General features: G+C 63.0%; 97 protein-coding genes and 7 tRNA genes (2 of these 104 running past the window's edge). 44 read left to right on the top strand and 60 right to left on the bottom strand.

Annotated features, from left to right (window positions below):
- The 4 genes from MRBLMU1_RS27600 to MRBLMU1_RS27585 all read right to left on the bottom strand — a co-directional run.
- Nucleotides 1-294, bottom strand: the 5' portion of a protein-coding gene (locus MRBLMU1_RS27600; RefSeq protein WP_363508674.1) for a DUF2946 domain-containing protein. 84 nt of this gene lie to the left of the window's left edge; 294 of the gene's 378 nt are visible here — the first part of the coding sequence; the start codon lies at nucleotides 292-294; its stop codon lies off the left edge, out of view.
- A 115-nt stretch (nucleotides 295-409) separates the two neighbouring features.
- Entirely contained in the window at nucleotides 410-961 is a 552-nt protein-coding gene (locus tag MRBLMU1_RS27595; protein WP_363508671.1) for a hypothetical protein, read from the bottom strand.
- A gap of 14 nt (nucleotides 962-975) precedes the next feature.
- Nucleotides 976-7,467: a hypothetical protein gene (locus tag MRBLMU1_RS27590; RefSeq protein ID WP_363508669.1), complete on the bottom strand. Its 6,492-nt coding sequence runs from the start codon at nucleotides 7,465-7,467 to the stop codon at nucleotides 976-978.
- 340 nt (nucleotides 7,468-7,807) lie between these two features.
- A tRNA-Ser gene (locus MRBLMU1_RS27585) sits at nucleotides 7,808-7,900 on the bottom strand.
- Nucleotides 7,901-8,094: 194 nt separating this feature from the next.
- Between MRBLMU1_RS27585 and MRBLMU1_RS27580 the strand changes: the two genes are divergently transcribed.
- A complete protein-coding gene (locus MRBLMU1_RS27580) occupies nucleotides 8,095-8,868 on the top strand; it encodes a thioesterase family protein (protein ID WP_363508666.1) in 774 nt (257 codons plus the stop codon).
- Between the two features lie 55 nt (nucleotides 8,869-8,923).
- Here the strand turns inward: MRBLMU1_RS27580 and MRBLMU1_RS27575 are convergent.
- The 6 genes from MRBLMU1_RS27575 to cysS all read right to left on the bottom strand — a co-directional run bounded on the left by MRBLMU1_RS27575 (nucleotide 8,924) and on the right by cysS (nucleotide 15,114).
- Nucleotides 8,924-9,016, bottom strand: a tRNA-Ser gene (locus MRBLMU1_RS27575).
- Nucleotides 9,017-9,130: 114 nt separating this feature from the next.
- The gene (locus tag MRBLMU1_RS27570) at nucleotides 9,131-10,378 is read right to left on the bottom strand and encodes an aspartate kinase (RefSeq protein ID WP_090321068.1); all 1,248 of its coding nucleotides are present in this window, start codon (nucleotides 10,376-10,378) and stop codon (nucleotides 9,131-9,133) included.
- A 143-nt stretch (nucleotides 10,379-10,521) separates the two neighbouring features.
- The gene (tilS, locus tag MRBLMU1_RS27565) at nucleotides 10,522-11,943 is read right to left on the bottom strand and encodes a tRNA lysidine(34) synthetase TilS (protein ID WP_363508662.1); all 1,422 of its coding nucleotides are present in this window, start codon (nucleotides 11,941-11,943) and stop codon (nucleotides 10,522-10,524) included.
- Between the two features lie 61 nt (nucleotides 11,944-12,004).
- Entirely contained in the window at nucleotides 12,005-12,979 is a 975-nt protein-coding gene (locus tag MRBLMU1_RS27560) for an acetyl-CoA carboxylase carboxyltransferase subunit alpha (RefSeq protein WP_090321062.1), read from the bottom strand.
- A gap of 84 nt (nucleotides 12,980-13,063) precedes the next feature.
- A complete protein-coding gene (locus tag MRBLMU1_RS27555) occupies nucleotides 13,064-13,723 on the bottom strand; it encodes a DNA-3-methyladenine glycosylase family protein (protein ID WP_363508658.1) in 660 nt (219 codons plus the stop codon).
- Nucleotides 13,723-15,114 carry a cysteine--tRNA ligase gene (gene cysS / locus MRBLMU1_RS27550; RefSeq protein ID WP_363508655.1) on the bottom strand — a complete coding sequence of 464 codons (1,392 nt, stop codon included), beginning with the start codon at nucleotides 15,112-15,114 and terminating at the stop codon, nucleotides 13,723-13,725. Before cysS ends, MRBLMU1_RS27555 begins: the two co-directional genes overlap by 1 nt.
- 300 nt (nucleotides 15,115-15,414) lie before the next feature.
- On the opposite strand from cysS, the gene MRBLMU1_RS27545 reads away from it, so the two are divergent.
- The 3 genes from MRBLMU1_RS27545 to MRBLMU1_RS27535 all read left to right on the top strand — a co-directional run bounded on the left by MRBLMU1_RS27545 (nucleotide 15,415) and on the right by MRBLMU1_RS27535 (nucleotide 17,416).
- Complete coding sequence (locus tag MRBLMU1_RS27545; protein ID WP_363508653.1) at nucleotides 15,415-16,050, top strand: peptidylprolyl isomerase; 636 nt, start codon at nucleotides 15,415-15,417, stop codon at nucleotides 16,048-16,050.
- A gap of 62 nt (nucleotides 16,051-16,112) precedes the next feature.
- On the top strand, nucleotides 16,113-16,607 hold the full coding sequence (locus tag MRBLMU1_RS27540) for a peptidylprolyl isomerase (RefSeq protein ID WP_209718773.1): 495 nt from the start codon (nucleotides 16,113-16,115) through the stop codon (nucleotides 16,605-16,607).
- Between the two features lie 26 nt (nucleotides 16,608-16,633).
- Nucleotides 16,634-17,416, top strand: coding sequence for a UDP-2,3-diacylglucosamine diphosphatase (locus MRBLMU1_RS27535; protein WP_363508650.1), 783 nt, complete (start codon nucleotides 16,634-16,636; stop codon nucleotides 17,414-17,416).
- 135 nt (nucleotides 17,417-17,551) lie between these two features.
- Here the strand turns inward: MRBLMU1_RS27535 and MRBLMU1_RS27530 are convergent, their stop codons facing one another.
- From MRBLMU1_RS27530 to MRBLMU1_RS27515, 4 genes are all read right to left on the bottom strand, one after another.
- Entirely contained in the window at nucleotides 17,552-18,304 is a 753-nt protein-coding gene (locus tag MRBLMU1_RS27530) for a tetratricopeptide repeat protein (RefSeq protein WP_363508647.1), read from the bottom strand.
- A 102-nt stretch (nucleotides 18,305-18,406) separates the two neighbouring features.
- Entirely contained in the window at nucleotides 18,407-18,913 is a 507-nt protein-coding gene (locus MRBLMU1_RS27525) for a DUF6622 family protein (RefSeq protein ID WP_363508644.1), read from the bottom strand.
- A gap of 157 nt (nucleotides 18,914-19,070) precedes the next feature.
- Nucleotides 19,071-19,643: a DUF1439 domain-containing protein gene (locus MRBLMU1_RS27520; protein WP_363508641.1), complete on the bottom strand. Its 573-nt coding sequence runs from the start codon at nucleotides 19,641-19,643 to the stop codon at nucleotides 19,071-19,073.
- Between the two features lie 55 nt (nucleotides 19,644-19,698).
- Nucleotides 19,699-21,903 carry a bifunctional SulP family inorganic anion transporter/carbonic anhydrase gene (locus MRBLMU1_RS27515; protein ID WP_363508638.1) on the bottom strand — a complete coding sequence of 735 codons (2,205 nt, stop codon included), beginning with the start codon at nucleotides 21,901-21,903 and terminating at the stop codon, nucleotides 19,699-19,701.
- A gap of 555 nt (nucleotides 21,904-22,458) precedes the next feature.
- Here MRBLMU1_RS27515 and MRBLMU1_RS27510 point away from each other — a divergent pair.
- From MRBLMU1_RS27510 to MRBLMU1_RS27490, 5 genes are all read left to right on the top strand, one after another.
- On the top strand, nucleotides 22,459-23,187 hold the full coding sequence (locus MRBLMU1_RS27510; protein ID WP_363508636.1) for a DUF72 domain-containing protein: 729 nt from the start codon (nucleotides 22,459-22,461) through the stop codon (nucleotides 23,185-23,187).
- Between the two features lie 97 nt (nucleotides 23,188-23,284).
- Entirely contained in the window at nucleotides 23,285-23,656 is a 372-nt protein-coding gene (locus MRBLMU1_RS27505) for a GntR family transcriptional regulator (RefSeq protein WP_363508633.1), read from the top strand.
- On the top strand, nucleotides 23,653-24,510 hold the full coding sequence (locus tag MRBLMU1_RS27500; RefSeq protein ID WP_363508629.1) for an ABC transporter ATP-binding protein: 858 nt from the start codon (nucleotides 23,653-23,655) through the stop codon (nucleotides 24,508-24,510). Before MRBLMU1_RS27505 ends, MRBLMU1_RS27500 begins: the two co-directional genes overlap by 4 nt.
- Nucleotides 24,507-25,460, top strand: a complete 954-nt coding sequence (locus tag MRBLMU1_RS27495; RefSeq protein WP_363508626.1) for a hypothetical protein — start codon at nucleotides 24,507-24,509, stop codon at nucleotides 25,458-25,460. The genes MRBLMU1_RS27500 and MRBLMU1_RS27495 overlap by 4 nt, the downstream gene beginning before the upstream one ends.
- A gap of 1 nt (nucleotide 25,461) precedes the next feature.
- Nucleotides 25,462-26,199, top strand: a complete 738-nt coding sequence (locus MRBLMU1_RS27490) for a hypothetical protein (protein ID WP_363508623.1) — start codon at nucleotides 25,462-25,464, stop codon at nucleotides 26,197-26,199.
- Nucleotides 26,200-26,248: 49 nt separating this feature from the next.
- Here MRBLMU1_RS27490 and MRBLMU1_RS27485 read toward each other — a convergent pair whose 3' ends face one another.
- The 4 genes from MRBLMU1_RS27485 to rnr form a co-directional block, all read right to left on the bottom strand.
- A complete protein-coding gene (locus tag MRBLMU1_RS27485) occupies nucleotides 26,249-26,923 on the bottom strand; it encodes a YceH family protein (protein WP_363508620.1) in 675 nt (224 codons plus the stop codon).
- An 11-nt stretch (nucleotides 26,924-26,934) separates the two neighbouring features.
- The gene (gene cysE / locus MRBLMU1_RS27480) at nucleotides 26,935-27,681 is read right to left on the bottom strand and encodes a serine O-acetyltransferase (RefSeq protein WP_363508618.1); all 747 of its coding nucleotides are present in this window, start codon (nucleotides 27,679-27,681) and stop codon (nucleotides 26,935-26,937) included.
- Nucleotides 27,682-27,816: 135 nt separating this feature from the next.
- Nucleotides 27,817-28,560, bottom strand: a complete 744-nt coding sequence (gene rlmB / locus MRBLMU1_RS27475; RefSeq protein WP_209718812.1) for a 23S rRNA (guanosine(2251)-2'-O)-methyltransferase RlmB — start codon at nucleotides 28,558-28,560, stop codon at nucleotides 27,817-27,819.
- Nucleotides 28,561-28,563: 3 nt separating this feature from the next.
- Nucleotides 28,564-31,065, bottom strand: coding sequence for a ribonuclease R (gene rnr / locus MRBLMU1_RS27470; RefSeq protein ID WP_363508615.1), 2,502 nt, complete (start codon nucleotides 31,063-31,065; stop codon nucleotides 28,564-28,566).
- A gap of 345 nt (nucleotides 31,066-31,410) precedes the next feature.
- Here rnr and MRBLMU1_RS27465 point away from each other — a divergent pair.
- A tRNA-Leu gene (locus MRBLMU1_RS27465) sits at nucleotides 31,411-31,495 on the top strand.
- Nucleotides 31,496-31,557: 62 nt separating this feature from the next.
- Here MRBLMU1_RS27465 and MRBLMU1_RS27460 read toward each other — a convergent pair.
- A complete protein-coding gene (locus tag MRBLMU1_RS27460) occupies nucleotides 31,558-33,204 on the bottom strand; it encodes an ATP-binding protein (protein ID WP_363508612.1) in 1,647 nt (548 codons plus the stop codon).
- Nucleotides 33,205-33,439: 235 nt separating this feature from the next.
- Here MRBLMU1_RS27460 and MRBLMU1_RS27455 point away from each other — a divergent pair.
- Nucleotides 33,440-33,524 (top strand) — tRNA-Leu (locus MRBLMU1_RS27455).
- Between the two features lie 142 nt (nucleotides 33,525-33,666).
- Here MRBLMU1_RS27455 and MRBLMU1_RS27450 read toward each other — a convergent pair.
- Entirely contained in the window at nucleotides 33,667-34,464 is a 798-nt protein-coding gene (locus MRBLMU1_RS27450; RefSeq protein ID WP_363508609.1) for a substrate-binding periplasmic protein, read from the bottom strand.
- A 152-nt stretch (nucleotides 34,465-34,616) separates the two neighbouring features.
- On the opposite strand from MRBLMU1_RS27450, the gene MRBLMU1_RS27445 reads away from it, so the two are divergent.
- Nucleotides 34,617-34,701, top strand: a tRNA-Leu gene (locus MRBLMU1_RS27445).
- A 114-nt stretch (nucleotides 34,702-34,815) separates the two neighbouring features.
- Here MRBLMU1_RS27445 and MRBLMU1_RS27440 read toward each other — a convergent pair.
- Complete coding sequence (locus MRBLMU1_RS27440; RefSeq protein ID WP_363508606.1) at nucleotides 34,816-35,664, bottom strand: SDR family oxidoreductase; 849 nt, start codon at nucleotides 35,662-35,664, stop codon at nucleotides 34,816-34,818.
- 126 nt (nucleotides 35,665-35,790) lie between these two features.
- On the opposite strand from MRBLMU1_RS27440, the gene MRBLMU1_RS27435 reads away from it, so the two are divergent.
- From MRBLMU1_RS27435 to MRBLMU1_RS27405, 7 genes are all read left to right on the top strand, one after another.
- A complete protein-coding gene (locus MRBLMU1_RS27435; protein WP_363508603.1) occupies nucleotides 35,791-36,210 on the top strand; it encodes a winged helix-turn-helix transcriptional regulator in 420 nt (139 codons plus the stop codon).
- 73 nt (nucleotides 36,211-36,283) lie between these two features.
- A complete protein-coding gene (locus MRBLMU1_RS27430; RefSeq protein WP_363508601.1) occupies nucleotides 36,284-38,491 on the top strand; it encodes an ATP-binding protein in 2,208 nt (735 codons plus the stop codon).
- A 67-nt stretch (nucleotides 38,492-38,558) separates the two neighbouring features.
- Nucleotides 38,559-38,768 (top strand): hypothetical protein, encoded by a 210-nt coding sequence (locus tag MRBLMU1_RS27425; RefSeq protein ID WP_363508598.1) that lies wholly within the window; start codon nucleotides 38,559-38,561, stop codon nucleotides 38,766-38,768.
- Between the two features lie 65 nt (nucleotides 38,769-38,833).
- Nucleotides 38,834-39,388 (top strand): phasin family protein, encoded by a 555-nt coding sequence (locus MRBLMU1_RS27420; RefSeq protein ID WP_363508595.1) that lies wholly within the window; start codon nucleotides 38,834-38,836, stop codon nucleotides 39,386-39,388.
- Nucleotides 39,389-39,483: 95 nt separating this feature from the next.
- The gene (locus tag MRBLMU1_RS27415) at nucleotides 39,484-41,124 is read left to right on the top strand and encodes a VRR-NUC domain-containing protein (RefSeq protein WP_363508592.1); all 1,641 of its coding nucleotides are present in this window, start codon (nucleotides 39,484-39,486) and stop codon (nucleotides 41,122-41,124) included.
- Entirely contained in the window at nucleotides 41,121-43,469 is a 2,349-nt protein-coding gene (locus MRBLMU1_RS27410) for an ATP-dependent DNA helicase (protein WP_363508589.1), read from the top strand. Before MRBLMU1_RS27415 ends, MRBLMU1_RS27410 begins: the two co-directional genes overlap by 4 nt.
- Nucleotides 43,470-43,592: 123 nt before the next feature.
- Nucleotides 43,593-43,901 carry a PEP-CTERM sorting domain-containing protein gene (locus tag MRBLMU1_RS27405; protein WP_363508586.1) on the top strand — a complete coding sequence of 103 codons (309 nt, stop codon included), beginning with the start codon at nucleotides 43,593-43,595 and terminating at the stop codon, nucleotides 43,899-43,901.
- 14 nt (nucleotides 43,902-43,915) lie between these two features.
- Here the strand turns inward: MRBLMU1_RS27405 and MRBLMU1_RS27400 are convergent, their stop codons facing one another.
- The 7 genes from MRBLMU1_RS27400 to trhA form a co-directional block, all read right to left on the bottom strand.
- Nucleotides 43,916-44,659 carry a LytR/AlgR family response regulator transcription factor gene (locus MRBLMU1_RS27400; protein WP_363508583.1) on the bottom strand — a complete coding sequence of 248 codons (744 nt, stop codon included), beginning with the start codon at nucleotides 44,657-44,659 and terminating at the stop codon, nucleotides 43,916-43,918.
- 16 nt (nucleotides 44,660-44,675) lie between these two features.
- Entirely contained in the window at nucleotides 44,676-45,764 is a 1,089-nt protein-coding gene (locus MRBLMU1_RS27395; protein ID WP_363508579.1) for a sensor histidine kinase, read from the bottom strand.
- Nucleotides 45,765-45,766: 2 nt separating this feature from the next.
- The gene (locus MRBLMU1_RS27390; RefSeq protein ID WP_363508576.1) at nucleotides 45,767-46,474 is read right to left on the bottom strand and encodes a LiaI-LiaF-like domain-containing protein; all 708 of its coding nucleotides are present in this window, start codon (nucleotides 46,472-46,474) and stop codon (nucleotides 45,767-45,769) included.
- On the bottom strand, nucleotides 46,471-46,848 hold the full coding sequence (locus MRBLMU1_RS27385) for a LiaI-LiaF-like domain-containing protein (protein WP_363508573.1): 378 nt from the start codon (nucleotides 46,846-46,848) through the stop codon (nucleotides 46,471-46,473). Before MRBLMU1_RS27385 ends, MRBLMU1_RS27390 begins: the two co-directional genes overlap by 4 nt.
- Nucleotides 46,849-46,970: 122 nt before the next feature.
- A complete protein-coding gene (locus MRBLMU1_RS27380; RefSeq protein ID WP_315212430.1) occupies nucleotides 46,971-47,132 on the bottom strand; it encodes a hypothetical protein in 162 nt (53 codons plus the stop codon).
- Nucleotides 47,133-47,304: 172 nt separating this feature from the next.
- The gene (locus MRBLMU1_RS27375; RefSeq protein WP_363508569.1) at nucleotides 47,305-48,186 is read right to left on the bottom strand and encodes a LysR family transcriptional regulator; all 882 of its coding nucleotides are present in this window, start codon (nucleotides 48,184-48,186) and stop codon (nucleotides 47,305-47,307) included.
- 21 nt (nucleotides 48,187-48,207) lie between these two features.
- On the bottom strand, nucleotides 48,208-48,825 hold the full coding sequence (gene trhA / locus MRBLMU1_RS27370; RefSeq protein WP_363508566.1) for a PAQR family membrane homeostasis protein TrhA: 618 nt from the start codon (nucleotides 48,823-48,825) through the stop codon (nucleotides 48,208-48,210).
- A 291-nt stretch (nucleotides 48,826-49,116) separates the two neighbouring features.
- Between trhA and MRBLMU1_RS27365 the strand changes: the two genes are divergently transcribed.
- The 3 genes from MRBLMU1_RS27365 to MRBLMU1_RS27355 all read left to right on the top strand — a co-directional run bounded on the left by MRBLMU1_RS27365 (nucleotide 49,117) and on the right by MRBLMU1_RS27355 (nucleotide 53,377).
- Nucleotides 49,117-49,512: a BlaI/MecI/CopY family transcriptional regulator gene (locus MRBLMU1_RS27365; protein ID WP_363508563.1), complete on the top strand. Its 396-nt coding sequence runs from the start codon at nucleotides 49,117-49,119 to the stop codon at nucleotides 49,510-49,512.
- On the top strand, nucleotides 49,509-51,116 hold the full coding sequence (locus MRBLMU1_RS27360; RefSeq protein WP_363508560.1) for a peptidoglycan DD-metalloendopeptidase family protein: 1,608 nt from the start codon (nucleotides 49,509-49,511) through the stop codon (nucleotides 51,114-51,116). The genes MRBLMU1_RS27365 and MRBLMU1_RS27360 overlap by 4 nt, the downstream gene beginning before the upstream one ends.
- Nucleotides 51,117-51,229: 113 nt before the next feature.
- Nucleotides 51,230-53,377: a TonB-dependent receptor plug domain-containing protein gene (locus MRBLMU1_RS27355; RefSeq protein WP_363508557.1), complete on the top strand. Its 2,148-nt coding sequence runs from the start codon at nucleotides 51,230-51,232 to the stop codon at nucleotides 53,375-53,377.
- 12 nt (nucleotides 53,378-53,389) lie between these two features.
- On the opposite strand, the gene MRBLMU1_RS27350 is transcribed toward MRBLMU1_RS27355, so the two are convergent.
- Nucleotides 53,390-53,782 carry a hypothetical protein gene (locus MRBLMU1_RS27350; RefSeq protein WP_363508554.1) on the bottom strand — a complete coding sequence of 131 codons (393 nt, stop codon included), beginning with the start codon at nucleotides 53,780-53,782 and terminating at the stop codon, nucleotides 53,390-53,392.
- A gap of 107 nt (nucleotides 53,783-53,889) precedes the next feature.
- On the opposite strand from MRBLMU1_RS27350, the gene MRBLMU1_RS27345 reads away from it, so the two are divergent.
- Complete coding sequence (locus MRBLMU1_RS27345; protein WP_363508551.1) at nucleotides 53,890-55,011, top strand: patatin-like phospholipase family protein; 1,122 nt, start codon at nucleotides 53,890-53,892, stop codon at nucleotides 55,009-55,011.
- Nucleotides 55,012-55,060: 49 nt separating this feature from the next.
- Here MRBLMU1_RS27345 and MRBLMU1_RS27340 read toward each other — a convergent pair whose 3' ends face one another.
- A complete protein-coding gene (locus MRBLMU1_RS27340; RefSeq protein WP_363508548.1) occupies nucleotides 55,061-56,755 on the bottom strand; it encodes an FAD-dependent oxidoreductase in 1,695 nt (564 codons plus the stop codon).
- 51 nt (nucleotides 56,756-56,806) lie between these two features.
- A complete protein-coding gene (locus MRBLMU1_RS27335) occupies nucleotides 56,807-57,166 on the bottom strand; it encodes a hypothetical protein (protein ID WP_363508545.1) in 360 nt (119 codons plus the stop codon).
- 139 nt (nucleotides 57,167-57,305) lie between these two features.
- On the opposite strand from MRBLMU1_RS27335, the gene MRBLMU1_RS27330 reads away from it, so the two are divergent.
- Nucleotides 57,306-58,388: a type II asparaginase gene (locus MRBLMU1_RS27330; RefSeq protein ID WP_363508542.1), complete on the top strand. Its 1,083-nt coding sequence runs from the start codon at nucleotides 57,306-57,308 to the stop codon at nucleotides 58,386-58,388.
- An 18-nt stretch (nucleotides 58,389-58,406) separates the two neighbouring features.
- Here the strand turns inward: MRBLMU1_RS27330 and MRBLMU1_RS27325 are convergent, their stop codons facing one another.
- Nucleotides 58,407-59,030 (bottom strand): flavin reductase family protein, encoded by a 624-nt coding sequence (locus tag MRBLMU1_RS27325; RefSeq protein ID WP_363508539.1) that lies wholly within the window; start codon nucleotides 59,028-59,030, stop codon nucleotides 58,407-58,409.
- 173 nt (nucleotides 59,031-59,203) lie between these two features.
- Between MRBLMU1_RS27325 and MRBLMU1_RS27320 the strand changes: the two genes are divergently transcribed.
- On the top strand, nucleotides 59,204-59,653 hold the full coding sequence (locus MRBLMU1_RS27320; RefSeq protein WP_363508536.1) for a GNAT family N-acetyltransferase: 450 nt from the start codon (nucleotides 59,204-59,206) through the stop codon (nucleotides 59,651-59,653).
- Between the two features lie 59 nt (nucleotides 59,654-59,712).
- Here MRBLMU1_RS27320 and MRBLMU1_RS27315 read toward each other — a convergent pair whose 3' ends face one another.
- Nucleotides 59,713-60,561: a type 1 glutamine amidotransferase domain-containing protein gene (locus tag MRBLMU1_RS27315; protein ID WP_363508533.1), complete on the bottom strand. Its 849-nt coding sequence runs from the start codon at nucleotides 60,559-60,561 to the stop codon at nucleotides 59,713-59,715.
- Nucleotides 60,562-60,664: 103 nt separating this feature from the next.
- Between MRBLMU1_RS27315 and MRBLMU1_RS27310 the strand changes: the two genes are divergently transcribed.
- Nucleotides 60,665-61,558, top strand: a complete 894-nt coding sequence (locus MRBLMU1_RS27310) for a LysR family transcriptional regulator (protein WP_363508530.1) — start codon at nucleotides 60,665-60,667, stop codon at nucleotides 61,556-61,558.
- Between the two features lie 53 nt (nucleotides 61,559-61,611).
- Here MRBLMU1_RS27310 and MRBLMU1_RS27305 read toward each other — a convergent pair whose 3' ends face one another.
- Entirely contained in the window at nucleotides 61,612-62,199 is a 588-nt protein-coding gene (locus MRBLMU1_RS27305) for an FxDxF family PEP-CTERM protein (RefSeq protein ID WP_363508527.1), read from the bottom strand.
- 320 nt (nucleotides 62,200-62,519) lie between these two features.
- Between MRBLMU1_RS27305 and MRBLMU1_RS27300 the strand changes: the two genes are divergently transcribed.
- Both MRBLMU1_RS27300 and MRBLMU1_RS27295 read left to right on the top strand, forming a co-directional pair.
- Nucleotides 62,520-64,472, top strand: coding sequence for a CocE/NonD family hydrolase (locus tag MRBLMU1_RS27300; protein ID WP_363508524.1), 1,953 nt, complete (start codon nucleotides 62,520-62,522; stop codon nucleotides 64,470-64,472).
- A gap of 123 nt (nucleotides 64,473-64,595) precedes the next feature.
- A complete protein-coding gene (locus MRBLMU1_RS27295) occupies nucleotides 64,596-66,695 on the top strand; it encodes a TonB-dependent receptor (RefSeq protein WP_363508521.1) in 2,100 nt (699 codons plus the stop codon).
- A gap of 95 nt (nucleotides 66,696-66,790) precedes the next feature.
- Here the strand turns inward: MRBLMU1_RS27295 and MRBLMU1_RS27290 are convergent, their stop codons facing one another.
- The 7 genes from MRBLMU1_RS27290 to MRBLMU1_RS27260 form a co-directional block, all read right to left on the bottom strand.
- A complete protein-coding gene (locus MRBLMU1_RS27290; RefSeq protein WP_363508518.1) occupies nucleotides 66,791-67,783 on the bottom strand; it encodes a hypothetical protein in 993 nt (330 codons plus the stop codon).
- 151 nt (nucleotides 67,784-67,934) lie between these two features.
- A tRNA-Arg gene (locus tag MRBLMU1_RS27285) sits at nucleotides 67,935-68,011 on the bottom strand.
- Between the two features lie 66 nt (nucleotides 68,012-68,077).
- A tRNA-Pro gene (locus MRBLMU1_RS27280) sits at nucleotides 68,078-68,154 on the bottom strand.
- An 82-nt stretch (nucleotides 68,155-68,236) separates the two neighbouring features.
- On the bottom strand, nucleotides 68,237-69,589 hold the full coding sequence (gene glmM / locus MRBLMU1_RS27275) for a phosphoglucosamine mutase (RefSeq protein WP_363508515.1): 1,353 nt from the start codon (nucleotides 69,587-69,589) through the stop codon (nucleotides 68,237-68,239).
- Between the two features lie 52 nt (nucleotides 69,590-69,641).
- On the bottom strand, nucleotides 69,642-70,481 hold the full coding sequence (folP, locus tag MRBLMU1_RS27270; RefSeq protein WP_363508512.1) for a dihydropteroate synthase: 840 nt from the start codon (nucleotides 70,479-70,481) through the stop codon (nucleotides 69,642-69,644).
- 82 nt (nucleotides 70,482-70,563) lie between these two features.
- The gene (gene ftsH, locus MRBLMU1_RS27265) at nucleotides 70,564-72,447 is read right to left on the bottom strand and encodes an ATP-dependent zinc metalloprotease FtsH (protein ID WP_363508509.1); all 1,884 of its coding nucleotides are present in this window, start codon (nucleotides 72,445-72,447) and stop codon (nucleotides 70,564-70,566) included.
- 211 nt (nucleotides 72,448-72,658) lie between these two features.
- A complete protein-coding gene (locus tag MRBLMU1_RS27260; protein ID WP_363508506.1) occupies nucleotides 72,659-73,351 on the bottom strand; it encodes an RlmE family RNA methyltransferase in 693 nt (230 codons plus the stop codon).
- A 43-nt stretch (nucleotides 73,352-73,394) separates the two neighbouring features.
- On the opposite strand from MRBLMU1_RS27260, the gene MRBLMU1_RS27255 reads away from it, so the two are divergent.
- Nucleotides 73,395-73,865 carry a YhbY family RNA-binding protein gene (locus MRBLMU1_RS27255; protein WP_090320933.1) on the top strand — a complete coding sequence of 157 codons (471 nt, stop codon included), beginning with the start codon at nucleotides 73,395-73,397 and terminating at the stop codon, nucleotides 73,863-73,865.
- Nucleotides 73,866-73,924: 59 nt separating this feature from the next.
- Here the strand turns inward: MRBLMU1_RS27255 and MRBLMU1_RS27250 are convergent, their stop codons facing one another.
- The 7 genes from MRBLMU1_RS27250 to MRBLMU1_RS27220 form a co-directional block, all read right to left on the bottom strand.
- Nucleotides 73,925-74,407, bottom strand: a complete 483-nt coding sequence (locus tag MRBLMU1_RS27250; RefSeq protein WP_363508502.1) for a DUF4149 domain-containing protein — start codon at nucleotides 74,405-74,407, stop codon at nucleotides 73,925-73,927.
- A complete protein-coding gene (gene greA, locus MRBLMU1_RS27245) occupies nucleotides 74,407-74,883 on the bottom strand; it encodes a transcription elongation factor GreA (RefSeq protein WP_090320927.1) in 477 nt (158 codons plus the stop codon). The genes MRBLMU1_RS27250 and greA overlap by 1 nt, the downstream gene beginning before the upstream one ends.
- A gap of 91 nt (nucleotides 74,884-74,974) precedes the next feature.
- Nucleotides 74,975-78,205 carry a carbamoyl-phosphate synthase large subunit gene (carB, locus tag MRBLMU1_RS27240; RefSeq protein ID WP_363508499.1) on the bottom strand — a complete coding sequence of 1,077 codons (3,231 nt, stop codon included), beginning with the start codon at nucleotides 78,203-78,205 and terminating at the stop codon, nucleotides 74,975-74,977.
- 1 nt (nucleotide 78,206) lies between these two features.
- Nucleotides 78,207-79,370 carry a glutamine-hydrolyzing carbamoyl-phosphate synthase small subunit gene (carA, locus tag MRBLMU1_RS27235; protein WP_363508496.1) on the bottom strand — a complete coding sequence of 388 codons (1,164 nt, stop codon included), beginning with the start codon at nucleotides 79,368-79,370 and terminating at the stop codon, nucleotides 78,207-78,209.
- A gap of 257 nt (nucleotides 79,371-79,627) precedes the next feature.
- Nucleotides 79,628-80,044: a type II toxin-antitoxin system HicB family antitoxin gene (locus MRBLMU1_RS27230; RefSeq protein ID WP_363508493.1), complete on the bottom strand. Its 417-nt coding sequence runs from the start codon at nucleotides 80,042-80,044 to the stop codon at nucleotides 79,628-79,630.
- A gap of 316 nt (nucleotides 80,045-80,360) precedes the next feature.
- A complete protein-coding gene (locus MRBLMU1_RS27225; RefSeq protein WP_315222433.1) occupies nucleotides 80,361-80,771 on the bottom strand; it encodes a GlcG/HbpS family heme-binding protein in 411 nt (136 codons plus the stop codon).
- A 48-nt stretch (nucleotides 80,772-80,819) separates the two neighbouring features.
- The gene (locus MRBLMU1_RS27220; protein ID WP_363508490.1) at nucleotides 80,820-81,740 is read right to left on the bottom strand and encodes a patatin-like phospholipase family protein; all 921 of its coding nucleotides are present in this window, start codon (nucleotides 81,738-81,740) and stop codon (nucleotides 80,820-80,822) included.
- Nucleotides 81,741-81,887: 147 nt separating this feature from the next.
- On the opposite strand from MRBLMU1_RS27220, the gene MRBLMU1_RS27215 reads away from it, so the two are divergent.
- Entirely contained in the window at nucleotides 81,888-85,187 is a 3,300-nt protein-coding gene (locus tag MRBLMU1_RS27215; protein WP_363508487.1) for a discoidin domain-containing protein, read from the top strand.
- Nucleotides 85,188-85,280: 93 nt separating this feature from the next.
- On the opposite strand, the gene MRBLMU1_RS27210 is transcribed toward MRBLMU1_RS27215, so the two are convergent.
- A complete protein-coding gene (locus tag MRBLMU1_RS27210) occupies nucleotides 85,281-86,063 on the bottom strand; it encodes an alpha/beta hydrolase (RefSeq protein ID WP_363508485.1) in 783 nt (260 codons plus the stop codon).
- Nucleotides 86,064-86,137: 74 nt separating this feature from the next.
- On the opposite strand from MRBLMU1_RS27210, the gene MRBLMU1_RS27205 reads away from it, so the two are divergent.
- Together MRBLMU1_RS27205 and MRBLMU1_RS27200 are read left to right on the top strand one after the other, a co-directional pair.
- Nucleotides 86,138-87,457, top strand: coding sequence for a M24 family metallopeptidase (locus MRBLMU1_RS27205; RefSeq protein ID WP_363508482.1), 1,320 nt, complete (start codon nucleotides 86,138-86,140; stop codon nucleotides 87,455-87,457).
- A gap of 150 nt (nucleotides 87,458-87,607) precedes the next feature.
- Nucleotides 87,608-88,156, top strand: a complete 549-nt coding sequence (locus MRBLMU1_RS27200) for a hypothetical protein (protein ID WP_363508479.1) — start codon at nucleotides 87,608-87,610, stop codon at nucleotides 88,154-88,156.
- A gap of 99 nt (nucleotides 88,157-88,255) precedes the next feature.
- On the opposite strand, the gene MRBLMU1_RS27195 is transcribed toward MRBLMU1_RS27200, so the two are convergent.
- On the bottom strand, nucleotides 88,256-88,918 hold the full coding sequence (locus tag MRBLMU1_RS27195) for a glutathione S-transferase family protein (protein ID WP_363508476.1): 663 nt from the start codon (nucleotides 88,916-88,918) through the stop codon (nucleotides 88,256-88,258).
- Between the two features lie 168 nt (nucleotides 88,919-89,086).
- Between MRBLMU1_RS27195 and MRBLMU1_RS27190 the strand changes: the two genes are divergently transcribed.
- The 10 genes from MRBLMU1_RS27190 (at nucleotide 89,087) to MRBLMU1_RS27145 (ending at nucleotide 100,721) form a co-directional block, all read left to right on the top strand.
- Nucleotides 89,087-89,875 (top strand): MipA/OmpV family protein, encoded by a 789-nt coding sequence (locus MRBLMU1_RS27190; RefSeq protein WP_363508473.1) that lies wholly within the window; start codon nucleotides 89,087-89,089, stop codon nucleotides 89,873-89,875.
- A 50-nt stretch (nucleotides 89,876-89,925) separates the two neighbouring features.
- The gene (locus MRBLMU1_RS27185; RefSeq protein ID WP_363508470.1) at nucleotides 89,926-90,801 is read left to right on the top strand and encodes a CPBP family intramembrane glutamic endopeptidase; all 876 of its coding nucleotides are present in this window, start codon (nucleotides 89,926-89,928) and stop codon (nucleotides 90,799-90,801) included.
- 365 nt (nucleotides 90,802-91,166) lie between these two features.
- Nucleotides 91,167-93,464 (top strand): TonB-dependent receptor, encoded by a 2,298-nt coding sequence (locus MRBLMU1_RS27180; protein ID WP_363508467.1) that lies wholly within the window; start codon nucleotides 91,167-91,169, stop codon nucleotides 93,462-93,464.
- A 32-nt stretch (nucleotides 93,465-93,496) separates the two neighbouring features.
- A complete protein-coding gene (locus MRBLMU1_RS27175) occupies nucleotides 93,497-94,555 on the top strand; it encodes an ABC transporter substrate-binding protein (RefSeq protein WP_363508464.1) in 1,059 nt (352 codons plus the stop codon).
- Between the two features lie 7 nt (nucleotides 94,556-94,562).
- Nucleotides 94,563-95,444 carry an ABC transporter permease gene (locus MRBLMU1_RS27170; RefSeq protein ID WP_363508461.1) on the top strand — a complete coding sequence of 294 codons (882 nt, stop codon included), beginning with the start codon at nucleotides 94,563-94,565 and terminating at the stop codon, nucleotides 95,442-95,444.
- The gene (locus MRBLMU1_RS27165) at nucleotides 95,441-96,292 is read left to right on the top strand and encodes a quaternary amine ABC transporter ATP-binding protein (RefSeq protein ID WP_363508458.1); all 852 of its coding nucleotides are present in this window, start codon (nucleotides 95,441-95,443) and stop codon (nucleotides 96,290-96,292) included. The genes MRBLMU1_RS27170 and MRBLMU1_RS27165 overlap by 4 nt, the downstream gene beginning before the upstream one ends.
- Nucleotides 96,293-96,305: 13 nt before the next feature.
- Nucleotides 96,306-97,835, top strand: a complete 1,530-nt coding sequence (locus MRBLMU1_RS27160) for an HAL/PAL/TAL family ammonia-lyase (RefSeq protein ID WP_363508455.1) — start codon at nucleotides 96,306-96,308, stop codon at nucleotides 97,833-97,835.
- Between the two features lie 120 nt (nucleotides 97,836-97,955).
- Nucleotides 97,956-98,297, top strand: coding sequence for a YkvA family protein (locus tag MRBLMU1_RS27155; RefSeq protein WP_363508452.1), 342 nt, complete (start codon nucleotides 97,956-97,958; stop codon nucleotides 98,295-98,297).
- A gap of 129 nt (nucleotides 98,298-98,426) precedes the next feature.
- Entirely contained in the window at nucleotides 98,427-98,723 is a 297-nt protein-coding gene (locus MRBLMU1_RS27150) for a hypothetical protein (RefSeq protein WP_363508449.1), read from the top strand.
- Between the two features lie 114 nt (nucleotides 98,724-98,837).
- Nucleotides 98,838-100,721: an AI-2E family transporter gene (locus tag MRBLMU1_RS27145; RefSeq protein ID WP_363508446.1), complete on the top strand. Its 1,884-nt coding sequence runs from the start codon at nucleotides 98,838-98,840 to the stop codon at nucleotides 100,719-100,721.
- A 144-nt stretch (nucleotides 100,722-100,865) separates the two neighbouring features.
- Here the strand turns inward: MRBLMU1_RS27145 and phoR are convergent, their stop codons facing one another.
- The 7 genes from phoR to pstS form a co-directional block, all read right to left on the bottom strand.
- Entirely contained in the window at nucleotides 100,866-102,179 is a 1,314-nt protein-coding gene (phoR, locus tag MRBLMU1_RS27140) for a phosphate regulon sensor histidine kinase PhoR (RefSeq protein WP_363508443.1), read from the bottom strand.
- A gap of 11 nt (nucleotides 102,180-102,190) precedes the next feature.
- Nucleotides 102,191-102,880 carry a response regulator gene (locus tag MRBLMU1_RS27135; RefSeq protein ID WP_090320876.1) on the bottom strand — a complete coding sequence of 230 codons (690 nt, stop codon included), beginning with the start codon at nucleotides 102,878-102,880 and terminating at the stop codon, nucleotides 102,191-102,193.
- Nucleotides 102,881-102,888: 8 nt separating this feature from the next.
- On the bottom strand, nucleotides 102,889-103,605 hold the full coding sequence (gene phoU / locus MRBLMU1_RS27130; protein WP_315222407.1) for a phosphate signaling complex protein PhoU: 717 nt from the start codon (nucleotides 103,603-103,605) through the stop codon (nucleotides 102,889-102,891).
- A gap of 36 nt (nucleotides 103,606-103,641) precedes the next feature.
- Nucleotides 103,642-104,409: a phosphate ABC transporter ATP-binding protein PstB gene (gene pstB / locus MRBLMU1_RS27125; RefSeq protein ID WP_363508438.1), complete on the bottom strand. Its 768-nt coding sequence runs from the start codon at nucleotides 104,407-104,409 to the stop codon at nucleotides 103,642-103,644.
- 66 nt (nucleotides 104,410-104,475) lie between these two features.
- Entirely contained in the window at nucleotides 104,476-105,363 is an 888-nt protein-coding gene (pstA, locus tag MRBLMU1_RS27120) for a phosphate ABC transporter permease PstA (RefSeq protein WP_363508435.1), read from the bottom strand.
- Nucleotides 105,360-106,358: a phosphate ABC transporter permease subunit PstC gene (gene pstC / locus MRBLMU1_RS27115; protein ID WP_363508432.1), complete on the bottom strand. Its 999-nt coding sequence runs from the start codon at nucleotides 106,356-106,358 to the stop codon at nucleotides 105,360-105,362. The genes pstA and pstC overlap by 4 nt, the downstream gene beginning before the upstream one ends.
- A 151-nt stretch (nucleotides 106,359-106,509) precedes the next feature.
- Nucleotides 106,510-107,556, bottom strand: coding sequence for a phosphate ABC transporter substrate-binding protein PstS (gene pstS / locus MRBLMU1_RS27110; protein WP_363508429.1), 1,047 nt, complete (start codon nucleotides 107,554-107,556; stop codon nucleotides 106,510-106,512).
- Between the two features lie 316 nt (nucleotides 107,557-107,872).
- On the opposite strand from pstS, the gene ppk1 reads away from it, so the two are divergent.
- Nucleotides 107,873-109,972 (top strand): polyphosphate kinase 1, encoded by a 2,100-nt coding sequence (gene ppk1, locus MRBLMU1_RS27105; RefSeq protein ID WP_363508426.1) that lies wholly within the window; start codon nucleotides 107,873-107,875, stop codon nucleotides 109,970-109,972.
- A gap of 71 nt (nucleotides 109,973-110,043) precedes the next feature.
- Complete coding sequence (sixA, locus tag MRBLMU1_RS27100; RefSeq protein WP_363508423.1) at nucleotides 110,044-110,511, top strand: phosphohistidine phosphatase SixA; 468 nt, start codon at nucleotides 110,044-110,046, stop codon at nucleotides 110,509-110,511.
- 264 nt (nucleotides 110,512-110,775) lie between these two features.
- Here the strand turns inward: sixA and MRBLMU1_RS27095 are convergent, their stop codons facing one another.
- From MRBLMU1_RS27095 to MRBLMU1_RS27085, 3 genes are all read right to left on the bottom strand, one after another.
- Complete coding sequence (locus MRBLMU1_RS27095) at nucleotides 110,776-111,888, bottom strand: polyamine ABC transporter substrate-binding protein (RefSeq protein WP_363508420.1); 1,113 nt, start codon at nucleotides 111,886-111,888, stop codon at nucleotides 110,776-110,778.
- A gap of 93 nt (nucleotides 111,889-111,981) precedes the next feature.
- The gene (fliD, locus tag MRBLMU1_RS27090; protein WP_363508417.1) at nucleotides 111,982-113,364 is read right to left on the bottom strand and encodes a flagellar filament capping protein FliD; all 1,383 of its coding nucleotides are present in this window, start codon (nucleotides 113,362-113,364) and stop codon (nucleotides 111,982-111,984) included.
- A gap of 110 nt (nucleotides 113,365-113,474) precedes the next feature.
- Nucleotides 113,475-113,900 carry the final stretch of a CoA transferase gene (locus MRBLMU1_RS27085; protein ID WP_363508414.1) on the bottom strand. It continues 969 nt past the right edge of the window, so only the last 426 of its 1,395 coding nucleotides appear in the window; its start codon lies beyond the right edge, outside the window; the stop codon is at nucleotides 113,475-113,477.

The raw sequence follows: 113,900 nt of genomic DNA, 5'->3' as shown, positions 1-113,900 counted from the left end.
CGAGGTGATCTTGAAGTGTAGAAGCTGGTCCGGCGCGGGTGGCAGAACAGGCAGGTCGAAGTGAACCCGGCAATAGGGACAGTCGTCCATCTTGCCGGTTTGCTTGCCGGAGGTGTCCGAATCCGGCGACTTGGCATACGTGACGCCCATGGCCGAACAGATCTCAAGCAGGACGGCATTCGCCGCGCCATCCGAAGCGAACGTGCGCGAAAACGCCGGCATCAATGCCGTCATCAGCATGGATGCGCAGAGCAGCCATGCGATGTACCGTCGTCGCTGTCGTGGGATGAACATTTGACCATTTTACACCACCGGTCTTCCGCGCTTTGATGTCGGCGATGTCGTCGGGCGACCGGGCGCGCTTTGCATCGACGATGCGTACGTCCCGCGCCCCTGCGGCATGAAGTGCCTAGCCTTCGCTGCCGCCCTTGTCGATCAGAACTTGCATCTGACGATAAGTCGAGGCGGCGGTCGTACTCGCCTGGGTGGGAACGGTCGCCCCTCCCCCTGTCGCCTTGGAAGACATGGCGGTTTCATACTTGCCGATGTAATCGGTCAAGGCCGCCTTATAGGCGCCGAGGTCGGAGATGTCCTTGTCGCCATAGCGGCCGTTGACAGTTACGCCCACATCTTCCTTGTTTTTGATCATCACTTCGGCAATGTCCAAAGACTTCTTCGCATTTTCAAGCGACAAGTCGGAGATGTTCGGCAAGTACATTTGATGACTTTCCATGCCTTCGACCGAGAGTCTTTTTTTCACCTCCTGAGCTTGCTTCTCGGCAGCGGCTGTCCCCGCTGCCATATCGGCCCTTACTTTCACGGTTTCAGCTTTTTGTTGAGCGGTCAGTTCCAGGGCTTTGCCCAAGTACGACTCGCTCTTTCCGGTGACGGCGACGCTGGTGACGCGCCGTGGCGCAATCGCCTCCGCACTTGGAATGCTGGTGTTGGAAATGGTGGTCATCTTTCGCTCCTTTTTTAAAACCCCGGAAACGTCGAGTTGTCTGCAGTAACAAAGAATTCTATCGTATTCCCGCCGGTGAACCATCCCAGGAGCATGACGCCGGAATCCCCCGTTCCATTGTCATTGACATCCGACAACGATGTGATATACAAATCGTCGCCGACCCTCATCTGGTAGAGATCGGCGCCCGTTGCGACATTGTTCAAATACACATAATCGTTGGCGCCCGCCGCCCCGGTATCCCGTATGGCGACAATGCCGGTCGTATTGACATAATAAATATCGCCGCCTTCCCCGCCATAAGCCTCGCCTCCGCCGTTGAGAACGAATCTGTCCGCGCCGGCATCGCCGTACAGGGTGTACAAGCCGCCGTATCCGGTGAACGTATCGTCGCCGTCGCCACCATGCGCCGTGCCCGCTCCCGTCACCGTGATCTGGTCGGCGCCCAGGCCGCCATCGGCGGCGCCGTCCGCGACGGTGATGGTGTCATTCCCGGCTTCGCCCGAGGCGATGCTCCCCGCATCGTTCGCCGCGGTCGCGATGATATCGTTGCCGTTTCCACCGTAGAGCATATCCACCTGCACCGCACCGCTCGAGGCAACCAGTGGCGGGATGGAGCTGCCAAGGCCACCATAGATCGTGTCCGCGCCATCGCCACCGTTGATGGTGTCGTTGCCGTAACTGCCCTCCAGCGTATTGCCGAGTGCATCGCCCGTGATCGTGTCGCCGAAAGAGGAACCGATCAGGTTCTCGATGCCGGTCAGCACATCGCCGCCGGCATCCCCGCCGGACGCCGTTCCCGCCAGGAGATCGATTTGGACGGCGGCGGAGCTGGTCACGTACCACGCGCCGTCGCTACCCGCCCCGCCATTGATCGCGTCCGCCGCGGCGCCGCCGATGAAGATATTGGCATTCCCATCGCCGACAAGAATGTCGGCGAAGCCGGTCGCTTGAATGACCTCGATGTTCGTCAAGGCATCTCCGGCCGCGATACCTGTTTGAATCTTGGAGGCAAGATCAAACGTGATGCCGGATGTCGCCGTTTCATAGCTCACCACGTCAACGCCCGCCTGGCCGTTGAGTTGGTGGCTGTCGCCATTTTCGATGAAGATGTCGCCGTAGTTGGAGCCGGCGATTCTTTCGATATCGTGGAAGGTGTCGCCGTGGCCGTTTCCGGAGAAGTCGCCGGTGGCGAAATTCAAGGTGATGGCCGTGCCGTCCGCGTAGCTGACGGTATCGATACCGGCGCCGCCATGGAATTCGTCGGCGCCGGCGCCGCCGAAGAACGTGTCGTCGCCGGCCCCGCCGGTGATGATGTTGTCGCCGGCGTTGCCGGTGCCGGTGAAGGCGGCGCTGCCGGTGTAGGTGAGCTTCTCGACGTTGCCATAGCCGGCGATGCTGAGCGCGGCAAGCGCGGTCTGCACCTCGTCGACGCCGCTGCCGGCCGCTTCGGTCACCACCACGGTGGCGATGCCGACGGTGTAGAGGTCGTCGCCGGCGCCGCCGCGCAGCGTGTGGCCGGCGGTCGACGAGGCCAGGGTGTCGTTGAAGGCCGAGCCGGTCACTCCCTCGAACCCGGCCACCACGTCGCCCTGGGCGTCGCCGCCCGAGACCACGTTGGTCGTCAGGTTGACGTTGACGGCCGCCGCCGACGTCGAATAGTCGATGGTGTCGATGCCGACGCCGCCGTCGAAGTTGTTGGCGCCGGCCGTGCCGGTGAAGCTGTCGCCGAAGTTCGAGCCCCGGATCAGCTCGATGCTGTCGTAGGTGTCGCCGGCGGCGATGCCGGTATGGACGCCCGTCTTGAGGTTGATCGTGACGGCGGCGGTGGCATCGAGATAGCCGACGGTGTCCGTGCCGGCACCGCCGTGGAACTCGTCCGCGCCCGCGCCGCCATACAGCGTGTCGTTGCCGGCGCCGCCGGTGATGATGTTGTCGCCGGCGTTGCCGGTGCCGGTGAAGGCGGCGGCGCCGGTGTAGGTCAGCTTCTCGACGTTGGCATAGCCGGCGATGCTGAGCGCGGCGAGCGCGGTCTGCACCTCGTCGACGCCGTTGCCGGCCGCCTCGGCCACCACGACGCCGGCGATGCCGACGGTGTAGAGGTCGTCGCCGGCGCCGCCCTGCAGCGTGTGCCCGGCGGTCGACGAGGCCAAGGTGTCGTTGAAGGAAGAACCGATCGCCGTCTCGAACCCGGCCAGCACATCGCCCTGGGCGTCGCCGCCCGAGACCACGTTGGTCGTCAGGTTGACGTTGACGGCCGCCGCCGACGTCGAATAGTCGATGGCGTCGATGCCGGCGCCGCCGTCGAAGTTGTTGGCGGCGGCCGTGCCGGTGAAGCTGTCGGCGTAGCCCGAGCCCCGGATCGCCTCGATGCCGTCAAAGGTGTCGCCGGCGGCGATGCCGGTGTGGACGCCGGTCTTGAGGTTGATCGCGACCCCGACGCCGGCGGAATCGGCGTAGCTGGCGGTGTCGATGCCGTCGCCGCCCTGGAGCTGGTCGGCGCCAACGCCGCCGGTGAGCACATCGTTGCCCGCGCCGCCGACGAGCTGGTCGTTGCCGGCGCCGCCGTTGAGCGCGTCGCCGCCCGCGCCGCCGGTGATGATGTTGTCACCGGCATTGCCGGTGCCGGTGAAGGCGGCGCTGCCGGTGTAGGTCAGCTTCTCGACATCGGCAAAGCCGGCGATGCTGAGCGTGGCAAGCGCGGTCTGCACCTCGTCGACGCCGTTGCCGGCGTCCTCGTCGACCACGACGCCGGCGACACCGACGACATAGAGATCGTCACCGGCGCCGCCGCGCAGCGCATGCCCGGCGGTCGACGAGGCCAGGGTGTCGTTGAAGGAGGAACCGATCGCCGTCTCGAACCCGGCCAGCACATCGCCCAGGGCGTCGCCGCCCGAGACCGCGCTGGTCGTCAGGTTGACGCTGACGGCCGCCGCCGACGTCGAATAGTCGATGGCGTCGATACCGGCGCCGCCATCGAAGTTGTCGGCGCCGGCCGTGCCGGTGAAGCTGTCGGCGTAGCCCGAGCCGCGGATCGCCTCGATGCTGGCATAGATGTCCCCCGCCGCGATGCCGGTGTGGACGCCGGTCTTGAGGTTGATCGTGACCCCGACGCCGCCGGAATCGGCGTAGCTGGCGGTGTCGAAGCCGTCGCCGCCCTGGAGTTGGTCGGCGCCGGCGCCACCGGTGAGCGTGTCGTTGCCCGCGCCGCCGACGAGCTGGTCGTTCCCGGCGCCGCCGTTGAGCGCGTCGCTGCCGGCCCCCCCGGCGATGGTGTTGTCTCCCGCGTTGCCGGTGCCGGTGAAGGCGGCGCTGCCGGTATAGGTCAGCTTCTCGACATCGGCAAAGCCGGCGATGCTGAGCGCACCGAGCGCGGTCTGCACCTCGTCGACGCCGTTGCCGGCGTCCTCGTCGACCACGACGCCGGCGACGCCGACGACATAGAGATCGTCGCCGGCGCCGCCGCGCAGCGCATGCCCGGCGGTCGACGAGGCCAGCGTGTCGTTGAAGGAGGAACCGATCGCCGTCTCGAACCCGGCCAGCACATCGCCCTGGGCGTCGCCGCCCGAGACCACGTTGGTCGTCAGGTTGACGCTGACGGCCGCCGCCGACGTCGAATAGTCGATGGCGTCGATGCCGGCGCCGCCGTCGAAGTTGTCGGCGGCGGCCGTGCCGGTGAAGCTGTCGGCGTAGCCCGAGCCCCGGATCGCCTCGATGCCGTCAAAGGTGTCGCCGGCGGCGATGCCGGTGTGGACGCCGGTCTTGAGGTTGATCGTGACGCCGACGCCGCCGGAGTCGGCGTAGCTGGCGGTGTCGAAGCCGTCGCCGCCCTGGAGCCGGTCGGCGCCGGCGCCGCCGGTGAGGACGTCGTTGCCCGCGCCGCCGACGAGCTGGTCGTTGCCGGCGCCGCCGTTGAGCGCGTCGCCGCCGGCGCCGCCGGTGATGACGTTGTCGCCGGCGTTGCCGGTGCCGGTGAAGGCGGCGCTGCCGGTGTAGGTCAGCTTCTCGACGTCGGCAAAGCCGGCGATGCTGAGCGTGGCGAGCCCGGTCTGCACCTCGTCGACGCCGTTGTTGGCGTCCTCGTCGACCACGACGCCGGCGACGCCGACGACATAGAGGTCGTCGCCGGCGCCGCCGCGCAGCGTGTGGCCGGCGGTCGACGAGGCCAGCGTGTCGTTGTACACCGAACCGATCACCGTCTCGATCGAGGTCAACGTGTCGCCCTGGGCGTCGCCGCCCGAGACCACGTTGGTCGTCAGGTTGACGTTGACGGCGGCCGCCGAGGTCGAATAGTCGATGGTGTCGACGCCGGCGGCGCCGCCGTCGAAGCTGTTGGCGCCGGCCGTGCCGGTGAAGCTGTCGGCATAGGTCGAGCCCCGGATCAGCTCGATGCTGTCGTAGGTGTCGCCGGCGGCGATGCCGGTGTGGACGCCGGTCTTGAGGTTGATCGTGACGCCGACGCCGCCGGAATCGGCGTAGCTGGCGGTGTCGAAGCCGTCGCCGCCCTGGAGCTGGTCGGCGCCGGCGCCGCCGGCGAGGACATCGTTGCCCGCGCCGCCGACGAGCTGGTCGTTCCCGGCGCCGCCGTTGAGCGCGTCGCTGCCGGCGCCGCCGGTGATGATGTTGTCGCCGGCGTTGCCGGTGCCGGTGAAGGCGGCGCTGGTGGTGCCGGTGTAGGTCAGCTTCTCGACATCGGCATAGCCGGCGATGCTGAGCGTGGCAAGCGCGGTCTGCACCTCGTCGACGCCGCTGGCGGGGTCCTCGTCGACCACGACACCGGCGGCACCGACGATATAGAGGTCGTCGCCGGCGCCGCCGCGCAGCGTGTGCCCGGCGGTCGACGAGGCCAGCGTGTCGTTGTAAACCGAACCGATCACCGTCTCGATCGAGGTCAACGTGTCGCCCTGGGCGTCGCCGCCCGAGACCGCGTTGGTCGTCAGGTTGACGTTGACGGCGGCCGCCGAGGTCGAATAGTCGATGACGTCGACGCCGGCGGCGCCGCCGTCGAAGCTGTTGGCGCCGGCCGTGCCGGTGAAGCTGTCGGCATAGGTAGAGCCCCGGATCAGCTCGATGCTGTCGTAGGTGTCGCCGGCGGCGATGCCGGTGTGGATGCCGGTCTTGAGGTTGATCGTGACGCCGACGCCGCCGGAGTCGGCGTAGCTGGCGGTGTCGAAGCCGTCGCCACCCTGGAGCTGGTCGGCGCCGGCGCCGCCGGTGAGCACATCGTTGCCCGCGCCGCCGACAAGCTGGTCGTTCCCGGCGCCGCCGTTGAACGCGTCGCTGCCGGCGCCGCCGGTGATGATGTTGTCGCCGGCGTTGCCGGTGCCGGTGAAGGCGGCGGTGGCCACGCCGGTGTAGGTCAGCTTCTCGACGTTGGCATAGCCAGCGATACTGAGCGTGGCGAGCGCGGTCTGCACCTCGTCGACGCCGTCGGCGGGGTCCTCGTCGACCACGACGCCGGCGGCACCGACGACATAGAGGTCGTCGCCGGCGCCGCCACGCAGCGTGTGTCCGGCGGTCGACGAGGCCAAGATGTCGTTGAAGACCGAGCCGACCACCGTCTCGATCGAGGTCAACGTGTCGCCCTGGGCGTCGCCGCCCGAGACCACGTTGGTCGTCAGGTTGACGTTGACGGCGGCCGCCGAGGTCGAATAGTCGATGGTGTCGACGCCGGCGGCGCCGCCGTCGAAGCTGTTGGCGCCGGCCGTGCCGGTGAAGATGTCGGCGTAGGTCGAGCCCCGGATCAGCTCGATGCTGTCGTAGGTGTCGCCGGCGGCGATGCCGGTGTGGACACCGGTCTTGAGGTTGATCGTGACGCCGACGCCGCCGGAATCGGCGTAGCTGGCGGTGTCGAAGCCGTCGCCGCCCTGGAGCACGTCGGCGCCGGCACCGCCGGCGAGGACGTCGTTGCCCGCGCCACCGACGAGCCGGTCGTTCCCCGCTCCGCCGTTGAGCGTGTCGCTGCCGGCGCCGCCAGCGATGGTGTTGTCACCGGCGTTGCCGGTGCCGGTGAACGCGGCCGTGCCGGTGTAGGTCAGCTTTTCGACGTTGGCATAGCCCGCGATGCTGAGCGTGGCGAGCGCGGTCTGCACCTCGTCGATGCCGTCGGCGGCCGCTTCGGACACCACGACGCCGGCGACGCCGACGATATAGAGGTCGTCGCCCGCGCCGCCCTGCAGCGAGTGCCCGGCGGTCGACGAGGCCAGCGTGTCGTTGAAGACCGAGCCGATCACCGTCTCCATCGCGATCAAGCTATCGCCCTGGGCGTCGCCGCCCGAGGCCGCGCCGGTCGTCAGGTTGACCGTCACCGCAGCCGCCGAATTGGCGTAGGTCGCCGTATCCGTCCCCGCTCCGCCATTGAGCACATCGGCACCGGCGCCACCATCCAACACATCGTTGCCCGCGTTGCCGAGAAGGGTGTCGTTGCCTTCAAGCCCGTAGATCTGGTCCGCGGTGGTGCTGCCGGCTAAGGAGTCGTTGCCTGTGGTGCCTGTGATTGCTGCCATGTTTATCAATCTCTCAAAAAGGGGAGTTTCTCGGACCTAACGGACATCTGTTTTTTCCATCGCCCGCCCGAATCAACGGCGCCACTATCGGTGGCTTCTCGCTACTTCCCGAGAGTTGGTTTCTCCAGAGTCGATGGGGAGGACAACTTTCATTGCCAATCTCCATGTTTACCAATGGCAATTTTAATGCGATTGCAAGATTACAATCTAACCAATTGTCACTAATTGGAAATTTATTGTAGTTTAGCAACCTTCGGTGATACGGGGATTTGTCGTGCTGGGGGACTTACGGTGGGCAAATAAAAAAGCCTCCCGCAGGGGAGGCTTTTTTATTTGATTCTGGCGGAGACGGTGGGATTCGAACCCACGATACAGGTATAAGCCGTATGCATCCTTAGCAGGGATGTGCCTTCGGCCACTCGGCCACGTCTCCTAGTCGATCACTCAACTATGTCCACTTGCCGTAAAGCAGCAATGCGGACGCGAATCATAATATAGATCGGTAGCCGCTTGGTCAAGGGTACGCCCCACAAATGTGCATTTTCCCGCTTTCGCAAGCTTGGCATATGATAGCAAAATGATCAACGATGCGGTCCGCATGGATCGCATTTGAAACGGATACCCGACATGGCCTACTTCACCCGCCTCAACGATACCGATTTTCGCGCCACCGAGCACACCGGCGGGGCTTGGAGCGTCCACGAACAGCATATCGCACCGGCGATGGGGCTACTCACCCATGTAATCGAACTGGACTGCGCACGACGCGGCAACGGCTTCAAAATCGGCAGGCTGGCGTTCGATATCCTCGGCGTCATCCCGATTGAAGAAGTGCAGACCGAAATCCAGTCGCTGCGCGCGGGACGCACCATCGAACTGGTCGAGGCCACCATGCTGCACAACGGACGCCCGGCGCTACGGGCCCGGGCCTGGCTGGTGAAACCGAACGACACGAGCGCCATCGAAGGCAGCACCATGCGCCGAATACCCGGTCATGCCGAGATGCCGCGATGGGATCCCACCACAGTCTGGCCCGGAGGCTTTATCGCCACCCTCGACATTCACCGCGCGTCCGAGGAACCCGGCCGGGCGGCATATTGGGCACGCGCCAACCACCCGCTGCTGGAGAATGAACCGATCAGCCCCCTCGCCCGCTTCTCGTCATTGTTTGACATCGCCAACGGCATGGCCGTGCGCGCGGCGCCGACCGCCGTCGCCTTCCCCAACCTTGACCTGACGGCGCATCTGTTCGCGACGCCGCGCGGGGAATGGCTGGGCTTTGATACGTCGGTATCGTTTGGCGCCGATGGGCTGGGCCTGACCAGCTCGACCATTTATGATGAAACGGGGCCGATCGGCACGCTGGCCCAAATTCTGACGGTACGCCCCAACATCGGTTAAGTCGATGGCGGAGACGAAAAAAAAGCCCCGTTGCCGAGGCTTTTTTTCTGATTCTTGGCGGAGACGGTGGGATTCGAACCCACGATACAGGTATAAGCCGTATGCATCCTTAGCAGGGATGTGCCTTCGGCCACTCGGCCACGTCTCCCAGTTGATTGCTCAACCTTGTCCGACCGGTCAAACTTCACCAGAGCAGACGACCGCCATGGTATAGACCGGGAATGATCTGGTCAAGGAGACCAGACCAATTTTTTCGAAAAATTTATGCCTTTTCCAGTTCGAACGCTTTGTGCAGCGCGCGAACGGCCAGTTCCATGTACTTTTCGTCGATCAGCACCGAGATCTTGATCTCCGAGGTCGAGATCATCAGGATGTTGATGCCTTCTTCCGACAAGGTGCGGAACATCTGCGAGGCCACGCCAACGTGGCTGCGCATGCCCACGCCGACGACCGAGATCTTCGACACTTTGGCGTCGCCGGTGATGCTGGCCGCGCCCAGTTCGGCCTGGGTGCCGGTCAGGACGTCCACGGCGCGCTGGTAGTCGTTGCGCGAGACGGTGAAGGTGAAGTCCGTTTTACCGTCGACCGACTGATTCTGTATGATCATGTCGACTTCGATGTTGGCGTCGGCCACCGGTCCCAGGATGTGGTACGCGACGCCAGGACGGTCCGGCACGCCCAGCACGGTGATTTTGGCCTCGTCGCGGTTGAACGCGATCCCGGAGATGACTGCTTGTTCCATGTTTGTATCTTCCTCAAACGAAATCAGGGTGCCAGAGTTGGCTTCTTCTTCGATATCCAGCAACGGATCGGTCAGCGACGACAGCACGCGGGTCGGCACGCGGTAGTTGCCGGCGAATTCCACCGAACGGGTCTGCAGCACTTTCGAGCCCAGCGACGCCAGTTCCAGCATCTCTTCGAAGGTGATCGCCTTGAGGCGGCGCGCTTCGGAGACCACGCGCGGATCGGTCGTGTACACGCCGTCTACGTCGGTGAAGATCAGGCATTCGGCCGCCTTCATGGCGGCGGCGATGGCCACGGCCGAGGTGTCCGAGCCGCCGCGGCCCAAGGTCGAGATGTTGCCGTTGTCGTCGACGCCCTGGAAGCCGGTGATGATGACGATCTTGCCGTCGTCCAGGTCGCGGTTGACCTTTTCGTTGTCGATCGATTGGATGCGGGCTTTGGTGAAAGCGGAATCGGTTTTAATCGCGACTTGCCAGCCGGCGTAGGAGACCGCTTTCTTGCCGATCGCCAGCAGGGCCATCGACAGCAGGCCGACCGAGACTTGCTCGCCGGTCGAGGCGATCATGTCGAGCTCGCGTGGATCCGGTTGGGCCTGGATTTCCTTGGCCAGGCCGATCAGGCGGTTGGTCTCGCCGGACATGGCCGATGGCACGACGACGATGCGGTGCCCGGCGTCATGCCACTTGGCGACACGCCGCGCGACGTTCTTGATACGGTCCGTCGAACCCATCGACGTACCGCCGTATTTGTGCACGATTAAAGCCATAACAGTGAGGTTTCCGCTCAAATAAAGGTAAATGGAACCCTTAACTCTACATGCCGCAGTGCAAAATAACAAGTCAAAAAGCTCATAAAGTCATACCTTATAGGCATATGCACATACAAAATTTGGCAAATGCAAGGAAATTTTTATACCGCTTGCCAACGCAAAGTGATCCTCCCCGCCCCCTCGCCTAACTGGTTGCAATCCATGCCGATGCCGGCGGCGAACAGCATCTGCTTGTCCGCGCGCACCAGCGGCAGGCGGCCGCGCTCCCACGCCGGAATGCCCAGCGCCTGGTAGTGATACTTGAGGCCACGCGTGGGGCGGTTGTGCGCCGGCTTGAGGCGCTCGCCGCCCTTGCGGAATTCGATGACCAGCTTTTGCCCGCGCAGCCACTCCGGGTCGAGCCCGGCGCCCGTGTCGGCGAGGTCGAAGTGCAGCACGCCGCCGTAGGCCGGGAACGCCATCTCGCGCTCGCCGTTCCAGGCGAAGGAGGTGCCCGGCGATTGGTCGAATTCGTCCTCGCGCGTGCCTTCCAGGTCGGCCAGCTTGGGTGTCAGGTGCAGGCGGTCGCGGTGGCGGCGCACGTGGCAGTCCGGATGCGTGACCAGCAGCTGGGCGCCGTCGCGCGCCTCCAGCAGTTGCGTCAGCATTTCGGATAGCCAAGCGGCGCTGGGCATGCGCAGCCCGCGCGTGCCGAACCAGTAACGCAGCAGGTTGTAGCCGCGGTCGGTGCTCAAGGTGCGCAGTCTGGCGATGACGATGCAGTCGCCGTCCAGGCACATCGCCAGGTCCTGCTGCGCCAGCTCGGTCAGCAGCCGCTGCGCCGATTGCGCGTGCTGGGCGCTGCGGGCGAAGCGTTCCTGGAAGCCGGGGAAGGCTTCGGCCAGCGCCGGCATGACCTTGTGGCGCAGCGCGTTGCGGGCGAAGCGCGGGTCGTCGTTCGATTCGTCGTCGATGTGGCTGATGCCGTGTTCGGACACATAGGCGGCCAGCTGCTTGCGCGAGGCCGGCAGCAGCGGCCGGACCATGACGACATCGGGATTGGCCAGCAGGTCCGGCGCGGCGTTGGCGGCGTCCATGCCGGACAGGCCGGCGGTGCCGGAGCCGCGCAACAGTTGCAGCAGCACGGTTTCGGCCTGGTCGTCCTGGTGGTGGGCGGTGAACAGCAGCTTGACGCCGTGCTCGCGGCACAGCGCGCCGAGCGCGGCGTAGCGCGATTTGCGGGCCGCTTCCTCGGTGCCGGTCTTTTCCTTGCGCACCAGCTCGACGCGGCGCGCCTCGAAGGTCACGCCGAGCGCGGCACAGGCTTGCCCGCAGTGCGCCAGCCAGGCGTCGGCGTTGGGGCTGAGGCCGTGGTGGATGTGGAAGGCGTACAAGGCGGCGCCGCGCGCCTGCGCGTAGGCGTGCGCCAGGTGCAGCAGCGCGGACGAGTCCAGGCCACCGCTGAGGGCGATGGCGATGCGGCCGCCCTCGCCTTCCGTCTGCGCGTCGCCAACGCGGGTGCGCGCGGCGTCGGCGGCTTGTTCGAAAATCGAGGACAGGGTCGGGATTTGCTGCTTCTTCAAGTGCTGCTCCAAAATGCAAAACCGGGAGCAGCGCTCCCGGTTGGTGTCGATGCCGGCTGGTTTATTCCTGCGGCGTGGTTTCTTTGAATTTGCCGTAGCTCATCAGCTTTTCGTGGCGGGCTTCCAGCAGGTCCTTGGTTTTCATGCCGTGGAACTGGCGCAGCGAGTCGGCCAGCGCGCGCTTGAGCAAAGTGGCCATCTGCTTCGGATCGCGGTGGGCGCCGCCCAGCGGTTCGCTGACGATCTTGTCGATCAGGCCGATGGCCTTGAGGCGGTGCGCCGTCAGGCCCAGCGCTTCGGCGGCGTCGGCCGCGCGCTCGGAGGTCTTCCACAGGATCGAGGCGCAACCTTCCGGCGAGATCACCGAGTAGGTCGAGTATTGCAGCATCAGCACGACGTCGCCGACGGCGATCGCCAGCGCGCCGCCGGAGCCGCCTTCGCCGATGATGGTGGCGATCAGCGGCACTTTCAGTTCGGCCATGACGTACAGGTTGTGGCCGATCGCCTCGGACTGGCCGCGCTCTTCGGCGTCGATGCCGGGGAAGGCGCCCGGGGTGTCGACGAAGGTGAAGATCGGGATGCCAAATTTTTCAGCCAGCTTCATCAGGCGCATGGCCTTGCGGTAGCCTTCCGGCTTCGGCATGCCGAAGTTGCGCATCGCGCGTTCCTTGGTGTCGCGGCCCTTCTGGTGGCCGATGACCATGCAAGCCTGGCCGTTGAAGCGCGCCAGGCCGCCCACGACCGACAGGTCGTCGGCGTAGGTGCGGTCGCCGTGCAGTTCGTGGAAGTCGGTGAAGATTTCATTCACATAGTCCATGGTGTACGGACGCTGTGGGTGACGCGCGATTTGCGCGACCTGCCAAGGGGTCAGCTTTGCGTAGATGTCCTTGGTCAGTTGCTGGCTCTTCTTGGCCAGGCGGTCGATCTCCTCCGAGATATCGACGGCCGAATCATCCTGGACGAATCGTAATTCTTCGATTTTGCCATCGAGTTCGGCAATCGGTTGCTCAAAATTGAGGAAAGTCGTTTTGGTCATTGTACCTCCGAGTTTATTCTCAGCTGCGGCTCAGTTGCCATCTTGTGACGCGCACAAAAAGGCCTCGCGCAGCGATTAGAGTGATTATTCTACAGCAACCGGGTCCAAACTACGCCATAAGTACCACGTCGCGACGGTACGCCACGGCTCCCAATTGGCCGACACCTCGCGCGCGTCGCTGCGCGAGACTGGTTCGCCTGAGAAATAATTGTGGCTGATGCCCTGGATCAGACCGGGGTCGTCCAGCGGCAGCACGTTGGGGCGCAACAGATTAAAGATCAAAAACATCTCGGCCGTCCAGCGGCCGATGCCGCGTATCTGCACCAGTTCGGCGATGACGGCCTCGTCGTCCATCTGGCCCCATTGGGCGCTGTGGACGCGCTTGTTCTTGAAGTGGTCGGCCAGGTCGAGGATGTATTCGGTCTTGCGCTTGGACAGGCCGCAGGCCGCCAGCTGTTCGGCGCCGGCCTTGACGACTTGCGCGGGCGTGCATTTGGGACAGGCCAGCAATAGCTTGTGCCAGGCGGCGTCGGCCACCTTGGGCGTGACTTGCTGGCCGACGATGGAACGCGCCAAGGTGGTGAACGGGTCGTCATGGCCGACCAGGTGCAGGTCGCCAAATTGCGGGATCAGCTTTTTCATGATGCGGTCACGCTTCATGAGCTCGATCTTGGCTTCTTCCCAGTACGGCGGAACGGCCGATACCGGGCCGGCTCCGCCCTCGTTATCCTTGGCGGTGACCATTATGCGCGGCGCCAGTTGGTGGTGCCGTCAGGCTTGTCTTCGAGGATGATGCCGGCGGCCAGCAGATCGGCGCGGATCTTGTCCGATTCGGCGAAGTCGCGCGCCTTTTTCGCTTCGATACGCCGGGCGATGGCGGCGTCGATGGCGGCGTCGCCGCTGGTGTCGGCGTCACCGACGGCCGCCTGCCTAAACTGTTGCGGCGTGCGTCCGAGAAGGCCCAGCACGTCAGCCAGGCCCTTGAGCTGACGCGCCACCGCGGGCGATTTCGATTTGTTCAGTTCGCTCGCCAGATCGAACAGCACGGCGATGGCCAGCGGCGTGTTGAAGTCGTCGTCCATCGATTCGGCGAAGCGCGCGGCGTGGGCTTCGGTCCAGTCCAGCGGCGCGCCGTCGCCGTCGACGCCGTCGAGCGCAGTGTACAGGCGGCTCAGCGCGGCGCGGGCGTCGTCGAGATGCGCGTCCGAATAGTTCAGCGGGCTGCGATAGTGGGCGCGCATGATGAAGAAGCGGATCACCTCGGCGTCGTACTTCTTCAACACGTCGCGGATCGTGAAGAAGTTGCCCAGCGATTTGGACATCTTTTCATTATCGACGCGCACGAAGCCGTTATGCACCCAGTAGTTGACCATGGCGTGGCCGAATGCGCCTTCGGACTGGGCGATCTCGTTCTCGTGGTGCGGGAACTGCAGGTCGGCGCCGCCGCCATGGATGTCGAAGTGTTCGCCGAGCAGCGCTGAGCACATCGCCGAGCACTCGATGTGCCAGCCCGGACGGCCCTTGCCCCATTTCGAGTCCCATTTGACCTCTTCCGGCTCCGATTCCTTGGACGCCTTCCACAACACGAAATCGAGCGGATCCCGCTTGCCGGTGTTGACGTCGACGCGCTCGCCGGCGCGCAGATCGTCGAGCGACTTGCCCGACAGGCGGCCATAGTTGGGGAAGTTGCGCACCGCGTAATTAACGTCGCCGTCGGTGCCCTGATAGGCCAGGTCCTTGCTTTCCAGCTTCTCGATCAGCGCCAGCATTTGCGGCACATAGGCGGTCGCGCGCGGCACCAGCGTCGGCGGCAGGATGCCGAGGGCGGCCGTGTCCTCGTCCATGTACTTGGTGAAACGGGTGGTCAACTGCGAGATCGTCTCGCCGTTTTCCACCGCGCGCTTGATGATCTTGTCTTCGATGTCGGTGATGTTACGCGCATAGGTGACCTCGTAGCCCGAGGCCAGCAGCCAGCGATACATGACGTCGAAGGCCATCATCATGCGGCCGTGGCCGATGTGGCAGTAGTCATACACGGTCATGCCGCAGACATACATGCGGACCTTGCCGGCTTCGATGGGGACGAATGTCTGCTTTTCACGCGCCAGCGTGTTGTAAATCTTTAAATTGCTCATCGGACTCTTGGGTATTCTTTTTTATAAGCGCGTGTCGGCCCCGGGCAATACGAGAACCTGGCGCGGCACCAAATGAGCGGGGGCGCACCGTGTGTTTCATCGCATGCCGTGGAGACTGACAGACCCTCGGTATAGTTATTTCGTTAGTTCGTTGCGTTATTTCATTCGACCGGACAGCGGGTAGAATGGAATGTATTGGAGAAGTATAGCATTGATAAAAATCGTATTGGCCCGATATGACTGAGGATTTTGGCTCGTCGGGCCGATCGCCACCAACAAAATTCATACGGGGAAGCAAGAATGTACAAATCGCAGACATCGCTGTTCGGCAAACTGATGACCATGTTCGCGGGTGTCGCGCTGTCGGGTGCCGCGCTGGCGGCGGGGCCGGCAAGCAAGGCCGCCGCGCCGGCCAGCCCGACGCCGCAGGTCGAGATCAAAACCACCATGGGCGACATCGTGGTCGAACTGGACCGCGAAAAAGCGCCGAAGTCGGTGGAAAACTTCCTCGGCTACGTCAAGTCGGGCTTCTATAAAGGCACCATTTTCCACCGCGTGATCGACGGCTTCATGATCCAGGGCGGCGGCTTCGACGAGAAGCTGACGCAGAAAAAAGTCAACAAGCCGGTGCCGATCGAATCGCAGAACGGCCTGACCAACGTGACCTACTCGCTGGCGATGGCGCGCACCGGCGACCCGAACTCGGCCACCTCGCAGTTCTTCATCAACGTCGCCGACAACGAGGCGCTGAACTATCCGGGCCGCGACGGCTTCGGCTACACGGTGTTCGGCAAAGTGATCCAGGGCCAGGAAGTGGTCGACAAGATCAAAGGCGTGCTGGTCGACGACAAGGGCATCTTCCAGAACATCCCGGTGATTCCGGTGGTGATCAAGTCCGCGACGATTTTGAAGACCCCGATCCAGCCAAAACTGTAAAATAGCGGCCTGCGACATAAAAACACCTTATTTACTACACCGTCACCACACAGGATAACAACATGACCAACGTAATCATCACCACCAACATGGGCAAAATGACCGTCGAACTGAACGACGAGAAAGCCCCGAAATCCGTGGAAAACTTCCTGGCCTACATGAACGCCGGCCACTACACCAACACCATCTTCCACCGCGTGATCGACGGCTTCATGATCCAGGGCGGCGGTTTCGAGCCAGGCATGAAGCAAAAGCCGGCCGACGCCACCGTGGAAAACGAAGGCAAGAACGGCCTGAAAAACGAGCCGTACACCCTGGCCATGGCCCGCACTTCGGCGCCGCACTCGGCTTCGGCGCAATTCTTCATCAACGTCAAGGGCAATTCCTTCCTGGACTACCCGGGCCAGGACGGCTGGGGCTATGCCGTGTTCGGTAAAGTCATCGAAGGCACCGAAGTCGTCGACGCCATCAAAAAAGTCAAGACCACCCGCAGCGGCATGTTCGCCGACGTGCCGGCGGAAGACGTCATCATCGAAAGCATCGAGCTGGCCGCTTAACTCAGCTATTAAGTAAGCGAGACTCAATGAGCCAACACCAGACCGGCGAGCGCGTGAACGACGTTCTCGCGCTGTTCATCTCCGATCTGCATTTGCAGCCCGCGCATCCCGCCACCAGTGCGGCGTTTTTCGACTTCCTGGAGCGGCATGCGCGGCGCGCGCAACAGTTGTACCTGCTCGGCGACCTGTTCGAATTCTGGGCGGGCGACGACGACATCGGCGATCCCTTCCATCAGCAAGTCGTTGCCGCGCTGCGTAGCGTGAGCGATGGCGGCACGCGCGTCTACTGGATAGGCGGCAACCGCGATTTCCTGGTCTCCACCGGTTTTGCCGAAGCGGCCGGGTTGACCCTGCTGCCGGAAACCCATGTGACCGAGATCGGCGGCCAGCGCCTGGTGCTGCTGCACGGCGACGCCCAGTGCACCGAGGATGTGAAGTACATGGAATTCAGGGCGATGGTGCGGCAGCCCGCGTATCAGGCGCAATTCATGGCGATGCCGCTGGCGCAGCGCAAGGCCATCATCGCCGGCATGCGCGAAAGCAGCCGCAGCGAGCAAGGCGCGAAATCGTACGAGATCATGGATGTGACGCCGCAGGCGATCAGCGACGTGTTCGCGCAAACGGGCACGGATGTGATGATCCACGGCCACACGCACCGACCCGCCCTGCACAAGGTTGGCGCCACGCGCCGCTACGTGCTGCCAGACTGGGAGCCGGACGCGACGCCGCCGCGCGGCGGCTGGATCGCGATTGACGCCAACGGCGCCATCACGCGCCACGACCTGAGCGGCGCCACGGTCGCAGAATAACCCCGGAGCCATGCCGCCCGAATGACCACGGAGGCACGTAGGGCGGATTAGCGAAGCGTAATCGGCCATGCATGCGTTTCGATGGCGCATGCATGGCCGATTACGGCGTTCCGCCTAATCCGACCTACGTGATCATCACCTTCCCAAGGTCGCCATCGCCGCATTCAACCGCCGTATCAACGGCTGGTTCAACTCCCGCGTATGGCTGGTCCAGCGCTGTATCGTGCGCTGCAATTCCTCATAGAGCTGATTCGCCTTGGCCGCGTCGCCGACCCCTGCCGCCCATATCGCGCACTCCGCCTGCGTAGTGAAGCTGTTGTGATGGCTCAACGCATAATCGAACTCCGCCCTCGCCTCATCCTGCCGCCCCGCTGCGGCCAGCGACTGCGCCAACAACAACGACACCTGCTCCGGCCTGAAATTGACATTGGCGGCGCGAATGGTCTGCAAATGCTTCACCGCGTCAAGCGCCCTGCCGCACGCCAGCGTGGCGCGCGCCGCGCCGAAACGGATCTCCAGATCGCCGGAAAACGGCCCCTGCAAGCAGGCTTCATACGTCGTGGCGGCCTCGTCCGCATCGCCCGCCTCCAGCAACGCGCTCGCCAGGCGCATCTGGTTCTGCGCGGTCGGCGTGTACTCGTAGGCTTGCCGCGCCTCGCGCAGCTCGCGCCCCGGATCGAGCGTCTTGGCCGCCACCGTCACCACCTTGCGCGCGCCGTGTTGCAGCTTGGAGTTCGGCAGGTAGATCGCGATGAAATACACCACGCTGCCGATACCGGGAAACATGAACAGTATCATCAGCCAGTACATCTGCTGGCCGCTGCGGATCACGTGGATGGCGAAGAAAATCGCCACCAGCACGTGTATGCCGATACCAAATATATACATAGACCGCCCCAACAATATCATCGATGCGGCCCATTGTAAGAGCTCTTGCCGTCGGCCACAAGCAAGGCCGAGCCTGCTTAAGGTTCCCCTTAATTAAGCCTGTCAAGCCAGCGCCGCCGCCGGCTGGCGCGCATAGGCGGCGACACAGCGCAGCAGGTGGCCGATGAAGACGCCGTTGAACACCCCGAACAAGCCGCTTACGGCGACGACGAACAGCGGCTGATGCTGCAACTCGGGATGCATCGCCGACAGCACCGCGACCGTGTACTTGATGGCAAAAATGGCGATCATCAGCACCAACGGGGTCCAGCTGCCGCGTTGCAGAACGGTGCCGGCGGCGCGGTTGACGACGATCCCGCCCTTGTCCGCCATCCAGATGATCAGAACGGTGGCCAGCATGCCGGTCAGCCACACGCCCCATACGCCGGCGCCGAGCAACCCGTGGCCGTTGATGCCGGCAAGCGATATCACCAGCATGACCACCGGAATGATGAACAGTTTTAACAGCGACACTTCCCGGTCCTTGGCCGCCGCCACGCCGCGATAGATGAGGAAGGCCAGCAAGGCCCAGACATAGACGGGGGTATGGGAAATAATTTGCTGAATCATGGCGTGCTCCGCAGGGCTGGTTAAGTTGCCTCCACTATGCCCGCGGCCAAGCGGCCGGTCGGCGCGATGCGACGAAATGCCGAACGGTGGCGCGAATTGCCGCCAGCCGGCGCGAACCGTCGTTGGCGACGATGATTTCCAGCGCCCCGCCCCGCCTCTAGCGCGCTTGCTCCGCCGGCTGCAGATTCGCGACCAGGCCGCCGGGGCGCGTGCCGATGCCGGTCAGCACGAACTGCACGCCGGCATAGCGCAACTCCTTCGGGTCGAAGGTGTACACGGCGATATCCTTGATGACGTTGTCGCCCAACAAATTCGCGACACTGGCGAGCTGCGCCTGCTTTCCCCCGTCCATGTTGTCCATGGCGAAGCGATCGACGTGGGCATCGCTGAGGTAGACGGTGTTGCGCACGCTGTCGACGTTGAGGCGCCCGGACACCGTCATGTTGCCGCGCCAGGCCTGGCGCGCCAACAACGGCGTCACGTTCAGGTCGACATTCAAAGCGACGCGGTTGTTTTCGGCCAGAATGGCCAATTGGGGATGGCTCAGCTCGACCTCGAACACGCCCAGCACACGCTGGCGCATGGGGAATTTTCGGTCGAGATTGTGCTGCAGGCGCTCCTGGGGCAGATCGACCTCGCGCGGGCCGATCAGGGAGGCGCAGGCGGCCAGCAGGAACGCCGCCGCCAGCAGCGGGAAGGCAAACTTGAGAGAGCGTTTAAGGTCGATCATATTGTCCTTTTCGAGATGAACTCGCCGACATTATGACCGACCTGAGGCGTACCGGTCAGGCGGCGAGATCGCTATCGGACGAGCGGTAGCGCTGTACCTTGTCGCCAGTGACCAGCTCGCCGAACTGAACGGTCCTGGCCGCGATATCGTGGTAAGCGCCGACCAGGCCCATTTCGCCCCGCTGGATGCAATCACGCAGGTGTTGGCTGCCGTTGATCACTTCCGCCAGCGAGTTCTCGATGTTCTGGCGGGCGATCTGATCGCGCAATTCCTTGCTGCCGGCCACACCATGCCCCGAGCACTGGTGTATCGCCATCTGGATCTTGCCGGTGATCGAGCCGATGCTGTGCGCATGCTCGTTCGCCATCGCCAATCCAATGGCGCCGCAGGAGGAATGACCCTTGACGACGATCAGCTTGGCGCCCAGTTTGTGCGCGATCTCCAGGCTGCCTATAATTTCGCGGCTGATGACGTTGCCCGCGATGCGAATCGTCAACAAATCGCCCAGGCCGGCATCGAAAATAATTTCCGGCGACGTCCGCGAATCGATGCAATTCACCACCACCGCCATCGGATGCTGGCCGGAAGCGGTCGCATCGGCCTGATGCACGTAGTATTTTTCGAAGCAGCGGCCCGCCTTGAAGCGCTCGTTGCCGTCACGCAGCAGTTGCAGCACTTCATGCGGACGCAGCTTTTTCTGGGTTTCCTGGTCCAGCACGGGCACAAACTGGATCGGATCGTTGAGCGCGTATTTGTCGCGCAGGCCGATGATATTGAGCTGCACGTCGCGCTCGGCGGCGACCACGCGATAGTCCTGGATCGTTTCCAACACGTCATTGTCAATAAAATCGGAATTGCTGGCGTTGATCAAAACTTTCGAGCCGTCCGGAATTTCCCAGAGCGCGGTTTTGATCGTGGCCTTGTTCAGGAACGATACCTGGTTGGGCAATTCCATCTTGATCACTTCGCCGATATGCAGGCGATATTGTTCAATGGAGTAAGGATTGCGGAAGTTGCTGCGCATGAGATAAAACACGCCAGCCGCAAGGCCGATCAGCACGCCCATCAGCAAATCGGTGAAGACAATTGCCAGCACGGTAATGACGAAAGGAACGAATTGCGACCATCCTTTTTGATACATATCGCGGAACAACGATATCTTCGCCAATTTATAGCCGGTAGTGATGAGGATGGCAGCTAAAGCGGCCAATGGAATCAGATTCAATAACGGGCTCAGCAATGCAACGCTGACCAGCATGAACACGCCGTGCAGTACGGCGGAAGCCTTGGTTTTATTGCCCGACTGAACGTTCACCGAGCTGCGGACGATAACCGAGGTCACCGGCAGGCCGCCCAGCAGGCCGGCAAAGATATTACCGAAACCCTGGGCCACCAGCTCGCGATTGGGCGGTGTTTCACGCTTGTGGGGATCGAGCTTGTCGACCGCCTCCACATTCAGCAGCGTTTCCAGCGAGGCGACAATGGCGATGGTAATGCCGACGAACCAGACATCGCGATTGGCGAAATGGCCAATATCCGGCAAGTGCAAATAAGCGCCAAGATTGCCGGTATCGATGGGTGGAATATCGACCAGATGGGTTTGTTCAATTCCAAGCGCGGGAACATATTTATTGAACATGATATTCAAAAGAATGGCCAATGCCACCACGAACAGCGGCGCCGGCAACAGCTTGAACCGCTTGAATGGTGTTTTATCCCAGTAGACCAGGATCAGAACCGACAGCAGAGAAATAATCAGCGCGCCGGGCGTGATGACATTCAACGCGTTGATAATGGCGGAGAATGTATTCTCACCATTCCCTTGCGTAAATGAGAAATTATCGACATCGGTCTTGTCGTAGCCGATCGCGTGCGGAATCTGCTTAAGTATCAATAGAATACCGATCGCGGCGAGCAGGCCCTTTATCACATTCGACGGAATATAGTTGGCGATGAAACCGGCGCGGAATATACCCATTGCCAGCTGCAATACCCCGGCAATCAATATCGCCACCAGCAAGATCTCGAACGTCCCGAGCTTGGTGATCGAGGCCAGCACCACGGCGGCCAGACCGGCGGCAGGACCGCTGACGCTGGTCTGCGAGCCACTGATCATCCCCACGACGATGCCCCCGATGATGCCGGAGATGATGCCGGAGAACAGGGGGGCGCCCGACGCCAGGGCGATACCCAGGCATAGCGGCAGCGCCACCAGGAAGACCACGATAGCGGCCGGTATATCGTACTTGAGTTTATTCATAATCAATATCCATGCTGATGAATGATTTAAACGGATGACTATGATTAGTCAGACAGGCGCCAGCCATCATCCACCGATGATCAAGATGACATCGAATTGGAAGAGATTTAAACAAAAGGTTATCGAGGGCAGCACTACCAATTAACCCGGACGCCTGCGCAGACGTATGGAAAATTGGAATATCTCAGCGCGACCGCTATCGAGATTGATAATGGCGCGGAGGATGACAACCAAGGGCTTCAGCGGTGAAAACAATATAGCACGGACTTTTCGGAGATGGCAACATTGTTCGATAATTCATATTTTAAACAATAATTTCCTATTATCATTCTTTTTGAATGCGCCAATTTGGTGCAATTTAATATGTCAAGTACGGTATTCTACGTAGCCTGATCTTATAATAAATAATCCATATACCAGATATATTCGGAAAATATACAATTGCTAGTAACCTTAAATAATCAAAAAGATGATCGGTTAATTGATCCGGCCAATCCGCCGAACTGGGCGCCGCGGATTCGGAATAAGCCTTAAAATGAACCAAGGTGTTCTTTTTTGAGCGGGGTTAATAAAATGATTTCAAATATACGTATTGGTTGCGCCGGGTGGAGTATCGACCGGCAATCGGCGTCGCGCTTTCCCGGCGAAGGCAGCCATTTGCAGCGCTACGCCACCGTCCTGAACGCGGCCGAAATCAACTCATCCTTCTACAAGCCGCATCAGGCCTCGACTTATGCGCGCTGGGCCGAAAGCGTGCCGGATGAGTTCCGCTTTTCGGTTAAGTTACCTAGAAGCATCAGCCATTATCAAAAGTTAGTCGGCATTGATGATTTACTGGCAAGGTTTGCGGCCGAGGCCGGCACATTGGGCGACAAACTCGGCTGCATCCTGGTGCAACTACCGCCTAGCCTGGTATTCGACCTGAAGGTTGCCGACGGGTTCTTCGAACGCCTGCATGAAAGCTTCAAATGCGACTTTGCGTGCGAAGCGCGCCACGGTAGCTGGTTCGGCGACGAGGCCACCGAGTTGATGAAACGTCATCGCGTCACGCGCGTCATCGCCGACCCGCCGGCCGGCCAAGCCGGCGTTTTCGTCCCGACCACCGACACGGTTTACGCGCGTTTGCACGGCAGTCCGCGAATTTATTACTCACCGTATGAAGAAAAATATCTGAATCAAGTTGCCGATTATCTAAAAAAACACCCTGGATGGTGCATCTTCGACAACACCGCGTCCGGCGCGGCATTGCCCAACGCACTCGAATTGATGGCTAAAGTCGGTTAGTCCGCGATCACCGAAAAATCGGCTTGCTTTTTTCAGCATCACTGTTATAGTTAACTACAACACCACTTCATTAACACACATCAAGGGGTACACATGTATGTCCACGATAGGCTGGAATGACAACGCGCCGATCTACCGGCAGCTGAAGGACAAGGTCATCGGCATGATGCTCGATGGCGTCCTCAAGCCGGGCGACGCGCTGCCCTCGGTCCGGCAGGTTGCCGCCGATTATCAACTCAATCCGATTACCGTATCGCGGGCCTATCAGGAGCTCGTGGACGAAACCTTGGTCGAAAAAAGAAGGGGATTAGGCATGTACGTTACCGATGGCGCCCACGAAAAACTTTTGGCGAGCGAACGCGAGCGCTTCCTGCGCGAAGAATGGCCGGCCATGCTCGAACGCATCCGCCGGCTCGGTCTCGACCCCGAATCGCTGCTCAAGCCGGCGGCGCCAGGAGGTACGGCATGAGCACCATCATCACCGCGTCCAACCTCAGCAAAAAATACGGCAAGCAAGCCGCGTTGGACGGCGTCACCTTCACGGTCGAGGCAGGTCGCATCGTCGGCCTGATCGGCCCCAACGGCTCCGGCAAGACCACCACGCTCAAAGCCCTGCTGGGACTGACCCAGTTCGACGGGGAGTTGTCGGTGCTCGGCATGGACCCGCGCACCCAGCGCGACGCGCTGATGAACGAGGTGTGCTTCATCGCCGACGTCGCCATCCTGCCGAAGTGGCTCAAGGTCAAGGACGCGATCGATTTCGTCGAAGGCGTCCATCCGCGCTTCGACCGCAGCAAGGCGGAGAAATATCTGGCCATCACCAAGTTGGATCCGCGGATGAAGGTCAAGGCCATGTCCAAGGGCATGGTGGTGCAGCTGCACCTGGCGCTGGTCATGGCCATCGACGCCAAGCTGCTGGTGCTCGACGAGCCGACCCTGGGCCTCGATATCCTGTACCGCAAGCAGTTCTACCAGAACCTGCTGGAGGACTATTTCGATGAGAACAAAACCATCGTCATCACGACGCACCAGATCGAAGAGGTCGAGCACATCCTGACCGACCTGATGTTCATCCAGGACGGCAAGATCTCGCTGGCCGCGACGATGGACGAGGTCGGCGAGCGCTTCACGGAAGTGATGGTCGAGCCGCCATTCATCGCCGCCGCCAACGCGCTGCAGCCGATGACCCAGCGTACCGTGTTCGGCAAATCCATCATGCTGTTTGACGGCGTATCGCGCGAGCAACTGGCGAACTTCGGCGAACTGCGCACGCCCAGCGTCGCCGATCTGTTTGTCGCCACCATGAAAGGAACCTACGCATGAAAACCATGAAATGGCTGATCAAGCGCGAGATGTGGGAACACAAGGGCATGCTGGTGTGGGCGCCGGCGGTGATCGCCGCGCTGATCGCAGTGATGGCGCTGGTCGCGGCCACGTTCGACAAGAACATCAGCATCAACGGCGACGGTTCGCCGTCGCAAATCCTGTCGGTCACCCTGGAGGGCAAGGTGCGCACGCAAGTCGTCGAAACGATGGCGCAGGCGTATATGGCCTCTTCCGCGCCGGTGCTGCTGGTGCTTGGCGTGCTGGTGTTCTTCTACTGCCTCGGCGCGCTGCATGACGAGCGGCGCGACCGCAGTCTGCTGTTCTGGAAATCGCTGCCGGTGTCGGACTCGATGACGGTGCTGTCGAAGGTTTTGCTCGCCGCCGTCGTGGCGCCGCTGATCACGCTGGGCATCGGCTTCGTGCTGTCGCTGCTGATCCTGTTCATCGGCGCCTTCCTGTTGTTGATGCACGGTACGAACGTGTTCGGCGAGCTGCTCCTTACGCCGGACCTTTACTTGACGCCGCTGCGCATGCTCGGTCTGATTCCCTTGTACGTAATGTGGGCGCTGCCGACGGTGGGCTGGTTGCTGATGGTGTCGAGCATGGCGCGCTCCAAGGTGTTCCTGTGGGCGGTCGGCACGCCGCTGGTGACGGCGCTGCTGTTGCTGTGGGCCGAAAAAGCCATGCACATCGGCATCAACTCGACTTGGTTCGTCAGCAATATCGTCAGCCGCCTGTTGCTCAGCGTGGTGCCGGGCGCGTGGCTGCTGTTCGACGAAGCCCATATCGCCATGGAGCACGTTCCGCACCGCCTGCCGGTGCCGCAAACGATCTTCGGCGAGTCGTGGGCGACCCTGGGCAATGCCAATGTCTGGATCGGCGTGGTCGCCGGGGCCGCCATGATCGCGGTGGCCATCTGGATGCGCCGCCGCCGCGAGGAAGGTTGATATGGGGCGGGCGACACGGAGCTTTCCCGTCGCCCTGCTGCTGGCCACGCTGGCATCGTTTGCCGGCGCGGCGGCGGGGGGCGATGATATTGCCGATGCGGATCACACCATCACGATACCCGGGCCGAAGAATCCAACGCTGCTGCCCTACCGCTACATGCTGGCGGGACTGGACGCGTTCGACGACCGTCACGACCTGGCGCCGACAGCCAAGCCGGTCCGCTTCCGCCTGCGTGGCAACGCCGACGGCGCGATGGACGGGCTCACGCTAGCCATTGTCGGCGCCACGACGACGATTCCTGTGCCGCTGGCGGCGGACGGCGGCTTCGTCCTGCCGCGCGACGAAGCGGCGGAAGATGAGGACGCCGACCTGATCCTCAACAAGAGCAAGCGTGGCTACAGCTGGAACGCGGATGTGCGCAGCGACGGCGTGCCGGAGGGCATGCGCCGGTTGGGCGACTTGAGGCTGGAATGCGCGGTCACGACGGCGATCGGCAAGAAGCTGTTGACATGGACGTTACGCATGCAGATCACGGCGCTGACCTTGACCACCGATTGGTGTACGCACAAACAGTTTCGCTACGGCGGACGCAGCGATACGGTCATCAGCGGCGCAACCTTGGTCTGGGGCGAGCAACGATTGGCGCTGAAAGTTCTCCGGGACGGCAAATCCTACTCCGTCCCGACCGGCAACAAAGCCTTCCCCGATGAGGCGCTGGTCGAATTCACGACAAAATGATCACAACAGACCAGCCCGTGTAGAAATGGTGGACCTGACCCCGGAGTTGCTATTCGAACTGTTTGCGGAATTCGGCGAACTGGGCGCTGAGGTCGTCGAAGTCGCGCCGCAGTTGCTGCACTTCCTGCTCCAGCGCGGCGACCCGGCCGCCCGACGAGGCCGAGCTGACCGAGCCGCCCAGGCCGGCCGCCGTTTCCTCTCGCGCCAGCGCTTCTTCGCCGCCCAGCAACTGGCCGTAGCGCGGCTCCTTGGTACCGGGCGCGAGGGCGAGCTTCGAGACCAGCGGCGGATATTTGTCGATCAGGAACTGCAGCGCCTGCTCGACGTCCGCCACCGATTTGAAGTCGTGCAAGCGCCCCGTGCGGGTGCGGATCTCGCCCGCCGTCTGCAACCCGCGCAGCATCAGGATCGTCAGCACCGCCAGCTTGTCCTGCTCCAGCGACCATTTGATGCGCATCCGGTGCTCGTACTTGGTGACCCGCGCGCCGGCCTGCGTGATGCCGTTGACGTATTTGCGCTGCATCAGCCGCTGCAGGACGTCGGCCACCGTTTCTTCCGAGATCGACATCACCGGATCGCGGCTCGACAGCTGATTGCAGCCGTTGACCAGCGCGTTCAGCGACAGCGGGTAGTTGTCCGGCGTGAGCGCTTCCTTTTCGGCCAGCACGGCCAGCACGCGGATTTCAAACGGGTCCAGTACTTCTGCGCCTGCGGGTGATTCCATGTCCATTATCCTTATTCGACGAGCTTGTTTAATTGGTCGGAATTCAATTTATCACATTCGGCTACTCCCTGACAGGGCAAGCCCGCCGCCTTCAGCACTGCCAGGATGCGCTCGATCTGCTGTTCCTGCTGGACGGCGTGGTTGATCAGGCCGTGCAGCGCTTTCGACAGCGGATCGTCGCCGTTCGGTGTCACCCCGTAGGCAGAGAACAGGTGCGCGGTGGCGCTGACCGGCGCCGCCGCTTCCTTCTGCACGATGTGCGCGGGATTGCCGACCGCCGTGGCGCCCGCCGGCACCGGCTTGAGCAGCACGGCGTTGGAGCCGACCTTGGCGTATTCGCCCACCGTGAAGCCGCCCAGCACCTTGGCGCCGGCGCCGACGATGACGCCGCGCGCCAAGGTCGGGTGGCGCTTGCTGCCGGCGTGCAGCGAGGTGCCGCCCAAGGTCACGCCCTGGTAGATGGTGCAGTCGTCCCCGACTTCGGCCGTCTCGCCGATGACCACGCCGAAGCCGTGGTCGATGAAGACGCGCCGGCCGATCGTGGCGCCCGGGTGGATTTCAATCCCGGTGATGATACGCGCCAGATAGGAAATGAAGCGGCCCAGCCACTTCATGCCATGCCACCAGCACCAGCTGGCCCAGCGGTGCATGACGATCGCCTGCAGGCCGGGATAGCAAGTGAGCACCTCCCAGGTGTTGCGGGCGGCGGGGTCGCGTTCGATGATGCTGTTAATGTCTTGTCGCAGGTGGTTGAACATAGCTGTACGGAATGACAACCGAAACGCCCATGTTAGCGCATCCGGTTGGAGGTTGCTAAGAAGCGGCAGACTTGGAGGGAAGGAGAACGGCGGCCCTCGAAGTGAGCCGCCGGAACTGCTTTGCCGGGATGCTGTTTAAGCTTCCTTGGCAAGGCGCTGGCGGCGCGCTTCGTACAGACAGACGCCGGAGGCCACGGAGACGTTCAAACTTTCAACCGAACCGAACATCGGGATGCTGACCAGCATGTCGCAGGTCTCGCGCGTCAGGCGGCGCATGCCCTCGCCTTCCGAACCCATGACCAGCGCGGTCGGGCCGGTGAAGTCGGCTTCGTACAGGCCTTTTTCGCCGTCGTCGGAGGTGCCGATCAGCCAGATGTCGCGGTCCTTCAGGTCGCGCAGGGTGCGCGCCAGGTTGGTGACGGTGATGTAAGGCACGGTCTCCGCCGCGCCGCTGGCGACCTTGGCGGCCGTGGCGTTCAGGCCGACGGCGCGGTCCTTCGGCACGATGACCGCGTGGGCGCCGACGCCGTCGGCCACGCGCAGGCAGGCGCCCAGGTTGTGCGGGTCGGTGATGCCGTCGAGGACCAGCAGCAGCGGCGGGCCTTCGATGGCGTCGAGCAGTTCATCGAGATTGCGCGCCAGCGCCAGCTGCGAGGCGAAGGCGATCACGCCCTGGTGGCGGCGGGTGCCGACGATCTTGTCCAGCCGTGCCGAGTCGACCGGCATGACGCGCACGCCGGCCGCCTTGGCGTTGGCGACCAGATCCTTCATGCGGCGGTCGTCGCGCGTGGCGTCGATGAAAATCTCTTCCACGGATGAGGCCTCATGACGCAAACGCGAGGTCACCGCATGGAAACCAAAAATCATTTTGTTCTTCATTATTTATCGCTTCTTCTTACTTTTTGAGGCAGGCTTCGCTGCTCGGGGTGCTACCGCGGCACTCGCCGCGGCATTGGTTTTGCCGCGACCGCCACGCGAGCGCGACGCCGGCTTGGCGGCCGGCTGTGGGGCGGAAGGCTGGGCCGATTGCGACGGCTTGGACGGCGCCGACTTCGGCGCGGTGGTCTTCACCTCGTGGCGCTGCGACGTCGTCGGGCCCGGCTTGATGTTGCCCTTCCGATCCTTGGACGGTTTCTCCGGACGTGGCGGCGGCGCGTCGGCGCCGGCCAGGCGCAGATCGATCTTGCGCGATTCCAGATCGACGCGCACCACTTGCACGTCGACCCGGTCGGTCAGCTGGAAACGCTTGCCGGTGCGGTCGCCGCGCAGCTCGTGGCGGGCGTCGTCGTACTGGAAGTAGTCGGCGCCAAGGTCGGTGATGTGCACCATGCCTTCGACGAACAATTGATCCAGTTGCACGAAGATGCCGAAGCTGGTCACGCCGGTGATGATGCCGGTGAATTCCTCGCCCAGCTTGTCCTGCATGAAGTAGCACTTGAGCCAGGCTTCGACGTCGCGCGACGCTTCGTCGGCGCGGCGCTCGTTGGCCGAGCAGTGCACGCCCAGCGCGTCCCACACGGTCAGGTCGACGGCGGCTTTTTTCTCTTTGCCGTCGGCCTTGTCCTTGGCCTGCTGCTTGCGCGTGGCGTTCGAGACGTTCGTGTTGAGCACGCTGGTCGACGGGATCTTCGGCTCGTACTTTTTACCAAGCAGGATGGCCTTGATGGCGCGGTGCGTCAGCAAGTCCGGATAGCGGCGGATCGGGCTGGTGAAGTGGGCATAGGCCTCGTACGCCAGGCCGAAGTGGCCGATGTTGTCGGGCGAGTAGACCGCCTGCTGCATCGAGCGCAGCAGCATGGTTTGCAGCAGCGACGCGTCCGGACGCTCCTTGACCTGGCGCATCAGCTCGGCGTAATCGCCGGCGGTCGGCTTGTCGCCGCCGTTCAAGGTCAGGTTCACCTGCTTGAGGAAGGTGCGCACCTGCTTGAGCTTTTCAGCGGTCGGGCTGGCGTGGATGCGGTAGGTGCCGGGATGCTTGTGGCGGATCAGCAGGTCGGCCGCGCAGACGTTGGCGGTCAACATGCATTCTTCGATCAGCTTGTGCGCTTCGTTGCGGGTGCGCGGGATGATCTTTTCGATCTTGCCCGACGGGTTGCAGACGATATACGTTTCGGTGGTCTCGAAGTCGATCGCGCCGCGTTCGCTGCGTGCCTTCAGCAAGGCCTGGTAGACGTCGTACAAATTCAGCAGATGCGGCACGATGCCCGGGCGGCGCGCCGCTTCCGGTCCCTTGGTGTTGCCGAGGATGTCGGCCACTTCGGTGTAGGTCAGGCGCGCGGCCGAGTGGATCACGGCCGGGTAGAACTGGTAGGCCTTGATCTCGCCCTTGGCGGTGATGACGGCGTCGCACACCAGGGTCAAACGGTCGACCGCCGGGTTCAGCGAGCACAGGCCGTTCGACAGCTTCTCCGGCAGCATCGGAATCACGCGGCGCGGGAAGTAGACCGAGGTGCTGCGTTCGAGCGCGTCGGTGTCGAGCGCGTCGTTCGGCTTGACGTAGTGGCTGACGTCGGCGATGGCGACGATCAGGCGGTAGGCGTTGGCGCGGCCGATCTTGACCGGTTCGCAGTAGACCGCGTCGTCGAAGTCGCGCGCGTCTTCGCCGTCGATGGTCACCAGCGGAATGTCGCGCAGGTCGACGCGGTCGGCCAGGTCGATCTCGCGCACCACGTCGGGCAGCTTGTTGGCCTGCTTGAGCGCGGCGTCGGAGAAGATGTGCGGCACGCCGAACTTGCGCACGGCGATTTCGATCTCCATGCCCGGATCGTCAAGCGATCCCAGCACTTCAACGATCTTGCCGACCGGCTGCTTGAAACGCATCGGCTGCTCGGTCAGCTCGACGCTGACGACCTGCCCCGATTTGGCCTTGCCGATCGAGCCTTCGATCAGGATGTCCTGGGCGATGCGCTGGTCTTCCGGCGCGACGATCCAGGTGCCGTTTTCGTTGAGCAGGCGGCCGATGACGTGCGTGTTGGCGCGCTGGACGACTTCGACGATGGTGCCTTCCGGCCGGCCGCGGCGGTCGACGCCGATGACCTTGGCCAGCACGCGGTCGCCGTGCAGCACTTTCTGCATTTCCTTCTCGGGCAGGAACAGGTCCTCGCCCGGCTCGTCCGGGATGACGAAACCGAAGCCGTCGCGGTGGCTGCTGACGCGGCCGGCGACAAAGCCGGTCTCGGTCGCCAACGAGAAGTGGCCGGTGTCGTCGGCGACGATCTGGCCGTCGCGCTGCATGGCGTTGAGCCGGCGCGACAGCACGGCTTGCGCGTCATTGGCGACTTTGAGCGACTTCGCTACTGCGAGCAGGTCAAGCGGCGCCTTGGCGCTGCGGAAGATGCCGAGAATTTCCTCCCGGCTGGGAATGGTGTGGGTAGTTTGGTTCAAAAGTATTTCTGTAGTTGTTATTGACAGTGTTCAGAGGAAATCCGGCCTGGCAAAATCGTCGGGTGCATATATATGACACGACGACAGGCGTAGTGTACTTGGAAACGCCGGGATAGCCTAATTGGCCGCCCTTCTGCAGGATTTTTCAGACATATTCCGAATTTGGTGTTTGACATTGCGCAGGATTGCTCTATAATCTTGGTCTCTCGCAGCGACAATGTTGAAAAACAAAAGTTTAACCGAGAAACTGCTAGACCGGGTTGATGCGCAGTATGGAACGAAAGTTCATCTGGCGCGAAACTCACCCTGTCGCTATAATAGCAGTTGTTGTTCAGCAGTATCAGTGCCCACGTGGCGGAATTGGTAGACGCGCATGGTTCAGGTCCATGTGCCGCAAGGTGTGGGGGTTCGAGTCCCTCCGTGGGCACCACAAATTCCGCAAAAAAGCCTCCGGCTAGCCTAACAGCGCCGGGGGCTTTTTTCATTGCCCCGTCATTTTATCCACTGCAAATTGAGGCGGGCGCCGATTTCGCCAAGCAGCGCATGCTCGTCGACCGGCTTGCCGAGGAAGGCGTCGGCGCCTGCCGCGATCGCACGCAGCCCCTCCTCCGGCGTCGAGCTGGCCGAAATGATCAGCACCGGCGTCCTGGCGGTGTCCGGCTCGGCGCGCAGCCTGCGGGTCGTTTCAATGCCATCCATGTCCGGCATCACCATATCCATCAACACCAGGTCGGGCGGGTCGATTTTCGCCAGGCGTAACGCGGCGGCGCCGTTGTCGACCTCCAGCATCCGAAAGCCAAGCGCCCCCAGCAGATCGCGCAGCAAGGCGCGGTTGGTGGCCACGTCATCCACCACCAGCAAGGTTTTGCGCGGCCCCAGGTAGCCACTGGGGATCCCGTCGCCTCCCGCGGCGGCGCCGGGCGCGTCGACCACCGGCATCGGGACATCGAACCAGAAGCGGCTGCCGCGCCCCGGCACGCTCTCCACTTTCACCTCGCCACCCATCTGGCGCACCAGCTGGCGGCTGATCGTCAGGCCCAGGCCCGTGCCGCCGGCGCGCCGCGCGGCCTCGCCGACCTGCTCGAACGGATCGAAAATGATATCCAGCTGGGAGGCGTCGATGCCCACGCCCTCGTCGAGCACTTCGAAGCGCAGATGGGCCGTGGCCGTCGCCTCGGCCCCGCCGGAGACGGCGGCGGAACCGTCCGCCGCCGGGACCGCCGGGGCCGGGGCGGGCGCGGGAGAGGGCGAAACCCGCAGCCGCACCGCGCCGTGGTCGGTGAATTTGACGGCATTGCCAAGCAAGTTCAACAATACCTGCCGCAGCCGCGTCTCATCGACGCTAATCGCGAGCGGCAGCCCGCCGACCAGTTCCAGCTCAAAGTGCAAGTGTCTCTGCTCGGCCCGCACGCGCATGATGTCGGCGACCACCGTCAACAATTCGCCCAGCCGGACCGGCTTCGGATGGAACTCCATCTTGCCCGCCTCCACGCGCGACAGGTCCAGCACGTCGTTGATCAGCGCCAGCAGGTGGTGGCCGCCTTGATGAATCGTGCCGAGGCCGGCTTGCTGGGACGGCGACAGCTGCTTGTCGCGCTTGAGTATTTGCGTGTAACCGAGGATGGCGTTGAGCGGCGTGCGCAGCTCGTGGCTCATCGCGGCGAGGAAAGCGCTTTTGGCCCGGTTCGCCACTTCGGCGCGCTCCATCGCGGCGCGCAGGTCCTTATTCGCTTGCAGCAGCTCGGCATTGACGGCGGCCAACTGCGCGGGACTGGGAATCAGCAAGGCCACCGGCACCAGCCGCACGAGCGCGATCGCCGTCACCACCGAGGCGGCCGCCGTGATCGCCTTGAGGATCACCAACGGCACATAGTCGGGACGCCATACCACCCAGATCTCGGCCATGTGCGTGCTGCCGCAGGCGAGGATGAACACGCCGAAGGCGATGAACATCCAGTTGAACGGCATGTCGCTGCGGCGGCGAATGAAGTAAATCAGCGTGACGGGGATGGTCAGATATGCCAGTGCGATCAGCGCGTCGGCGATGACGCTGGTCCACAGGATGGACGGTATCCACAAAAAGCAGTGGCCGTGCGGCATAAATCCCTGGCTGTTAAACCAGTTGTTCAACATCTCCATTGAGTGTCTCCGTATGCTTGGATGCCGAGTGGGCAAACTGGAGCTTACGAAAGTGCGACTGAACAAGCAAGCGCGAAATCCGCCCCGCCCTGCCCACGCGGCGCCAGTTGTGGCGCGCGAATTTCTTTCACAAAAAATGGGTTTCTCCCTTGACTGGGATGGGCCGCTCACTTATGATTCTGGCCTCTGTTGCAGAACACGCGGCAGCGAAGCAAGACGCAGTAAGCAGTACAGTGCCCACGTGGCGGAATTGGTAGACGCGCATGGTTCAGGTCCATGTGCCGCAAGGTGTGGGGGTTCGAGTCCCTCCGTGGGCACCACAAAATTCCGCAAAAACGCCTCCAGTCAGCCTTACGGCGTATTGGGGGCTTTTTTCATTGCGCTGACTGATACTGAAATACGTTGACACTTTTTAGGAGTGTCGCATGGACCATAGGGAAAAACGGGCGCAGGGCGCGGCACTCACTGCGCCCGGATCTTTTTTTCCAAACTGCCAAACTTGTCCTCCTGCGTGAAACCGCGCATGACTTGATCGTAGCGGCCGCTCTCACGCAAACGCTTCAAGCCGCGATCGAACAGCGCCACGTGGCGCGTGTTGGCCGGGTTCTTCCTGTTGAACAAAATATGGTAGTGGGCGATGTTGTAGGGACGCGGATCCCACGTGAGCACCGAGGCCTCCTGCGGCGTCAGGTCGGTCTTCATGATCGACAAGCCGACATCCAAGTTGAGCGGAAACACGTCGAAGCGCCCCGCCAGCAGCTTATGGAAATTCTGCGCATCGGTGCTGGCCGACTTGTCGATGTTCAGCAGCGGGCTTCTATCGAAAAAATACTCATAGCCGGCCGTGCCGCCCATGCGCAGGCCCTTCAATGACTGCTCGCCGCGCCATTGAAAGGGGAAATTTTTTCGGTGAAAGAACACCGACTGGCCGTAGAACAGCACCGCGCTTTGATGGAAGCGACGGGTGCGGTCGGTCGGCTTGCCGGACATGCTCCAGACCAGCGTGCCGTGGGCCAGATCCTGGGCGGCTTCGGCATATGCCCGGTTCCATGGACGAAACAAATACTTCACAGTGATACCTTCCAGTGCGAACGCCTCGGTGACCACACGCGCTACCGGACCGTTGTCCGGCAAGGATTCGGAAAGGTATGGCACCCACTCGCCGGCGATCAGCGTGACGACCTCCGCCCCCTTTGCGGCCAAGGGCAGCGACAGGATGGAAACAAGGGCCAGCAGGCAAAGAGTGTGACTATCATTCATGAATTGATTGTAGTGAAACAATCGCAACTTTCAAATCAAAAAATTTCGCCCAAGCACCAAATTTGCTATTGACGAGGTGACAGCCCTCCTTTAAGATTCGGGCCTCTGTTGCAGAACACGCAGCGGAAGCAAGAAGCAGCAAGCAGTTCAGTGCCCACGTGGCGGAATTGGTAGACGCGCATGGTTCAGGTCCATGTGCCGCAAGGTGTGGGGGTTCGAGTCCCTCCGTGGGCACCACTCTACCGGATACGCAAAAAAGCTCCATCAACCGAGAGGTCAGATGGAGCTTTTTTCATTCCCGCGCGGTTTTGCGCAACGCTGGGCATGCCACAGCGAGCTCGATTTCCAACGCTACAGCGCCGCTTTGACGGCGTCCGCCAGCGTGATGGTCGGACGGCCGATCAGCTTGCTCAGCGCATGGCCACTGTCGTCCAGCGCGCCTTTGGCGGCGGCGGCGTCGGAATCGGCGATCAGGTCGGCCACGGGCGCCGGCAGGCCCACGCCGATCAACATCTCGCGGTATTCCTGCTGCGGCAAGTTGTGGAACGGCACCTGCTTGCCGGACTGGCGCGACAATTCCGCCGCCAGGTCCGCCAGCGTGAACGCCGTGTCGCCCGCCAGTTCATACACCTGCTCGACCGGCCCGGCACTGGACAGCACGGCAGCCGCCGCGTCCGCATAGTCGGCACGGGCGGCGGCGGCGATGCGTCCCTCCCCCGCCGCGCCGGCCAAGGCGCCGTGCGCCAGCGCGCCAGCGAGCCCGGCGGTATAGTTTTCCACGTACCAGCCATTGCGCAGCAGGCTGTAGGCCAGGCCGGAGGCGCGGATCAGCGCTTCAGTTTCGCGGTGCTCGGCGGCCAGTCCCAACTGGCTGCTATCGGCGCGCAGCACGCTGGTGTAAACGAACAGGCCGACCTTGGCGCGCGCGGCCGCGTCGATGACGGCGCGGTGCTGCGGCACGCGCCGCCCCACCTCGCTCGACGAGATCAGCAGCACCTTGGTTGCGCCCACGAAGGCGCTATCCAGCGACGCGGGGTCGTTGTAATCGGCGCGGCGCACTTGCACGCCCTGCGCGGCCAGATCGGCGGCCTTGGCGACGTCGCGCACGGCGGCGACGATCCGCGCGGCGGGCGTGGTTTTCAACAGGCTGGCGATCACCAGGCGGCCCAGTTGGCCGGTTGCACCGGTAACAATAATCATGATTTCTCCTTTGAATTAAGCTCCGCAGGGACATTCCGCGCGGTCCGGACTATCATAAAGCCTATACTTTCGAATTGTAAGTACGTACAATTTAGTAAGTACACCCTATCCAGAATGGAAACCGCCATGACCGAGCCGAAAACCAGCAAATCCCTGCGCAACAGCCTCGCGGCCCTTGGCGACGGCCAGCGCGCCGAGGTGCTCGCCGCCGACTGCCCGTCACGCGCCGTATTGGCCCACATCACCAGCCGCTGGGGCGTGCTGGTGCTGGTCGTGCTGCTCGACGGCACCCACCGCTTCAGCCAGTTGCGGCGCGCGATCGGCGGGGTCAGCGAGAAAATGCTGGCGCAGACGCTCGATGCGCTGGCCTACGACGGCCTGGTGCTGCGTGTGGCGCAACAGGTGTTGCCGCCCCATGTGGAGTACAGCCTGACCCCGCTGGGACGCGAGGCCGCCGAGCGGCTCGAGGTGCTGGTCGACTGGATCGAGGATAACTTTCCACAAATTAAACAGGCGCAGGAAGCGGCCACGGTGACGGCGGCATAAACGCTGGCGGGTCCCACCCATCTTGTAATACACTAGTTTTCACCTCCGCTTTGCGGAACCGGGACCCTCTCTCATGATGCCGCCGTTCCCACCCGATCAGCCGCACACGATACTGATTGCCACCAGCTCGGCGTACGATCACGTCACGCTGGGCAAGACGCTGGGTAGGTATGGCTACGACGTGCGCGCCGTCAGCCGCGGCGACGAGGCGCTGGTCGTGGCCGCCGCCGGCGGCGTCGCCCTGGCCGCGCTGGACGCGGCCCTGGCAGGCAGCGCCGGCCTGGAACTGTGCCAGCGCCTGCACCGGGTGTGCGGCCCCGATTTGCCCATCTACGTGTTGTCGAGCTCGCCCAGCGAGGACGAACGCGAGCGCGCCCGGGCGGCCGGCGCCGAAGTCTATCTGCCGCTCAGTTTCAACGCCGACGACCTGGCCGAAAAAATCCTGCTGCGCTTGAAGGCCATCCCGCCCGCGCCGATCGAGGCCGGCCTGCCGGCCATGTCCACGCTGGAGGTCAACTACCACACCATGCTGTCCGGCTCGCCGGACGCCATCCTGCTGCTGCAACGCGGCAGCTACCGCATTTTGGACGTCAACCGGCGCACGCGCGAGCTGTTCGGGCTGACCGAAACGGAATTGGTGCAAACGCATTTTCTGTCGCTGTGTCCGCCCGCGCAACCGGACGGACGCCCGTCGCCGCAGGTGTTCGAGGCGCATGTCGAGCAAGTCATGGCGGGCGGCGTGCAGCTGTTCGAACTGACCATGCGGCACAGCTCCGGGCGCCCCTTGTGCTGCGAGCTGCGCATGGTGCCGCTCAACTCGGGGCCGCACCGGCTGATGCACATGCGGGTGGTCGATGTGACGCGGCGCAAGCTGGCCGACGCGCTGCGCGACGGCAAAAACCGCTTGCTCGAGATGATAGCCCGCGCCGCGCCGCTGCGCGAGATCCTCGACCGCCTGATGCTGCTGATCGAATCGCAGTCCGAGGATGTCATGTGCACGGCGATGCTGCTGGCGCCGGACGGCGTCACCGTCCAGGTCGGCGCCGGCCCGAGCATGCCGCCGGACTATCTGGCCGCCCTCGAAGGCTTGGCGGTCGGTCCGGTGGCCGGCTCCTGCGGCACCGCCATCCACCGCAAGCAAACGGTGGTGGTGGCCGACATTATGAACGATCCGCTGTGGGCCGATTACCGGGCGCTGGCCGCGCAATACGGCCTGCGCGCGTGCTGGTCGATGCCGATCATGCTCGACAAGGACACGGTGCTCGGTTCGTTCGCGATGTACTACCGCGAGGTGCGCACGCCCAGCCCCGAGGATTTGACGCTGATCGGCGCGGCCACCTACATCGCCGGCATCGCCATCGTCCGCACCCGCCGCGAGGAAGAGTTGCGGCGCCACCGCGAGCATCTGGAGGAACTGGTGGCCGCGCGCACGGCCGAGCTGTTGCAGGCCAAGGAGGAAGCCGAGCACGCCAACGAAGAACTGATCACCGCGCTCGACAACCTCAGCCTGACGCAGGAGGAACTGGTGCGGCGCGACAAGCTGGCGGCGCTGGGCGCGCTGGTGGCGGGCGTGGCGCACGAGCTGAACACGCCGATCGGCAACAGCCTGGTGATGGCCAGCAGCATGAGCGAGCGCACGGCCGAGTTGCGGCGCGACATGGACAGCGGCCTGCGCCGCTCGGCGCTGGAAAGCTACCTGAGGGAGGCCGCCAGCGCCGACGAGGTGGTGGTGCGCAACCTGACCCGCGCGGCGGCGCTGGTGGCCAGCTTCAAGCGCATCGCCGTCGACAGCGCCAGTTCGCAACGCGCCCGCTTCGTGCTGGGCGACCCGATCGCGCAACTGCTGCAACCGCTCGACGCCGACCTGCGCCAGCACGGCTTGACCTTGGAGGAGGACATCGACCACATGCTGGAAATGGACAGCTATCCGGGTCCGCTCAGCCAGGCGCTGCACAATCTGATCGAAAACAGCATCGTGCACGGCTTCGACGGCCGCAAGGGGGACAACCGCGGCACGATCACGCTGTCGGCCCGCGACGGCGGCAACGGCGAGATCGTCATCGAGGTCGGCGACACCGGCGCCGGCATCCCCGCCGCCAACCTGCCGCGCATCTACGATCCCTTCTTCACCACCCGGCTCGGCTCGGGCGGCTCCGGACTGGGCCTGTACATCACCCACAACATCGTCACCGGCGTGCTGGGCGGACGCATCGACGTCACCAGCACCGAGGGCGAAGGCGCGCGCTTCACCTTGCGGCTGCCGAAGGTGGCGCCGCTATGATGCTATCGACCATGATGTCGGATCGACACGCATCGCCACCGGCGCCGATTTGCTGTACGCTCGCCCCATGACGAATATCAATACGCGTGTCGCCGCCCTGCTGGCGCTGATGCTGTGCAGCGCCCAGCTCAGCGCCGGTCCGGCGCCCTGGTGGCAGTACCGCAGCAAAATCGACGGCAAGCTGGCGTGTTCGCAAACCCCGCTCGGCGCCGGCTGGGAGAAGGTCGCGGGACCGTATAAAGATAGCCGTTGCGAAAAGTTAGTTCTTGCTAAATAATGGACCCACAACAACACGGGAGAACCCCGGGGCATTACATACCATCATCATAATGAGGAGACTGTATGTTTACGAATCCCGAGCAATTTGCCAACGCCACCAAAGCCCTGTTTGAGTTCCAGCTTGAAACGTTTAACGCGCTCACCAGCAAAGCCGTGCAAGGCGTCGAGCAGGTGGTGGCGCTGAACATGGCCACCGCCAAGTCGCAGATGGAGGAAGGCCTGGCCACCGGCAAGGAAATGAGCCAGGCGGCCGATCCGAAAGCGGCGATGAGCCTGGCCGCCGCCAAGCTGCAGCCCGGCGTCGCCGGCGCCAACGCCTACAACCAGCAACTGGGCGTCATCATCGCCGAGATCCGCGAAGAGTTCACCCGCGCCGCGGACGCCCACGTGGCCGAGGCCAAGAGCAACCTGAGCGCGCTGATCTACGACGTCACCAAAAACGTGCGTCCCGGCTCGGAAAACGCGGTGCAGATCGTCAAGACCGCCATCGACAACGCCTTCAGTGGCTACGAGCAAGTCACCAAAGCCACCAAGCAGGCGGTTCAGGCGGTCGAAGCGCAAATCGCCAAAGCCAGCGAAATGGTCGAAAAAAACACCCCCGCCTCCAAACAAGCCTGATCCGTTCCCTCCCGGTTGATTTTGCTGGGCAAGCGATGCTGAAAGCGATACACTGTATATAAATACAGTTTATCGCTCTTCTCGCTTCCCCTGCAATGATCAAAGTTCTCGACAACGCGTTTTATTACCTGGATAACTTCCATCAGGTGCTGACGTGGATAGGCGACCGCTACGACGATCTGCTGACCACCGAGGAACGCGATTTCCTCTCCGCCTTTCCCACGCTGCCACAGGCGTCGCGCGCGCTGCTGGTGCGCATGGTCATGCGCAAGGGAACGCTTTTCCGTGCGAGCAAGCTGGCCTACGCCGAGATCGGTAGCGCGCACGAGGCCGCCCGTCCGCTCACCGAGTTGGGCCTGATCGAGGAAGATCCGCTACTGGACCTGGATCAGCTGTTCGATCTGCTGCAAAAGCCGGAGATCGGCAAGATCTTCCAGCTGACGCCGCACGTGCGGCAGTTGCGCAAGAGCGAGCAGCTGGAGGCGCTGCGCGAGCAGTACGATGGCCGGCACCGCTTTTCCAACTGGTACGAGAATTCGGGCGACCATGTCTACAGCCATCTGACGCAGCAGCTGTGCGACCGCCTGCGCCTTATCTTCTTCGGCAACTATCACCAGGACTGGACCGAGTTCGTGTTGTCCGACCTGGGCATCTACCAGTACGAGAAGGTGGCGTTCTCGCCGGCCGCGCGCGGTTTCCGCAGCCGCCGCGACATCGACGACTTCCTGATGCTGCACCAGTGCCACGAGCGCTTTGTCGACGGCGAGGACCCGGCCGACGTGATCCGCGATCTGCCGCCCTGCTCGGACGATAACGAATGGCTGCGCAGCCGCCGCGACAAACTGACCTTCACCATCGCCCAGCATGTGGAAAAGCTGGCCGACTGGAAGGCCGCGCATGCGCTCTACGCCACCTGCCACTATCCGGGCGCGCGCGCGCGCGCCATCCGCGTGCTGGAGAAGGACGAGCAGCCGCGCGAGGCTTTTGATTTGCTTCAGGTCGCGCTGCAACAGCCCGAGAGCGAGGCCGAACGCCAACAACTGCTGCGCATGGCGCCACGCCTGGCGCGCAAGCTGGGCCACGCCAAGCCGCCGCGCACGCCGCTGGCGCAGGCGCGGCGCATCGACCTGAGCCTGCCGCCGCCGCAGGAACCGAACTACGTCGAGTTCGTCGTGCGCGACCACCTGACGCGCGACGACGCGCCGGTCTATTACGTTGAAAATTCGCTGATCAACTCCCTGTTCGGCCTGCTGTGCTGGGACGCGGTGTTCTGTCCGATACCGGGCGCCTTCTTCCATCCCTACCATCGCGGCCCCGCCGACCTGCACAGCGCCGACTTCCAGCGCCGCCGCGCGCAGCAATTCGCCGACTGCCTGGCGCAGCTCGACGGCGACCGCTACCGCGCCACCATCCTGGCCAACTACGCGGCCAAGAGCGGCATCCAGTCGCCCTTCCTGTATTGGGAGGCGCTCGACGAGGACTTGATCGGGCTGGCGCTCGACTGCATCCCGCCGCTGCACCTGAAGCGCGCCTTCGAGCGCATCCTGCTCGACATCAAAGCCAACCGCAGCGGTTTCCCCGACCTGATCCAGTTCTGGCCCGCCGAGCGGCGCTACAACATGATCGAGGTGAAGGGTCCCGGCGACCGCCTGCAGGACAACCAGCTGCGCTGGATCGAATACTGCGCCACGCACCAGATGCCGATCTCGGTGTGCTATCTGCAATGGGCGGCATGAGCGCGGCCACGTACACGGTCGCCGTGCGCGCGTTGTGCGAGTTCACCGCCAAGACCGGCGACCTCGATCTGCGCTTCACGCCCTCGCCCACCGCGCAGGAAGGCATCGCCGGCCACGCGCTGGTGACGTCGCGCCGCGACGAGGATTACGAGACCGAGATCCCGTTGTCCGGCGACTTCGGCCCGCTGCACGTGCGCGGCCGCGCCGACGGTTACGACCGCCGCGCCAACCGGCTGGAGGAAATCAAAACCTATCGCGGCGACTTGAAGAAGATGCCCGACAACCAGCGCCAGCTCCATTGGGCGCAGGTCAAGATCTACGGCCATCTGCTGTGCCAGGACCAAGGCCTCGACAAGGTGCATCTGGCGCTGGTCTACTTCGACATCGGCAGCCAGAAGGAAACCCTGCTGCACGAGGAGCATACTGCGCTCGGGCTGCGCGCCTATTTCGAAAAACAGTGCGGCCTGTTCCTGCAATGGGCGAAGAAGGAGATGGCGCACCGCGAGGCGCGCGATGCGCAGCTCAAGGCCATGCGTTTTCCGCACGCGGATTTCCGTCCCGGCCAGCGGCAACTGGCCGAGGCGATGTACAAGGCCAGCAACCGGGGCGTGTGCCTGCTGGCGCAGGCGCCGACCGGCATCGGCAAGACCGTCGGCAGCCTGTTCCCGATGTTGAAGGCGAGCGCCGAACATGGCGTCGACAAGGTGTTCTTCCTGGCCGCGAAAACCTCGGGCAGGCAGATGGCGCTGGACGCCGTCGACATCATCCGCGAGGGCGCGCCGCTGCTGCCTCTGCGCACCCTGGAGCTGGCGGCCAAGTCCACCGCCTGCGTCAATCCGGACAAGGCCTGCCACGGCGAATCGTGCCCTCTGGCCAAGGGTTTCTACGACCGTCTTCCGGCCGCGCGCCAGTCGGCGCTGGACATCATGCTGCCGCCGACGGTGCCGGCCGATACGCCCGACGGCGCCGAGCCGGCGAAAGCATCCTTCCTCGCGCTGGACCGCGAGACCTTGCGCGCGGTGGCCCTGGCGCACGACGTCTGCCCGTATTACCTCAGCAGCGAAATGGCGCGCTGGTGCGACATCGTCATCGGCGACTACAACTACTACTTCGACATCAGCGCCATGCTGCACAGCCTCACGTTGCTCAACGACTGGAAGGTCAACGTGCTGGTGGACGAGGCGCACAACATGGTCTCCCGCGCGCGCAAGATGTACTCGGCAGAGATGGAGCACGCCAGCCTGCGCATGCTGCGCAAGGTGGCGCCGGAGGAATTGAAAAAGCCGCTCGACCGCGTGCACCGGCAATGGAACCAGCTGGAGAAGGACCAGACGGCCGAGTACCAGTGCTACGCCACCTTGCCGGAAAAATTCATGGGCGCGCTGCAGACGGCGGCCACCGCGATCTCCGACTACATGGCCGACCACCCGAGCCATGTCGACGCCGACCTGCAGGAGTTCTACTTCGGCGCCCTGCTGTTCGCGCGGCTGGCCGAGAGCTTCGGCGACCACGCGCTGTTCGACATCGAGAAAAGCGAAGGCGCGCGCGCCAGCCATTCCAACTCGGTGCTTTGCATCCGCAACATCGTGCCGGCGCCGTTTCTCAAGCCGCGCTTCGAGAGCACGCACACCACCGCGCTGTTTTCGGCTACGCTCAGTCCATGGAACTACTTCGGCGACATGCTCGGCATGCCCGACACCACGGCTTGGGTCGACGTCGAATCGCCGTTCGTGGCCGAGCAGCTGTCGGTGCAGGTGGCCGCGCACATCTCCACGCGCTATCAGCACCGCCAGCAATCGCTGCGTCCCATCGCCGCCTTGATGGGCCGTCAGTACCAGCGCCAGCGCGGCAATTACCTGGCCTTCTTCAGCAGCTTCGATTACATGGAAAAGGCGGCCAACCAGTTCGCCGAAGCCTATCCGGACGTGCCGGTGTGGCGCCAGTCGCGCCGCATGGACGAAGCCGAGCGCGCGCAGTTCCTGGCCCGCTTCACGCTGGAGAGCGAAGGCATCGGCTTCGCGGTGCTGGGCGGCTCTTTCGGCGAAGGCGTCGACCTGCCCGGCGCGCGCCTGATCGGCGCCTTCGTCGCCACCCTGGGACTACCGCAGATCAATCCCGTCAACGAGCAAATCCGCCTGCGCATGGACGCCATCTTCGGCGCCGGTTACGACTACACCTACACCTATCCCGGGTTGCAAAAAGTGGTGCAGGCGGCGGGCCGCGTGATCCGCACCCAGTCCGACCAGGGCACCGTCTACCTGATCGACGACCGCTTTGGCCGCCCGGAAATCCAGCAGCTGATGCCGGCCTGGTGGCGGATTGAATCCGCCACTCCCACACCATAGCCGCACACTATTGCGGATGTTGTCACCATGGGAAAATTAAATAATATAATGATAATTATTCCATAGTATGATGACTAACTGGGCTCACAAGGCTTTTGTTTATAACTAACAACAGGTGGATGCATGCCGAAGACAATTTGCTTCATGCTGTGTGCGCTATTGCTGATCAGTTCACCATCATTCGCCGCCGTGATCATTGTTGCCAACGATGAGGTCGCCAGCGGCCCTTCCCCGGTCTGGAATGCCAGCGTCGATCCCCAGGCCTACCTGTCCAAATACGACTATAGCGCCAGCACCGTCATCGCCACCGGCAACGACACGCTTCTGGTGCTGCCCGTGTCTTCCGTGCCGGAGCCGTCGGCGGTGCTGACGGTCATGCTCGGCCTGAGTGTGCTCGGCATCGCGGCGCGCAAACAAAGCAAGCCGTTTTAACACCGCAGCGATGCTTATTGCATCGCCGCCCTGATTTTCTGATAGCCGCTGCGGCTCACCGGCAGTTTGACGCCATCGCGCAGGATCGCCACGTGACTGTCCTTGGTGGCCTGCTCGATACGTTCTACGCCGGCGATATTGACGATGTATGAACGATGGATGCGCAAGAATTGTTCGCCGTCGAGCTGCCCCTCCAGCTCCGTCAGGCGCTGGTTCTTCAGATAGGATTTGCCCTCCGCCCGGATCCGCACGTAATCGTCCTGCGCTTCGATGTAGTCGATCTTGTCGCTGCTGATCACGTGCACCTTGGCGCCGTCGCGTATCAGCACGCGGCCCAGCGGCTTGTTGCGTCCGACCGCCTCGCGCACCAGGTTATCCACCACGGGATCGGCGGCGCCGTCGCCCTTGCCCACATTGGCGCGCGCATGCGCCAGCGCCTGATCGAAACGCTGCTGGCTGAAGGGCTTCAGCAGATAGTCGAGCGCATGGAACTCGAACGCCTTGATCGCATACTGGTCGAAGGCGGTGGCGAAGATGTAGCGCGTCTTCGTTCCCGCCAGTTCTGCCACCTCGAAGCCGTCCAGCTTGGGCATCTGGATATCGAGGATCACCAGATCCGGCGACAGCTCGGTGATCGCCTTGACGGCCTCGAAGCCGTTGGCACATTCGGCCACGATCTCCGCATCCGCGTGTTCGGACAGGTACTCGCGCACCACCGCGCGCGCCAGCATTTCATCGTCGACGATTACGATACGCATGTGCTGATCTCCACCATTACTCTCCACCCTCGATCGTTTGCGCCGGCATCGCGATTTCCACGCCGAAGCCGTTCTCGTTGAAGCCCCAATGGATGCTGGCTTCGTGTTTGTACGCGCCCGCCAAGCGCTGGCGCACGTTGGTCAGGCCAATGCCGCTGCCCTTGCCCGTGCCGGATGCCGCCGGCGGCGTATCCGCGTCGACCGGATTGTCGACGCGGATATACAGCATCGATCCGGCGCGCCGCGCGCCGACCCTGACCGTACCGCCTTCGGGCATATTGCAGATGCCGTGCTTGACGGCGTTCTCCACCAGCGGCTGGATGATCATCGGCGGCACCAGGCACGCCAGCGCGGCTTCTTCCAACGCCTCCTCCACCAGCAGCCGCTGGCCGAAGCGCACCTGCTCGATCCCCAGGAAATGCCGTATCAGCACCATCTCCTCGCCCAGCGTGACCTTCTTGTGCGCCTCCATGCCCAGGCTTTGACGGAAGAAGCTCGCCAGTTCGATCGTCATGCGGCGCGCCGCCTTCGGGTCCTGGGAGGTCAGAGCGCTGATCGAATTGAGGCTGTTGAACAGGAAGTGCGGATCGATCTGCGTGCGCAGCATGCGCAGCTCGGCCTCCTGCGCCATCAGCAGCGATTCGAGCTCGCGCTGTTCGGCCTGTTTGGCGCGCACGAATTCGATCACCATGTAATGCAGCGCGGCGGCGAAGCCGTACAGCAGGATGCCCAGTCCGACGATCAGCGCCGACAACTGCCGGGTGATGACGATGCCCGCCCAGTCGGCGCCCGCCAGCATGGTCACGCCGTTCCACATATGTCCCAGCAGCAGCCACAGTATCCCGCACACCACCGCCGCCGCCATCAGTACCAGCGCGATCGACAGCGGCCGGCGGCTGCCCAGCGGGTAGGCGCGGCACAGGTAGTAGGCCGAGTAGCCGGCCGCGAACGCGTACACCAGGTTGATCGGAATGGCGAACAGCATCGCGTTGGCCATCGGCGTGTCGCTGGAGAGCGAGATCACCGCGCCCAGCGCGACGCCGATGAACAACCACACGACCATGTAGATGGCCGCGCCGCGCCGGCCGGGGGAATTATCCTGCATTCTTAGTTACGTACTTCCAGCCCACCCATGATGGCGTAGCCGCGCACGTACAATACCTTGCCCGGCGTGGCCGGCGGCACGGTCTTCTCTTCGAAGCCGCCCATGATCGGCGTGCCCTGCAACACCACGGTCCAGTCGACCGGCACCTTGATGGTGACGCCGCCGAACAGGGAGAACACGTTGAGCACCGCCTCGCCGTTGATCGAGCTTTGACGCAGATCGAGATCGCAGCCGCCCATCAGCGCGGTGATCTCGCCGCCGCGGAAATCGGCGGTGATGATGCGGCGCTTGAAGGCGCCCATGAACGAGGTGATGTCGACTTCCATCTGATCGAACTCGTTGTCGACTTTGGCGCTCGCTTGCTTGAACCCGGAACTGCCGGTGCCCGACTTGAGCACCACCGCGATGCCGAACACGATCAGCATCACGGGCCACAGCGATTGCCAGCTGATGTCGAAGATGCCGAAGCGGCGCAGGAAAATCACGCAACCGCCGGCGATCAGTCCACCGCCGATCAATCTGCCCGATGAGGTGCGGGTTTGCATCAACTTGAGCGCGCCGAAGAAAATCAGCGCCAGCGGCAGCAGGTGGCGCCGGAAATCGAGGTCGATCCAGCCCAGGTTATCGACCAGGAACAGCAAGCCGATGACGATGACCGCGACACCGATGGCCATCTGCGATTTTGGATCGGTTTTGGCGAAGGAGCTCATTTTTGCTCCTTGGCCGCGGCGAAGATGTTATCGAGCAGTGGGCGCAGCAGCAGGCCGATGCCGAAGGCGATGATCACCGCCGGCCACGTGTCCTCGAAGCCCCAACCCCAGATGCGGTTGAAAGAGATGTACCACCAGCCGGCGGTGAACAGGCTTCCCAGGCCGCCAAGGATGTACTTCGGCGAGGTGGGTGGAATGAGCTGCGTGATGCCGCTGATGACAGCCAGCCATGGCCAGTAGCGCCACAGGCGCGTGATGTCGACATCGAAGTCGATGTAGCCGGCGCGCTCCAGCAGGAAAGCGGCGCCGACGGCGATCATCAGCATGCCCCAAACGAGCTGTTTGCGCCATTGATAAGCTATTTCTGCGTTCATGTGAGTTCCCCAAGTCGGTATGGATAGAACAATACCGGGGAACGGAAGACGGGGGAACCGCTATTCGGCGAATAGCGGAAAAGAGCCGGTGAATGGCGAAACGCGGGAACGCTCGCTCGGGTTCAGGAGCGTCCGCCGTTGCTCAACTTGGGCTCGAACATCAACATGCCCCACCCCAGCTGGCGGCGGATTTCCTCGGGCTTGGGCGGTGGTTTGACGTCGCGCGTGCGACGCTCCAGGTAGGCCCGGACCAAATGCTTGGATGGATGAGTAGTCTGCGACATGATGTTCTCCCAGTCAGCAACCCTGTTGTTTGGTGCCGGTACTTGAGGCTACCGGCTTACCTGCTGCTGAGCTTTCATCTGACGATGCGCTCCAAGCACGCAAGGCCAGTGTACGTCGCTACGCTATCGATATCTGTACGCCGCCACACACTGGCAACGATCCAGGCTTACCTCACAGCTTACGTTGCAGGAACTCGAGAAAACAGCTGATGCGCTGCGCCAGTTGGGTGTTGCGGTAATAAACCGCGTGGATCTGCTGCCGGTAGCCGGTGTAGCTGTCCTCGAGCACCTTGACCAGGCGGCCGGCGTCGAGATCGGCGCGCGTCATGAAATCGGCCAGGCAGACGATCCCCTGCCCGGCCAGCGCCAGCTGGCGCAGCGTCTCGCCGCTGGAGGCCGAGATCGACGGCGTGATCTGCAGGCTGTTGCCGGTGGCGTGGCGCAGCGGCCAGCTGTTGCCCTGCTCGTACTGCGCGAAGCCGATCAGCGAATGCGCCGCGAGGTCCTCCGGCTTTTGCGGCGTGCCGTGCAGCGCCAGATAGTCGGGGCTGGCCAGCACATGGAGCGGACTGGAACTGAGGGCGCGCGCGTGCAAGGTCGAATCGGTCAGCGCGCCGATGCGGATGGCGACGTCGGTGCGGTGCTCGATCAAATCGGTGATCTGGTCGTTGCTGCTCAATTCGAGCTTGATGTCCGGGTACAGCGCGCGGAACTCGGCCATGTGCGGCACCACGCAATGGAGCATGAACGGCGACGCCGCGTCCACGCACAACCGGCCGGCCGGCTTCTGGCGGCGGATGCGGATGGTCTCCTCGGCCTCCTCCATCGCGCCCAGGATCGCCCGGGCGCGTTCGAGGAACAGGTGGCCCTCCTCGGTCAGTTCCATGCGGCGCGTGGTGCGAGTCAACAGCGAGGTGGCCAGTTTCTCCTCAAGCCGCGACAGCGCGCGACTCACGCCGGATGTGGTCTGGCCCAAATGGACCGACGCCGCGCTAAGCGTGCCGCTGTCGATCACGGTGATGAAAGTTTTCAGATCGTCGGAATTGATATCCACGTTTTCAGCTCAAAAAAATCGTTACGCCACGTACAGCAGCACTGCGCCGAAATGGCATGCGCTGCCGCCAAGTACAAACAAATGCCAGACGCCGTGACCGTAGCGCCATTTGTGGTCGGTGACGAAGAAGGCGATGCCCACCGTGTAGACCACGCCGCCGGCGGCCAGCCACATGAAACCGTTCCAGCCCAGCGCGTCGATCAGCGGACTGGCGCCGATCACGCCGACCCAGCCCATGGCGACATAGATCACCAGCGACAGCACGCGCGCGCCCTTGGCATACCAGATCTCCTGCAGGATGCCGATAACGGCCAGGCCCCACACCACGCCGAACAACGACCAGCCCCACGGTCCGCGCAGGCTGACCAGCGTGAACGGGGTATAGCTGCCGGCGATGAGCAGATAGATGGCGCAATGGTCCATCCGCCGCAGCACGTCTTTGGCGCGGCCACGCATGCTGTGGTACAGGGTCGAGGTCAGATACAGTCCGAGCAAGGTGGCCGCGTAGACGCTGAAGCTGACCACCTTCCAGATGTCGCCGCTGCGCGCCGCCATCACGATCAGCAGCGCGCCGCCGATGGCTGCCAACACCGCGCCGATCACGTGCGTGATGCTGTTGAAGCGCTCTCCATAATACATATGTGCTTCCAATGCTGGTGTGGCCACGGCAGGGAGCGCTGTGGCCAGGTGCATTGTATAGCGCATCGCCACCCGCCGCAGTCACGTTCACGAGCGTTCAGCCACGTACCCGCGCCGCGATACCTTTGGTCCAGCCTGCATCGACCATATTTTATTTGCAATTAGCAAAAACTCAATCGTAGCATATTAGGAATTAATTCAAAGCAATGTTACAAATTCATGCAATTGGGGATTGACCCGATTGCGACACATGTCGCATAATCATCCCAATCGTCGCATAAAGGTCAAGCCATGTCCACCAACACTCCCATTCCCTCCGTCAGCGAGCTGACTTTGCTGAAGGCACTCTGGAAGCAACAGCCGCTCAGCGCCCGCGAAATCCACGACGCCGCCGCCGACGAGCTGGCGTGGTCGTTCTCGTCGACCCGTAAAACGCTCGACCGTATGCTGGAAAAGCACATGGTCAGCCTGCAAATCGTGCACGGCATCAACGTCTACAGCGCGCAGCTGGAAAAAGTCGGCACCCTGGCGGCGTTCGCGCACGACTTCGGCCGCCGCGTGATGGAGATGGACACGCCGCTGCCCGTCACCATGTTCACCGGCAGCAAACTGGTCGACCAAGATGAACTGGCGCAGTTGGAGCAGATGCTGCACGAGTGGCCCGACGACGAAGCGTCCAAGCCATGATGTCGGCCTATGTACTGATGTTCAAATGGCTGCTGGCCGGCGTCAGCTGCGCGCTGGCGGGATTGGCGATGTACTGCCTGCTGAACGCCGCGCTGCGCGTGTGGCCGGCGCTGGCGGCGCGGCGCGCGGTGTGGCTGGCCGCGCAGATCGTCGTCGCCGGGGCGGCGCTGCTGCCTTTCCTGCCGCACGGCGAACAAATCAGCGTGGCGCCGGCCGTCACACTCGGCGCGGAAGAGTCGTCGGCCATTCTTCGCCTTGCGCTGGAGGATGGCGGCGATCGGCACGGCGAAGCGCAGCCTTCCGGCCATGCCGGCATCGCGCCGCGCGACGCAGCCAGTGATGCCGGTGACCGGCCGCCGTCGATGGCCGCGTTCTCCGCGCTGGCCGTGGGGCTGCCGATATTGTGGACCGCTTTGTACGCCGCAGGCCTGGCATACGCGCTGGCCCGGCTACTGCGCGCGCGCATGCTGTGGCGGCGATTGCTGGCGGCCGCGCGGGTGCTCCCGGCGCGCGAGTTGCCGGCGCACGGCGCGTTCAGCGAAGAACAGTTGTCCAGGATCGCACGATCCCGCCTGACGGTGATGGAGACCGAGGCGGCGGTTTCGCCGATGCTGATCGGCTTGCGCCGGCCGATACTGCTGCTGCCGCGCCATCTGCGGGAGTTCAGCGCGGATCAGCAGCAGATGATCGTCGCACACGAGCTGCACCACTGGCGCGCGCGCGATCCACTTTGCCTGGGCGTGTCGACCGCGTTGCAAACGGTATTCTGGTTCAATCCCGCGCTGCGCTGGCTGGTCGCCAGGATGACATGGGCGCTGGAACTGGCGTGCGACCAGCGCGTGCTGGCCGGCCGTCCGCAGCAACAGCGTAAGCGCTACGCCGCAGCCCTGCTGCAACAGTGGAAGGCGCAGGCGACGATGCCACCTGGCGGCGGCCTGGCGTTCGGCGGCATTCATGGCGACACCATCGCCACACGCATCCTGCATATGCAAAAAACCTCGCTACCGGCGCTGAACACCGTGGCCGCGTGGACCGTCGCGGTGCTGATGGCGGCGGTGCTGGCGGCGGGCGCCATGCTGCAACCTGCGCTGGCGTTCAATATCGAGCGGCGGGCCACGGCTGGACCGGCGGCCGTCGATTCCTTGGAGCCGGCCGCCACGACGTGGCGCCATCCGCTCGACAGGATGCGCGTGTCCGGTTTCTTCGGCGTGTGGCGCGACGTCTCGGACAAGCCGCACCAAGGGATCGACCTGGCCGCCCCCAAAGGCACGCCGATACACGCGGCGGCCGCCGGCACGGTGATCGCATCCGGCGAGCTGGCCGAAAACAACGGCCGTTACGGCACCTCGGTCATCATCGAAACCGGCGCGCGGCAAACGCTTTATGCGCATTTGAACAGCGTTGCCGTCAAGGCCGGGGACCGCGTCGCCGCCGGACAAGTGATCGGCGCCGTCGGGGAAAGCGGTTTCGCCACCGGGCCGCATCTGCACTTCGAAGTGCGCCAGGATAACCGGACCATCGATCCGGCGACGGTGCTCGCCGATCTCGACGTCCACGCCACCAGGCGTGCGTTGAAGATCCGCCGTCAACAACAAGGCTATTAGGCCCCCGCCCTACTCCCCGTTTCAATCATCGTTGCCGCCAACCCGCAGCCCTTCAAGGCTGCGGCAAGGCGAACTGCCGCCCAAATTTTGGCGGCGACCACCAAGGAGCCGATATGCCGTTACACCGAATCGCCGGCGGCTTGCTGCTGATCTCCGCCGCAGGCGCCAGCGCCGCCGACATACCCGAGCCGCTGCAAGTGCAGGTCACGGGCGCCCGCGCCGACCAGCGCCAGCGCGAAACCACCACCGCCATCGTCATCCAGCATGAGGAACTGGTGCGCCAGGGCGACCAGTCCCTGTCCGATGCCCTCAAGCGCCTGCCGGGCATCAGCATCTCCGGCACGCCAGGCCAAGGGGGCGCGATCAGCATGCGCGGCCTGGGCAACGGCTACACACAGATCATGCTGAACGGGGAACCGGTGGCGGCCGGGTTCTCGCTGGATTCCATCGCGCCGGAGATGATCGAACGCATCGAGATCATGCGCAGCGCGACGGCGGAATTCAGCAATCAGGCGGTGGCCGGCGCCATCAACGTCATTCTGAAAAAGGCCGTCAAGCGCGGCCAGCGTTCGCTCGGCGCCAGCGTCGCCCGACAAGGCGGCGAGACCACGCCTACGCTGACGGCGCAGTTCTCGGACCAGGACAAAGGCTATTCATACAGCCTGGCGGCGACGGCGCAGCGCAAGCACACGAACAAGCCCTTTACCGACCAGGAGGAGCAGCGCGACCTGAACGGCGCCTTGCTCCTGCTGCGACGCACGCCGCAAACCGATTCCGGCCGCACGGACTCGCTGACCCTGACGCCGCGCCTGAACTGGACGCTTGCCGGCGGCGACACGGTGAGCTGGCAGAGCTTCGCCAATCTGCGGCGGGTCGCCAATCGAAACCACGCCGACGAAACGGCGCTGGTCGGCGACAACAGCGAGTATCCCCGCAACTTCGCCGACTTCGTCGCGGACTTCGTCATGCTGCGCAGCGACGTCAATTGGACCCACCTGATGTCCAACGGCGCCAAGCTGGAAACGAAGCTGGGGGTGAGCAGCAACCGTCGCAGCGGCAGCTTCGATTTCCATGGTATGGATATCGAAGGCAATACCAAGGCGCGGCACCTGGTCGATTCCGGGCCGTCGGAGACCAGCGTGACGGCCAGCGGCGCTTATCGCCACCCGGTCGGTGAGCGCCACGCGCTGGCGCTGGGCTGGGATGTCAGCCGCGCCGTGCGCAACGAGGACCGCAATGAAAGAACGTTCGGTGCCGACGGCGGGCAGACCGGCGCCAACAACGCCGACTACCGCGCCAACGTCAATCGCCTGGCCTTCTTCGTGCAGGACGAGTGGGAAGCGACCAAAAACTACTCGCTCTATCTCGGCTTGCGCCACGAGCGGCTGGAGACCGCGAGCCGCGCCGACGCGGCCAACGCGCCCGATGCGCTGGACTCGCGCTCGGCGGTCTGGAGTCCGTCGCTGCAAACGCGCTATGCGCTGCCGAACAAGGACGTGCTGCGACTGGCCGTCAGCCGCACCTACAAGGCGCCGCCGCTGGTCAAGCTGGTGCCGCGCCGCTACACCAAAGACAACAACAATAACCCGACCAATCCGGACGAACAGGGCAATCCGGATCTGCGTCCGGAACTGGCGTGGGGCCTGGACGCGGCCTACGAACATTATCTGGGCGACGGTGCGCTGGTCAGCGTCAGCGCCTATCTGCGGCGGATACGCGACGTCACGATCACGCGCCTGTTCGAGCAGGATGGCGAGTGGGTCGAAGCGCCGTTCAACAACGGCAACGCCAGTGTGCGCGGTGTGGAGCTCGAGGCCAAGCTGCCGCTGCGCCGCCTGTTGCGGGGCGCGCCGGCGATCGACCTGCGCGCCAACCTGGCGCGCAACTGGTCGCGCGTCGACAAGGTGCCGGGACCGGACAACCGCCTGGAGACGCAGACGCCGTTCACCGCCAACCTGGGGGCGGACTATCGCCCGGATGGCTCGGCGCTGACGGTGGGCGGCAATCTGAACTACCAGGCCGGCGGCGCGGTGCGGCAGGCGCGGCAGGTACGGCTGGGCGGCACCCCAAAGCGGGAGCTGGATCTGTACGCGTTGTGGAAAATCGATGCGAAGACGCAGCTGCGCATCGCCGGCGGCAACCTGCTGCGGCAAACCGCGACCGAGTGGCACGATTACGTCGACGCCGCCAGCGTGCGGCACCGCGTGACGGTCACACCCAGCAGCGCCACGCTGCGCGTGATGCTGGAATATCAATTGTGATGGAGCATGCGGCTAATGAACGTTGCGGGCGATGAAGTAGACCGCAGCAGTTAGTCCCGAACAGACCACGGTCATCCATGTGATCAGCCGCCACGTTTGGGCCTCCATCGCCTTGTAGAATTCTGTGCGCACCATTTCGACGTCCACCTTTTTAGCGTAATGTTCAATGAAAAAATCGAACTTGCCATTCAAAATCGTGACTTCCGCTTGCACTTGCGTCAATGAGGTCTGTTGAGCTGCAACACCGCCCTGGAGTTTGGTCACGTCGCTTTGAAGCCTGTTGACCGTGCTCTGCACTACCGCCACCTCCTCACGCACGAGCACAGAGTCCGCATGCAAGGCTTCGTTGCTCGCTTGCAGGGCGCGGAGAGCTTCTTCAATCGCAATGTATCGATGGTCGTCCATCGCTATATGATTCGCCCCGCACGATACAACGTCAAGCGGCACCGAACCGCAATATCGACTGGATCAAATTGCCGGATTGAAGGCTGTGCTGTGGTAAGGTTTCGTCCATGACGCACGCACAAACCCAACCTTTACAAGAAGTCTATAAACCGTATAAACGCTGCATGGTCATGGGCGGTGGCGGGTTCCGGTTTGGCATCTATATCGGCATGTACGCGGCGCTGCGGCAGGCCGGCAAGGCGCCGGACATCCTGCTCGCCAGCTGCGGCGGCGCCATCGCCGCGACCATCATCAACAACCTGCCCGACCCCGGCGAGCAGCGCGCATGGCTGGCGTCGCGCGATATGTACGACTTCTGGTGCGGGCTGAAATCGACGCGCCACGCGGCGCTGATCGGTACCCTGGCGCGCGCCGCCAAGCGCAAGCTGTCGCCGGCCAGCGTGCCCGTCATCCCCGACCTGTTCGGCGACTATCTGTTCGAGATTCCGCCGCAGCTGCCTTTCCCGTCCGCCAGCGGCGCGCCGGAGGTCGATGTCGCCATCATCGGCGGCAAGCTGCTGTTCGATCCTTCGGAAGTGGGCCGGCCGCGCGGCCAGCGCAAGCTGTTCGCGGAGACCGTGTTTTGCGGCGAACGCGCGGCGGCCGCGCTGCGCGGCATGCCGTCGCCGCTCAGCGACGCGCGCTGGGGCGAACACGCGGTGTCGCGCGATCTGCTGATCGACGGCGGCGTGCCGATCACCGAGGCGGCCCGTATCTCGATCTCCGACATGATCTACTTCCGCTGCCGCGAGTATGGCGGTGATGAATATATCGGCGGTGTGCTGGATCTGTTCCCGGTCGAGATCGCGCGCCGGCTCGGGGAGGAGGTGATCATGGAATTCAAGGAGGCCTTCGACCAGGTGTTCTCGATACCGGCCTGGCGCGCGGTGCTGGGATTGAACGGCAATGCGCGCCTGCGGTATGCCAATACCTATCTGGCGGACCTGCGTATCGATTCGTCGGATGTGTCGCGGGTGCTGGCCAAGCAGCAGTTGCAGCAAAAGCTGCATTGGCGCCGCAACCGCATCGAGCTGGCGATGCCGGCGGCGTACGACACCTTTGTGCAGCACATGAACGACCAGTGGCAGTACGGTTACGACCGCGCGGTGGAGGCGCTGGCGCATCCGGCCGGCCAGCATCCTCCTGTGCGGCGGGCGACCAAGTACAGCAAGCGGTTGCGCGAGGTGTGAGGTGAGCCAGCGCAATCCGCCATGCACGCGCGCCAACGACGCATGACCGTTAGCTAAAATCCGACGCCAGCGCCTGATGCAGCGCCTGCACCGCCGCCGAGCCTTCGCCGACGGCCGCCGCCACCCGCTTGACCGAGCCGCTGCGCACATCGCCGACGGCGAAGATGCGCGGCCGGCTGGTCTCCAGAAAATGCTGGCCGCGCTCCAACGGCCAGCTACCCGGCGCCACGTCAGAGCCGGTGAGCACGAAGTTCTTGTCGTCCAGCGCCACGCAATCGCCCAGCCACGCGGTATTGGGCTCGGCGCCAAGGAACAGGAACACATGGCGCACTGGCGAGGCGCGCGCCTCGCCGCCCGCCGTCTGCCAGACGATGCTCTCCAGCCGTTCGCCGCCGACCATCTCGACGATCTGCTTGCGCGTGTGCAGCGTGATATTCGGCGCCGCTTCGATGCGCTGGATCAGGTAGCGCGACATGCTGGCCGCCAGGCCGTCGGCGCGCACCACGATATGGACATGCCTGGCATGCCCGGCCAAAAACACCGCCGCCTGTCCGGCCGAATTGCCGCCGCCGACGATGACCACTTCCTCGTCGGCGCAAAAGGTGGCCTCCATGAACGACGCGCTGTAATAGACGCCGCGTCCTTCGAAGCGCTCCAGCCCCGGCAAGTCCGGCTTGCGGTAACGCGCCCCGGTGGCGATGACGATCGAGCGCGCGCGCAGCCGCTCGCCGCTGTCGACGGCGATGTCGAATTCCGCGTTGTCGCAATTGAGCGCGCTGACCTTGAGCGGCACCGCCACCTCGGCGCCGAACTTGCGCGCCTGCGACAGCCCCCGGCCCGCCAGCGCCTGGCCGGAGACGCCGGTCGGGAAGCCGAAGTAGTTTTCGATCTTGGAGCTGGAACCGGCCTGCCCGCCCGGAGCCTTGGCGTCCAGCACGGCCACGCTCAAGCCTTCCGATGCCGCATACACGGCGGCGGCCAGTCCGGCCGGCCCCGCGCCAACGACCACCAGATCGAAGGTGCGGCCGTCGATGCGGTCGGAACTGAGGCCGATGCCGTCGGCCAGTTGGCGCAGGCTGGGATTGCGCAGCACCTCGCCATTGGGCGTGACCACGGCGGGGATGTCGGCCGCCGTCACACCGAAACGCTCCATCAGCGCGCCGGTTTCCTCGTGCAGGTCGATATCGAAGTAAGCGGCGGGTTGGCCGTTACGGGTCAGGAAGTGGCGCAGCGCCAGGGTCGGCGCCGAGTCGCGGGCGCCGAACATCAGCAGGCCGCCGCTCTGGTCCTGCATGTAGGCGACGCGCCGCAGGATGTAGGCGCGCATGATGGTTTCGCTCAAATCGGCCTCGGACACCACCAGGGTGCCGAGCGATTCCTCGCTGATGACGATCACCTCCGCATCGGTGAGCACGCGGGCGGTGGCGACGGCGGCGCGCCCGGCCAGGGTGCCTATCTCTCCGGTGAAGGAGCCCGGACCGTGGGTGCCGATGATGGTGGTCCCCAGCGCCGAGGCACGTTCGACCTCGATCTCGCCGGAGATGAGCACGTACATGGGAATGTGGCGGTCGCCCTGGCGGAACAGCACGCCGCCGGCGGCGATGCCGCGGCGCTCGCCATAGCGGCTGAGCACCTCGAACTGCCGGTCGCTCAAGGTGGGGAAGATCTGATGGCGGCGGTTGCCGATGTCCGACGACGCCAAATGCGGACTGATCGCCATGCCGGCGCCGGGCTGCTGTTCCATGCGTGTCCTCGATTGTTCAGTGATGTTGGGCCGATTCCGGGTGCGCCGGCGCTAGCGGCACAGCTCGCGCCACGATTCCTCGAACTCGGCCGGCGCGACATCCTGCGCCAGCAACGTCAGCTCGCGGGCGACCGAGATGTAGCGCTGGAACCCGATATAGGTGCCGAACGCGTCCTTCGCGTTGACCTCGCCGCAGGGCGCCCCGCCCTTGCCGATGAACTGGTTGCGAAATTGCGCGGAGCCAGGGTCGCGGATCTTTTCCTTCACATATTTTTCGCCCAAACTGGTCAGTGTCAGGACTTCTTCCTGCTGCTTCTGCGCCTGGCTCTTGCCGCAGGCGGTCACACAGGCCAGCAGCGCCAACGCCACCGACAGCACCGCACCCCGGCGAAGGGTGTTTGCTAAAGTCATAATGTTTTCTCTTTTGTAATTCCCTGAAATCACCTCTAATATAGCAGGTCTGTCAACCGTAACGCCGCAACACCCCGCATTGTTGACAGACTGTGTATTTGCTACTATCCCAAGCTTTACAGTTTGATCAGGAGATCGCATGTTACATAACCATAATATTCCCGCCCGTTTCTATCAAGCCTTGCTGGCCTGCACCTTGTTGCTTGGGAGCTATGCGGAGGCAGCAGACAAACTGGCCAATGTGACCATCCTCGCCACCGGCGGCACCATCGCCGGCAGCGGCGCCAGCAGCACGACCACGGTCGGCTACACCGCCGCCACCGTTGGCGTCGACAGCCTGATCAAGGCGGTGCCGGAACTGTCCAAGGTCGCCCAGGTCAAGGGTGAGCAGGTGTTCCAGATCGCCAGCGAAAACATGAGCAACGAACATTGGCTGACCCTGGCCAAGCGCGTCAACGTGCTGCTGGCGCAGCCGGATGTCGACGGCATCGTCATCACCCACGGCACCGATACGCTGGAAGAAACCGCTTACTTCCTCGATCTGGTCGTGAAAAGCAACAAACCGGTCGTGCTGGTCGGCGCCATGCGCCCGGGCACCGCGCTGTCGGCCGACGGCCCGATCAACCTGTACAACGCCGTGCTGCTGGCCGCCAATCCCGACGCCGCCGGCAAAGGCGTGCTGGTGGCCATGGCCGACCAGATCCACAGCGCCCGCGACGTGAGCAAGACCAACACCTCGACCCCGGACAGCTTCAAGACCACCGAACTGGGCCTGCTGGGCTACATCCAGGGCAACAAGCCTTACTTCTACCGCGCCTCGACCCGCAAGCACACCGCCGAGACCGAATTCGACATCAGCAAGCTCGACAAACTGCCGCAAGTGGACATCGTCTACGGCTACGCCAACGTCGGCCCGGTCGCGCTGAACGCGCTGGTCGCCGCCGGCGCCAAGGGCATCATCCACGCCGGCGTCGGCGACGGCAGCCTGGCCGCCTCGGTCAAGACGGCGCTGGTCGCCGCCCGCAAACAGGGCGTGATGATCGTGCGCGCGAGCCGCGTCGGCCAGGGCATCCTGGCGCGCAACGGCGAAGCCAACGACGACGAACTGGACTTCGTCGCCGCCGACACGCTCAATCCACAAAAAGCGCGCATCCTGCTGATGCTGGCATTGACCAAAACCAATGACAGCAAGGCCGTGCAAAAAATGTTCTACACGTATTAATCCCGAGGATTCAACCCATTACGGATAGTCTGGCCGCCGCATGCGGAACAGGCTATCCGGTCCAATCTCGAAGTAATCGGCCGGGCCGCCGCCGCGCAAGATCGTGCGCGAGCCCGCCGTGTCATAGATGCCGTCGCGCAGCAGTTCATTGGCGATGTGCACGCCCACCACCTCCCCCATGATCAGCCAGCCATTGGTCGGCTCGCCCGCCGCGCTTTGCAGGCGGATGATCTGCGTGCATTTGCATTCGAACGCGACCGGGCTTTCCTCCACGCGCGGCACGCCGACGACGCGCGACGGCGCCGGCGTCAGCCCCGCCAGCACGAACTCGTCCACCTCCGGCGGCGCCGGCGCGCAGCTGGCGTTCATCGCCTCGGCCAGGGGGCGCGTCGCCAGATTCCAGACGAACTCGCCGGTCTGCTCGATGTTGCGCAGCGTATCCTTGCGGCCCTGGCTGGAAAAACCGATCAGCGGCGGCGTGTAGTTGAAGGCGTTGAAAAAACTGTAGGGCGCCAGGTTCAGGTTGCCCTGCTCGCCGCGCGAGGAAATCCAGCCGATCGGGCGCGGCCCGACGATGGCGTTGAACGGATCATGCGGCAGGCCGTGGCCCTGGGATGGCTGGTAAAAATAACGTTCGCTCATATGGTTCCGGTAAATGCGGCGCGCGGCGGCACCATGGCCGATTTTCGCACAAGCAGTCGACTCCTGCTTTGGACCGGGCTCGTCCGGCCGCGAGCGAAATACCTGTGACGCCACCCTTGCGCGACCGGCGCGCGAGGTTTACGCTTGAGCACCTCCTCTACCGAATGCGATACATGAACGAAGAATTGCAATTCCGTCCACTCAAAGCGCCCCTGTCCAACAAGGTTCTGGAAGCCTACCGCAAGGACGCCGCCTGGTCCGCGCCGCCGCCGAAACAAACAGCGCAGGATGCGCGCGGCAAAGTCCAGTGGGTCAGCGTCGAATGGAAAGCCAAACAAATCGGCGTGGCGCGCCTGGAACTGGCGCCGCCGGAATTTTGCTTCCTGTCGGAACTGATTATTTTGAGCAAATTCCGAGGGCGCGGCGTCGGCCGCTGGTTCATGGCGCGCATCGAACAATATTGCCACGCCCAGGGCATACGCCGCCTGCTGCTCGAAGCCGGCGACGGCACCGAATCGTTCTACAAATCGCAAGCGTTCGTGGCCGATCCGTTGCTGCCGAACCTGCTGAAAAAAGACATCAACCCCTTCCAGCGCAAGATGTTCATGCCGATCGGCGGATAGAGGTCGTAACAAATTCGGTAGCCAAGGATCGGTAGCCAAGGACGCCGTCCGACGCGTCGTCACGGCTTCAGGCGCGCCAGCAACTGGTCCGCGACAGCCGACGCCGAGGCTGGATTCTGGCCGGTGATCAACTCCCGGTCCACCACCACTTTGCTTTGCCAGTTCGCGGCGCTGCTGTAGACGCCGCCCGCGCGCTGCAAAGCCGTCTGCGGCAGGAACTTCATCGTGCCCCCATTCAACATGCCTTTCGCCGCCTCTTCCTCGCTATTGCTGATCACGGTCATCTGGTAGCCCGCATAAATCCAGGCGGGCGCCGTCCCCGCCGGCGACGCCAGCTTGCGGGTGAACCGCTCCGGCTGCTCCAGCGCCGACAACAAGGCGATCGGTCCGTGACACACCAGCGCCGTCGGCTTGGCCCGCGCATGGAAGTCGCGCAGCAGGCGGCCGAGCGCCTCGCTGTGCAGCAAGTCCTGCATCGGCGCGTGTCCGCCAGGAACGTAGACCGCGTCATAGCGCGCGTAGCCCCCCTGCTCCACCCGCGCCAGGCTGACGACCGGCGATTGCTCGACCGAGGTGATGCGCAATTTTTCCAACAATGCCAGATGCTCTTGCATGCTGGCCTCGTCGTTGTCGAAGTACATCTTATCGACCGAATTGCGGTCCAGCGAAGGCGCCTTGCCCAGCGGCGTGGCGAAGGTGATGGTGTGGCCGGCGTCCAGCAGCTTCTTGACCGGTTGCATCAATTCGTTGGCGTAGAAGCCGGTGTCGAAGGTCCGGTTGTCGCGCAGTTCCAGCTGCGACGCGTCCGAGAGGACGACCAGCACATTGGCGGCGTTGGCGCCCAGGGCCGCGAGGCCGAGCATCAATGTGGCGGTGGTAGTGGCGGCTTTGCGGATGGAATTTTTCATGAGAGTGCTCCTGTGAAGTGTTTTGCAGTAGCGCCACTCTATTGATGACTGTAGAGTGTGTAAATAACCGAAAACTCAAATCATTTGTTCTTGAAAGGTTGGAATGGGACGGCAATTCGATCACATGGGGGACGTGGAAGCGTTCGTGACCATCGTCGACAAGGGCACCATCAGCGCGGCGGCGGTGGCGCTGGGCACGACGCCCTCGGTACTCAGCCGCGCCGTCGCCCGGCTCGAGGCGCGGCTTGGCGTGCAACTGATGCGCCGCACGACGCGCCGCCTGAGCGTGACCGAGGCCGGCACGTTGTACCTGGAACAGGCGCGCAGCGCCTTCGGACTGATCGCCGATGCCGAGCGCGCCATCCAGGGCCAGGGCGGCGAGCTGTCCGGCACGATACGCATCAGCGCGCCGACGACTTACGGCCACTACCGTCTGCCGGGGTTGCTGCGGCCGTTCATGGAGCGGCATCCAAAAGTCATGATCGAGCTAAGCATTTCCAACCGCAATGTGGACCTGATCGAAGAAGGTTACGACATGGCGATACGGCTGGGGGAATTGGCCGACAGCGGCCTGGCCGCCAAGCGCCTCGGCGACGCCGACGTTTGCCTGGTGGCCTCGCCCGGCTATCTGCGGCGCGCGGGCATGCCGTTTGGCTTGGAAGATTTGGGCCGCCACGCCTGCCTGCCGTTCACGCTGCCGAGCACCGGCCGGCTGTCGCCGTGGCTGCTGAGGGTGGACGGAAAGGATGTCGACTGGCTGGCGCCGGCGCGCATGCGCGTGGCAGATGATGTATTGGGCGTGGTGACCCTGGCGCAGCAAGGCTTGGGCATTTGCCAGACCTACCGCTTTGTCGCCGACGAACGGCTGCGTGGTGGCCAGCTGGTCGAAGTGCTGCCGGCCCTGGGGGGGCGCAGCAGACCGTTTTCGCTGATTTATCCGCCGCACCGACGCATGTCGGCCGCTTGCCGCGCGCTGATCGACAGCTTGCAGCCATAAAAAACGCGTCCGAGTTCGTAGGCTCGGACGCGTTGGACAACACCTACCCTAGGTTAAGCTTTTTTTGCTTGCTTGCGGCGTGCGACGAAGCCCAGCAGGCCCAGGCCGGCGGCCATCATGCCGTAGGTTGCTGGTTCTGGCACTGCCGAAACGGCAATGGTCAGGTCGGAGCCGTAAGCGCCGCCGCCGGTGCCGGCCACCAGGCCGTCGACTTGAACGAAGTAGCTACCCGCCGACAGGCCGGTCGCGGTCAACTCCCAACGATCGGTCGGATTTGCGCCGCCGCCGGTGAAGTTGCTGCCCGCGTAGGTGCCCAGCACCGCGTCGGTCATCGGATCATATTTCACCAGGCTGAACGAGGTGATCTGCAGATCCTTGATGGTGCTCGACGCCAGGTAGCTCGACGTCAGCGAGGTGGACGAGTCGAAATTGGAGTTCAGAACGAACATGTACTTGTCCGTGAACGTGTTGGTGCGGTCGGCGCTGCCGTAGGTGTTGCCGAAGTGAGCGTTGTAACCACCGGCGCCATCGCTGTCCAGATTGATGCTGACGGTTTGTCCCACATTCGCGGCGAAAGCGGCCGAGCCGAACAGGCTAGCGCCCGCGATCATCGATGCCAGCAAGAGATTTTTGATTTTCATTTTTGTTTCCGCAGTAGTTAGTATTTGTGCAATTTGAGTTACCGAACACCCTTATTAGGTGATGCGGAGAATATAGTTTTGTCTCCGCGTCAACTGTGCGGTAACCAACACAAGTGGCGAAATGTACAAATGATTTGTCGGGATGACATCAAACCCGGTTGTTAACAAATTCTGTGGATAAGGCTGTTAACAAGCACCACCCCCACCGGGCAAGTCGATGTTTTTAAAGAGAATTATATTGGTGCGCAAATTTGTCGCAGCTAAAGTTATCCACTGGCATTACACTTATGCATCTTTGCCTTTCAGATCACAAGGAACCCATGAAATCGCGCCTTACCGCCCTCGCCTTCGCTCTTAACGCGCTCGCGCTGGGCGCCCTTTGCCTCCCTGTCCCCGCCGCCGCGATCGACGCCCCGGCCAAATACAATCTGCGCGAGCACTACACCAAGTACGAATACCGCATACCGATGCGCGACGGCGTGCGCCTGTTCACCGCCGTCTACGTGCCCAAGGATGCGGGCAAGCGCTATCCCTTCCTGATGGAGCGCACGCCCTACAGCGCCGGCGTCGACATCGACGACGAGCTGCACTACGGCGTCGATTTCTATCCGGACCACGTCGGTCCGTCGCCCGAGTTCGAGCAAAGCGGCTATATCTTCGTCCAGCAGGACGTGCGCGGCCGCTATATGTCCGAGGGCAAGTGGCAGGAGATGACGCCGCACGTCAATCCCAAGCGCGCCAAGGGCGAAGGCAACGAGAGCGAGGACATGCACGACACCGTCGACTGGCTGTTGAAAAACGTCCCCAACAACAATGGCAAGGTCGGCATCCTCGGCATCTCCTATCCGGGCTTCTACACCTCGGCCAGCATTATCGATTCGCACCCGGCCATCAAGGCGGCCTCGCCGCAGGCGCCGGTCACCAACCTGTACATGAACGACGATTCGTACCACGGCGGCGCTTTCATGCTGTCGGCGAACTTCGACTTCTACTCCGCCTTCGTCGATGTGCCCAACCCGACGCCGCTGCCGAAAACCTGGACCCGCTTCGACTACGGCACCGCCGACGCCTACGAGTTTTTCCTGTCGCACCTGACGCTGTCCAACATCACCAACACGATGACGGCGAACCAGCGCGCGCTGCTGATGCCCAACATCGAGCACCCGACCTACGACGACTTCTGGAAGGCGCGCGCCATCGCGCCGCATCTGAAAAACATCAAGGCCGCCGTGCTGACGGTGGGCGGCTGGTACGACGCCGAGGACCTGCAGGGACCGCTGACCACCTACAGCACGATCAAACGCAACAATCCCGGCATCTACAGCGGGCTGGTGATGGGGCCGTGGTCGCATGGCGGCTGGAGCCGCTACGACGGCAAAAGCCTGGGCCATGTCCAGTTCGATTCTAAAACCGGCGAATATTTCCGCAGCAAGATCGAATTCCCGTTCTTCGAGCAGCATCTGAAAGACGTTCCGAACAAGAACGTGTCGGAGGTGTACGCGTTTGAAACGGGCAGCAACGTCTGGCGCAACTACGCGGCCTGGCCGCCGAAGCAGGCCCAGTCCCGCACCTTGTATCTGGGACCGAACGGCACGCTCGACTGGAAGCAGCCGGCCGCCGGCGCCGCCCAGGCCTTCGACGAGTATGTGGCCGATCCGCGCAAGCCGGTGCCGTACACCGCCTATCCGGCGACCGGCGTGCCGAAGGAATACATGGTGGGCGACCAGCGCTTCGCCTCCACCCGGCCGGACGTGCTGACCTACCGCAGCGAGGTGCTGGAAGAGGACGTGACCGTCAGCGGCCCGGTCAAGCCGCGTCTGTTCGTCTCCACCACCGGCACCGACGCCGACTGGGTCGTCAAGCTGATCGACGTCTATCCGGAAAGCTATCCCAACAGCGCGCAAAGCGACGAGCACCACACCGACGTGCCGAAACCGGCGCTGACCATGGCCGGCTATCAGCAACTGGTGCGCGGCGATCCACTGCGCGGCAAGTTCCGCAACGGCTTCGAAACCCCGCAGCCGTTCACGCCGGGCAAGGTGGAAGCGGTCAACTACACGATGAGCGACGTCAACCACACCTTCCGGCGCGGACACCGCATCATGGTGCAGATCCAGAGCTCGTGGTTTCCGCTCATCGACTTGAATCCGCAGACCTTTGTCGACATTCCGAAAGCGAGGCCGGAGGACTTCCAGAAGGCGACGCAACGGATTTACCGCGCGCCGTCGATGTATTCGGGCATCGAAGTGCAGTTGCTGCCGGCGACGCGCTGATACGGCGCCGTTTCTTGCGTAACTAGCATCTTAGGAGGATAATCAGATGATAATTATTCCTATTTAGCCAGCGAAGTGTCATGCGACCCAAGTAGCCAGCCAACAACTACTTCAGGGACTCACATGACACTGACCAAGACCCCGCTGGCCTTGATGCTGGCCAGCCTTTCCTTTTCCAACGCCGCGCTGGCGCAGACCGGCGCGGTGCCCGAGCAGGCCATGCCTGTCGTGACCGTCAACGGCGAAGCCGACGGCTACCGCCCGACGACCTCCACCACCGGCACCAAGATCGACGCGCCGCTGCGCGATATTCCCCAAACCATCAACGTGGTGCCGCAGGAACTGCTGCGCGACCAGGGCGCGCGCTCGATGCAGGACGTGCTCAAGGCCGTGCCGGGCATCGGCATGTCGCACGGCGACGGCCAGCGCGACCAGGTGACCATCCGCGGCTTTAGCGCCATCAGCGACCAGTTTGTCGACGGAATGCGCGACGATGCGCTGTATTTTCGCGATTTGTCGAATGTCGAGCAGATCGAGGTGATCAAAGGGCCGGCATCGGTGCTGTATGGCCGTGGCTCGTCCGGCGGCATGATCAACCGCATCACCAAGAAGCCCGGCATCGACCGCAGCGAAGTGAGCCTGCAAGTGGGGCGCTGGGGCCAGAAACGTGGCGAGTTCGACCTGGCGCGCAATCTGACCGACAGCGGCGTCGCTTTCCGCGTGACGGGCGCGGCGGAAGACTCGGACAGCTATCGCGACCAGCAATTCCTCAAGCGCCAGGCGCTGGCGCCGTCGGTGCAGTTCAAGCTCGGCGCCGACACGCTGTTGCTGCTGCAGGCGGAATATCTGAAAGACAAGCGCGTGACCGACTTCGGCATTCCCTCGTATCAGGGACGCGCGGTCGATGTACCGCCCGGCACCTATTACGGCGCGGCCAATGCAAAAGACTTCGACTACAGCGAATCGGAGGTGAAAGCCTACGGTTTCACCCTGGATCACCGCTTCAACCGACAGCTGTCGCTCCGCAACGCCTTCCGCCACTACGACTACACGCTCGACCGCAACAATACGCTGGTGGGCTCGGTCAACGAAACGGCGCGCACCGCCTCCCTCACCCGTGGCAACGTCGCCCGCGATGAGGATGGCTATTCGAACCAGACCGAACTGACCCAACTGACGGAGTTGGCCGGCATGCAGCATCAGATACTGTACGGCGTGGAGTTCGGCAAGCAAAACAAGAACCAGCTGGTGCGCTCGCAAGCCAATGTTGCAACCGTGTCATTGTTTAATCCGGTGAATCCGGTTGTGCCCTTCGCCGCCGGCGGCGCGCCGACGTCGAATAACCTGGGTATTTTCAAAACCGCCAGCGCTTATTTGCAGGACATGGTGACTCTGGCGCCGGAGTGGAAAGCGCTGGCCGGCATTCGCTATGACCGGTTTGAACAGGAGAATGTCGAAAGGCGCGTCGGCGTTCCCAGTGTTAGCCGCACCGATCGCAATTGGAGTCCGCGCGCGGGTCTGGTTTATCAGCCGAGCGCGGTGCAATCGTATTACGCGTCGTTCAGCCGCTCTTTCCAGCCGTCGGGCGAAGGCTTCGCATTAACCACCGCGAATGCGCAGATCGCGCCGGAAATTACCAAGAATAAGGAAGTCGGCGCCAAATACGACTTATTCAACGGGCGCGCATCGGCCGGCATTTCGGTATTTCAGCTAACCCGCACCAATATTAAAACCACCGATCCACTGACGCTTCAACTTCTTCCCCTCGGCACGCAACGCACCAAAGGCATGGAGCTGACATTTAATGGCGATTTAGGGAATGGCTGGAAAACATGGGCCGGTTATTCCTATCTGGACGCGGCGATGATTTCTTCTATTGGACGCGACGACGGCCAAGCGGTTCTGGGAAAACGCCCGACATTAACTCCTAAGCATGCCGCCAATTTATGGATGAGCAAAGCGCTGGCCGGCAGCTTCGGCGTGGGCGGCGGCGTGAATTATGTCGGCGACCGTTTCGCGAATCCGGGCAATACGGTAACACTACCGAGTTATGTCACAGCCGATGCGATGGCCTATTACCGTCATCGTGGTATTGACTTGACATTGAACCTGACAAATCTATTCGACCGTGCTTATATCGTAGCCGGACACGGAAGCAGCAAAAATCTGAACCTACCAGGCGCTCCCCGCTCGGCCCAGCTGACTGCACGCTACCGGTTCTAAGGGCACCTGCGCCAGAAATCGGCGTAATCACGCTAATTTCTGGCACAAAATTGAACTATCTAGCTATCTTGCATAGCGTAAACCATCTCCGACTATCAAGGACAAGGACCGAACTTTGTGACACCTGACGGTGCATTTGAAGAAGCATACATCCGATAGAGATAGGGGGTATGCCCTGCATTTCGTGTATCGGGACCACCGGCCGCGACCATTCCATTGTTATGCGCGTCCCATGCAGCAAATTGGGTTGCCTTCTCGGAAGTGGTGTAATTTGTCGGCCATGGGTACTTAGGTGGTGTGACGTTCTCGTTGGTAGCACTCGAGAAATAGCCGACCCATTGAATAGTTCTGATGCACCGAGCAGGAGAACTATTTGCATAATCTTGCAGAGCATGGCTCACCGCTAATCCCGTAGCATAATGGTCATAATGATCTGGATGTGCAAACGGGGGCGGGCCAGCATAAAATTCTGGAATATTCACCCAAGTATCGTTTGCATCTTGTTCCCGACCAATCAAGGCGCGGAGGAAAGTCTTCAAAGTATACCAAGTAAAGGTTCTAACTCCATCGACAGACGAGATAGTAATATTCGGATTGGTGATCGATTGATTTCTGAACCAATAAAAACCGCTTTTATCCTCGAAACCATCAATCAATCTGATGTTATACATAATAACATTGCTTCCCGGAGTACCAATTTCGGTCCGCTGAATTGTTTTCCCATCAATAACCACGTTGGTGGTGTTATCGGAAGTCGGAGTAGTGCCTGTGAGCCCAAACCAATACCTCAGCGAGGCCGCATGGCCTCTCTCCCGGGTTATGTAATAAGGATTGTTCATAGGATTGGAAACACCTGGATAAATCCCTGCGCCCTGCACCGCAGGATTAGTTTCACCACCTACGTAAGATCCGGTTGTCATTACCACGAAGACGACTTTGGCTTTGGACTGGACATCATAGGCAGCGTTCCGGCCCATAAATAATTCGACGTCGTCCGCATGCGCGCCAAAATAAAACGACGTAGCCTGCGCAAGTCCAGATCCTAGCAATAACGACATAATTGCTGCGTAACGTCCGAGCTTCAACATGATTTTTCCTTAAAATTAAAGAAATAACAATCTAACACGAAAAAAAGCTATGATCTGCAAAACTGTAAAATTAAATATGTCACACGCGAATCGTTTGCTTTACGCATATCACGATGTCAGCGCAGACCTGTTAATAACGCACTGGAGGTTTTGGCCTGCCCAGCAGGAATCGAACCTGCGACCCTTAGCTTAGAAGGCTAATGCTCTATCCAACTGAGCTATGGGCAGTCACGACAGCGAGAATTCGCCGCAGAAATGAAAAACGGGTTGTCTATGACAACCCGTTAGTGTTCTTGGTCGGAGTACAAGGATTCGAACCTTGGACCCCCTGGTCCCAAACCAGGTGCGCTACCGGGCTGCGCTACACTCCGAAGACAGCATTCTAACGCCTGGCGCCCTCGCCGTCAATGAACGGGCCAGCTTAATCTTTCATTGCTGAACTCAGCTGTCACCCTAAGCCGCCAGCTGCGCTTCTACTTTATCGGCAATACGCTGCGCCATCGAATCCGCGTCCTGGGCGTTACGTGCTTCGACCATCACCCGGATCAAAGGTTCCGTGCCGGAGGCGCGGATCAGCACGCGGCCGCTGCCTTCCAGCTCGCGCTCGACCTTTTCCTTCTCGGCCACCATGGCGGCGTTCTTGGTCCAGTCGAAACCGGGCGCGACGCGCACATTGACCAGGGTTTGCGGGAACAGCACCAGCTCGGCCGTGCACTCTTCCAGCGATTTGCCGGCGCGCTTGAGCGCCGACAGCACTTGCAGTGCCGAGATGATGCCGTCGCCGGTGGTGTGCTTGTCCAGGCATAGCAGGTGGCCGGAGCCTTCGCCGCCCAGCAGCCAGCCCTTGTCCTGCATCACTTCCAGCACGTAGCGGTCGCCGACCTTGGCGCGGGCGAAGCCAACGCCCTTCTCTTTCAACGCCACCTCGACCGCCATATTGGTCATCAAGGTGCCGACGGCGCCGGCCACCGGGCCGGTGGCCATGCGGTCCATGACCATCAGGTAGAGCAGCTCGTCGCCGTTGTAGAGGCGGCCGTTGGCGTCGCACATGATCAGGCGGTCGGCGTCGCCGTCCAGGGCGATGCCGAGGTCGGCGCCGTGGGCGCGCACCGCCGCCGCCATCGCTTCCGGCGCGGTGGCGCCGTGGCCGAGGTTGATGTTGAAGCCGTCCGGCTTGTTGCCGATGGCGATCACCTCGGCGCCGAGCTCGTGGAACACGTGCGGGGCGATATTGTAGGCGGCGCCGTGCGCGCAATCGACCACCAGCTTCATGCCGCGCAGGTCCAGCTCGTTCGGGAAGGTGCTCTTGCAGAATTCGATGTAGCGGCCCTGGGCGTCGTCGAGGCGCTTGGCGCGGCCCAGTTTTTCCGACGGCACGCACGTCATCGGCAGGTCCAGCGCGGCTTCGATATCGAGCTCGACCGAATCAGGCAGCTTGGTGCCCTGGTCGGAGAAGAACTTGATGCCATTGTCCTGGAACGGATTATGCGACGCCGAGATGACCACGCCGGCCGACAGGCGCAGCGCGCGCGTCAGGTAGGCGATCGCCGGCGTCGGCATCGGGCCGGCCAGCATGACGTCTACGCCCGCCGCCGAGAAACCGGCCTCCAGCGCCGCTTCCAGCATGTAGCCGGAAATGCGCGTGTCCTTGCCGATCAGGACCGTCGGCCGCTTGCCGCCGGTGCGCGGAACGCCCGCCAGGACCTTGCCGGCCGCGTAGCCGAGACGCATGACGAAGTCAGGCGTGATCGGCGATTCGCCGACCAGGCCGCGGATACCATCGGTGCCGAAATATTTACGTGCCATGTTGTGTGCTCTTTATCGTCGGTGTCGTTATTGTGTGGTGTCGTTATTGATTTTAATGCGCCGCCTGCCAGACCTTGAGGGCGTCGACCGTTTCGGCGACGTCGTGCACGCGGACGATCGCCGCCCCGTGCGCCACCGCCGCCAGCGCGCCGCCGACGCTGCCGGCCATGCGCTGTCCGACCGGCTTGCCCGTCACCGCGCCGACCATCGATTTGCGCGACAAACCGGCCAACAACGGCATATCCAGTTCCGCAATCAACCGCCTTGTGGCCCTGAGTAAGGCGTAATTATGCTCCACCGTCTTCCCAAAGCCAAAGCCGGGATCGATGCACAATCGACGGGGATCAATTCCCGATGTGATCATGGCATCGATCCGTTCCCGCAAGAAAGCAATCACCTCGGCGACCACGTCGGTGTACGACGGCGCCAGCTGCATGTGTTGCGGATCGGATTGCATGTGCATGATGCACAACGCGCAGTCGCTGTCGCGCACCGCCTCCAGCGCACCCGGCGCGCGGAAGCCGTTGATGTCGTTGATCATGTCGACGCCGGCGATGATGGCTTCCCGCATCACCTGCGGCTTGTAGGTGTCGACCGAGATCGCCGGCCCCTGGTCGCGCAGCGCGTACAGCACCGGCATCACGCGGCGCAGCTCGTCTTCCAGCGGCAGCGGCGGCGCGCCGGGACGGCTCGATTCGCCGCCGACGTCGATGATGTCCACGCCGTCGAGGATCATTTGCTCGGCGTGCGAGATCGCGAACTCGAGCGACTGGTAGTGGCCGCCGTCGGAAAACGAATCGGGGGTGACGTTGAGGATGCCCATCACGCGGGCGCGCACGCCGTCGCCTTGCAAGGGGTAGTTGAATCGGCCGAACTGTAGTGTGGATCGCATGAAAAAAACGGAAGTGGTAATGAAAAAGGGCGAGGATTTCTCCTCACCCTTGTCGCTGCTAGCGGACCGTGCGGCCCACTGCTTAGGCCGGTGCGGTCACGCTGGGCGTCACGCCCGTGCCGCCGTCGCTAGGCGGCTGTTTGCGGATCGTCACTCCCGGTTTCGGTGGACGTGGCTCCAGGCCAGCCATGATGTCGTTGATCTGGTCCGCGTCGATGGTTTCCCATTCCAGCAGCGCCTTGGTCATGACTTCGACTTTTTCGCGGTTCTCTTCGAGCAGCGAACGGGCCAGCTTGTACTGCTGGTCGAGGATGTTGCGGATCTCGGCGTCGACCATTTGCTGGGTCGCTTCGGAAATCGTCTTCGACGCGCCGCCGAAGAAGCCGTCGTTCTGGCTGTCCTCGTAGACCATCACGCCCATGCTGTCGGACATGCCGAAGCGGGTGACCATCGAGCGGGCCAGCTTGGTAGCGCGCGAGAAGTCGTTCGAGGCGCCGGTCGACATCTGGCCGACGAAGATTTCCTCGGCGATACGGCCACCGAACAGGATCGAAATCTCTTCCAGCATCTTGTCCTTGTAGCCCGAAATATTATCGTGCTCCGGCAGCTGCCAGGTCAGGCCCAGTGCCCAGCCGCGCGGCATGATCGTCACTTTGTGGACCGGATCGGCCTTCGGCAACAGCTTGGCGACGACCGCGTGGCCCGACTCGTGGTACGCGGTGTTGCGGCGCTCTTCCTCGCGGATGATCATCGACTTGCGCTCCGGACCCATGAAGATCTTGTCCTTGGCATCCTCGAAGTCGATCATGTCGACCAGGCGCTTGCTGCGGCGGGCCGCGAACAATGCCGCCTCGTTGACCAGGTTGGCCAGGTCGGCGCCCGAGAAGCCAGGGGTGCCACGGGCCAGGATGTCGGCCTTGACGTCGGTGCCGATAGGCACTTTGCGCATGTGCACGTTCAGGATCTGTTCGCGGCCACGGATGTCCGGCAGGCCGACCGAGACTTGACGGTCGAAACGGCCCGGACGCAGCAGCGCCTTGTCCAGCACGTCGGCACGGTTGGTCGCGGCGACCACGATCACGCCGGACGACGCTTCGAAGCCGTCCATCTCGACCAGCAATTGGTTCAAGGTCTGTTCGCGTTCGTCGTTACCGCCGCCCATGCCGGCGCCACGGTGGCGCCCGACAGCGTCGATCTCGTCGATGAAGATGATGCAAGGCGAATGCTTTTTGGCGTTTTCGAACATGTCGCGGACGCGGCTGGCGCCGACACCGACGAACATTTCAACGAAGTCCGAACCGGAGATCGAGAAGAACGGCACCTTGGCTTCGCCGGCGATGGCGCGCGCCAGCAACGTTTTACCCGTGCCCGGAGGACCGACCATCAGCACGCCGCGTGGGATACGGCCGCCCAATTTCTGGAACTTGCTCGGATCCTTCAGGAAGTCGACGATCTCGTTGACTTCTTCCTTCGCTTCGTCGCAACCGGCGACGTCGGCGAAGGTGACGGTGTTGTTCGATTCGTCCATCATGCGCGCCTTCGACTTGCCGAAGGAGAACGCGCCGCCCTTGCCGCCGCCCTGCATCTGCCGCATGAAGAAGATCCACACGCCGATCAGCAACAGCATCGGGAACCACGACACGAACACTTGCTGCAGGAACGATGGCTCCTCTGGCGGTTTCACGTCGAAACGGATGCCGTTGTCGCGCAGGTCGCCGACCAGGCCGCGATCGAGGATCGTGGCGGTGGTGCGGACCTTGGTGTCATCGGTGCGGGTCGCGGTGATGTTGCCACCCTCGATCACGACATCCTTGATGCGCTTGGCTTTCACGTCATCCAGCAAATCGGAGTAAGCGATGGGTTTGGCGCCGCCAGCAACGCCATGGCTATCGAACTGCTTGTACAGCATGAGCAGGAGCAGTACGACGACTACCCAGATGGCTGATTTGGAAAACATGTTATTCACGAAAACTCCTTGGATGCGGGGCGCATCTTTTAACCTTGGGCTAGAAACCCGATTTTACTCGTAATAAGCAGGCGGTGCCAGAAGCCCACCCGTGCGCAAGGGTGTAAACCCAGCAGAAAGGCACATTATTTGATCAAAATACGGTGCGGATCAAGACAAAAGTACGCTTCCTTGCTGGATGTGCGGCCCTTGCGGTAAAAAACAAGGGCGATCAAGGACGGAATTGGTCGGAATCCAGCGGTTGCGCCGATACCATGCCGTCGGTGGGGTTTTTCAAACCACGGCCGAGCAGGAAAATCTCGGACGATTTGTCGCGGCTGGCTTTCGGCTTTTTCTGCACCACGGTTTTGAATTCCTGTCGAAACTTCAACACGATGTCGTTAAAACCCATGTCCTTAAAACATTTGACCAGCAAGGAACCGCTAGGTTTCAAATGCGCCTGCGAGAATTCTATTGCCAGATCGATCAGATGCTCCATGCGCGCGGCGTCGGCGCTGGCGATGCCGGACAGGTTGGGCGCCATATCCGATAACACAACGTCAACTTTACGGCCCTTGACCACGTCTTCGAGCTGCTGCAGCACGTCCGGCTCGCGGAAGTCGCCCTGGATGAAATGGAAGTCGGCGATCGGCTCCATCGGCAGCATGTCGAGGCCGATCAGGGTGCCGTTGATGCCGCCGCCATCCTTGCCGGCCAGCTTGCGGCGCACGTATTGGCCCCAGCTGCCGGGGGTGCAGCCGAGGTCGACGATGACCTGGTCGGGCTTGATCAGGTGCTCGTCCTCGTCGATCTCCTTGAGCTTGAAAGCGGCGCGGGCGCGGTAGCCCTCTTTTTGCGCTAATTTCACGTAAGGGTCGTTAATGTGGTCGTGCAACCAGTTTTTGTTTAATTTCTTCTTCTTCATTCGCGTAGAATACTGCCTTTAAGGGAACCACTAAAAATATATTATGCAAAAACTTACACCCGTTGAGCGCAGCGCCCTGCGCGCCGAAGCTCACGCGCTGAAGCCCATCGTTCTGATCGGCGAAGCGGGATTGACCGCCAACGTGCTCAAGGAAATCGCCCTGGGCCTGGATTCGCACGGCCTGATCAAGGTTCGCGTGTTCGGCGACGACCGCGAAGCCCGCGCCGCCATGTACGACACCATCTGCGAGCAACTGGACGCCGCGCCGGTGCAACACATCGGCAAGCTGCTGGTCCTGTACCGCCCGAAAGTGGAAACCACGAAGGAACGCTCGACGTCCGGCAAGGGCCTGCGCGAAGTAACCATCGTCAAGCCTAGCCCGAGCGGCACCAAACGTCCGTCCGTGACCAAGGTGCTGTTGAAAGGGAATGAACGCGTGACCCAGGGCGGCAACATCAAGCGCGCCAAGCCACAGCAGAAATCCTCGAAGAAGAGCGCTCTGGGTTCGAAATAAACCCGGGCATCGTCCTTTCCCCGGCGGGGAAAGGACGAAAACACGCAGTTACTGCTAATTTATTGCTTGATCACCAGCCACGCGGCCAGCAAACTCTGCACCAAAAACAGACCGCTGGAAATGCCGTGCAGGATGCCGAACTCGTTCTTGGCAGCCGACTCCATCACCCCGCCCGGCCCCGCCGCGGCACGCAGCGCCGCCATCATCGGCTGCAAACCGAAGTGCGACACCAGCGTACACCCCAGCATCACCAGGATCACCGCCATCAGGGTGCGGCGCGACTTGACCTCGGAGTTGCGGGCCGACCCGGCGAAAATCCCGGCCGTCTCCGTGCCCTTGCTCACCCACACCAGCACCAGCATGACCAGGGCGCAGGCGATCGACAGCCACGCGAGGTTGTGGAACAGGCTGGCGGCGATGGTGCCGGCCAGCACGCGGTCGGTCAAGGTGGCGAACAAGGTCGGGGCGGCCAGATAGCCGATCGCCCACAAACTGCCAGCCCACAAGGTCGCGACCAGCAAACGGATACGCGCAAGTAGCATCAGATGTAACGCACTTCCAGGATTTCGTATTCGCGCGGGCCCGACGGCGCCTGCACTTCCACCACGTCGCCGGCGGACTTGCCGATCAGCGCGCGGGCGATCGGCGAGGTCACCGACACTTTGCTCAATTTCAAATCCGCCTCGTCCAGGCCGACGATCTGGTAGGTCACTTTCGCGCCCGATTCCAGGTCTTCCAGGTCGACGGTCGACGCGAACACGACGCGGCCTTCGGCGTCCAAGGTGGTCGGATCGATGATCTGCGCGGCGCTCAGCTTACCTTCCAATTCCGCGATGCGGCCTTCGACGAACGCCTGGCGTTCCTTGGCGGCATCGTATTCGGCGTTTTCAGACAGGTCGCCATGCGAACGCGCTTCAGCAATCGCGTCGATCACGATACGGCGTTCTTTGGTCTTCAACTGGTGCAACTCTTCTTTCAAGAGCTCGGCGCCGTACTTGGTAAGTGGAACTGAAGTCATGTTGTTTATTTACTCTGGTTTTACAATGGAAAACCACAGAGGCCACGCCAACTGCAGCGCGAGCTCTGTGGTTCAAAAGTACTGCTAAGCCTTAGTGTAAGGTTTTATGCAGCCCTTGTAAATCGTACACTTGCAGTTCGTCCAAATGACGAATGCCCTCGACCGCCGCTTCGGCGCCGGCGATGGTGGTGTACGTCGTCACGCGCGAGGCCAGCGACGAGGTGCGGATCGCGCGCGAGTCGGTGATGGCGTTGCGCTTCTCTTCCACGGTGTTGATCACCAGGACGATCTCGTGGTTCTTGATCATGTCGACGATGTGCGGACGGCCCTCGACCACCTTGTTGACGGCGGTGACCGGAATGCCGGCCGCCGAGATCACGGCGGCGGTGCCCTTGGTGGCCACCAGCGAGAAGCCGATTTCCACCAGGTCGCGCGCCACTTTCACGGCGCGCGGCTTGTCGGACGATTTCACCGACAGGAACACCTTGCCCGACTTCGGCAGCTTGACGCCGGCGCCCATCTGCGACTTGACGAAGGCCTCGCCGAAGGTCTTACCGACGCCCATGACTTCACCGGTCGATTTCATCTCCGGTCCGAGGATGGTGTCGACGCCCGGGAATTTCACGAACGGGAACACGGCTTCCTTGACGCTGAAGTAAGGCGGCACGACTTCGGTCGTGATGCCCTGCTGCGCCAGCGTCTGGCCGACCATGCAGCGCGCCGCGATCTTGGCCAGTTGCAGGCCGGTCGCCTTCGACACGAACGGCACCGTGCGCGAGGCGCGCGGGTTCACTTCCAGCACGTAGACCACGTCCTTGCTGACGCCGTCGACTTCCTGCTTCTGGATCGCGAACTGCACGTTCATCAGGCCGACCACGTTCAGGCCCTTGGCCATCAGCGAGGTTTGACGCTTCAGTTCATCGATGGTGTCCTGCGCCAGCGAGTAAGGCGGCAGCGAGCACGCCGAGTCGCCCGAGTGGACGCCGGCTTGTTCGATGTGTTCCATCACGCCGCCGATGAAGGTGGTCTCGCCGTCGGAGATGCAATCGACGTCGCACTCGATGGCGTCGTTCAGGAAGCGGTCCAGCAGCACCGGCGAATCGTGCGATACCTTGACCGCTTCGCGCATGTAGCGTTCCAGGTCGCGCTGTTCGTGGACGATTTCCATCGCGCGTCCGCCCAGCACGTACGAAGGACGCACCACCAGCGGGTAGCCGATTTCCTGCGCCAGCGCCAAGGCGTCGGCCTCCGTGCGCGCGGTGCGGTTGGGCGGCTGGCGCAGATCCAGCTTTTGCAGCATCTTCTGGAAACGCTCGCGGTCTTCGGCGGCGTCGATCATGTCCGGCGAGGTGCCGACGATAGGCACGCCGTTCGCTTCCAGGTCCAGCGCCAGTTTCAACGGGGTCTGGCCGCCATACTGCACGATCACGCCGACCGGTTTTTCCAGATCGACGATTTCCAGCACGTCTTCCAGGGTCAGCGACTCGAAGTACAGGCGGTCGGAGGTATCGTAGTCGGTCGACACGGTCTCCGGATTGCAGTTGACCATGATGGTCTCGTAGCCGTCTTCGCGCATCGCCAGCGCCGCGTGGACGCAGCAGTAGTCGAACTCGATACCCTGGCCGATACGGTTCGGGCCACCGCCCAGCACCATGATCTTCTTCTTGTCGGTCGGGTTGGACTCGCACTCTTCATCGTAGGTCGAGTACATGTACGCGGTGTTGGTCGCGAATTCGGCCGCGCAGGTGTCGACGCGCTTGTACACCGGACGGATGTTCAGCTCGTGGCGACGGGCGCGCACGGCCTTGGCATCGGTCTGCAGCAGGAAGGCCAGACGGCGGTCCGAGAAGCCTTTTTGTTTCAGCTTGTACAGCACGGTCTTGTCCAGCTGTTCCAGCTTCTGCGTGTCCATCCACAGTTCCAGGTCGACGATCTCTTTAATCTGGATCAGGAACCATGGGTCGATCTTGGTCAGCTGGTGCACTTCTTCCAGGGTGAAGCCCTGGGCGAACGCATCGCCCACGTACCAGATACGCTCCGGACCCGGCTCGCCCAGTTCCTCTTCGATCTTCTCGCGGTCCTTGGTTTTCTCGTTCAGGCCATCGACGCCGACTTCCAGGCCGCGCAAGGCTTTCTGGAACGATTCCTGGAAAGTGCGGCCGATCGCCATCACCTCGCCGACGGATTTCATCTGCGTGGTCAGGTGGTGGTCGGCGGTCGGGAATTTCTCGAACGTGAAGCGCGGGATCTTGGTCACGACGTAGTCAATCGATGGTTCGAACGAGGCCGGGGTCGCGCCGCCGGTGATCTCGTTGCGCAGCTCGTCCAAGGTAAAGCCGACGGCCAGCTTGGCCGCCACTTTGGCGATCGGGAAGCCGGTGGCTTTCGACGCCAGCGCCGACGAACGCGATACGCGCGGATTCATTTCGATGACGATCATGCGGCCGTCGGCCGGGTTGATCGAGAACTGCACGTTCGAACCGCCGGTGTCGACGCCGATTTCACGCAGCACCGCCAGCGAGGCGTTGCGCATGATCTGGTATTCCTTGTCGGTCAGCGTCTGCGCCGGCGCCACGGTAATCGAATCGCCAGTGTGCACGCCCATCGGGTCCAGGTTTTCGATCGAGCAGATGATGATGCAGTTGTCCGCCTTGTCGCGCACGACTTCCATCTCGTACTCTTTCCAGCCCAGCAGCGATTCCTCGATCAACAGCTCGTTGGTCGGCGACGCTTCCAGGCCGCGTTTGCAGATCGCCTCGAATTCCTCTTCGTTGTAGGCGATGCCGCCGCCGCTGCCGCCCATCGTGAACGATGGACGGATGATGGTCGGGAAGCCGACTTCGCGCTGCACGGCCCACGCCTCGTCCAGCGAGTGCGCCACGCCCGAGCGTGCCGAACCCAAGCCGATCTTGGTCATCGCGTCCTTAAACTTGGAGCGGTCCTCGGCCTTGTCGATGGCTTCCGGCGTGGCGCCGATCAGCTCGACCTTGTACTTGTCCAGGATGCCGTGGCGATGCAGGTCCAGCGCGCAGTTCAGCGCGGTCTGGCCGCCCATGGTCGGCAGGATCGCGTCCGGCTTTTCCTTGGCGATGATCTTCTCGACAACTTGCCACGTGATCGGCTCGATGTAGGTCACATCGGCCATTTCGGGGTCGGTCATGATGGTCGCCGGATTGCTGTTGACCAGAATGACTTTGTAGCCTTCTTCGCGCAGGGCCTTGCAGGCCTGTGCGCCGGAATAATCGAACTCGCAAGCCTGGCCGATAATGATCGGACCAGCGCCAATAATCAGAATACTTTTAATGTCTGTACGTTTAGGCATCTTATTTTTTCTCCGTTGCTTCCATCATGCCGATGAAGCGGTCAAACAGGTAAGCGACGTCAGTCGGGCCGGGCGAAGCTTCAGGGTGGCCCTGGAAGCAGAACGCCGGTTTGTCGGTGCGGGCGAAGCCCTGCAGCGAGCCGTCGAACAACGAGCTATGGGTTACGCGGGTGTTGGCTGGCAGGGTCGCGGCGTCCACGGCGAAACCGTGGTTCTGCGAGGTGATCATCACCTTCTTGCTGTCCAGGTCCTGCACCGGGTGGTTGGCGCCGTGGTGGCCGAACTTCATCTTCAGCGTTTTCGCGCCGGAGGCCAACGCCATGATCTGGTGGCCGAGGCAGATGCCGAACACCGGGATGCCCTTGTCGATCAATTCCTTGGTGGCGGCGATCGCGTAATCGCATGGCTCGGGATCGCCGGGACCGTTCGACAGGAACACGCCGTCCGGATTGAGAGCCAGCGCGTCGGCGGCGGTGGCTTGCGCCGGCAGCACGGTCACTTTGCAGCCGCGTTCCACCAGCATGCGCAGGATGTTGCGCTTGACGCCGTAGTCGTAGGCGACCACGTGGAACTTGGCTTCGGCGACTTTACCGTAGCCTTCGCCCAGCTTCCATTCGGCTTCGGTGAACTCATAGGCGGTCTTGGTCGAGACGACTTTGGCCAGGTCCATGCCGGCCAGGCCCGGGAACGAACGGGCCAGTTCCAGTGCTTGCGCGGTGGATGGCTCGTTGCCCTGGGTGCCGACCAGGATGGCGCCGGACTGGGCGCCTTTTTCGCGCAGGATGCGGGTCAGCTTGCGGGTGTCGATACCGGCGATGGCGACGATGTTCTCGGCCTTCAGGTAATCGGCCAGCGACTGGGTGGAGCGGAAGTTCGACGCCATCAGCGGCAGGTCACGGATGATTAGGCCGGCCGCGTGGACTTTGGAGGACTCGACGTCTTCTGGATTGACGCCGGTGTTGCCGATGTGTGGATACGTCAGGGTGACGATCTGGCGGCAATAGCTGGGATCGGTCAGGATTTCCTGATAGCCGGTCATGGAGGTATTGAAAACGACTTCCCCGGTGGTATGGCCGGCGGCGCCGATTGAAAAACCTTTAAAAATGGTTCCGTCGGCGAGGGCCAGTATGGCTGGAACGGCGGGGCCAGAAAAAAATGGCGGCAAGGGTAACTCCTGATAAAGTTACCGTAGCTGCGCCACGTCAGACGACCGTCGTGTATCCCCCGCCGTCGCAGGCCGGGGTAGAAGGTCAGATTGAATATGGAGTGAGTGGTGGTCGGCTACGGTAGAGGTGAGATTGGCTAAACCTTTGAATTATAACCAAATCCCCCCTCCTTGGCAATGGAGGGGCGGCGAAACACAGGCAAAATTTTCCGACGCGACCACCGGATTTATTTCGTTGCAAGATCTGCTCGAACGGTTCACCGCGCGGCGGACGCCCTGCTCTTCCGTGCCGGCTGCAAAGGCCGGCCTTGCCTGCGCCCCACGTATTCGGCAATCGCAACGCTCAGCAATTGATTGATGCTGCATTCGTCGATCTCCGCCAGACGGGTGACGTCCTGATGCAGGCCGCCGGGAATGCGCAATGCGATACGTCCGCTGTAGACAGGCACTTCGACCGGCTGGGCAATCTCAAGGCCGCTCGCCACAGCCGCTTCGATCCATGAGGCTGCAGCTGCATCGAAGTTTCGCAAGGCATCCTCGGCTGTATCACCTTCAGCTATACATCCCGGGAACTCTTGGACGGTCACGGTGTAGCCGCCGTCCCCATCCGGAAGCAGGTTCCGGACATAAGGACGGGCCAGCACAGCACGGATTTCCTCATCACTAATATTCATCACCATTTCCTTGCATGTAGGCTTCCCACACGGACATATGTCGGCTCCTTTCCCCTGATGGACGCCGCCCGCCCTAGCTCTTGGGCAAGCCCGGCCAGAGTGCTCGCCTTGATGCCATTGGGCGAACGATTCAACTCCAACAATGTTCTCTTGATCTTGGAGAGACGGGTAGGCGTCATGGCATCGCAGCGATATCGCGGGCGATATCACATTATAGACATGCGGATTACATGCTGGCGCGATTCTCCAATAAAGAATGCCGCTTGGCCTTGAGCCAAACGGCATTCTTATACCGACGGGGCGCGAAGCCCGGAGCTTAGTTCAGCGCGGCGATGCCGGCCTTGGCGATCTGTGCGTCTTCCGCCGACTTGACGCCCGAGACGCCGACGGCGCCGATGATGTGGCCGTCCACGATGATCGGCACGCCGCCTTCGAGCATGCCGTCGGTCTGCGGCGCCGGCGCGCTCAGGAACGAGACGCGGCCGTTGTTAATCATGTCTTCATAAATCTTCGATTCGCGGCGGCCCAGCGCCGACACGCGCGCCTTGGCCGGGGCGATGTGCGACGACAGCGGCGCGGCGCCGTCCTGGCGTTGCAGCCACAGCAGGTGGCCGCCGTCGTCGACGATGGCGATCACGACCGCCCATTTGTTGGCGACAGCCTCGGCCTCGGCGGCGGCGGCGATTTTCTTGACGTCGGCAAGCGACAGATATGGTTTGGTTTGCATGGTTCTTCCTTATTGTTGCAGCGGTGATAATAGAGGATGCGGTAAAGCCTACGGCTTGCGCCGCGCGTCGAGTTTCTGTTTGATCTGCGGCATCGCCAGCGCGGCGGCCTGCTCGCCCGCCAGGATCGCCTGGTTGCGGCCGGCGAAGTCGTTGCCGGCCATTTTGCCCAGGCTCGGCGCGATGACGATGTCGGCGTCCTTCAATTCATACTGGTTGATGCGCTGGCCCATGATGCTGAAAGTCTGCATGATCACGTCCACCGAACTGACCGTCGCCTGCACGTCGGCCTGCGTGGAAATATTGACGGCGATGACGAAGTCCGCGCCCATGTCACGCGCGAAGCGCACCGGCACCGGCGCCACCAGCCCGCCGTCGACATACGAGCGGCCGGCTATCGCCACCGGCTGGAACACGCCGGGCACCGAGGACGACGCCCGCACCGCCATGCCGGTATTCCCGCGCTGGAAAAGAATCGGCTGGCCGGTCTTCAAATCCGTCGCCACGGCGCCGAAGGGCACCTTCAGCTTTTCCATCGGCTGGTTATTGACCGCCTTGTTGACGTAAGCCTGTAGCGCCTCGCCCTTCAACACGCCGGTGCTCTTACCGAACAGCGGCATGGCCCAGTCGGAGATCGCCGCTTCGTCCATGTCAAAGGCGAGTTTTTGCAGCTGGAAGCCGGTGTTCCCTGCCGCGTACAGCGCGCCCACCACGCTGCCGGCGCTGGTGCCGACCACGATATCCGGATAAATGCCCTGCGCCTCGAGCGCCTTGATCACGCCGATGTGGGCGAAGCCGCGCGCGGCGCCACCGCCCAGCGCCAGGCCGATCTTGATTTTGCGCGGCGGCAGCGGCTCCGGCACGGCGATCGGCTGGACCGGCGTTTCGACGACTGGAGCGGTTTTGCAACCGACGATGACGGTCGCGGCGAAGGTGGCTAAAGCGGCAAGGGTGAGACGGCGTAGTTGCATGTGTTGGTATAGTGGCTATAGTGGCTGATTTGGCGCAGCAGATTGTAACTGAATAGGCCCAACCGGCTCCAAACGCGCACGTATTTGAGTGAAATCCGCATGCGGATTGGTTGATAATCCAGCTACCCTCGTTTTGCAAGGCACTCCATGCTCCGCATCCTCGCCATCGCCCTCCTTTGCATCTCTGCCTGCGTCCACGGCGTCCTGCACGCGGCGGAATCGCGCGACCTGTCCGGCGAGTGGCGTTTCGCCATGGACCGCAACGACGAGGGCGTGAACCAGGCCTGGTTCACCCGCGACCTGAAGGATGGCATCGCCCTCCCCGGCATCCTGCAGGCGCAGGGCTACGGCGACGACATCACCGCCAAAACGCCGTGGGTACTGTCGCTGTACGATAAGAACTGGGACCAGCGCGAAGACTATAAAACCCACACCGCCGCCGGCAACGTCAAAGTCCCCTTCCTGTCGCAGCCACCCAAGCACTACCTCGGCGCCGCCTGGTACCAGCGCGACATCGACGTACCGGCCGCCTGGCGCGGCAAGCGCGTCGCCCTGTTCCTGGAGCGTCCGCGCTGGGGGTCGACGTTGTGGATCGACGACCGCAAAATCGGGAGCAATCTCAGTCTGGTGGCCGAACACGAATACGACCTGGGTTTGCTGGCGCCCGGACGGCACCGCGTCTCCATCCGCGTCGACAACCGCATGCTGATGGCCTACCGGCCCGACGCCCACAGCGTCTCCGACTCGCTCGGCATGAGCTGGAACGGCATCGTCGGCAAGATGGAATTGCGGGCCACCTCGCCGGTATGGCTGGACGACGCCCAGGTCTACCCGGACGTCAAGACTAAAACCGCACGCGTCAAAATCAGCATCGGCAATGCCGGTGCCCGCGCCGGCAACGGCACCGTCACGGCCAACGGCGTCGTCCACAAAGTCAAATGGAGCGCGCAAGGCGGCAGCGCCGAGATCAAGGTGCGCTTCGCGGCGAACACCCAGACGTGGGACGAATTCAATCCCGCGATGCAGAACATCCGCCTCCAGCTCAAAGGCGCCGGCGCCGCCGACACGCGCGACGTCAGCTTCGGCTTCGCGCAGATCGCCGCCAAGGGCAATCAGTTCCTGCTGAACGGCCGCACGCTGTTTTTGCGCGGCACCCACCACGGCGGCGACTTCCCGCTGACCGGCTATCCGCCGACCGACGTCGCCTACTGGCGCAAGATCATCCAGATCAACAAGGACTGGGGCATCAATCACATACGCTTCCACTCCTTCTGCCCGCCGGAGGCCGCGTTCCAGGCCGCAGATGAACTGGGCGTTTACCTGCAACCGGAACCGGGCATGTGGAACGAGGTTTCGCCAGGCACCGCGATGGACAAGATGCTGTACGAAGAGACCGAGCGCATGATCAAAGCCTACGGCAATCATCCGTCCTTCATCCTGCTCAGCCCCGCCAACGAACCGAAAGGCCGCTGGAAAGAAGCCTTCGACGCCTGGATCGCCCACTACCGCAAGGCCGATCCGCGCCGGCTCTACTCCAACGGCACCGGCCACACCGAGAAGGAAGTCCCCGGCCTGGCCGCCGGCACCGACTTCCTGGCTATGCAGCGCATCGGCCCCAAACCGCTGCGCGGCGACAAAGGCTGGTTCGGCCGCGACTACGGCGCCTCGCTGGCCGGCATCAACGTGCCGGTGGTGTCGCACGAAACGGGACAATGGGCGGCCTATCCCGACTACGACATCATCCGCAAATTCAGGGGCTATCTGCGTCCCGGGAACTACGAGATCTTCCGCGACTCGCTGGCCCGGCACGGCATGGCGGCGCGCGACAAGGACTTCGCGTGGGCCTCCGGTAAATTCCAGGTGCAAGCCTACAAGGAGGAGATCGAAGCGAACCTGCGCACGCCCGGCTTGATGGGCTATCAGCTGCTCGACCTGCACGACTATCTGGGCCAGGGCACGGCGCTGGTCGGCATCCTGGATACGTTCTGGGAGCCGAAAGGCTACGCGACCGCCGAGGAATTCCGGCGCTTCAACGGACAGACCGTACCGCTGGCGCGCTTGCTCAAGCGCACCTACCGCACCGACGAAACGCTGACGGCGGACGTGGAGATCGCCCACTTCGGCGCCGCCGCATTGGCCGACGCGCAGCCCTGGTGGAAGCTGATCGACGCCACGGGCCGCGTCGCCGCCAGTGGCGAATTCGCGCGCCGGACGATCGACATCGGCAAGAACATCCCGCTCGGGCAGATCCGGCTGGCCCTGAAGGACCTGGCGGCGCCGCAGGCGTACCGGCTGCAGGTGGGCGTCGGCGCCGGGGTCGAATCGCTGGCCGAAAATGACTGGAACATCTGGCTCTACCCATCAAAAATCATCACGCCGGAACCTGCCGACGTGCTGGTCACGCACAACTGGCCGGCCGCCGAGGCGGGCCTCGCGGCCGGCGGCAAGGTGCTGTTCCTGCCGCTGGCGCCGGATCTGGACTGGAGCGGTCCGCCGCTCGACAGCGTGCCGGTGTTCTGGAATCGCTTGATGAATCCAGCATGGAGCCGCACGCTCGGCGTCTGGATCGACAACAAGCACCCGGCGCTGACGCAATTCCCCACCGACCGTTTCAACGACTGGCAGTGGTCTGAGCTGATCAAGGGCGCGCGCACGGTCAATCTGGACAAGCTGCCGCCCGCGCTGCAACCGATCGTGCAGCCGGTCGACGACTGGAACCGCAACTTCAAACTGGGCCTGCTGCTGGAGGCGAAAGTCGGCGACGGCCGCCTGATGGTCGCCAGTCCGGACCTGGAAACCAATCTGGATCAGCGCATCGTCGCGCGCCAGTTGCGCAAATCGGTGCTCGACTACATGGCCAGCGACAGCTTCAATCCGCAGACAACCATCAGCGCCGCGGATTTCCGCAAGGCGCTGTTCGATACGCTGGTGATGAAGAAGCTGGCCGCCAAGGCCAGCGGCGGAAACAACCCGGCCTACGCCATTGACGGCGATCCGAATACCTTCTGGAGCGCCGGTACGCAGGCGGCGCCGCGCACGCCGCAGACGCTCACGCTGGAGTTCCCGGCGCCGGTGTCCTTTTCCGGCCTGCTGCTGATGCCGCGCCAGAATCACCGCGACCATGAAGGCGACGTGCGCGAGTACCTGATCGAGACCAGCGACGATGGCGACAACTGGAAAGAGCTCAAACGCGGCGCTCTGGTCTCCACCTACGATCAGCAGCGCATCGAATTCGGCAAGAACGTCAACGCGCGCCAGCTGCGCTTTACCGCGCTCGGTGGATTCGGCGGCGACAACACCGCCGCCATCGCCGAACTGGCGCTGCTCTACACCGGCGCGGCGCTGCCGGAAAACAGCGGCGGCGTGACATACCGGCGCGTGAAGTCGGCGTCGAGCGACATCGACGAGAACATCGCTCCGGCCACGGAAACACGTAGGGCGGAATAGGCGGGACGCCGTAATCCGCCATCGATAAGCCGTCGAAACGCACGCATTGGCGGATTACGCTTCGCTAATCCGCCCTACGTGTATCCCGTGGATTCAAGGGTTTAGGCACGCCTCGATCGACAACTCCAGCAGCGGGAAATGACCGGTCGGCAGCGTGTGCACGGCCGCCTGCGGGAACACCTCCTTCCAGATCGCACAGTCCAACACCGGATCGATCATCGGATCGAACTCGCCGAAAATCACCGACACCGGCCCCTGGTACGGGCTGCGCGCCGGCTCCGGGGCGCTGGCGGCGAAATCGTCCGACGTCGCCACCGACGACGGTCCGTCGAACACGCCCGGTTGCTGCAGCAGATAGGCGAACACCTGCGGCTCATCCCCCGAGTTCGGACCGAAGTACAGCGACGTCACATTCGGCAGCTGCCACAACGCGCCCATCACGTCCCAGAACCGCGCGCGGCCCGGGGCGGCCTCGTAGTCCGCCAGCGCCGCCACCAGCTTGCCGGCGTTGGCGTCTTGCGCGTGCAGCGCCAGGCCGTGGCGCGCCAGCCGCAGCGCGGCCTCCTCCGGATTGAAGGTCGGCGCCAGCAGCACGATGCGGGCGATCGATTCCGGCATCTGGCGCGCCAGATGCACCGCCAGATGCGCGCCGAAGGAGCTGGCCATGATCGTCATCGGCCCGCCCAGCATGTCGACGCTGAGCCGGAACTCGGCCAGGGTCGCGGCCAGCAGGTCCTGATACGGGCGCGTTGCGCAGGAGACGGCCGACGGCTGCTGCCACCAGTGCACGTTGTCGGCGTCCGGATAGCGCTGGCGCTCGAACGCCGTGCCGAGACCCGGCCCGCCATGCAAATAGAATATCGTCGGTGGCTGCACTCGGTGATCCTCCAGATTAGTTAGTTGGTATCCAAATCGTTGACTTCATTGTAATCTGCCGTCAACATCTGAGCATGAAAAAATATCTGCTGGCGCTCGCCCTCCCCCTGTTTATCTCCGCCACCGGTCACGCTGCCGTGCTCTCGCCGCGCGACCAGGCCACCGTCGTCAACCAACTGCTGGCCGACCGGCTGGACACTCTGCTGCCGGGAATGATGGAGCAGGCCGGCATCGACATGTGGGTACTGGTCTCGCGCGAGTACAACGAGGACCCGGTGCTGAAAACCATGCTGCCGGCCGAATGGCTCAACGCCCGCCGCCGCACGATCATTGTGTTCCACCGCGACCCGGTCAAGAAGACGGTTGAAAAACTGGCGGTGGCGCGCTACGCGGTCGGCAAGAGCATCGCCGCCGCCTGGGACATGAAGAAATTCCCCGACCAGTGGGACGCGCTGGTCGATATCATCAAGACGCGCAATCCGAACAAGATAGCGCTGAACACTTCGCGCAATTTCGGCCACGCCGACGGCATCGACCACACCGACTACGCCGAGCTGCTGCAAGCGCTGCCGGCCGCTTACAAACAAAAGGTGGTCTCGGCAGAGCCGCTGGCGATCCGCTGGCTCGAAACGCGCAGCGAGCGCGAAATGCAGATCTATCCGCAGCTGGTCAACGCCACCCACAAGATCATCGACGAAGGCTTTTCCGAGCGCGTCATCACGCCGGGGATCACCACCACCGACGACGTGGTGTGGTGGTTCCGCCAGAAGATCCGCGATCTCGGTTACGACACCTGGTTCCACCCGTCGGTGGAGATCCAGCGCGCCGGCAAAGGATTGGCCGATCCGACCGTAATCATTCCCGGCGACCTGCTGCACGTCGATATCGGCATCACCTACCTGCGCCTGAACACCGACGTGCAGCAACACGCCTACGTGCTCAAACCGGGCGAGAACGCCGCGCCGGCGGCGCTGACGCAGGCCTTCGCCCAGGCCAACCGGCTGCAGGACATCCTGCTGGCCCAGTTCCAGCAGGGGCGCACCGGCAACCAGATGCTGGCCGGGGCGCTGGCGCAGGCGCGCGCCGAGGGCATCAAGCCGACCATCTATAGCCATCCGCTGGGCTACCACGGCCACGCCGCCGGCCCGGCCATCGGTATGTGGGACATGCAAAACGGCGTGCCGGGAAGCGGCGACGAGGCGCTGCGCCACCGCACCGCGTATTCGATAGAACTGAGCGCGGCGTCGGTTTTACAGGGCTGGCCGGCGCCGGTGAATATCATGTTGGAAGAGGACGCCTTCTTCGACGAGGCCGGCATACGCTACCTCGACGGCCGGCAAAAAAGCATGTATCTGATCCCGCGCGCCACTGGCGGCGCGGCTCCCGCCAATTGAATAAAGAATAACGACAAGCGGCATTTGTTGACCTTGAAAAACGAATAGTGCCGACAGGCTCTGGTGTGTCAATTTTCCCGCACACCTGCGAAAATATCGCATCCGGTGTCCGGCCAAAGCGCCTGTGTCGTCTCACATTTTGGCCGCTATTTGAATGAGGAGATCAACATGAATTCGTTTGTGGAAACCATATCGCCAGCAGCAAAAAATCACATCGAAGCCCGTATCGCTTACTTTAACGATGTGTCGCTTGCCATGGTGCAAACGATGCGCGAACTGGCAGAAGTGAACCTGCAGTTCAGCCGCAGCTGGATGCAGGATTCCACGCAAATGCTGCAAACGGCACTGCTGACGCCGCCCACCGAACGCGCCGATGCAAGCCCGTCTGTCGAGGCGGTCGCGCAGAAACTGCAAACCTACCAACAGCAACTGGTGAAGATCACCAGTGACTTCCAGACGACCATCAACCAGGTCGCGCAGCAGCATGTGCCCCAAACCGCGCGTACCGCCACCGAGCTGGCCGACGTGGTGACTCAAAAGGCCGCCGCACAGACCGACCAGCAACTGCGCATGCAGAAAGCCGCCGGCAAGGAAATCCTCGACCAGGCGACCCAATTCGCCCAGGTCGCGTCGCAGAACCGCGCGATGCAGCAGCCGGCCTCGATGCAGAGCGACGAAAACAAAGGCAACAAGAGCTAAACGCCGAGTAATTACCCCGCACGGCGATCAGTCGCGGGGTCGTACCCCGGATGGGGTACGACCCCTCTTCCCGTCCTGCGGGGTTAAAACACATCCAGCTTACAGAAACCGGTCCGGAATATCCTGCACGAACGGATACAGGGAGAAATACGGTTTCGATTCCTCCAACACCTGCTTGAACGAAGGCCGCATCACCAGGCGCTCGAAGTACGCCTGCAACTGGCTGTACTCCTCCGGGAACGGCAAGATCGTGCTGGCGTAGAACAGCGCCGGCGCCGCCGCGCAGTCGGCCATGCTGAAGTCGTCGCCGCACATCCATATCCTGCTCGTCATGCGTTTCTCGATCATCTTGTAAGCGGTCTTGAGCTTGGTGCGCTCCTTGGTCTGGTCGCACTGCAGTCCGGTCAGATGGCCGTTGACGATGGTCTGCATCGGCTCCTGCACGTAGTTATCGAAAAAACGGTCCCACAGACGCACGTCCAGCGCCGCGTCCCAGTCCGCCGGTATCAGCGGTTTCCCGCCCGGGAAATGGCGGTCCAGATACTCGATGATGACCGAGGTCTCCGGCACGTCGCGCTTGCGCTCGTGGTCGCGGATCACCGGGAACTTGCACGGCGGCCACATCGCCTGCAGTTCGGCGCGGTCGCTCTCCTCCCCCAGATTGATGATGCGCTTGTCAAATTGCGTGCCGTTCTCGTACAGCGCGATCAGCACCTTGTGGCAAAACGAGGCCAGCGGATGGTAGTAAAGGGTCAAAGACATGTCGGCTCCTGGGTGCCGGCACCGCCACGCGATACCGGAGAATTCAGCAAATGATACTTCAGCCAAGCCGATAGCGGCGGACCGCAAATGTTGCCACACTTCAGCCCGTTCCGAGCCGGGCAATCACGCACCGGCGGACCTCGAACCACCACAGACAGGATAACCACCATGCGCCACGCCCTCAATCTCAAGCTCGCCTTCGCCCTGACCACCTTGTGCGCCCTCGGCGCCAACAGTCGCGCCGCCGACGCGCCCGACGGCGACAGCCTGATGGTGGGCCTGGGCGCCGCCTACGTCCCGGAATACGCCGGCAGCGACGACAGCCGCGTGGTGCCGGTGCCGTTCCTGGAACGCACCTGGGACAACGGCTTCTTCATCAGCACCCGGCGCGGCCTGGGTTATCAAACCAACGTCGGCGCGGTCAACCTGAGCGGCGCGCTGGCCTATGGCGGCGCGCGCGACGAGAAAAAACGCACCTTCGCCGCCGGTTCCGAGGCGCTGCGGGGCATGGGCGACATCGATGGCGGCTTACAGGCCGTGCTGACGGCCAGCTACCAGCTCGGCAAGGTCGGCCTGAGCGTCGGCACCACGCAGGCCGTCGGCAAGCGCGAGAACGGTTCCACCTACACCCTCGGCGCCTCGGTGCCGCTGTACAGCGGCACCAACGACCAGGTCAGCCTGGGCGGATCGGCGGTCTACGGCGACAACAAGCACATGCAGACCTACTTCGGCGTCACCGGCGCGCAAAGCGCGCGCTCCGGCTACAAGGCTTACCAGGCCAAGTCCGGCTTCGAGAGCGTCGGCGCCGCCGTCAGCTGGGACCACGTGATCGACAAGCGCTGGTCCACCCACACGGCCGTCGGCTTCACGCGCCTGCTGGGCGACGCCGCCGACAGCCCGCTGACCAAGCGCAAGACCACACCGATGCTGATGACGGGCATCAGCTATAAGTTTTGATTGAGGTTGCCCAGGTGATATTATTGCGCGAAAAATAAACACTTAGCGCAATGATCTCCGACACCACTATCGCAACTTATATCCTGCTGGCCGCCGCCATCTGCGCCGCCTGGGCCAAACCGGTCGCCCTCGGCCGCGTCGCCCTCCCGCCCTGGCTGGCGTTCTTTGTCGCCGCACTCGCCTTCGGCATGGCGGCCGGCGTGCTGCGGTCGCCCGCCATCGTCGCGCTCGCGGCGCTGGCCGGCACGGCTTATATGACGGCGCGCGCGCCGCGGCAATATGTGCGCGTCATCTTCGGCGTGGTCACGGCGGTGCTGGCACTGGCGCTGGCGATCCACAAGCTGCCCGGCTTCAACAACGCGGTGGTGATCGACGCCGTCACGCTTTCGCCGGGCGCCGCGCCGTTCACGCAGTACGCCAACTTCGACAAGGGCGCGGTCGGCCTGATCCTGCTGGCCTTGCTGTGCAGCCGCACGCGCTCGTGGAACGAGTTCGGCGGCGTCATCAAGCAGTGCCTGCCGGTGCTGCTGGCCACGCTGGCGGCGGTGCTCGGGCTGGCGATGGCCATCGGTGCGGTGCGCCCGGACTTCAAGCTGTCCCAACTGACGATGCAGTTTATCGCGGTCAATCTATTCTTTACCGTGGTGGCGGAGGAAGCCTTTTTCCGGGGCTTCCTCCAGCACCGCCTGGCCGCGTCGCTGGCGCGCTGGCGCTCCGGCAAGTGGATCGCGCTGGTCTGCTCGGCGCTGCTGTTCGGCCTCGTCCACCTTCCCGGTGGCGCGCCCTATGCGCTGCTGGCCACCGTCGCCGGCTTCGGCTATGCCTACGCTTATCATGCGACCCAGCGTATCGAGGCGCCGATTTTCCTCCACATCGCGCTCAACGCCGCCCACTTCATCGCCTTCAGCTACCCCGCCCTGCGCTGACACGACAGCAAAAACACAACAGGCTAGCATCGCGCTAGCCAGATTTGTATATACAACATTGTGATCGTCGTGTTACCTTGCTTTCACCCCTGAAACATCGCGCCAGACAGTCCTCCCCGGGCTTACGGCGTGCCGAGACGTGTACCGCGCGCCCTCGGCCGCGATGAAAAGCTGGCACGTATCCTGCTCTACAAGCTTGCTGTCCAGTTATTTGTATAGACAACATTATCGCACCTGTATAGACAAATACAGACCCGATAAATTTTAGTCCGCCGAAGCGATGAGCAAGCAGCGCCCCGTTATGTGGCGCCTCCGCCACGTAATGGTGCAATTTCATGCAGCTAGACCAGAGGGGAAACAAAAAAATGAGCAAAAAACTGATGGGGTTGAGTGCGTTGGCGATGGTGTCGGCCAGCGCGATCGTGTCGGCGCAAGTGTCGCCAGCGTCCGCTCCGGCGGCCACCACACCGGCCGCCGACAACGGCGACAAGATCGAGCGCGTCGAGGTCACCGCCTCCCGCTCGGCGCGCGCCGAGGAGATCCAGCAGGTGCCGATGGCGCTGACCGCCATCAAGCCCGAGAGCCTGGCCAAGTTCGGCCTCGGCGGCCTGGCCGACATCGCCCGCGTGGCGCCGTCGCTGGACATGCAGGAGCAAGGCCCCGGCGTCAACAACATCACCATGCGCGGCCTGGTGGTGCGCGGCATCACCCCGTCCGAGGTGGCCGACGCCTCGCTGGTGGCGGTGTATGTCGACGACATGCCCGTCACGCTCAAGTCCGGCAACCCCGATCTCAAGGTGCTCGACCTCGAACGCATCGAAGTGCTGCGCGGCCCGCAGGGCACGCTGTACGGCGCCGGCGCGATGGCCGGCACCATCCGCCAGATCACGCAAAAGCCGGACCTCGACTCGTTGTTCGGCTCGTTCGAGGCGGTCGGTTCCAAGACCTCGGGCAACGGCGGCAACAACGGCAACGTGCGCGGCATGGTCAACGTTCCCGTCAAGGAAGGCGTGCTCGGCCTGCGGGTGACCGGCTACACCGGCGAGGACACCGGCTACATCCGCAACACCGTCAACGGCGAACGCACCAACGACACCACCACCCACCAGGGCCGGGTCGCCATGCGCCTGCAGGCCTCGCCGGACCTGACGGTGGACGCCAGCGTGACCGCCTCCAGCATGAAGGGCGGGCTCAACGGCGCCTTCAGCGGCCTGGCGCCGTTCACCACCAGCGCGCTGACCGAGCAAAAGAGCAACGACGACATGCAGCTCTACAACCTGGCCGTCAACTACAAGATGGCCAAGGCCGAGCTGGTCTCGTCGACCAGCTACATCCACCGCAAGACCTTGTACGTCAAGTCGGACGAGTACAACACCACCGCCTTCATCTTCCCCGGCCAGAACCTGGTGCAGGCCGACTACACCATCACCAACAAACTGCAGGATTTCGCGCAGGAATTCCGGCTCAACTCGACCGAGCCGGGCCCGCTGAAGTGGACCGGCGGCCTGTTCCTGGAAAGCGGCAAGCGCCATTTCTGGGAGGACGAACCGACCCACGGCATGGACGCGCTGTACGCCGCCACCTACGACTTCCCCGGCTACAGCTCCAAGGCCAACGACCTGGCCTTCAACGAAAACGACCAGTTCTCCGGCACCCAGGACTCGCGCTCGCGCCAGGCCGCGCTGTTCGCCGAGACCACCTACACCCTCTGGGACAAGCTGGACCTGACCGCCGGCGTGCGCCTGTTCACGCAGAAGGAGGACTTCGACCTGCGCTTCACCGGCTACTACGGCAACACGCCGGCGGCCACGGTGGACGCCCCGGTCGGCACGCCGAACGTGGTGCACAGCAAATCGAGCGCGCGCGGCGGCAACCCGCGCTTCGCCGCCGCCTTCCACCTGGACCCGGAGCACCTGCTGTACGCCCAGGCCGGCAAAGGCTTCCGCTACGGCGGCAACAACCAGCCGGTGCCGCAGGTGCTGTGCGGCATCCAGGCGCCCGCCAGCTTCGGCCCGGACCAGTTGTGGAGCTACGAGCTGGGATCGAAAAACACCTTCCTCAACCAGCGCGTGAGCCTGAACGTGGCGGCCTTCCTGATCGACTGGGAAAAGGTGCAAGTGGCCAACTATCTGCCATGTTCGTACTACTACACGCAAAACGCCGGCAAGATCCGCAGCCAGGGCCTGGAAATCGAATCGATGGTCAAGCTGGCGCGCCGCATGAGCCTGGGCTTCAACGCCGCCTACACCGACGCCAAGGCCAAGTCCGACATCGTCACGCCGCTGGCGGCGCAATCGGCCCCGGCCGGCACCCGCACGCCGTACGCGCCGCGCGTGACCGCCAACGTCACCTTCAACTACGCGGTGCCGCTGGCCGACAACGATGAAGTGGGCTTCTCGGCCACCTATTCGTATCGCGGCAATTCGTACACGGAATTCGCGCCAACCGGCAGCAACTATGCGGAAATCCCGTCGTCCAGTATGCTCAACGCGGCGCTGTCGTACAAATCGGGCAAATACGAGTTCGGCCTGTTCGGCACCAATTTGAACAACGGCACCAAGATCGTCGATATCACCCGCGATCCGAACGGCCTGCAACCCGGCGACACGACCTTCATGGCGCGTCCGCGCACTATCGGCGTACGGGTCAAGGCGCGCTTCTGAGCCGGCGTTTTACCCCTTTGATGGATGAGCCCATGACGAAATCCCGCAACAACGCCATCGCCCTGATGCTGCTGTCCGGCGCCCTTTCCGCGCAGGCGGCGGCGCAGGCGCCGGCGCCCGCCCAGCCGACGGCCACATCGGCCTGGTGCGCCGGCGGCAAGACCATCAACTTCGCCGGCCTGAACTGGGAAAGCGCGCGCCTGCTGACCGAGGTGATGCGCTACGTGCTGGAACAGGGCTACGGTTGCAAGACCGACGCCCTGCCCGGCAACAGCATCGCCATGGAACTGGCGCTGGCGCGCAACGACATCCAGGTCTTCGCCGAGGAGTGGATCGGCCGCAGCACCGCCTGGAACGACGCGGCCAAGGCCGGCAAGGTGGTGGGCATGGGCGAGATCATCAAAGGCGCGGTGGAAGGCTGGTACGTGCCGGAGTACCTGGTGCTGGGCGACGCCAAACGGGGCATCAAGGCCCGCGCGCCCGGCCTGAAGTCGGTGGCCGACCTGCCGAAATACAAGGACCTGTTCCAGGACGACGAGGAGCCGGACAAGGGCCGCTTCCTGAACTGTCCCGCCGGCTGGACGTGCCAGGGCGTCAACACGCAAAAGCTCAAGGCCTACGGCCTGGGCGGCAGCTACATCAACTTCCGCCCCGGCACCGGTCCGGCGCTGGACGCGGCGATCGCCTCGGCGGTGCAGCGCGGCCGGCCGGTGCTGTTCTACTACTGGAGCCCGACGGCGATGATGGGCCGCTACAAGTTCATCCGCCTGGAGGAACCGGCGTTCTCGCAAGCCTGCTGGGAAACGCTGACCAGCCAGAACAACACCAAGCCCTGCGGCACCGTCAACCCGCCCAACAAGCTGCAAGTGGGCGTGTCGCGCGTGTTCCACGACGCCGATCCGGTGCTGATGGCGCTGTTCGACAAGATGTACATGCCGGCCGACCTGCTCAACGCGCTGCTGGCCGAGCGCGAGGCGAAAAAGATCGACCCGGCCGTGCTGGCGCAGCAGTTCCTCAAACGCCAGCCGGCCATCTGGCAAACGTGGATGCCGGCCGGGAACGCCGCCAGAATCAGTGCAAGTCTTAAATGAGGTTTTTATGCCATCTTTTCCCGAAGCGCTAAGCATTTCCCTGGTCGAGCCGATCAACACGGCGGTCGATGCCGTCAACAGCCGTTTCGGCGACACCTTCCACGACGCCTCGATCTGGCTGCTGCGCCACGTGCTGGTGCCGTTCGAGGGCGCGCTGCGCGCCCTGCCCTGGTGGCTGGTGCTGGCCGCCGTCTTCCTTCTGAGCCTGCATGCGACGCGGCGGCTGGCGCACGCCATCGGCTTCACCCTGTGCCTGCTGCTGGTGGGCTCGTTCGGACTGTGGGACCAGTTGATCCAGACGCTCGCGCTGGTCATCGTCGCCACCACGATCTCGGTGCTGCTGGCCGTTCCGCTCGGCATCCTCAGCGCCCGCAGCAACGCGCTGCGCAACGTGCTGATGCCGGTCATGGACGTGATGCAGACCATGCCCAGCTTCGTCTACCTGGTGCCGGTGCTGATGCTGTTCGGCCTGGGCAAGGTGCCGGCCATCCTGGCCACCATCATCTACGCCACGCCGCCGCTGCTGCGCCTGACCGACCTGGGCATCCGCCAGGTCGGCGAGGAGCTGGTCGAGGCGGCCACGTCGTTCGGCACCACCGGCTGGCAATTGCTGATCGAGGTGCAGCTGCCGCAGGCGCGGCCCAGCATCATGGCCGGCCTGAACCAGACCATCATGATGGCGCTCGGCATGGTGGTGATCGCCTCGATGATAGGCGCGCGCGGCCTCGGCGAGGACGTGCTAGAAGGCATACAGACCGTCAACATCGGCAAGGGCCTGCAAGCGGGCATCGCCATCGTCATCCTGGCGATCGTGATGGACCGCATCACCCAGGGCTACGGCAAGGACAGCCGCCAACGTCTGGCGCAGGCCGGCAAGGGGACCAAATGAACGACTACAAAATCGAGGTCAAAAACGTCTGCAAGATCTTCGGGCCGCGCTGGAAAGACGGTTTGAAGATGCTGCGCGACGGCGGCGACAAGGGCCAGGTGCTGGCCAGCACCGGCTGCAATGTCGGCCTGAGCGACGTGTCGCTCAACATCAAGGCCGGCGAGATCTTCGTCATCATGGGCCTGTCCGGTTCGGGAAAATCGACGCTGGTGCGGCACTTCAACCGCCTGATCGAGCCGAGCGCGGGCGAGATCCTGATCGACGGCCGCAACGTGCTGGCGATGTCGGACGCGGAGCTGCGCCAGCTGCGGCGCCAGACCATCAGCATGGTGTTCCAGGGCTTCGGCCTGATGCCGCACAAGACCGTGCTGGACAACGCCGCCTTCGGCCTGCTGACGCGGGGCGACGACAAGACGCAGGCGCACACGGTGGCGCGCAACTGGCTCGAAAGGGTCGGCCTGAAGGGCTATGAAGCCAAATATCCGGACGAATTGTCCGGCGGCATGCGGCAAAGGGTCGGCCTGGCGCGCGCGCTGGCGGCCGACACCGACATACTGCTGATGGACGAAGCCTTCAGCGCGCTCGATCCCCTGATCCGCGACGACATGCAGGACCAGCTGCTGCGATTGCAATCGACGCTGCACAAGACCATCATCTTCATCACGCACGATCTGGACGAGGCGCTCAAGCTGGGCGACCACATCGCCATCCTGCGCGACGGCAAGCTGGTGCAGGTCGGCACGCCGGACGAGATCCTGCGCTCGCCGGCCGACGACTACGTGCGCAAATTCGTCGAAAAGCGCGGGGCCGCCGTTGCCGTGCTTGCGCCGGCGCCACAGCCGGCATGAAGGGGACACTGCCATGAAAGCGGACATCGTCATATTGAGCGCGCGGGCGCCGGCCACCTATCAACAGGTGGTCATGGTCGCCAACGGCGCCAGGCTGGAACTGAGCGACGCCCTGTGGGAACGCATCGACAACGCCCGCCACATCGTCGAGCGCATCGTCGCGGACGGCGTCAAGGCCTACGGCATCAACACCGGCCTCGGCGCCCTGTCGGAAGTGGTGCTGAGCGGCGCGCAGCTGGGCGAACTGTCGCGCCGCACGCTCAAGAGCCACGCCTGCGGACTGGGCGCGCCGCTGGGCGTGGTCGAAACGCGCGCCATCATGTGCGCCCAGGTCATCAACTACAGCCGCGGCCATTCGGGCATCAGCGCCCCGGTGGTGCGCCAGCTGCTGGACTTCCTCAACGGGGGATTGACGCCGGTGGTGCCGATGCAGGGCTCGGTCGGCTACCTGACCCACATGGCCCATGTCGGCCTGGCCCTGATCGGGCTGGGCGAGGTGCGTTTCCGCGGCCAGCTGATGCCGGCCGAGGCGGCGCTGGCGATGCTGGGCATGAAGCCGGTCGAACTGGGCGCCAAGGACGGCCTGAGCCTGGTCAACGGGCTGCCCTGCATGACCGGCCTGCTGTGTCTGGCGCTGGACCACGCCAAGCGGCTGGCCTGCTGGGCCGATATGATAGGCGCGATGAGCTTCGAGGCGCTGCGCGGCCAGCTCAGCGCCTTCGACGCCGAAGCCATGGCGCAGAAGCCGTATCCGGGCCAGATCCAGGTGGCGGCCAACCTGCGCGCCTTGCTGGCGGACAGCGCGGTGCTGCAAAGCGGCGAAGGCATCCGCACGCAAGACGCGCTGAGCCTGCGCTCGATGCCGCAAATCCACGGCGCCGCGCGCGAACAGCTGGCGCACGCGGAACGCCTGATCGGCATCGAACTGCAATCGGCCAACGACAATCCCCTGGTGTTCGGCGACATCCACAACTACCGCGTCATCTCGCAGGCCAATCCGCACGGCGAGGCGATGGCGATGGCGGCCACCTCGCTGTCGGTCGCCGTGGCCGAGCTGGGCGGCGTGGCCGAGCGCCGCATCGACCGCCTGGTCAATCCGCACGTCAGCGACCTGCCGCCGTTCCTGATCGCCGAGAGCGGCGTCAATTCCGGGTTGATGATCGTGCAATACGCGGCCGCCTCGCTGGTGGCGGAGAACAAGATCCTGGCGCAGCCCATGGTGCTGGACAACTACATCACCTCGGCGCTGCAGGAGGACCACCTGTCGATGGGCACGCCGGCCACACTGAATTTGCTGCGCATCCTCGGCAATGTTCAAAAGGTGCTCGCCATCGAGTACATCACGGCCGGCCAAGGCCTGTACTTCCATCCCGGTATGCGGCTGGGCAAAGGCACGGCGCTGGGCCTCGCCTATCTGAGGACCAAGGTCGAGCCACTGCTGGAGGACCGCATCGTCGCCCACGACATCATGCGCGCCGACTACCTGCTGGACGACCGCGAACAGTTGCGCCTCTTCGAAGCCGAACTGGGCCGCGCGCTGTGAGGTGGTTCGGCATTTGATGCGGCCGGCGTCCAAATGTTCCATAGGATTTTGAGCTTTACGTCCGGCACGCTACACTGGCTGTCACTACGCGGTCCAATGTTGGGCCCAGGGAGAACAGTTATGGCCAAGACCGAGTACGCGTCGCACTATTCCGATGCCGGCTTCTGGAACAAGGTAAAGACCCAGGCGAAAACCGCCGGGCGAAAAGTGCTCGAACAGGCGCTGAAAATGTACTACTCCGCCACCGACCCGGACACGCCGTTGTGGGCGAAGACGACCATCTACGGCGCGCTCGGCTATTTCATTTCGCCGATCGACGCGATACCGGACCTGCTGCCGGCCCTGGGTTACACCGACGACATCGGCGTGCTGATCGCCGCCGCCACCGCCGTGGCCGCGCACATCAAGGACGAGCATGTGCAAAAAGCCAGGGACACGCTTGAACAATGGTTCGGCGACTAGTAAGCGACTAGTTTCGGCTATGCGGAAATCGTCGCGATGGATGGTGTCGCGGGGCCGCGAGTTAGGCTACAATTGGGCTCACTCAAATTTCTTCCCATCTTTTTTCATCCCCGTTGCAAGGAGCACGACATGAGTCCAGAACACGACAGACGTCAGAGCCGACCGCCGGAGACTTCGGAGACGGCGGGTTGGCATTCGTTGGAATTCATCGTCCGGCAAGCGCTGGAAGTCCAACGCGATATCGGCACGCCCAGCGCGGTCGAGTTTTTGCAGAGCATTAATATCGACCCACAAGTCATCGCGCGCGTCCTCGCCCCCGACGCCAAGATACGCCAAGCGGACCAGGTGGCCCTGGCCAGCGCGGTCACCGTTTCCGACCTGCCGATTTCGACACCGGCCAACTACCTTCGCCGCAGCACGACCTGATACGGCGGCTTGCATCAAAATAGGTAAGAGGCATTGACACGCGATAGCCCTTAATTTAGGCTCGGAAAGCAGGCTCTTGCCGCCTGCCTTCCGCAGACTACCCACAAGGAACACGTGTCAGATTCACTCCCCGCCCGCGCATTGCCCAACGCCGTCGTCGGCCTGGTCGGTACGGCCACCGTGCTGGGCCTGCTGTACTTCGGCCGCGACGTGCTCATCCCCATCACGCTGGCCTTCATCTTCAGCTTCCTGATCGCCCCGTTCGTGCGCTCGCTGCGCCGCATCGGCCTGGGCCAGACCGCGTCCGTGCTCACCGGCGTGCTGCTCGTCACCGCCGCGCTGCTGATGATAGGCGCGGTGATCGTCTCGCAAGTCAGCCGGCTCGGCGCCAGCCTGCCGCAATACCAGGACACCATCGCCGCCAAGGTCGAAGCGCTCGACAGCCTCACGCGCGGCACCATCGGCAGCCTCGGCGGCCCGGCCGGCCAGTTGATCGAGCATTTCACGCAGGACGTGCCGGGCACGGATGCCGAGGCGCGGCCGGGCCTGCCCGCAGGCAGCCGCACGCCGATCCCGGTCGAAGTGCACGAGCCGGCGCTCAAGCCCCTGCAGTTGCTGGGCAAGATCATCGCCTCGGTCTGGCCGCCGCTGGAGATGGCCGGCATCGTTTTCATCGTGCTGATCTTCGTGCTGCTCGAGCACGAAGCGCTGCGCGACCGCTTCATCCGCCTGGCCGGCGGCGCCGACCTGCGCGCCACCACCATCGCCGTCAACGACGCCGGCGAGCGGCTATCGCGCTTCTTCATCTCGCAATTCGCCGTCAACGCCTGCACCGGCATCGCCATCTGGATCGGCCTGAGCGTGATCGGCCTGTCGCAGGCGCTGTTGTGGGGCACGATGGCCGCCGTGCTGCGCTTCATCCCCTACGTCGGCTTCTGGATGGCCGCGTTCTGCGCCACGCTGCTGGCGGCCGCCATCGACCCCGGCTGGTCGACGGCCTTGATGACCTTCGGCTGGTTCCTGCTGGTCGACATCATCGTCGCCCAGACCATCGAACCCAAGCTGTACGGCCACACCACGGGCCTGTCGCCGCTGTCGGTGGTGGTGGCGGCGATCTTCTGGAGCGCGATCTGGGGGCCGGTCGGGCTGGTGCTGTCGACGCCGCTGACCTTGTGCCTGGTGGTGGCCGGACGCTACATCCGCGCGCTCAAGGTGCTGGAGATCATGTTCGGCGAGTTGCCGGCGCTGACGATGCCGCAGAATTTCTACCAGCGCATCCTCTCCGGCGACGCCCACGAGATCGTCGCCAGCGCCAAGCGCTACATGCAGCACAAGTCGCTGGCGGCCTATTGCGACGGCGTGCTGGTGCCGGCGCTGCACCTGGCCCATTTCGACCTGAAGGACAACGCCATCACGCCGGAGGAGGAAGTCAAGGTCAGCACGGCCGTCATCGCCGTCATCGAGGCGCTGAGCGGCAATCCGAAGTGGTGGAAGCGCAGGAAGAACGTCTCGGCGCTGGCCGGGGTCGGCATCGGCCGCCAGTTGCGCGACAGCCGCATCTCCGACACCGGCGAGTGGCAGGGCTCGTTCGACGTGCCGGCCGGCAGCCTGGTGCTGACCATCGGGTTGAGCGGACAGTTCGACGAGCTGGCCACGGAGATCCTGGTGCGCGTCCTGCGCGAGCAGAAAATCGACGCCCGCAGCATGAGCATGGAGGATCTGGATGAGCCGGCGCCGCCGGAAGCGTCGCCGGAGCTGGTGTCGATCGTGTGCCTGGTCAGTATCGATCCGCTCAACGATCGCGAGAAGATGGACCAGGCGATCCAGAAGTTCCGCGAGAGCCTGCCGCATTGCAAGCAGTTCGCCGTATTGTTGCCGAGTCCGTTTGAGAATCCCGATTTGCGGGAGTGCACGTTCGACCAAGCCGATCACGTATCGCACTCGTTCGAGGATGCGCTGCAGAGCTGTGTGAAGGCGTTGCGGGGGAAGACGGCCTGAAGCGGCAGGTTCAGCGCGGAGACACGGCGGATTAGGCGGAACGCCGTAATCGGCCATGCGTGCGTCCCGGCGGCGCATGCATGGCCGATTACGCTGCGCTAATCCGCCCTACGTGTCTCCGTGGAATTTGCTCGGTCCCTGGTCTTAGTTGAGCATGAGCTCGGGCTGGCGCTGCACGATGGCGGTCTTCGGCAGGCACACGATGAAGCTGCTGCCCTTGCCCGCCTCCGATTTGATCTGCAAGGTGCTGCCGTGGCGTAGCAGCACGTGCTTGACGATCGCCAGGCCCAGCCCGGTGCCCTGCGTCTCGCGCGAGCGGCTCTTGTCGACCCGGTAGAAACGCTCAGTCAGCCGCGAGATATGCTCGGGACTGATGCCGATGCCGGTATCCTCGACCTTGAACTTGACGCCGCCGTCGAACTCGCGCCAGACCAGCGTGATCTTGCCGCCGGCCGGCGTGTAGCGCACCGCGTTCGACGCCAGGTTGCCGAAGGCGCTGTGCAATTCCTCGTAGCTGCCCATGATGTCCGGGCCGTCGAATTCCATCGTGATCTCGTGCTTGCCGGCCGACAGCGCGCGGGCGTCGCGCAGCACCTGCTCCATCAGCTTGCGCACGTCGACCTGCTCCGGCCGCATCGGATAATCCACCGATTCCAGCCGCGACAGGGTCAACATGTCCTCGATCAGGTGCTGCATGCGGTGGCCCTGCTCCGTCATCAACTTCAGGTGGGCCGAGCGCGTGGCCACGTCCAGCCCCTCCGACGCGGCGATCTCCAGGAAGCCGACGATCACCGTCAGCGGCGTGCGCAGCTCGTGCGAGGCGTTGGCGATGAAGTCGCGGCGCATCTCTTCGATGCGCTCGGTCTCGGTGGCGTCGTGCGTGACCAGGATCTGGCGGCGGTTCTCGAACGGAATGATGTGCACGATCAGCTTGCGCTCGCGGAAGCTGATCGTCAGCGGCTGCTCGTAGCGGCCGAGGATGATGTAATCCATGAAATCGGGATTGCGCACCAGGTTGGTCACGCGCATGCCCTTGTCGCGCTCGTGCGTCAGGCCCAGGTGTTTTTCGGCGGCCGGATTGCACCACTCCAGGAACAGCACGTCGTCCATGATGACCACGCCGTCCGGCAACAGGTGCATGGCCTGGCGGAAGCGCGCCAGCCATTCCGTCAGCTCGGCCTGGTTCTTCTCGTCGTCGCGCCGCATGCGGTACAGGCGCGAGAAAATATTGGTCCAGGCGCCCCAGCCGTCGGGCAGCTTGGCGCTTTGCGGATCGTCCATCCAGTTGCTCAGCTGGTACAGGTAGGACAGTTGCACGAATACCATCACCAGCATCGCCAGCAAGGCGACCACCAGACCGGTCATCCATCCGAACATCCAGCCCAGCAAGGCGCAGACCGCCAGAATGAGAGCGGTGCGCAATGCTGCCGGCACCCAGAACACCAGTTTTGGATTCATGTTTGTGAGACTTATTTTTCCGAAAGCATGTAGCCTACACTACGGACGGTCTTAATCAAATGTTCCGCCTCCTTCAAAGCCTTGCGCAGGCGCAGAACATGCACGTCGACGGTGCGCTCCTCGATCACGACATGGTCGCCCCAGACCTTGTCGAGCAGCTGGCTGCGCGAGAACACGCGCTCCGGATGCGCCAGCAGGAACTTGAGCAACTTGTACTCGGCGTGGCCGATGTCGATCTTTTGCTCGTCCATCGAGACGGTGCAGCTGACCGGGTCCAGCATGACGTTGGCGGCGCGCATCGTGGCTTGCGCGTGCTCCGGGCTCTTGCGGCGCAACAGCGCCTTGGCGCGCGCCAGCAGCTCGCGCGGCGAGAACGGCTTGGTGACGTAGTCGTCGGCGCCGCTGTTCAGGCCGGCCAGCTTGTCCTCTTCCATGCTCTTGGCCGTCAACATGATCACCGGGATCTCGTTGAACTGGCGGTCCGAGCGGATGCGCGCCAGCAGGCGCAGGCCGGTTTGGTCCGGCAGCATCCAGTCGAGCAAAATCAATTGCGGGGTGCGGGTCTGGATGAAATCCCAGGCCTCGCCCACGCTTTGCACCGCGCAGCAGTTCCAGCCAGCCTCGCGCAGCGAGAACGTCACCAGTTCGACAATCGCCGGTTCATCTTCAACGATCAGGACTGTGGTTTTATCAGATGCCATTTCTTCTTTTACTCGCTTTGCGCCGGGACGTCGTCGGGGATCGGCAGCGCGGTTTTGGTGTGACGGATATCCTTGCCTTCAACGACGTAGATGACGTATTCGGCGATGTTCTTGGCGTGATCGCCGATGCGCTCGATCGCCTTGGCGACCCACAGCGTGTCCAGCGCGGCCGAGATGGTGCGCGGATCTTCCATCATGAACGTGATCAGGTTGCGCATGATCGAACGGAACTCGTGGTCGATCACGGCGTCCTGGGCGATCAGCTGCAAGGCCTGCTTGCCGTCGTTGCGGGCGAACGCGTCCAGCGCGTCGTGCAGCATGTCGCTGGTGTTGTTGGCGATGCCGCGCACCATTTCGTAATGGTTGACGGTGACCGCGCCGCGCGAATGCAGCGCCTTGGCGGTGCGGGCGATCTTGGTCGCTTCGTCGCCGATGCGCTCGAGGTCGGTGATGACCTTGATCGTCGCCATGATGGTGCGCAGGTCGTTGGCGGCCGGCTGGCGGCGCACGATCAGGTGGCTGCAGGCGTCGTCCAGCGACACTTCCAGCTGGTTGACGGTGTCGTCCTCGCGCATCACGCGGTCGGCGCGCTCGGGGTTGCCGATGCGGAAGCAGGTCATCGCATCGAGGAATTGCGTCTCGACGATGCCGCCCATGAGCAACACTTTCGAGCGGATGGCTTCTAATTCATTGTCGTACTGTTTGGATGAGTGCTCACCGATCATGTTCTTCTCCGTATCCGGTTGATATTATAAATGCAATCAGCCGAAGCGGCCGGTGATGTAGTCCTGGGTTTCCTTGCGGGCCGGGTTCATGAAGATCTGATCGGTTTCGCCGAATTCGACCAGCTCGCCCAGATACATGTAGGCGGTGTAGTCCGAGCAACGGGCGGCCTGCTGCATGTTGTGGGTGACGATGGCGATCGTGTAGTCCTGCTTCAGTTCGCTGATCAGTTCTTCCACCTTCGAGGTCGAGATCGGGTCCAGCGCCGAGGTCGGCTCGTCCAGCAGCAGCACGTCCGGTTTCACGGCCACGCCGCGCGCGATGCACAGGCGCTGTTGCTGGCCGCCCGACAGCGACAGGCCGCTCTTGGTCAGCTTGTCCTTGACCTCGCCCCACAACGCGGCCTTCTTCAGCGCCCATTCGACGCGCTCGTCCATCTCGCCCTTCGACAGGTCTTCATACAGGCGCACGCCGAAGGCGATGTTGTCGTAGATCGACATCGGGAACGGCGTCGGCTTCTGGAACACCATGCCGACCTTGGCGCGCAGCATGTTGACGTCCTGGCCGTCCTCGAGGATGTTGCGGCCGCGGTACATGATCGAACCTTCGGCGCGCTGGCCCGGGTACAGGTCGTACATGCGGTTCAGCGTGCGCAGCAGGGTCGACTTGCCGCAACCGGACGGGCCGATGAAGGCCGTCACCTGGCGCTCGTGGATGTCCAGGTTGACGTTGGTCAGGCTCTGGGTCTTACCGTAGAAGAAATTCAGTCCGCTGATTTCAATGGTCTTGCGTTTGTTACCGCTCATGACGGCGGTGCTTTCTGGGCTCAGTTGCGTATTCATTATCGATCGCTTTTCTAGTGGTCGAGGAGATTAGTTCGGGATTTTCTGGCTGAACAGGGTGCGCGAGACGATATTCAGCGCCAGGACGCTAAAGGTCACCAGCAGCGCGCCGCCCCAGGCCAGTTCGCGCCAGTTGTCGTAAGGGCTCATCGCGAAGCCATAGATCACGACCGGCAGGTTGGCCATCGGGCCATTCATGTCCTTGCTGAAGAACTGGTTGTTCAAGGCAGTGAACAGCAGCGGCGCGGTTTCGCCGGAGATGCGGGCCACGGCCAGCAGCACGCCGGTGATCACGCCGGCCTTGACGGCGCGCAGGCGCACCAGCATGGCGACCTTCCAGCGCGGCGCGCCGAGGGCGAAGGCCGCTTCGAGCAGGCTGTTCGGCACCAGGCGCAGCATGTTGTCGGTGGTGCGCACCACGACCGGGATGGCGATCAGCGCCAGCGCGATCGAGCCGGCGTAGCCGGAATAATGCTTGGTGGTGGCCACATACATGGCCCAGACGAACATGCCGATCACGATCGATGGCGCCGACAGCATGATGTCGGTGACGAAGCGGGTGACGGCGGCGATCTTGTTCTCTTCGCCGTACTCGGCCAGGTAGATGCCGGCCAGGATGCCGATCGGCGTGCTCAGCAACGTCGACAGGCCGACGATCATGAAGCTGCCGAAGATGGCGTTGGCCAGGCCACCGCCCTCGCTGCCCGGGGCCGGCGTGGTTTCGGTGAACATGTTCACGCTCAGCGCGCCGAAGCCCTTGATGATCAGGGTGACCAGGATCCAGGCCAGCACGGCCAGGCCGATGGTCATGGCGAACACCGACAGCGCGATGCCGATGCGGTGCTTCAGCAGGCGCTTGCGGTAGACCTTGTTGACCGGCGCAACGGCGTGCGCGGGAGTGATGACGGCTTGGTTCATTTGACGCCTTCCTTGCGGGACATGCCGGCCAACATCAGCTTGGCGGCGGACAGAACGATAAACGTGATAACAAACAGGATCAGCGCCAGCGCGAACAGCGACGACGTGTGCAGCACGGTGTCGGACTCGGCGAATTCGTTGGCCAGGGTCGAGGCGATCGAGTTACCGGCGGCGAACAGGGAGAACGACAGCTTGTTGGCGTTGCCGATGACGAAGGTGACGGCCATCGTCTCGCCGAGCGCGCGGCCCAGGCCGAGCATGACGCCGCCGACGACGCCGGTCTTGGTGTACGGCAGCACGATCTTGCGCACCACTTCCCAGCGCGTGCAGCCGAGGCCGTATGCCGATTCCTTTAGCACGGCCGGCACGATCTCGAACACGTCGCGCATCACCGACGAGATGAACGGGATGATCATCACGGCCAGGATCAGCGCGGCGGTCAGGATGCCGATGCCCATGGTCGGGCCGCTGAAGAACGGGCCGATGATTGGTAGCGGTCCCAACACGGCTTTAAGGAAGGGCTGCACGTGGTCGCCGAACAGCGGCGCGAACACGAACAGGCCCCACATGCCGTAGATAATCGACGGCACGCCGGCCAGCAGCTCGACGGCGGTGCCGAGCGGGCGACGCAGCGAGGCCGGGCAAATTTCGGTGAGGAACAAGGCGATGCCGAAGCTGACCGGGAAGGCGATCAGCAGCGCGATGCCGGACGTGGCCAGGGTGCCGACGATGGCGATCAGGGCGCCATATTTATCGTTGACCGGGTCCCATTCGACGGTGGTGATGAAGGCCGGGCCGAACTCCTTGAAGGCCGGCCAGGCGCCCACCATCAGCGAGATGATGATGCCCAGCAGCACCGCCAACACGGACAGTGCGAACGTCATCGTCACTTTGTGGAAGAAGAAATCCTGGATGCGCTGGTTGCGCATGGTGCGGTGCATCGCTTGCGTGGCAGCTTGCTCGGCAGCGGTCGCCTGTGCTGTGCTGGTGTGCATCGACTGCTCCGGTTTTGGAAGTGGCGTGGAAGTGATATCAGCGCTCATATTGTTATCTCGTTGATGTAGGCTAGCCTGCGGCGTCCGGTTGGGCGCAGCAGGCTAACCCCCTCGCCGCCTTGAACTTGCCGGGCGGCGAAGGGAGTCGGGATTAGTAGATGGCCTTGCCCGAAGCGTCTTTCAGGTTGGCTTTCCAGGAATCCTGCACCAGTTTGACAACCGAGGCTGGCAGTGGAACGTAGTCCAGTTCGACGGCAGCGTTGCCGCCCGATTTGAAGGCCCAGTCGAAGAACTTGACGACTTCCTTGCCCTTGGCCGCGTCAGCCTGCACCTTGTGCATCAGGATGAACGACACGCCGGTGATCGGCCACGAGTTTTTACCGGCCTGGTCGGTCAGCACGACGCCGAAGCCCGGGGTCTTGGTCCACTCGGCGTTGGCGGCGGCGGCCTTGAAGAACTCGTCGTCAGGCTGCATGAAGTTGCCGTCCTTGTTCTTCAGCTGGGTGTGCGACATCTTGTTCTTCTTGGCGTAAGCCCACTCGACGTAGCCGATCGAACCCTTGATGCGCTGCACGTTGGCGGCGACGCCTTCGTTACCCTTGCCGCCCACGCCGACCACCCACTTCACGGCGGTGCCGGAACCGATTTTGGTCTTGAATTCCGGGTTGGTCTTCGACAGGAAGTCGGTGAACAGGAACGAGGTGCCCGAACCGTCGGCGCGGTGCACCACGGTGATGTCTTCGGCCGGCAGCTTGACGCCCGGGTTGACGGCGGCGATTTCCGGCGCGTTCCACTTGGTGATCTTGCCCAGGTAGATGTCGCCGACGATCTGGCCGGTCATTTTCAGCTGGCCCGGGGTGATGCCGTCGAGGTTGACGATGGTGACCACGCCGCCCATGATGGCAGGGAACTGCATCAGGCCTTCGGCGTCCAGGTCTTCCGCCTTCAGCGGCATGTCCGACGCGCCGAAGTCGACGGTCTTGGCTTTGATCTGCTTGATGCCAGCGCCCGAACCGACGGACTGATAGTTCAGGCCATTGCCGGTGGAGGCTTTGTACTGCTCGGCCCACTTGGCGTAGATCGGGTACGGGAAGGTGGCGCCGGCGCCGGTCATATCGGCGGCGGTGGCGGCCGACGAGAATGCCATCACGGCAGACACGCCCACTACCAGGGAAGAGATCAGTTGTTTGATTCGCATTTCAAGTCCTTTGTTATGACAGGTTAGGATGCTGCGCAGTCTACCGGGCCAATATGACAGGTTTATGACATGCCAAAAAAATCTCGGAAATAACCATCCGTCCATGTTCCGCGCGCCATTTCCCCTATGGGAAGCGCTAACATGTCACAAAGCGGCCATCGAATGTTACGCCCTCCGGTCACAATTGTGACAAGCCCGGCCGCCATTTATGACAGGCCGTGTCACGGAGTTGTCATAATTTGTATTTACACTGTTGCAATCATTATTCTGTCGATACAGGCTAGAATTACACCATCTGCAAAGTGATTAAAAAGACATGAAGCCCGACTTGCATGCTGAAGTAAACAAGAACTCTGCTTTTCTGGACCGGGAACTGTCGCAACTGATGTTCAACCGGCGGGTGCTGGCGCAAGCCGAAGACAAGAGCATCCCTTTATTGGAACGCCTGCGTTATCTATGTATCGCCAGCAGCAACCTGGACGAGTTTTTCGAAGTGCGCGTGGCCAGCCTGCTGGCCGCTGGCAGCGTCGACGGCTCGCTGGCCAACCACCCCGCCCTGGTCGCCACGCTGTCGCGCATCTGCGAGGAATGCCATATATTGGTCGAGCACCAATATGAAATCCTCAACCAGGAAGTGCTGCCCGAACTGGCCGCCAACGGCGTGCATCTGGTGCGCCACAACGAACGCAACGAAGCCCAGCGCGCCTGGGTCAAGGAATATTTCGACACCGAGGTGCGTCCGCTGTTGACGCCGATCGGCCTCGATCCGGCCCACCCCTTCCCCCAGGTCGTTAATAAAAGCCTCAATTTCATTGTTTCGCTGAACGGCAAGGACGCCTTCGGCCGCGGCACCGCGATCGCCATCGTCAAGGCGCCGCGCGTGCTGCCGCGCGTGATCCGCCTGCCGGACGAACTGTCCGACAGCGGCGGCGTGTCGTTCTGCCTGCTCTCGTCGATCATCCACGCGCATATCTCCGATCTGTTCGCCGGGCGCGAAGTGATCGCCTATTCGCAATTCCGCGTCACCCGCGACAGCGACCTGTGGGTCGACGAGGACGAGGTCAAGAACCTGCGCCAGGCGCTCAAGGGCGAGTTGCAGGGCCGCCAGTTCGGCACCTCGGTGCGGCTGGAGGTGGCCAAAAACTGCCCGCCGGAACTATCGCAGTTCCTGCTCGACCAGTTCGGCCTGCATCAAAGCCGCCTGTACGCGGTCAACGGCCCGGTCAACCTGGTGCGCCTGACCGAGATCATGGACCACGTCGACAATCCGGCGCTGCGCTTCCCGCCCTTCTTCCCCGGCATCGCCCAGAAACCCGGCAGCGCCGACATCTTCGCCGCGCTGCGCAAGGGCGACATCCTGCTGCACCACCCGTTCCAGTCGTTCCAGACGGTGATCGACTTCATCCGCAGCGCCGCGCTCGACCCGGCCGTGGTGGCGATCAAGCAAACCATTTACCGCACCGGCATGAACTCGGACCTGATGGAGTCGCTGATCACGGCGGCGCGCATGGGCAAGGAAGTGACCGTCATCGTCGAGCTCAAGGCGCGCTTCGACGAGGAGGCCAACATCAACTGGGCCGACAAGCTCGAACAGGCCGGCGCCCAGGTGGTGTACGGCGTGGTCGGCCTGAAAACCCACGCCAAGGTGGCGCTGGTGATCCGCCGCGAGGAAGGCAAGCTGCGCTTCTACGCCCACCTCGGCACCGGCAACTACCATCCGACGACGACCAAGTTCTATACCGACTTCGGCCTGCTGACCTGCCATCCGGGCATCAGCCAGGAGGTCAACGAGGTGTTCATTCACCTGACCAGCCTGACCAAGCCGCACCGGCTGACGCATTTGTGGCTGGCGCCGTTCGCGCTGCAAAACGAGATCATCAAGGCGATCCGCAACGAGGCGCGTATCGCGCGCGCCGGCCGCCCCGGGCGTATTATTGTTAAGATGAACGCGCTGGTGGACGAATCGGTGATACGCGCGCTGTACGCGGCGTCCAAGGACGGCGTCAAGATCGATCTGATCGTGCGCGGCGCGTGCACCCTGAAGCCGGGCGTGCCGGGCCTGTCGGAAAACATCCGCGTGCGCTCGATCATCGGCCGCTTCCTGGAGCACAGCCGTATTTATTACTTCCGCAACGATCTGGCGCACGACGTGATGCTGTCCAGCGCCGACTGGATGAGCCGCAACCTGTTCCGCCGCATCGAGGTGGCGTTCCCGATACTGGACAAAACGCTCAAGCGGCGCGTGCTGGCCGAGGGCTTGAATCCGTATCTGAAGGACAACGTCAACGCGTGGGAGCTGGAGGCGGACGGGCATTACACGCGCCGCAAGACGCGCGCCAAGCAAATCGGTTTCAGCGCCCAGCAACATCTGATGCAGTCGCTGGGCACTCCCGGGGGCAACCTCGGCGACGGTTAATAACAACAACGCAAGGCGGGCCGGAAGGTCCGCCGCTGGGATCTTTTTCTAATGATAGTCGGGAGAAAAGCATGGATCTCATTTTATGGCGGCATGCGGAGGCCGAGGATGCGGCGCCCGGCATGTCCGATCTGGAGCGGGCGCTGACGCCCAAGGGCGTCAAGCAGGCGCGCCGCATGGGGCAATGGCTCAATTCCCAGTTGCCCGACAGCTGCCGCATCCTGGCCAGCCCCGCCGTCCGCACCTTGCAAACGGTCGAGGCGCTGGGGCGCAAGTTCAAAATCCACACCGATCTGGCGCCGGGCGCCGATCCGTCCGACATCTTGAAGGCGGCGAACTGGCCCGGCGGCAAGGATTCGGTGCTGGTGGTCGGCCATCAGCCGACCCTGGGCCAGGTCGCCTCGCTGCTGTTGACCGGTGACGACCTTGAATGGGATATCCGCAAGGCCAGCGCGTGGTGGTTCGCCCAGCGCGATCCGGGCAACGCCATGAGCGTGTATCTGAAGGCGGTGATGGCGGCAGACCTGGTGGTGAAATAGCGACGGCGGAAGCATTGTCGTGCTTGCAAAGCGGCAATGATCTGCTAAAGTGAAATCGTACCAACCAGAGGGGGGATACGATGTTTACCTTGCTCACCATGGGCATCCTAGGAGGGATGATCGCCCTTGTTGTCTACGAGATCGTGCAGGAGACCGCAGGCAGCAAACAGAAACTGACCGACCGCTATCACGAATAGCACTTCGCTTCGTACGAAGCCTACTCGGCGCCGATTGGCGCCGATGTTCGTTTACGGCGTGCTGGACCTATCGACCGGTTTTGAACTTGGTGTAGGTGCGCGTGATCACGCGGCGGATATCCGCCGGCACCGCCTCCGGCGCCGCCATCCGCTGCTTGTCGGCCTCCGACAGGAAAATCGTCTTGTTGGCGGCAATATCCTTGCGCACGAACTTCAAACTGGCGGCATTCGGGTTGGCGTAGAACACCTTGTTGGTCAGGCCGGCATGCACCTCGGGACGCAGGATGTAATTGATCCACAAATGCGCATTGTTCGGATGCGGCGCGTCGGCCGGAATCGCCATGGTGTCGAACATCAACGCCGCCGGCGTCTTCGGTATCAACGCCTCGATCACATTGCCGTTCTTGGCGTCGACCGCGCGCTGGCGGGCGATGTTGATATCGCCGGACCAGCCCAGCGACACGCACACCGCGCCGTTGGCCAGGTCATTGATATAGCCCGACGAGCTGAACAACGTCACGCTCGGACGGATCGCCGCCAGCAGCTTGCCCGCCTCGGCGTAGTCGCCGGCGTTTTTCGAGTACGCCGGCTTGCCCAGGTACATCAACGCCGCAGGCAAGACCTCCGACGGCGAATCCAGGAACGACAAGCCGCACGATTTCAGCTTGGACACGTATTCAGGCTTGAACAGCAAGTCCCAGGCGTTCTCCGGCATCGGCAGGTTGCCCAGCGCGGCCTTGACCTTGTTGACGTTGATACCGACCGTGGTATAGCCCCACAGCCAGTCGACCAGATATTCGTTGGCCGGATCGATGCTGGCCAGCTTGGCCTGGATCGCCGGATCGAGGTTCTTCAGGTTCGGCAGCTTGGACTTGTCCAGCTTGCGCAGCAGTTTGCCTTCGATTTGCAGGCGCGCCCATGGCGCGGTCGGCACGACGATGTCGTAACCGGATTTGCCTGCCACCAGCTTGGAATTGAGAATCTCGTTGTTGTCGAAAACATCATAACGGACCTTGATGCCCGTTTCTTTTTCGAAGTTTTTAACCGTGTCTTCCGCGATGTAATCGGACCAGTTATAGATGTTGAGGACTTTTTCCTCGGGCGCCTGGGCGGCGACCTGCCCCACGGCGGCCATCAAACCTGCGGCGACCAGCGCCGCGCCAACGAACTTCCCTGCCATAGCACCTCCGAAAAGTGGATTCATACACAACCCGTGATGATCGGGCATCCACCGTTTCCGCGCAAGGAGTTCGTTAGAAATAGACCCCGATCGTCAGCCCAGCATGTCGAACAGCGTGCCGGTGCCGCCGCCGGAACCGTTGATCGCGCTGCCGGAGCCGGTCTGGGCCTGGGCGCTGTACAGCGCCACCAGCGCGTTGGCCTGCGCCGTCAACGCCTTGGTCAGCACGGCGCGCTTGCCGTTGATGCTGGCGATCTCCGTGTTCATTTGCTTGGCTTCCTTGCTGATCACGCTGGTCGAGGAAGTGAACGCGGACGCCTTGGACGACATCAAATCGGCGATACCCTTGCCGTCGTTGGTGAACAGCTTGGCCACCGACGACGAATCGGCCGTCAGCGCCGCCTGCAGTTTCTTGTCATCGACCACCATATTGCCCTTGGCATCCTGCGTGACGCCGGCCGCGCCCAGCGCCGAAATCGACACGCTGCCGCCGCCCGTCTTCAACAGCATGCTCATCTGGCTGACCACCTGGCCAACGGCGGTATCGCCCTTCAGCGCACCCTGCTGCAGCGTCTGCAACTTCTTGTTCAGATCGTTGTAGGCGGCCACGAAGGACTTCAGGTTGGCGCCGATCTGGCTCGAATCCTGTTTGATCGTCACGTCGGATTTGCCGGTGCCGGTCAACGTCAGGGTGGCGCCGGCGATGCCATTGTCCTTGGCCAGCGTGTTGGTCGGACTGGTGACTTCCTTGCCGTCCACCGTCAGGATGGCGTTTTGCGCCGCCGTGGTCTGTTTCAACTTTTGCGCGCCGTCGGGATCGAACGCCAGCAGACCCTTCAACGCGGCGTCGCCGCTGACGCTGATGCGCAGGCTATTGGCCGCGCCGCTCTCGCCGGCGATGCCCAGCGAAAACTTGCCGTCGTCACCCTTGACCACCTTGACGTCCACACCGGCCGCCTTGAACGCGGCGGCCATGCCTTCGAGCGTGTTGTTGGTGCTGTCGATGGTGATGGTTTTGCTGCTGGCCGTGCCGTTGGTGACGAAGCCTTTGGCGCCGCCGGCGGTGCCGAAGTCGATCTTGACCGTCGTGGTGGCGCCGCTGCCGATCTTGGTGGTGGCCGAGGTGAATTCTTCGCTGGTCAGGAACTGGCCCTGCGCCAGCTGCTTGACGTCGATCGCGTAGGTGCCGGCCTTGGCCGCGCCGGTCGACGTCGCGGTCAGCACCGTCTTGGCCGAGCTGGCGGCGCTGGTGCTCAAGCCGCTACCGGTCAGGCCGGCGGCGAGCGCCTGGAAATCGGCCAGCGCGCTTTGCAGCTGGCCCAGGCCGGACAGCTTGGTCTGGTCGCGCACCAGCGTCGCGTTGAGCTTGGTCGCGGCGCCGTTCTGCGCCGTCATGGTCTGCTCGACGCGCTTGTAGATGTCGCTCGATACCGCCGTGCTGGCGGCGCTGGTCGCGGAGTTGATGGAGGTCGCCATAGTGTATTCCTGCCTGGATGATTACATAGTATGCAATATGGTCAGGATAACCGATACCGCGAACAGAACAGGATTTACCGCCCAATCTATATTGAAACATTTTGAAACATTCAAAGATTCAAAAATCTCGGCGTCGACGAACCGAGCGACGCCGCCGGACCATCCCAAACCATCGGCGCGCCGCCAACAACCACCGGCGGTAACAAGCGCCGCGCCGCGCCCCATTCCGTATGCTCGATGCCCGGCGACAGATCCGCCTCGCCAGCGGGGCCCAAAGGCTGCGCGCCGGCGTCGGGCGCGGAGTCTGCCAGCAATTTGGCGGTGCGCGCCAACGACAGGCGCGCGCCCATCGCGCGGTTTTCGGTCAACCGATAAACCAAGCCGCGCAACACCGCCGCCGCCATCAGGTAGCCGGTGGCGTGGTCCAGCGCCTGCACCGGCAGCGGCACCGGTTTGCTGGCGCCCTGCATCCGCATGCCATGATCGGCGATGCCCGAGCTCATTTGCACCAGGCTATCGAAACCGCGCCGGCCGGC

Source organism: Burkholderia sp. LMU1-1-1.1, assembly GCF_040675865.1.
Classification (GTDB): Bacteria; Pseudomonadota; Gammaproteobacteria; order Burkholderiales; family Burkholderiaceae_D; genus Rugamonas.
The sequence above is the reverse complement of the archived record's forward strand: the minus strand, read 5'-3'. Positions and strand labels throughout refer to the sequence as shown.

Excerpts from the sequence above, each read along its gene's own strand:
- MRBLMU1_RS27595 (WP_363508671.1), bottom strand. The coding sequence starts at position 961 with ATGACCACCATTTCCAACACCAGCATTCCAAGTGCGGAGGCGATTGCG.
- MRBLMU1_RS27590 (WP_363508669.1), bottom strand. The coding sequence starts at position 7,467 with ATGGCAGCAATCACAGGCACCACAGGCAACGACTCCTTAGCCGGCAGC.
- MRBLMU1_RS27580 (WP_363508666.1), top strand. The coding sequence starts at position 8,095 with ATGGCCTACTTCACCCGCCTCAACGATACCGATTTTCGCGCCACCGAG.
- MRBLMU1_RS27570 (WP_090321068.1), bottom strand. The coding sequence starts at position 10,378 with ATGGCTTTAATCGTGCACAAATACGGCGGTACGTCGATGGGTTCGACG.
- MRBLMU1_RS27560 (WP_090321062.1), bottom strand. The coding sequence starts at position 12,979 with ATGACCAAAACGACTTTCCTCAATTTTGAGCAACCGATTGCCGAACTC.
- MRBLMU1_RS27555 (WP_363508658.1), bottom strand. The coding sequence starts at position 13,723 with ATGGTCACCGCCAAGGATAACGAGGGCGGAGCCGGCCCGGTATCGGCC.
- cysS (WP_363508655.1), bottom strand. The coding sequence starts at position 15,114 with ATGAGCAATTTAAAGATTTACAACACGCTGGCGCGTGAAAAGCAGACA.
- MRBLMU1_RS27545 (WP_363508653.1), top strand. The coding sequence starts at position 15,415 with ATGTACAAATCGCAGACATCGCTGTTCGGCAAACTGATGACCATGTTC.
- MRBLMU1_RS27540 (WP_209718773.1), top strand. The coding sequence starts at position 16,113 with ATGACCAACGTAATCATCACCACCAACATGGGCAAAATGACCGTCGAA.
- MRBLMU1_RS27535 (WP_363508650.1), top strand. The coding sequence starts at position 16,634 with ATGAGCCAACACCAGACCGGCGAGCGCGTGAACGACGTTCTCGCGCTG.
- MRBLMU1_RS27530 (WP_363508647.1), bottom strand. The coding sequence starts at position 18,304 with ATGTATATATTTGGTATCGGCATACACGTGCTGGTGGCGATTTTCTTC.
- MRBLMU1_RS27525 (WP_363508644.1), bottom strand. The coding sequence starts at position 18,913 with ATGATTCAGCAAATTATTTCCCATACCCCCGTCTATGTCTGGGCCTTG.
- MRBLMU1_RS27520 (WP_363508641.1), bottom strand. The coding sequence starts at position 19,643 with ATGATCGACCTTAAACGCTCTCTCAAGTTTGCCTTCCCGCTGCTGGCG.
- MRBLMU1_RS27515 (WP_363508638.1), bottom strand. The coding sequence starts at position 21,903 with ATGAATAAACTCAAGTACGATATACCGGCCGCTATCGTGGTCTTCCTG.
- MRBLMU1_RS27505 (WP_363508633.1), top strand. The coding sequence starts at position 23,285 with ATGTCCACGATAGGCTGGAATGACAACGCGCCGATCTACCGGCAGCTG.
- MRBLMU1_RS27500 (WP_363508629.1), top strand. The coding sequence starts at position 23,653 with ATGAGCACCATCATCACCGCGTCCAACCTCAGCAAAAAATACGGCAAG.
- MRBLMU1_RS27495 (WP_363508626.1), top strand. The coding sequence starts at position 24,507 with ATGAAAACCATGAAATGGCTGATCAAGCGCGAGATGTGGGAACACAAG.
- MRBLMU1_RS27490 (WP_363508623.1), top strand. The coding sequence starts at position 25,462 with ATGGGGCGGGCGACACGGAGCTTTCCCGTCGCCCTGCTGCTGGCCACG.
- MRBLMU1_RS27485 (WP_363508620.1), bottom strand. The coding sequence starts at position 26,923 with ATGGAATCACCCGCAGGCGCAGAAGTACTGGACCCGTTTGAAATCCGC.
- cysE (WP_363508618.1), bottom strand. The coding sequence starts at position 27,681 with ATGTTCAACCACCTGCGACAAGACATTAACAGCATCATCGAACGCGAC.
- rlmB (WP_209718812.1), bottom strand. The coding sequence starts at position 28,560 with ATGAAGAACAAAATGATTTTTGGTTTCCATGCGGTGACCTCGCGTTTG.
- MRBLMU1_RS27460 (WP_363508612.1), bottom strand. The coding sequence starts at position 33,204 with ATGGAGATGTTGAACAACTGGTTTAACAGCCAGGGATTTATGCCGCAC.
- MRBLMU1_RS27450 (WP_363508609.1), bottom strand. The coding sequence starts at position 34,464 with ATGAATGATAGTCACACTCTTTGCCTGCTGGCCCTTGTTTCCATCCTG.
- MRBLMU1_RS27440 (WP_363508606.1), bottom strand. The coding sequence starts at position 35,664 with ATGATTATTGTTACCGGTGCAACCGGCCAACTGGGCCGCCTGGTGATC.
- MRBLMU1_RS27435 (WP_363508603.1), top strand. The coding sequence starts at position 35,791 with ATGACCGAGCCGAAAACCAGCAAATCCCTGCGCAACAGCCTCGCGGCC.
- MRBLMU1_RS27430 (WP_363508601.1), top strand. The coding sequence starts at position 36,284 with ATGATGCCGCCGTTCCCACCCGATCAGCCGCACACGATACTGATTGCC.
- MRBLMU1_RS27425 (WP_363508598.1), top strand. The coding sequence starts at position 38,559 with ATGACGAATATCAATACGCGTGTCGCCGCCCTGCTGGCGCTGATGCTG.
- MRBLMU1_RS27420 (WP_363508595.1), top strand. The coding sequence starts at position 38,834 with ATGTTTACGAATCCCGAGCAATTTGCCAACGCCACCAAAGCCCTGTTT.
- MRBLMU1_RS27415 (WP_363508592.1), top strand. The coding sequence starts at position 39,484 with ATGATCAAAGTTCTCGACAACGCGTTTTATTACCTGGATAACTTCCAT.
- MRBLMU1_RS27410 (WP_363508589.1), top strand. The coding sequence starts at position 41,121 with ATGAGCGCGGCCACGTACACGGTCGCCGTGCGCGCGTTGTGCGAGTTC.
- MRBLMU1_RS27405 (WP_363508586.1), top strand. The coding sequence starts at position 43,593 with ATGCCGAAGACAATTTGCTTCATGCTGTGTGCGCTATTGCTGATCAGT.
- MRBLMU1_RS27400 (WP_363508583.1), bottom strand. The coding sequence starts at position 44,659 with ATGCGTATCGTAATCGTCGACGATGAAATGCTGGCGCGCGCGGTGGTG.
- MRBLMU1_RS27395 (WP_363508579.1), bottom strand. The coding sequence starts at position 45,764 with ATGCAGGATAATTCCCCCGGCCGGCGCGGCGCGGCCATCTACATGGTC.
- MRBLMU1_RS27390 (WP_363508576.1), bottom strand. The coding sequence starts at position 46,474 with ATGAGCTCCTTCGCCAAAACCGATCCAAAATCGCAGATGGCCATCGGT.
- MRBLMU1_RS27385 (WP_363508573.1), bottom strand. The coding sequence starts at position 46,848 with ATGAACGCAGAAATAGCTTATCAATGGCGCAAACAGCTCGTTTGGGGC.
- MRBLMU1_RS27380 (WP_315212430.1), bottom strand. The coding sequence starts at position 47,132 with ATGTCGCAGACTACTCATCCATCCAAGCATTTGGTCCGGGCCTACCTG.
- trhA (WP_363508566.1), bottom strand. The coding sequence starts at position 48,825 with ATGTATTATGGAGAGCGCTTCAACAGCATCACGCACGTGATCGGCGCG.
- MRBLMU1_RS27365 (WP_363508563.1), top strand. The coding sequence starts at position 49,117 with ATGTCCACCAACACTCCCATTCCCTCCGTCAGCGAGCTGACTTTGCTG.
- MRBLMU1_RS27360 (WP_363508560.1), top strand. The coding sequence starts at position 49,509 with ATGATGTCGGCCTATGTACTGATGTTCAAATGGCTGCTGGCCGGCGTC.
- MRBLMU1_RS27355 (WP_363508557.1), top strand. The coding sequence starts at position 51,230 with ATGCCGTTACACCGAATCGCCGGCGGCTTGCTGCTGATCTCCGCCGCA.
- MRBLMU1_RS27350 (WP_363508554.1), bottom strand. The coding sequence starts at position 53,782 with ATGGACGACCATCGATACATTGCGATTGAAGAAGCTCTCCGCGCCCTG.
- MRBLMU1_RS27345 (WP_363508551.1), top strand. The coding sequence starts at position 53,890 with ATGACGCACGCACAAACCCAACCTTTACAAGAAGTCTATAAACCGTAT.
- MRBLMU1_RS27340 (WP_363508548.1), bottom strand. The coding sequence starts at position 56,755 with ATGGAACAGCAGCCCGGCGCCGGCATGGCGATCAGTCCGCATTTGGCG.
- MRBLMU1_RS27335 (WP_363508545.1), bottom strand. The coding sequence starts at position 57,166 with ATGACTTTAGCAAACACCCTTCGCCGGGGTGCGGTGCTGTCGGTGGCG.
- MRBLMU1_RS27330 (WP_363508542.1), top strand. The coding sequence starts at position 57,306 with ATGTTACATAACCATAATATTCCCGCCCGTTTCTATCAAGCCTTGCTG.
- MRBLMU1_RS27325 (WP_363508539.1), bottom strand. The coding sequence starts at position 59,030 with ATGAGCGAACGTTATTTTTACCAGCCATCCCAGGGCCACGGCCTGCCG.
- MRBLMU1_RS27320 (WP_363508536.1), top strand. The coding sequence starts at position 59,204 with ATGAACGAAGAATTGCAATTCCGTCCACTCAAAGCGCCCCTGTCCAAC.
- MRBLMU1_RS27315 (WP_363508533.1), bottom strand. The coding sequence starts at position 60,561 with ATGAAAAATTCCATCCGCAAAGCCGCCACTACCACCGCCACATTGATG.
- MRBLMU1_RS27310 (WP_363508530.1), top strand. The coding sequence starts at position 60,665 with ATGGGACGGCAATTCGATCACATGGGGGACGTGGAAGCGTTCGTGACC.
- MRBLMU1_RS27305 (WP_363508527.1), bottom strand. The coding sequence starts at position 62,199 with ATGAAAATCAAAAATCTCTTGCTGGCATCGATGATCGCGGGCGCTAGC.
- MRBLMU1_RS27300 (WP_363508524.1), top strand. The coding sequence starts at position 62,520 with ATGAAATCGCGCCTTACCGCCCTCGCCTTCGCTCTTAACGCGCTCGCG.
- MRBLMU1_RS27295 (WP_363508521.1), top strand. The coding sequence starts at position 64,596 with ATGACACTGACCAAGACCCCGCTGGCCTTGATGCTGGCCAGCCTTTCC.
- MRBLMU1_RS27290 (WP_363508518.1), bottom strand. The coding sequence starts at position 67,783 with ATGTTGAAGCTCGGACGTTACGCAGCAATTATGTCGTTATTGCTAGGA.
- glmM (WP_363508515.1), bottom strand. The coding sequence starts at position 69,589 with ATGGCACGTAAATATTTCGGCACCGATGGTATCCGCGGCCTGGTCGGC.
- folP (WP_363508512.1), bottom strand. The coding sequence starts at position 70,481 with ATGCGATCCACACTACAGTTCGGCCGATTCAACTACCCCTTGCAAGGC.
- MRBLMU1_RS27260 (WP_363508506.1), bottom strand. The coding sequence starts at position 73,351 with ATGAAGAAGAAGAAATTAAACAAAAACTGGTTGCACGACCACATTAAC.
- MRBLMU1_RS27255 (WP_090320933.1), top strand. The coding sequence starts at position 73,395 with ATGCAAAAACTTACACCCGTTGAGCGCAGCGCCCTGCGCGCCGAAGCT.
- MRBLMU1_RS27250 (WP_363508502.1), bottom strand. The coding sequence starts at position 74,407 with ATGCTACTTGCGCGTATCCGTTTGCTGGTCGCGACCTTGTGGGCTGGC.
- greA (WP_090320927.1), bottom strand. The coding sequence starts at position 74,883 with ATGACTTCAGTTCCACTTACCAAGTACGGCGCCGAGCTCTTGAAAGAA.
- carB (WP_363508499.1), bottom strand. The coding sequence starts at position 78,205 with ATGCCTAAACGTACAGACATTAAAAGTATTCTGATTATTGGCGCTGGT.
- MRBLMU1_RS27230 (WP_363508493.1), bottom strand. The coding sequence starts at position 80,044 with ATGAATATTAGTGATGAGGAAATCCGTGCTGTGCTGGCCCGTCCTTAT.
- MRBLMU1_RS27225 (WP_315222433.1), bottom strand. The coding sequence starts at position 80,771 with ATGCAAACCAAACCATATCTGTCGCTTGCCGACGTCAAGAAAATCGCC.
- MRBLMU1_RS27220 (WP_363508490.1), bottom strand. The coding sequence starts at position 81,740 with ATGCAACTACGCCGTCTCACCCTTGCCGCTTTAGCCACCTTCGCCGCG.
- MRBLMU1_RS27215 (WP_363508487.1), top strand. The coding sequence starts at position 81,888 with ATGCTCCGCATCCTCGCCATCGCCCTCCTTTGCATCTCTGCCTGCGTC.
- MRBLMU1_RS27205 (WP_363508482.1), top strand. The coding sequence starts at position 86,138 with ATGAAAAAATATCTGCTGGCGCTCGCCCTCCCCCTGTTTATCTCCGCC.
- MRBLMU1_RS27195 (WP_363508476.1), bottom strand. The coding sequence starts at position 88,918 with ATGTCTTTGACCCTTTACTACCATCCGCTGGCCTCGTTTTGCCACAAG.
- MRBLMU1_RS27190 (WP_363508473.1), top strand. The coding sequence starts at position 89,087 with ATGCGCCACGCCCTCAATCTCAAGCTCGCCTTCGCCCTGACCACCTTG.
- MRBLMU1_RS27185 (WP_363508470.1), top strand. The coding sequence starts at position 89,926 with ATGATCTCCGACACCACTATCGCAACTTATATCCTGCTGGCCGCCGCC.
- MRBLMU1_RS27180 (WP_363508467.1), top strand. The coding sequence starts at position 91,167 with ATGAGCAAAAAACTGATGGGGTTGAGTGCGTTGGCGATGGTGTCGGCC.
- MRBLMU1_RS27175 (WP_363508464.1), top strand. The coding sequence starts at position 93,497 with ATGACGAAATCCCGCAACAACGCCATCGCCCTGATGCTGCTGTCCGGC.
- MRBLMU1_RS27170 (WP_363508461.1), top strand. The coding sequence starts at position 94,563 with ATGCCATCTTTTCCCGAAGCGCTAAGCATTTCCCTGGTCGAGCCGATC.
- MRBLMU1_RS27165 (WP_363508458.1), top strand. The coding sequence starts at position 95,441 with ATGAACGACTACAAAATCGAGGTCAAAAACGTCTGCAAGATCTTCGGG.
- MRBLMU1_RS27160 (WP_363508455.1), top strand. The coding sequence starts at position 96,306 with ATGAAAGCGGACATCGTCATATTGAGCGCGCGGGCGCCGGCCACCTAT.
- MRBLMU1_RS27155 (WP_363508452.1), top strand. The coding sequence starts at position 97,956 with ATGGCCAAGACCGAGTACGCGTCGCACTATTCCGATGCCGGCTTCTGG.
- MRBLMU1_RS27150 (WP_363508449.1), top strand. The coding sequence starts at position 98,427 with ATGAGTCCAGAACACGACAGACGTCAGAGCCGACCGCCGGAGACTTCG.
- phoR (WP_363508443.1), bottom strand. The coding sequence starts at position 102,179 with ATGAATCCAAAACTGGTGTTCTGGGTGCCGGCAGCATTGCGCACCGCT.
- MRBLMU1_RS27135 (WP_090320876.1), bottom strand. The coding sequence starts at position 102,880 with ATGGCATCTGATAAAACCACAGTCCTGATCGTTGAAGATGAACCGGCG.
- phoU (WP_315222407.1), bottom strand. The coding sequence starts at position 103,605 with ATGATCGGTGAGCACTCATCCAAACAGTACGACAATGAATTAGAAGCC.
- pstB (WP_363508438.1), bottom strand. The coding sequence starts at position 104,409 with ATGAGCGGTAACAAACGCAAGACCATTGAAATCAGCGGACTGAATTTC.
- pstA (WP_363508435.1), bottom strand. The coding sequence starts at position 105,363 with ATGAACCAAGCCGTCATCACTCCCGCGCACGCCGTTGCGCCGGTCAAC.
- pstC (WP_363508432.1), bottom strand. The coding sequence starts at position 106,358 with ATGCACACCAGCACAGCACAGGCGACCGCTGCCGAGCAAGCTGCCACG.
- pstS (WP_363508429.1), bottom strand. The coding sequence starts at position 107,556 with ATGCGAATCAAACAACTGATCTCTTCCCTGGTAGTGGGCGTGTCTGCC.
- ppk1 (WP_363508426.1), top strand. The coding sequence starts at position 107,873 with ATGAAGCCCGACTTGCATGCTGAAGTAAACAAGAACTCTGCTTTTCTG.
- sixA (WP_363508423.1), top strand. The coding sequence starts at position 110,044 with ATGGATCTCATTTTATGGCGGCATGCGGAGGCCGAGGATGCGGCGCCC.
- MRBLMU1_RS27095 (WP_363508420.1), bottom strand. The coding sequence starts at position 111,888 with ATGGCAGGGAAGTTCGTTGGCGCGGCGCTGGTCGCCGCAGGTTTGATG.
- fliD (WP_363508417.1), bottom strand. The coding sequence starts at position 113,364 with ATGGCGACCTCCATCAACTCCGCGACCAGCGCCGCCAGCACGGCGGTA.